Source organism: Promicromonospora iranensis (genome assembly GCF_028994805.1).
Taxonomy (GTDB): Bacteria; Actinomycetota; Actinomycetes; order Actinomycetales; family Cellulomonadaceae; genus Promicromonospora; species Promicromonospora iranensis.
This window is the reverse complement of record NZ_JAJQQP010000011.1, coordinates 57,672-173,014: the sequence shown is the minus strand read 5'-3', so window position 1 is coordinate 173,014 and position 115,343 is coordinate 57,672. Positions and strand designations below refer to the sequence as shown.

Here is a 115,343-nt window from a genome sequence, read left to right as displayed (position 1 = left end):
CGGCGGTTACCCTGATCGCAACGTCCGGAACTCCCGTGTGGAACTCGCACCGGACCGGACCGTTCCCCGAAGACGAAAGCAGGATCGCTGTGCCTGTCCACCTCCCCGAGCCCGCACGTGGGCTGCGTGTTGCACTGCTCGGCTGTGGCGTCGTGGGCACGGAGGTGGCCCGGATGCTCCTCGAGCAGGGCGCCGATCTCGCCGCCCGCGTCGGCGCGCCGCTGGAGCTCGCCGGGATCGCGGTCCGCGACGCGGACCGCCCCCGGGACCCCGTCATCCCGCGCGACCTCCTGACGGAGGACGTGGAGACGCTGGTGGACGGCGCTGACATCGTCATCGAGGTGATGGGCGGCATCGAGACCGCGCGTGCCCTGCTGCTGCGCGCCATCGAGAGCGGCGCGGCAGTGGTCACCGCCAACAAGGCGCTCCTGGCGGCGGACGGCCCCACGCTCTACAAGGCCGCCGACTCGGCAGGCGTCGACATCTACTACGAGGCTGCCGTGGCGGGCGCCATCCCGATCGTGCGCCCGGTGCGGGAGTCTCTCGCCGGCGACTACGTGCGCCGGGTCCTCGGCATCGTCAACGGCACCACGAACTACGTGCTGGACCAGATGGCGACGAGCGGTCTCGGCCTCCAGGAAGCGGTCGAGCAGGCGCAGGAGCTCGGCTTCGCGGAGGCGGACCCCACCGCCGACGTCGAGGGGTACGACGCCGCGGCCAAGGCCGCGATCCTCGCCAGCCTCGCCTTCCACACCCGCGTCTCGGCCGACGACGTCGCCCGCGAGGGCATCACGGGCGTCACCGCCGACGACGTCGCCTGGGCCGCCCGGACCGGCCACGCCGTGAAGCTGCTGGCCATCGCCGAGCAGACCGGCGAGGGAGTGTCCGTGCGGGTGCACCCGGCACTGGTCCCGCTGGAGCACCCGCTGGCCGGCGTCAAGGGCGCCTTCAACGCGATCTTCGTCGAGGCCGACGCGGCCGGCCCGCTCATGTTCTACGGCCAGGGCGCCGGCGGCCGGCCCACCGCGTCGGCCGTCCTCGGCGACGTCGTCTCGGCGGCACGCCACCGCGTGCTCGGCGGCAAGGGCCCGCAGGAGTCCACCTACGCGGCCCGGCCGCTGCTGCCGGCGGACGCCGCCGTCACGCGCTACCAGGTCCGCCTGCTCGTCGCCGACCTCCCGGGCGTGCTCGCCCAGGTCGCGGGCGTCGTGGGCGACCACGGCGTGTCGATCGACACGATGCGCCAGACCGGTCCCTCCGAGGGGACCGCCGAGCTGCTCCTGACCACCCACGCCGCCCGTGAGGCGTCGCTGGCTGCCACCATCGCGGCGGTGCGCATGCTCGAACCGGTCCGCGAGATCACGTCCGTCCTGAGAGTCGAAGGCTGAACCGTGCCTGTGCTGCCCGCTGAACCGAACCTCCCGTCCGCCGCTTCCGGCGGTGCTCCCACGTCGCGCCTCTGGCGCGGCGTGATCGCCGAGTACGCCGACCGCATGCCCGCCCACGTACGGCAGACGATCGTGACGCTGGGCGAGGGCGGTACGCCGCTGGTCCCCGCGCCGGCGCTGTCCGAGCGCACCGGCGCCGACGTCTACGTCAAGGTCGAGGGCATGAACCCGACCGGCTCGTTCAAGGACCGTGGCATGACCGCCGCGATCTCCGCGGCGGCCGGTCGCGGCGCCCGGGTCGTGGTGTGCGCGTCGACCGGAAACACGTCGGCCTCGGCGGCCGCGTACGCGACGCGCGCGGGCATGATCTGCGCGGTGCTCGTGCCGGACGGCAAGATCGCCATGGGCAAGCTGAGCCAGGCCGTCGCGCACGGCGCGCGCCTGCTGCAGGTGGACGGCAACTTCGACGACTGCCTCGTGGCGGCCCGCAAGCTCGCGGACACCCACCCGGTGGAGCTCGTGAACTCCGTGAACCCGGACCGCATCGAGGGCCAGAAGACCGCGGCGTTCGAGATCGTGGACGCCCTGGGCGACGCCCCCGACATCCACCTCCTGCCCGTGGGCAACGCCGGCAACATCACGGCGTACTGGAAGGGCTTCCAGGAGTACGCCGAGTCCGGCGTCGCAACCCGGACCCCGGCGATGTGGGGCTTCCAGGCCGCCGGCGCCGCCCCGATCGTGAAGGGCCACCCGGTCGACGAGCCGGACACGATCGCCACCGCCATCCGCATCGGCAACCCGGCCTCGTGGCAGCTCGCCGAGGAGGCGAGGGACACGTCCGGCGGCGTCATCGAGGCCGTGACCGACGAGCAGATCCTCGCCGCACACCGGATCCTCTCCGCCGAGGTGGGCGTGTTCGTGGAGCCCGCGTCCGCCGCCGGCGTCGCAGGTCTCCTGGCGCGGCACGAGCGCGGCCTGGTGCCCGCCGGAGCGCGCATCACCATCACCGTCACCGGCCACGGGCTCAAGGACCCGAGCTGGGCGCTGCGTACTCCCGACGGCAGCGAGGTGGAACCCGTGCGGGTGTCCGCCGACGTCGTCTCGATCGCCGACGCGCTGTCCCTCTGATGCAGCTCGGCGCCGACCACGTGCGGGTCCGGGTGCCCGCCACGAGCGCGAACCTCGGGCCGGGGTTCGACTCCCTCGGTCTGGCTCTCGCCCTGTACGACGAGGTCGACGTGCGCCTCGTCGCGAGCGACGAGGTGGTGGTGGACGTCGACGGGGAGGGCGCCGGGCAGGTGCCTCTGGGGGAGGACCACCTGGTCGTGCGCGCGCTGCGCCGCACCATGGACCTGGCCGGGACGGTGCCGACCGGCATCCACATGACGTGCCACAACGTGATCCCGCACGGCAGAGGGCTCGGGTCGTCGTCCGCGGCGGTCGTGGCCGGGATCGTGGCAGCGCGCGCCCTGCTGGCCGAGCCGCGGGCCATCGACGCGGCCACCGTGCTGGCACTGGCGACGGAGTTCGAGGGGCACCCGGACAACGCGGCGCCCGCGATCCAGGGCGGGGCCACCGTCGCGTGGACCACCGACGACGGCCCGCGCGCCGTCGGCCTCGATGTCGACCCGACGATCGAGGCCACCGTGCTGGTCCCCGACGCGCGGCTCGCCACCTCCCGGGCGCGTGCCGCCCTGCCCGAGCACGTGTCGCACGGCGACGCGGCGTTCACGGCCGGCCGGGCCGCCCTCCTGGTGGAGGCTCTGGCCAGACGTCCGGAGCTCCTCTTCGACGCCACCGAGGACCGGCTGCACCAGCCCTACCGCGCGGCGGTCCTCGGTGCCTCCAGCGAGCTGCTGCGGGCGCTGCGGGACGAGGGTGTGCCGGCCACGATCTCGGGCGCCGGACCGACGGTCCTGGTTCTCGCGGGACCGGGTCACCGAGACCGGCGGGACGCCGTCCTGGCGGACCTCGTGGACGAGACGGCGGGCTGGCGGCGACTGACCCCGGGGATCGACACGACCGGGGCGCGCGCCCGGAGGATTTCCGGTAACACGGGTGCGCTATCGTCCGGCTCGAAAGGTGCTACGGGGAGTCATGTCGTACCAGGATCTCCAGCAGTACGGGGTGGTAGTATGCAGTGAACCTTCGGGATCGCACGTCCTGAGCCATGGTGGCGGGAACTCGGATTCGACATCGGTCCTCACCGCCTGTCCGGCAGAGCTACTTCACAGAGCCTCAGCCGATCAGCCGTGCCCGTTGCAGGCCGTGTCCAACGGCCACCGCATCTCGCGAGAAGGCAGACAACGCCCCCGTCAGCCGTCGTCGTCGTACCACGGATGCGAGGTTTTTCGCGTTCCGGCCATTCAGCGCCGGACGCCCACCATCCCGCGGCCCGCGATCACGCGACAAGCCGCAGTTCGAGGGGGAAGGGTCCTTCGTGACAGACACCACCGAAAACGCTCAGTCAGCCGCCGGCCGCACGGCCGGGACCGGAGCACTGAGCAGCATGCGCCTCGCCGAGCTCCAGGCACTCGCCGGAGACCTGGGCGTGAAGGGCACCTCCAGGATGCGTAAGAGCGACCTCGTGGACACGATCCGCGAGAAGACGGGCGGCGCGACGAAGCGTCCGGACCGTGCCGCCTCCGCCGCCGAGAAGCCCACCACCAAGCCTGCCCGTGCCGAGGCGCCGGTCGCCGCCGCCGAGGTCGCCACCTCGGGTGTGCGCGCTGACGCGAGCACGGATGCCGAGAAGGCCGCCCGCCTGGCCGAGCTGGCCGAGGCCGTCGCGGCCCCGCGCGAGCAGGGCGGCGGACGCCGTTCCGGTCGCGGACAGGGCGCTCCCGAGGGGAACGCCGAGAAGCCGGCCGAGGACAAGGGCCGCAACGCCCAGTCCGGCGGCCGCCAGAACGCCCGCGCCAACGAGCGTGGCACCGACCGCGCCAACGAGCGGAACGCCGACCGCGGCACCGCGCGCAGCGCCGAGCGGAACAACACCGAGCGGACCAACGACCGCGCCAACGACCGCGCCAACGACCGTGCCGGCGAGCTTGACGAGGACCGCAACTCGCGTCGCCGCCGTGGCCGGGACCGTGGCCGGGACCGCAAGCGCGGCCGCGGCCGTCAGGGTCCGGACGTCGCGGGTCTCGACAACGTCCCCGAGGTGCGTGAGGACGACGTCCTGCTGCCCGTCGCCGGCATCCTGGACATCCTCGACAACTACGCGTTCGTGCGGACCTCGGGCTACCTGCCCGGCAACAACGACGTGTACGTGTCGCTGAACCAGGTCAAGAAGGCCGGCCTGCGCCGCGGCGACGCCGTCGTCGGGGCCGTGCGCCAGCCGCGTGACGGCGAGGAGCCGCCGACGCAGCCGACCGGGCGCAACGCCAAGGTCAACAAGGTCAACGCCCTGGTGCGCCTGGACTCGGTGAACGGCATGACGCCGGAGGAGGCGCGCGAGCGTCCCGAGTTCACCAAGCTGACGCCGCTGTACCCGCAGGAGCGCCTGCGCCTGGAGAACCCCGAGGCGACCAAGCTCACGCCGCGCGTCATCGACATCGTCGCGCCGATCGGCAAGGGCCAGCGCGGCCTCATCGTCGCGCCCCCCAAGGCCGGCAAGACGCTGATGATGCAGCAGATCGCCAACGCCATCTCCCTGAACAACCCTGAGGTCCACCTCATGGTCGTGCTGGTGGACGAGCGCCCGGAAGAGGTCACCGACTTCGAGCGCTCGGTCAAGGGCGAGGTCATCTCCTCGACGTTCGACCGGCACGCCTCGGACCACACGCTGGTCGCGGAGCTCGCGATCGAGCGCGCCAAGCGCCTCGTGGAGCTCGGCCAGGACGTCGTGGTGCTGCTCGACGGCATCACCCGCCTGTCGCGCGCCTACAACCTGGCCGCTCCGGCGTCGGGCCGCATCCTGTCGGGTGGTGTGGACGCTGCCGCGCTCTACCCGCCCAAGAAGTTCTTCGGTGCCGCCCGCAACATCGAGGACGGCGGCTCGCTGACCATCCTCGCCACGGCCCTGGTCGAGACCGGGTCGAAGATGGACGAGGTGATCTTCGAGGAGTTCAAGGGCACCGGCAACATGGAGCTGCGGCTGTCGCGGTCCCTGGCCGAGAAGCGCATCTTCCCGGCGATCGACGTCAACGGCTCGAGCACCCGGCGCGAGGAGATCCTCATGTCGAAGGACGAGCTCGCGATCGTCTACAAGCTGCGCCGTGTCATGGGCGCGCTCGACCAGACGCAGGCCGCCGAGCTGCTGCTCGGACAGCTCAAGAAGACCAAGACCAACGTCGAGTTCCTGCTGCACGTGCAGAAGACGACGCCGGGCGGTCTGACCGAGGACGACAACGTCGGCGAGACCGTCTGAGCCGGAGCGGAACCGCGGGCTCGGACGGCGACAAGCACCGTCTGAGCCGTCGGACCTACGTCACACCAGACTTCCTCGCCCATCCGGGCGAGGTAGTGGCAGAATGATTGGCTGGCTCGCTGGTTCACGTCACTGCTGTTCTGCAGGGCGACCCAGCGGCATCACACCAAGGAGCAACATGAGGGCTGGAATCCACCCCGAGTACGTCGTCACCGAGGTCACCTGCACCTGCGGTAACACGTTCACCACGCGCAGCACCGAGACGTCCGGCAAGATCAACGCCGACGTCTGCAGCGCCTGCCACCCGTTCTACACGGGCAAGCAGAAGATCATGGACACCGGTGGCCGCGTGGCCCGGTTCCAGGCGCGCTACGGCAAGAAGGCCGACGACAAGTAGCGACTTCGCAGCGCCGGTGGTCCGGCCCGACAACCTCTCCAGGGGCAGTCGGGAACGGACCACCGGCGCTGTTGCTTTCCCTCCTCCTGCCTCCTCTTCTGCTGCGATCGCGATCGTTGCGCCCATGTCGGGCAGGTAGCCGCAAGAACCACGCTCACAACCAAGGAGAGCTCGTGACCGAGTCGTCGTTCGCCGCCGTCGGGCCGCTGCTCAGCGAGCATGCCGAGATCGAGGCGGCGCTGGCGGACCCCGCCGTGCACGCGGACCAGGGTCGCGCGCGCACCCTGGGCCGGCGGTACGCGGAGCTCAACCAGGTGGTGGGTGCCTACCGCTCCTGGGAGCAGGCGCACGACGACGCCCAGGCCGCCGCCGAGCTCGCCGTCGACGACGTGTCGTTCGCCGAGGAGCTGCCGAGCCTCAAGGAGGCCGAGGCGGTGGCCGAGGAGAAGCTGCGCCGCGTGCTGGTGCCCCGCGACCCGGACGACGGCCGCGACGTCATCCTCGAGATCAAGGCGGGCGAGGGCGGTGAGGAGTCCGCGCTGTTCGCCGCGGACCTGCTGCGCATGTACCTGCGCTACGCCGAGCAGCAGGGCTGGTCCACACAGCTGCTGGAGTCCACGGCGTCCGACCTCGGCGGGTACAAGGACGTGCAGGTCGCGATCAAGGCGAAGAGCGTCCAAGGTCCGGAGGACGGCGTCTGGCACAGCCTCAAGTACGAGGGCGGCGTGCACCGCGTGCAACGGGTACCGGTCACGGAGTCGCAGGGTCGTATCCATACCTCGGCTGCCGGTGTGCTGGTCTTCCCCGAGGTTGACGACCCGGGTGAGCTCGAGATCGACCAGAACGACCTCCGGATCGACGTCTACCGCTCGTCCGGCCCCGGCGGGCAGTCCGTCAACACCACGGACTCCGCGGTGCGCATCACGCACCTGCCCACCGGCATCGTCGTCTCCATGCAGAACGAGAAGTCGCAGCTGCAGAACCGCGAGCAGGCCATGCGTGTGCTCCGCGCCCGGCTGCTCGCCGCACAGGCGGAGGCCGCGGCGGCGGAGTCCGCGGAGCTGCGCCGCTCGCAGGTCCGCACCGTGGACCGTTCCGAGCGGATCCGGACGTACAACTATCCGGAGAACCGGATAGTGGACCACCGCACCGGGTACAAGGCGTACAACCTCGACCAGGTGCTCGACGGCGACCTGGGCGCCGTGGTGCGGTCGGCGATCGAGGCCGACGAGGCGGCGCGGCTCGCGGCGGCGTCCGGTGTCTGAGGGCGAGCACCCGGGCGTCTTGCCCGCGGGGCAGGCGGAGGGGCAGGCTCGTGCTGTGGTCGGAGCTGCTGTGGTTGGAGGAGTGCGGTGAGTACACGGCTGTTGAAGTGGGCCCACGAGGAGCTGGCGGACGCCGGGGTCGCGTCGCCCCAGGCCGACGCCGAGGTGCTGCTGGCGCACGCGCTCGGGGTGGACCGGGGGGAGCTGCGGCGGCTGGTCGTGCTGGGGCGCGAGGTGCCCGACGACGTCGCGGGCGTCTTCTCCGGGCTCGTCGCCCGCCGAGCCGCTCGGGAGCCCTTGCAGCACCTGACCGGCGTCGCCGCGTTCCGGCACCTCGAGCTGGCAGTGGGCCCCGGGGTCTTCGTGCCCCGGCCGGAGACCGAGGAGGTGGCGCAGGTGGCCATCGACGAGGCGGCCAAGGTCGTCGGTGAGCGGGAGAGCGCGGTCGTCGTCGACCTGTGCACGGGCACCGGGGCGATCGCGCTGGCCGTGGCCACCGAGGTGCCCGGCACGCGGGTGCACGCCGTCGAGCTCGACAAGGACGCGCACGCCTGGGCGGAGCGCAACGTCGACGCGGTGAGTGCCGCCGCGGCCGGCACCGAGGTGGGCGCCGCCGGGGACGGGACGCCGGAGCGGGTGGTGCGGCTCGTCAAGGGTGACGCCCGCACCGCGCTGTACGGCATCGACGGGCTGGCCGACGTCGTCGTCTCGAACCCGCCGTACGTGCCGTCGGACGCCGTCCCCGTGGACCCCGAGGTCGCCGAGCACGACCCGGCCGTCGCGCTGTACGGGCTGGGACCGGACGGGCTGGAGGTGCCGCGCGGCATCACCGCCGCCGCGGCGCGGCTGCTGCGACCCGGCGGGCTGTACGTCATGGAGCACGCAGAGGTCCAGGCGGAGGCGGCGCGCGACATGGTCGCGGCAGCCCGCGACGCCGACGGGCGGCCTGCGTTCGGGGAGCCCGAGACCCGCAAGGACCTGACGGGCCGGCCCCGCATGGTGCTCGCGCGCCGGCTGGGCCCGGCGCGGAACGCCGGTCACGGCCGATGAGGGCATCACCTGGGGCCTGGATCGTGAAAGACTGTTCCGCGTGAGTGTGCCTGTACAGCCCGTGCTCGACGCCACCGACCCGCAGACCTGGGGCCCCGCGATCGACGAGGCAGTGAATGCGATCTCCCGTGGCGGGCTCGTGGTCCTGCCCACCGACACCGTGTACGGCATCGCTGCCGACGCGTTCGACGAGGCCGCGGTAGCCGCGCTCCTCGCGGCCAAGGGGCGCGGCCGCCAGATGCCGCCGCCGGTCCTGGTGGGTGAGGTGGCGACCCTCGACGGCCTGGCCATCGACGTGCCCGACGACGCCCGCAAGCTCGTCGAGGCGTTCTGGCCCGGCGGTTTCACGATCATCCTGCGCGCGCAGCCGTCGCTGCAGTGGGACCTCGGTGACACCGGCGGCACCGTCGCCCTGCGGATGCCGGACCACCCCGCGGCGCTCGCTCTGCTCAAGCGCACCGGCCCGCTGGCCGTGTCGAGCGCGAACAAGTCGGGCAGCCCGGCGGCGCAGGACGTGGCGGACGCCGAGCGTCAGCTCGGCGACTCGGTGGCCGTGTACCTCGACGGTGGCGAGGCACCGGGCGGTGTCGCCTCCACCATCGTGGACGCCACGGGCCCGGCGCTGCGGGTCGTCCGCGAGGGTGCCGTGCCGCTCGAAGCACTGCGCGAGGTGGCCGACGTCGAAGGAACCCGGACGTCGCCCGAGGACGACCCGAGCGATCCCCCGGCCGGTGCCGCGGAGGACGACGAGTGAGGGTGTACCTGCTCCTGATGCTCGTGGCCGCCGCGGTCACGTTCCTGACCACGCCGTTCGCCCGCTGGGTGGCCCTCAAGACCTCGGCGATCTCCGCCGTCCGGGCCCGCGACGTGCACTCGGTGCCGACGCCGCGCCTCGGCGGGCTCGCGATGCTGATCGGCATCATCGTGCCGGTGCTGCTGGCCTCTCAGATGCCGTTCCTCTCCGGCGTGTTCAGGGATCCCCAGGCGTGGGGCATCGTGGGCGGCGCCGCCATCGTGTGCGCACTCGGCTGGGCCGACGACAAGTGGGACCTCGACTGGATCACCAAGCTCGCCGGCCAGGTCCTGGCCGCCGGCTTCATGGCGCTGCAGGGCGTCCAGCTCATCACGATGCCGATCGCGGGCGTGACCATCACGTCGTCACGCATGTCGCTCGTGGTGACCGTGCTGGTCATCGTGATCGCGATGAACGCGGTGAACTTCGTGGACGGCCTCGACGGGCTGGCCGCCGGCATCGTCGCCATCGGCGGCACCGCGTTCTTCCTCTACACCTACGGGCTCACGCAGCAGGTGTCGGCGGACAACTACGCCAGCCTCGCGTCGCTCATGCTCGCCGTGATGGTGGGCGTGTGCATCGGGTTCCTGCCGCACAACTTCCATCCCGCCCACATCTTCATGGGCGACGCCGGCTCGATGCTGATCGGCCTCGTGATGGCGGGCGCCGCGATCAGCGTGACCGGCAACATCCCGCCCGGGGTCATGACCGGCGCGCAGGCCCTGCCCGCGTTCATCCCGCTGCTGCTGCCGGTGGCCGTCCTCATGCTGCCGCTGCTCGACATGGGGCTGGCCGTGATCCGGCGGCTGGCCGCGGGCAAGTCGCCCATGGCTCCCGACCGCATGCACCTGCACCACCGCATGCTGGCCCTCGGCCACTCCCACCGCCGTGCCGTGGTGATCCTGTACGTGTGGACCGCCGTGTTCGCGTTCAGCGCCGCGGCGCTCGTGCAGTGGGACTGGGAGATCGTGCTGATCTGGACCACCGTGTTCGTCGTGCTCGCGCTGCTGGCCACCCTCGGCCCGCTGCGGCACCGCGGTCGCTTCCTGGACGACGACGTCGCCGCGCTCTCCGGCCAGACACCGAAGGTTCCCGCCGCGGTCGGGGCCGGTGCGGCGGAGCCGCGCGTCGTCGCGCAGGGCGCTGCCCGCCCGAGCGCCGCTCAGCAGAGCGTCGCGCCCAAGACCAAGGAGACCATCGAATGACCGAGCAGGTACCTGACGCCCCCGGCACACCGCGAGGCGCCGCCGAGAAGGCGGTGCTCCGTGCGGCGCTGCGCGACAGCATGATCCTCGTGGCGGCCCTCGCGGTCCTCGGATCGCTGGTCGGGCTCCTGGTCGCCGGCGTCGCAGGGCTCTGGGGCGGTCTGATCGGCGCGGCCATCGCCGCCTTCTTCTGCGGGACCACCGTGTGGTCGATGCTCTACACGGTCGGCAAGGGTGCGACCACCATGGGCGCGGTCGTGATGGGCACGTGGCTCGGCAAGATGGTGGTGCTCGTCGCGGTGCTCCTGGTGCTCACGCGGTTCGACTTCTACGACCGCGTGGTCCTGTTCGTCGTGCTCCTGCTCGGGGCCGTGGGGTCGGCGCTCCTCGACTATCGCGCGGTCCAGAACGGCCGGGTCCCGTACGTCGAGCCCGGCGCCGAAGCCTGACGCGGCGCTCTGGGCGGACCTTGACCGGGCACGGGATTGCGCCATAAGTCACAAGGGGCGGCGCTGTGCGGTTAAGCGGCCAAAACCGGCTGGGATATAGGTTAGGCTTACGACTGAATCCATGACGGCCAGGCCCGATGGCGCGCCCGTTCCGCCCCTTTGCGGTGACGCGCGCAGGGCCTAATGACCACCTGGGAGTCCTCCTGTCCACGCATGCGACGTCCGTAATCCTCGCCGCCACCGAAGGCCACGAGGGTGAGGGCGGCTTCCACACGCCGTCGATCTCCGACTTCTTCCCGTCGGCCATCCTCTTCGAGGGCACGATCTTCCAGATCGACCGCCTCTGGATCATCCGGATCATCGCCACCCTGGTGCTGCTGTCGATCTTCGTGATCGCCGCACGCCGGGCGAAGGTGGTGCCGGGTCGGTTCCAGACGGCCATCGAGTTCCTGCTGAGCTTCGTGCGGGTGCAGATCGGCGAGGAGATCATGGGCAAGGAGCGCTCTCGCCGCTTCGTGCCCATGCTCACGACCATCTTCCTGAGCATCCTGGCGTTCAACCTCACGGGTGTGATCCCGGGTCTGAACCTTGCCGGCACCTCGCGGATCGGTCTGCCGCTGGTGCTCGCGCTCTGGGTGTTCGTCACCTACTGGGCCGTCGGCATCCGTAAGCACGGGCTGGGCGGGTACCTCAGGTCGAACCTGTTCCCGCCGGGCGTGCCGTGGCCGATCTACGCCATCCTGACGCCGATCGAGCTGCTGCAGCTCCTGATCATCCGGCCCGGCTCGCTGATGGTCCGACTGGTGGCCAACATGGTCGCCGGCCACATCATCCTCGTGCTCTGCTTCGCGGCCACGCAGTTCTTCGTGGTCGACTCGGCAGGCACCGGGCTGATGTTCTTCGGGCTCCTCACGCTCCCGGCAGGCATCTTCATGACCCTCTTCGAGGTTCTGGTCGCCTTCCTGCAGGCCTACATCTTCGCCCTGCTGGCCGCGGCCTACATCAACATGTCGCTGGAGGAGGAGCACTGACACTGCTCCCTCCTCCGGGCGGCGCTGCATAGCTTCACCTGGAAACCCGCGACAGGCGCACCAGCGCCTCCGCACACCATGCGACGCCGGACCGACCGGTCCGGCGCCCAACGGAAGGAAGACGCAAAGTGGACGTCACCACTCTCGCTGAGGTCAGCGGCAACCTGAACACGGTCGGATACGGCCTCGCCACGCTCGGCCCGGGCCTCGGCCTCGGCATCCTGATCGGCAAGACGATCGAGGGCATGGCCCGTCAGCCCGAGGTCGCCGGCCAGCTCCGCGCCACCATGTTCCTGGGTGTCGCGTTCGTCGAGGTGCTCGCGCTCCTCGGGCTCGTCGCAGGCTTCCTGTTCCAGTGATGGCGGCCCACTCGGGCGCCGTCGTCGTAGCGGCGCAAACGGACGAGCCGTCGGGCATCAGCCTGTTCCTACCTGCCGGATACGACCTCTTCTGGTCGTCGGTGGTCATCGTGATCATCGCGGTGGTGTTCTACAAGATGGTCCTGCCCCGCATGAACGCGGTCCTGGACGAGCGTGCCTCCCTCATCGAGGGCGGCATCGCCAAGGCCGAGGCTGCTCAGCAGCAGGCCGACGAGGCGCTGGCGAAGCAGCAGGAGCTGCTCGCCCAGGCTCGCTCCGAGGCCGCGCAGGTCCGTGAGGAGGCGCGCGCCGAGGGCACCGCCATCATCAAGGACCTCAAGGCCAAGGCGAGCGAGGAGGCGGAGCGCATCACCGAGACCGCCCGTCGCCAGATCGAGGCCGACCGACAGGCCGCCTCCGTGTCCCTGCGCACCGAGGTCGGCGCGCTCGCGACCGACCTGGCGTCGAAGATCGTGGGCGAGTCCCTCGAGGACTCGGCCCGGCAGTCGCGCGTGGTGGACCGCTTCCTTGACGAGCTCGAGGCAAGCCAGGCCCTGGCAAGCAACAAGGAGGCGTGATGCGGGGATCGAGCGGGGCATCGCTGACGGCAGCGCAGGAGCGCTTCGAGCCGGTGCTGCGCGCCGCAGGGACGGACGCACTGGCCCTGGGTGAGCAGCTGCTCACCCTGGTGACGGCGCTGGACGACTCCGCTGCGCTGCGCCGCTCGCTCGCCGACCCCTCCCGCGAGGGCGAGGCCAAGGCCGGCCTGGTGGCCGACCTGCTGAGCGGCTTCGACGAGCGCGTGGTCGACCTGGTCTCCGGCCTGGTCCGGTCCCGCTGGGCGAGCGACGCGGACCTGGCCGACGCCGTCGAGCTTCTCGGTGTGGATGCCGTCCTGGCGTCCGCCGAGGCGCGCGGGGCGCTCGAGACCGTGGAGGACGAGCTCTTCCGGGTCAGCCGTGCCCTCGACGGCCAGCGCGAGGCCAAGCAGGTTCTCTCGGACGCCTCGACGGCTCCCGAGCGCCGTGTGGCACTCGTGGACTCGCTGGTGGGCGGCAAGGTAGACGTGGTGACGCAGCGTCTGGCGCAGCGGGCGACGTCCGCGCTGCGGGGCCGTCGCTTCGTGCAGACGATCGGGTGGTTCGGTGACGTCGCTGCAGAACGTCGCAAGCGTCTCGTCGCCGCGGTGACGAGCGCCACGGTGCTCACCCGCGAGCAGGAGGAGCGCCTCGGTGCGCTGCTGGAGCGCTCCTACGGGCGTCCCGTGCAGCTGAACGTCACCGTGGACCCCGCCATCGTCGGGGGCATGCGCATCCAGGTCGGCGCCGACGTCGTCGACTCCACCGTCCTGTCGCGCCTTGCGGACGCATCGCGTCGCCTGGCCGGCTGAACACGTGAACATGAACCTTCCGCCGCGGCTTTCGCGGCCACGACAGGAGAAGAGCAATGGCTGAGCTGACGATCCGGCCGGACGAGGTCCGGGCCGCACTGGACAGCTTCGTGAAGTCCTACGAGCCCCAGGAAGCGGTCGCCGAGGAGGTGGGCCGCGTCGCGTACGCAGCGGACGGCATCGCCCGCGTCGAGGGCCTCCCGGGCGTGATGGCCAACGAGCTGCTGCGCTTCGAGGACGGCACGCTCGGACTCGCGCAGAACCTGGACGTCCGCGAGATCGGTGTGGTCGTCCTGGGCGAGTTCACCGGCATCGAGGAGGGCCAGGAGGTCCGTCGTACCGGTGAGGTGCTGTCGGTCCCCGTGGGCGAGGGTTACCTCGGCCGCGTGGTCGACCCGCTGGGTACTCCCATCGACGGCCTCGGCGCCATCGAGACGGAGGGCACCCGTGCCCTCGAGCTGCAGGCGCCCGGCGTCATGCAGCGCAAGTCGGTGCACGAGCCGCTGCAGACCGGCATCAAGGCGATCGACTCGATGATCCCGATCGGCCGTGGTCAGCGTCAGCTGATCATCGGTGACCGCCAGACCGGCAAGACGGCGATCGCGGTCGACACGATCATCAACCAGAAGGCGAACTGGGAGACCGGGGACCCGAAGCAGCAGGTGCGCTGCATCTACGTCGCCATCGGCCAGAAGGGTTCGACCATCGCCGCCGTGCGTGGCGCCCTCGAGGAGTCCGGCGCCCTGGAGTACACGACGATCGTCGCGGCTCCGGCGTCCGACCCGGCAGGCTTCAAGTACCTCGCGCCGTACACCGGTTCGGCCATCGGCCAGCACTGGATGTACCAGGGCAAGCACGTCCTGGTCATCTTCGACGACCTGTCGAAGCAGGCCGAGGCCTACCGTGCCGTGTCGCTGCTGCTGCGCCGCCCGCCGGGCCGCGAGGCCTACCCGGGTGACGTCTTCTACCTGCACTCCCGTCTGCTCGAGCGTTGTGCGAAGCTCTCGGACGAGCTGGGCGCGGGCTCGATGACCGGTCTGCCGATCATCGAGACCAAGGCGAACGACGTCTCGGCGTACATCCCGACGAACGTCATCTCCATCACGGACGGTCAGATCTTCCTGCAGTCCGACCTGTTCAACGCCGACCAGCGTCCCGCCGTGGACGTCGGTATCTCGGTCTCCCGAGTCGGTGGTGACGCGCAGATCAAGGCGATGAAGAAGGTCTCCGGCACGCTCAAGCTGGAGCTGGCGCAGTTCCGCTCGCTCGAGGCGTTCGCGATGTTCGCGTCCGACCTCGACGCGGCGTCCCGCGCACAGCTGCAGCGCGGTGCCGTCCTGACGGAGCTGCTCAAGCAGCCCCAGTACTCGCCGTACGCGGTCGAGGACCAGGTCGCGTCCGTGTGGGCCGGCACCAAGGGCAAGCTCGACGACGTCGCGGTCGAGGACGTCAAGCGGTTCGAGTCCGAGCTGCTGGACCACCTGCGCCGCAAGACCGACGTCCTGGAGACGATCCTCAAGTCCGGGAAGCTGGAGCCCGACACGGAGGAGGCGCTGAGCGCCGCCGTGGAGGACTTCCGGGCGGGCTTCCAGAAGGGCGACGGCACGCCGCTCGTCGGTGGCAGCACCGAGGACGGCCCCGTCGACGTCGAGCAGGCGCAGATCGTCGTCAAGAAGAAGGCCTGACCCGTGGCCGGTGGAGCTCAGCGCATCTACAAGGCGCGGATCAAGTCGACGCAGTCGCTGAAGAAGATCTTCCGCGCGCGTGAGCTGATCGCCGCGTCCCGCATCGGCAAGGCTCGCGCGGCGGCAGCGGCGGCAGCGCCGTACGCACAGGCGATCACCCGCGCGGTGTCGGCTGTCGCGTCGCACACGGACGTCGACCACCCGCTCACGCAGGAGGAGGGCGGCAACCGCGCAGCGGTGCTCGTCGTCTCCTCCGACGCGGGCATGGCCGGTTCCTACCCGATGGCGATCGTCCGCGAGGCCGAGAAGCTCGTCGGGCAGCTGACGGCCGAGGGCAAGGAGGTCGTGCTCTACGTGGCCGGCCGCCGCGCGATCGCGTACTACACGTTCCGTGGGCGGGAGATCGCCAAGAGCTGGTCGTACGGTTCGGAGAAGCCGACGCCCGAGGCGGCGCAGGACATCGCCGAGACGCTGCTCGAGGTGTTCCTCGCGGAGGAGGCCGACGGCGGTGTCAGCGAGATGCACGTGGTCTCCACGCTGTTCGTGAACATGGTGACGCAGCGCGCCCGCGTGGTGCGCATGCTGCCGCTCGAGGTGGTCGAGGGCGTGTCCGAGGCCGACGAGCACGAGGCCCTGCCGCTCTACGACTTCGAGCCGTCGCCCGAGGCCGTGCTGGACGAGCTGCTCCCGCGGTACGTGCAGCAGCGCATCTACGCGATGCTGCTCGACGCCGCCGCGTCCGAGCTCGCTGCGCGTCAGCGGGCCATGCACACGGCGACCGAGAACGCCGAGGACCTGATCCGCACGTACACCCGACTGGCCAACCAGGCACGTCAGGCGGACATCACCCAGGAGATCAGCGAGATCGTCTCCGGTGCCGACGCCCTGGCGTCCTGAACCGACCGTTAAGACTCCCCGCCGGAGGACCCTCCGGCCCACCGAAGCGAGGCAAGTATGACCGCCACCACCGTGGAACCCACGGTCGAGCACACGAGCGGCCCCGGCACCGGCCGGGTCGCTCGGGTGATCGGACCCGTCGTGGACATCGAGTTCCCCGATGACGCGATCCCTGAGATCTACAACGCGCTGACCGTCGAGATCGACCTGTCCGGCAAGGGCGAGAACAAGTCCGTGCTGACGCTCGAGGTCGAGCAGCACCTGGGTGACTCCCTGGTGCGCGCCATCGCCCTGAAGCCGACCGACGGCCTCGTCCGCGGCGCCGTGGTGACCGACACGGGCGAGCCCATCAGCGTGCCCGTCGGTGACATCACCAAGGGCCGGGTCTTCAACGTGACCGGCGACGTCCTGAACCTCGCCGAGGGCGAGAAGTTCGAGGTCACCGAGCGCTGGCCGATCCACCGCAAGGCGCCGGCCTTCGACCAGCTCGAGTCGAAGACCACGATGTTCGAGACGGGCATCAAGTCCATCGACCTGCTCACCCCGTACGTCCAGGGTGGAAAGATCGGTCTCTTCGGTGGTGCGGGCGTCGGCAAGACGGTCCTCATCCAGGAGATGATCCAGCGTGTGGCCCAGGACCACGGTGGTGTGTCGGTGTTCGCCGGTGTCGGTGAGCGCACCCGTGAGGGCAACGACCTGATCGCCGAGATGGACGAGGCCGGTGTCTTCGACAAGACGGCCCTCGTCTTCGGCCAGATGGACGAGCCGCCGGGCACGCGTCTGCGCGTGGCCCTGTCGGCCCTCACGATGGCGGAGTACTTCCGTGACGTGCAGCAGCAGGACGTGCTGCTCTTCATCGACAACATCTTCCGCTTCACGCAGGCCGGTTCCGAGGTCTCCACGCTGCTCGGCCGTATGCCGTCCGCCGTGGGCTACCAGCCGAACCTGGCCGACGAGATGGGCCTCCTCCAGGAGCGCATCACCTCGACGCGTGGTCACTCCATCACGTCGCTGCAGGCCATCTACGTGCCTGCTGACGACTACACCGACCCGGCACCGGCGACGACGTTCGCCCACCTGGACGCCACGACCGAGCTCTCCCGAGAGATCGCGTCGAAGGGTCTGTACCCGGCGATCGACCCGCTGGCCTCGACGTCCCGCATCCTCGACCCGCGCTACGTGGGCCAGGAGCACTACGACGTGGCGACCCGCGTGAAGTCGATCCTGCAGCGCAACAAGGAGCTGCAGGACATCATCGCCATCCTCGGTGTGGACGAGCTCTCGGAAGAGGACAAGACGGTCGTCGCGCGTGCGCGTCGCATCGAGCAGTTCCTCTCCCAGAACACGTACATGGCCGAGAAGTTCACGGGTGTGGTGGGCTCGACGGTGCCTCTGTCGGAGACCATCGAGGCATTCAAGAAGATCGCTGACGGTGAGTTCGACCACATCGCCGAGCAGGCCTTCTACAACATCGGTGGACTTGAGATGCTCGAGGAGAACTGGGCACGGATCCAGAAGGAGTACGGGGCCTGACGCCTCGCACACCTCCCCCCGTGCGTGATGCCGCCCTGCCGGGCATGCCACAATCAGGCAACCCGGCAGGGGCGGCATCTCGCCCGCTACATCGGAAGGAGCTCTCGTGGCAGAGCTGAGCGTGGACCTCGTGTCCAGGGACCGTAAGGTCTGGAGCGGTGCGGCGACCCAGGTGACCGCGCCGTCCGCGGACGGCCAGATCGGCATCCGAGCGAACCACACGCCGCTGCTGGCTGTGCTCCGCCCGGGCGCGATCAAGGTGGACACGGCTGCGGGGCCCGCCGTCGAGGCGCAGGTCACCGGTGGTTTCCTGTCCGTGGACAACAACCTCGTCACCCTGGTGGTCGACGAGATCTCCCTGGTCTGAGGGAGAGCGCGAGTGCCGGGCGTCATCTGGATCGCGATAGCGGTGCTCGGCGCGCTCGCGCTGGTGCTCGCACTGGGTATCTCCCGGCTGCGGACGCTTTCCCGCAGGGTAGGTTCGTTCAACTGCAGTGCCCGGCCGACCGGGAACCCTGAGGGTTCCTGGACGCCGGGCATCGCGCAGTACGCGGTGGGCCGGATCGAGTGGTGGCGGTGCTGGTCGCTGTCGCCCCGTCCGGCCCGCACGTGGTACCGGGAGCGGCTCATGGTGACCGGCCGCACCCCGCTCGACCCGGACGAGCGTGGTCAGGGTGACCACTACCTCGTCCAGTGCCGGTACGACGGGCTCGACTTCGAGCTCGATCTCGCCGCCGGCGACTACTTCGGCCTCGCCTCCTGGCTCGAGGCCGCCCCTCCCGGACGACAGGATCTGGTTCTCTGATGCGGCTGGTCGTGGCCGACTGCTCCGCCCTCTACACGGGCCGCCTGACCGCGATGCTCCCGCCGGCTACCCGGCTGCTCGTGGTCAAGGCTGACGGAAGCGTGCTGATTCACTCCGACGGCGGTTCGTACAAGCCGCTGAACTGGATGAGCCCGCCGTGCACGCTCGCCGTGCGCGAACCGTCCGAGGAGGCCGCCGAGCGCGGCGTCACCGAGGTGTGGACGGTGCAGCACGCCAAGTCGGACGACCGGCTCGAGGTCGAGCTGTTCACCGTGCACCACGACTCCGCGCACGACCTGGGCATCGACCCCGGCCTCGTGAAGGACGGCGTCGAGGCCCACCTGCAGGAGCTGCTCGCCGAGCAGATCGCCCTGCTGGGCGCCGGGCACACCCTGGTCCGCCGGGAGTACCCCACCGCCATCGGGCCGGTGGACATCCTCGCGCGGGATGGCTCGGGCTCCACGGTCGCCGTGGAGATCAAGCGCCGTGGCGACATCGACGGCGTCGAGCAGCTCACGCGGTACCTGGAGCTGCTGAACCGCGACCCGATGCTGGCTCCCGTCCGCGGCGTCTACGCCGCCCAGGAGATCAAGCCGCAGGCGCGCGTGCTCGCCAAGGACCGCGGCATCGCGACGCTCCTGCTGGACTACGACGCGATGCGCGGCGTGGACGACCCGGAGTCCCGCCTCTTCTGACCCTCGACCACCGCTCACAACAAAGCGGGTTGGTCAGGCGGGCGGGAGAGGTGTCACCGACCATGCGGCGGTCGGGGCCTCGCGGATCACCGCGTACCCGCCCGGGGCCACGACGATCCCCGCGTCCGTCGGGCTGTCCGTGACGAGGTCGTGTCCCGGGCCGGCCACCCGGACCGGCTGGTCGCCGTGGTGCAGCAGGAAGAGATACGTGGCCTCCGCGCCGCGGCGGCGGATCGCCTCGACACCGGTGCCGGCCGCCTCCGGGACCACCGGGCGCACGTCGTGCTCCGCGAGCAGCGCCGCGACGAACCCGTCCCACGACTCCTGGACCATCCGCGTCGAGACGTACGTCGCGGCGCCGTCCCCGACACGACGGCGCGTGACGGCCGGCAGGCCGGCGAGGGGCCCCTCGGCGTAGGCGGCGACGATGTCCGCCCGGGGCGGGTCCATCCGCTCGGTCCACTGCTCGACGACGGACCCGTCGCTGAGCTCCTGCGTCTCGTCCGGGGCGAGTGGAAGGTGCTCGGTGACCCGGACGCCCAGCAGCTCACGGAGCCGGCCCGGGTAGCCGCCGGGGGCCACGCGCTGGTGCTCGTCCGCGACGCCGGTGAACCGCCCGACGACGAGGTGCCCACCGGCATCGACGTACCGGGTCAGCCACGTCACGGTGTCGGCGTCCAGGGCCATCAGGGTCGGCACGAACAGCACCCGGTAGCGGGTGACGTCGGCACCGGGACGCACGAAGTCGACGGCGACCCCGGCACGCCACAGGGCGCGGTGCGTCGCACGGACCTCGGTCGTGTAGTCGAGCTCGTCGTTCGGCAGGTGCGGCGTCTGGAGCGACCACCGGCCGTTGGCGTCCCACAGGACCGCGACGTCGGCCTCGACCACCGGCCCGGTCCGGGGCGGCTCCGCGATCTCCTGGAGCCGGCCGAGGAGCGCTCCGAGCTCGACCACGCCCTCGTACGTGCGGCTCTGCGGGCCCACGTGCGGCACCATCGCGCTGTGCCACGTCTCGGAGCCGCCGGCCGACGCCCGCCACTGGAAGAACAGGGCACCCTGGGAACCCCTGGCGACGTAGCCCAGGGAGTTGCGGATCATGCGGTCGGGGTCCTTGAAGGCCTGTCGTGCACCGTCCCGGATACCGGCCGCGCTCTGTTCCATGAGCAGCCAGGGTCCGCCGCCCCAGGCACGGGTCAGGTCGGCGCCGTACGCGACGTGGGCCTCGCCGTCCGGCCCGGGCGTGTCGAGATAGTGGTCGACGGAGGCGAGGTCCAGCTGTTCGCTCCAGTCCCACTGGTTGAGGTGGTCCCAGGTGGGCAGCATGAAGTTCGTCGTGACCGGAGCGGTCGAGCCGGCCGTGCGGATCTCGTCCCGCTGCTCGGTGCACGCCGTGAGCATCTCGTCGGAGCAGAACCGCTTGAAGTCCACCGCGTGGGCCGGGTTGGCCAGGTACTGCGTCGTGCGCGGCGGCAGGATCTCCTCCCAGTCGTCGTACCGCTGGGACCAGAACGCCGTGCACCAGGCGTCGTTCAGCGCCTCGAGCGAGGTGTACCGCCCCTGGAGCCAGCGGCGGAAGGCGGCCGCGGCGTGCGGGCCGTGGTCGATCGTGCCGTACTCGTTGTGCACGTGCCAGCCACGCAGGCGCGGGTGGTCGCCGTACCGCTCGGCGAGGAACCGCGCGACGCGGCGGGCCGCCTGGCGGTAGGCGGGTGCGCTGATCGCGTACGTGTCGCGCGAGCCGTGGGAGACGTAGGTCCCGTCGGCGCGTACGGGCAGGGCGTCCGGGTGCGCCCGGGTGAACCACGGCGGCGGGGACGCGGTGGGTGTCGCGAGGAAGAACCCGATCTCGTTCGTGTCGAGGAGCGCGACGACGTCGTCCAGCCAGCCCGGCTCGAACTCCCCCTCACGCGGCTCGAGCACGGCCCACGAGAACACCCCGATGGTCACGGTGTTCACGCCTGCTCGGCGCATGAGCGCCATGTCCTCGGCCCAGACCTCGCGCGGCCACTGCTCGGGGTTGTAGTCGCCGCCGAAGAGCAGGCGGTCGGGTACGAAGGGAACCGTCATGGGTCGTCCTCGGGTCGGTGGTGGGTGGGTCGGTGGAGCGGAGGGTCGGCGGCGGCCGCCGTCAGCGGCCGAGCTCGCCGGCCCAGTGGGCGCGGTCGGGCAGGACGGCGTCGAGCTCGGGCCAGATGTCGTCCGGCACGTCGGTGTCGGCCCATGCCCTGACCTGGCTGAGCTGGGCGACGCTCGTCACGCCGACGATCGTCCCGGCGACCCTCGGGTCGCGGTCGCCGGACCGCAGCGCCAGCGCGCCCACGGGGAGCCCTGCCGCACGGGCGATCGCCCGGATCCTCAGGACCGCGTCCTGCTGGACGGGGTCGACGTCGCGGTAGTGGTAGTGGCGCACCGGTCCGTCGTCGTCGGCGAGGGCGCCGCCGCCGAACGGGGCGGCGTTGAGGACGCCCACACCACGGTCGGCGCAGTCGTCGAGCAGGGTCTCGGCCGACCGGTCCAGGAGCGTGAGGCGGTTGTGCGTCACGACCGCCTCGAACTCACCGGTGCGGACGTACTGGCGCAGGAGCCCGATCGGTCCGCCGGCGACCCCGAGGTGCTCGATGACGCCCGCATCGCGCAGCTCGAGCAGGGCGCGGACCGGCCCGTCGGGCGCCATGGCGTCGGCGAAGGCCATGCGCTCCGGGTCGTGGAAGTGCGCCAGCGGCAGCCGGTCGAGGCCCAGGCGGTCGAGGGACTCGGTGACCGAGGCGCGGACCCGGGCGCCCGAGAAGTCGCTGGTGCCGGGCGCGGGATCAACCTTGGTGAACACCTGCACGGCACCGCCTGCCGTGTCGCCCGGTCCCGCGAGGGCAGCGCCGATGAACGCCTCCGCGTCGCCGTACTCGTTGCTCGTGTCCCACGTGCGCCAGCCGGAGGCGGCCGCGGCGCGCAGCACGGCGACCGCACCAGCGGCGTCGAGCCGACGACCGATCCCGGAGGTTCCCAGCACCACGGAGGGCACGCGCAGGCCGGTCGTCCCCAGCGGCCGCTCGTCCAGGGCGCTCATCCCTTGAGCCCGCCGCTGATCAGGTCGAGGCGCCAGTAGCGCTGCAGCACGAGCATCATCGCGACGAGCGGGATGATCGCCACCGCCGACCCGATGATGGCCAGGCTGTAGAGCGACGGCGTCCCGGAGCCCTTGGACAGCAGCGTGTACAGGCCGACGGTGAGCGGGTACATCCGCTCGTCCGACAGCATGATGAACGGCAGCAGGAAGTTGTTCCAGATACCCACGAACTGCAGCAGGAAGATCGTCACCATGCCGGGCACCATCATCGGCAGGGCGACGGAGACGAAGACGCGTGCGTCGTTCGCGCCGTCGATGCGCGCGGCCTCCATCGTCTCGGTCGGCACGGCCGACACGGCGTAGACCCGCGCCAGGAAGATGCCGAACGGCGAGATGAGGCACGGCAGCAGGACCGACCAGTACGTGCCGGCCAGGCCGATCTTCGACATCAGCAGGTACTGCGGGATGGCCAGCGTGATGCCCGGCAGCAGCACGCCCCCGAGGATCGCGTAGAAGGCGACCTGGCGTCCCGGGAAGTCGTACTTGGCCAGCGCGTAGCCGGCCATCGTCGAGACGAGGGTGCACGCGACCGCGCCCACGCCCGCGAACACGAGGCTGTTGAGCGCCCACTGCGCGTACTGGCCGTCGCCGTACGCGAACAGGTCGCCCAGGTTCTCGACCAGCCCCGTGCCGGGCAGGAAGGTGAAGGTCGAGAAGAGCTCGGAGCTGGACTTGGTCGAGGCGACCAGCACCCAGACCACGGGGACCAGGCAGTACAGGGCGCCGAGGACCAGGACCACGGACGGCAGGATCGCGCCGCGCCGGCTCGCGGGGCGGGGGCGTGGGCGGTCGGCGGCGAGGCGCCGGACGCCCGCGGGGCGCGGGGTGGTGACGGTGCTCATCAGGACTCTCCGAACGAACGCTTCTGCGTCAGGCGCAGCAGGATGACCGACACGACGAGCGTGCCGAGAGCGAGGGCGACCGACGACGCGGCGGCGAGGGACAGGTTGTCCCGGGTGAAGGCGTCGCGGTAGATCATCATCAGCGGCACCCAGGTCTGGGAGATCTCGCTCGTCATCGGCCGGAGCGTGGTGGGCTCGCCGTACACCTGGAGCGTGCCGATGAGGGCGAACAGCCCGGTCAGGACCAGAGCCGGCGCGACCAGCGGGATCTTGATCCGGTAGGCGATGTCCCACTCGCTCGCCCCGTCGAGTCGTGCCGCCTCGTACACGTCCGCGGGGATACCGCGCAGCGAGGTGTACAGGATGATCATGTTGAAGCCGACGCCGCCCCAGATCGCGATGTTCGCGACCGCCGGGAAGAGCATCGGGCCGTGCAGCACGTCGAGGCCGCCGAGGCCGACCCGTTCGAGGACCCAGGTGCCCGGGCTCGTCGAGGGCAGGTAGAGGAAGCCCCACAGGAGCGTGGCCACGACACCCGGTACTGCGTACGGGATGAAGATCGCGGTGCGGGAGAACCGCGCGCCCCGCACGCGCGGCAGGTCGAGGAGCAGGGCGAACGTCAGCGCCAGCCCCAGGGTGAGGGGGACGGCGATGATGCCGTAGATCGCGAGGCGGCCGAGCCCGGCGAGCAGCTCGGGGTCGGTGAACGCCGCGACGTAGTTGTCCAGCCCCACCCACGTCTCCTGGCGGACGCCGAACGGGCCGCCGCCCGCCATGCGCATCCCTCGGAAGCTCAGGTAGATCGCGTAGCCGATCGGGATCGCGAGGAAGGCGACGAACAGCAGCGCCGCAGGCAGGAGGAAGAGGAACGGGGCGCCCCAGCGTCGGCGCGCACGGCGGTACGCGAGCGTGGGCGGGTCGGTGACGGCGCTCATGGCGGGCTGCTCCTTCGCAGGCCTGGTGCCGGCGTCGCCGCCGGCCCGGGATGTCACTTCTGGGTGACCTCGAAGCCGGTGGTCTCCATGTCTTCGACCACCTCGGCCTCGGTCGTGGTCAGGGCGTCGCGCAGGGGCGTCCCGTCCGTGACCGCCGTCGACATCGCGTCCTGGAACGCGCTCGACGCGACGTTGACGTTGGGTCCCCAGCTGATCTCCGGGATCGTGCTCCGGGTGATCTCCGCGGCGGTCTCCCAGTAGTCCTTCTGCTGCGGCATGAGCAGGGGCGGGTCGCTCTCCAGGGTCAGCTCCTGGCCGGCGAGCGACGCGGGGTACTGACCCTGCTCGATCTGGGCCGCCGACGCCTCGTCGGCGGTGCCCATCCACCGGGCGAACTCCGCGGCGGCCTCCGCGTGCTCCGTGGACGTCGTCACCACGACGGCGGAGCCGCCCTGGAACCCGACCGCCGAGCTGCCCTCGTCCCACCGGGGGAGCGGGGCCATCGCCCAGTCGCCCGCGCTCTCCTCGGCGACGCCGTAGAGCACGCCGGCGGCCCAGAGGCCTGCCGGCCACGAGAGCACCTCGCCCTTGTTGACCTTCGCGTTCCACTCGGGAGTGAGCAGGGGCTCGGCCAGCACCAGGTCGCGGTCGATGAGGTCCTGCCAGTAGTCGGCCACCGCGACGGACGCGTCGTCGTCGAAGTCCACCGTCCAGGTGTCGCCGTCGACGGACCACCACTCCGCGCCCGCCTGCTGCGCGAACCCGGCGAACCCGCCGAACTCGGCCGGGGCGAAGGTGGTGATGTACGAGTCGGGGTCGGCCTCGTGGACCTTCTCCGCCGCGTCGGCGAACTCCTCCCAGGTGGTCGGGACCTCGATGCCGAGCTCGTCGAACTGCGCCTGGTTGTAGGTCAGCGCCTGGGGCCCCGCGTCCTGCGGCACCCCGTAGGTGGCGCCGTCGAAGGTGACCTGGCTCCACACGCCCGGGGCGAACTCCTCCTCGAGCCCGTCGGCGTGCTCGGAGATGTCCGCGGCGACCCCGGCCACGATCATCGCCGGCAGGGTGTTGTACTCGACGATCGCGACGTCGGGGGCGTTGCCCGCCCGGGTCGCGGTCACCAGCTTGGCCGACGAGTCGGTGCCGCCACCGGCGTCGGTGCGCTTCACCTGGATGTCCGGGTGGGCGGCGTTCCAGGCGTCCACCATGGGCTGCTGCGCCGTGCCCCACGCCCAGTAGTCGAGGGTGATGGGGCCGTCGGCCTCAGCATCGGCACCTCCCGAACCGGAGCCCGAGGAGCAGCCGGCGAGCGCGAGGGCGACTGCGGAGAGCGTGGCCATGACCGGGATAGTCCTGCGCATCATTCACATCTTCCTTGACGTGCGGTGAACGCCCTCGCGGCTGTGCGAAGCGCTTCGATGAATAGGTAGCATCATTGCCAGGCGCCCAGTGGGCTGTCAAGGCCTGTCCCACCTGGAGATCGCCGGTTGCTGGGCATCACCGGCCGAGCTCAACGGCGTCATGGAAGTCATCCACCGTCGAAGCGGTTGCGCAGCCGCGGACGTCTCCGGGCAGGTCAGACGGCTGTACGTCGCGACGACCGCCCCTGCCCATGGCCCTGGCAGGATGTCCGCATGACTGATTCCGGTGCTCTCGTGGTGCGCGGCCGCCTGGTCCGGCCCTCCTCGGTGGTGGACGACGGCGTCGTCGTCGCCTCGGGCGGTCGGGTCACGTTCGCCGGCTCGGTGTCCGACGCCCTGGCGACCGGCTACGGCCCCGCCGTCGAGACGGTGCAGCCCGCCCCCGACACGTACGTGCTGCCCGGTCTCGTGGACCTGCACAACCACGGCGGGGGCGGCGTCTCGTTCCCGGACGTGACCACTGCCGACGAGGCGCTGGTGGGCGTGCTCGAGCACCGCCGCCACGGCACGACCGCCCTGCTGGCGTCGCTCGTGACGGCCCGGCCCGAGGTGCTGCTGAAGCGCGCGGCGGTGCTGGCCGAGCTCGCGGTGGCCGGCGAGATCGAGGGCCTGCATGCCGAGGGGCCGTTCCTGTCGCACCGTCGCCGGGGCGCACACAACCCGGCTGACCTGCAAGAAGGCAGCACTACGCTGGTCCGGGACCTGGCCGAGGCGGCTCACGGGTTCCTCCGCACCATGACCATCGCGCCCGAGGTGCCCGGCGTGACCGGTCCCGGTGGTGTCGCCGAGGCACTGGTCGACGTCGGCGTGCTGCCCTCCCTGGGGCACACGGACGGCAGCACCGAGCAGGCCGAGGCGCTGATCGCGCAGGTGACGGAGGCCCTGGCCGCTGCGGGCAGCGCCCTCGGACCGATGACGGCCACGCACCTGTTCAACGGGATGCGGCCGCTGCACCACCGGCAGCCGGGCCCCATCGCCGCCTGCCTGGCGGCGGCGGCCCGCGGTGCCATGGTCGTCGAGCTCATCGGCGACGGCGTCCACCTCGACGCCGCGACGGTCCGTTCGGTGTTCGACATGGTGGGGACCGACCAGGTGGCCCTGGTGACCGACGCGATGGCGGCGGCAGGCATGGCCGACGGTCGCTACGAGCTGGGTCCCATGTCGGTGGCGGTGCTCGACGGCGTCGCCCGCGTGGTGCCGGAGGCGGACTCGTCCGCCGTGCAGGCGGAGGGGCCGATCGCGGGCGGCACCGCGCACCTGATCGACGTCGTGCGCTGTGCCGTGGCCGCGGGCGTCCCCCTGCCCGACGCCGTGCGGTCCGCGACTGCCGTGCCTGCCCGCGTCCTGGGGCTGGCCGGTGAGGTCGGCTGCCTGGAGCCCGGTGCCCGCGCCGACGTCCTGGTCACCGACGGGGACCTGCGCCCGCTCCGTGTGGTCCGCCACGGGGTCGACGTCGCCACCACGTAGCGGGCCACGGAAGGCGTCGGATCGCGCGCAACGGCCACGCGAGTTGACGTCGTCGTCGCCGCCGCGTAACCGGCCGCTGTTAGCGTGCCGGACATGACGGCTCCCGTGTTCCAGCCCGGCCAGACGGTAGTGCGCCGCGAGATCATGCGGGGCGAACCATGGATAGCGATCCCGCAGGTGTGTGTCCAGGACGACGGCGACCTGCTCGTCACCTACACCCCTGGCGGCACCCCGATGGTGTACCCCGAGACCGGTGTGTTCCCGGTGGGGGAGCATCCGTGGAAGCTCTCGGGCAGCACGCACTGGCGCGGCCACGGCCGGCTCGAGCTGCACTGGGCCGGGGTGGAGCACTCCCTCTTCCTGTTCTGGGCCGGCCCCGGACGTGCTTTCCAGGGCTGGTACTTCAACCTCGAGGACGCGCCCCGCCGCACCCCCGTCGGGTTCGACACGCTCGACCACGAGCTGGACGTCTGGTGGGGAGCCGACGCCGAGACCTACGAGTTCAAGGACGTCCCCGAGTTCGAGGAGACCGGACCGGCGCGCTACCCCGGCCGTATGGACCAGATCCGCGCCGAGGGCGACCGGATCGCTCGCCTGCTCGACGCCGGCGAGCTCTGGTGGGACAAGGCCTGGGCCGACTGGACGCCCGACCCGGCGTGGCAGCCCCGCGAGATCCCTGCCGGCTGGGCGAGCGTGCCGTTCGAGGCACGCTGAGCCTCGACGCGCCGTCGGTGATATCACCCGGGCATCGGCGGGGTATTCCCGGTGGCATGGCGGTTGCAGGGCGTTACGGTCGGACCGTGTCTTCTTCCCCGCCCCTCCCCAGGCCCGTTCCCGATCCCGTAGACCGCCCCGCTCCCGGCACCGCCCTGCCGGTCCACGAGTGGCCCGTGGCGACCGAACGCCTCAGCCTCCGCCCGGTGGTGGCCGACGACGCCGAGGCGTTTCTCGGCTGGCGCTCGCGCCCCGACGTGGTGCAGTTCATGTACCAGCCCCCGTGGGACCTGCCGACGGCCGAGACGAAGCTCCGCACCTGGTCGAGCGCGCCGTTCGACGAGGTGGGTGACGTCCTGGTGCTGGCGATCGAGGTCGACGGCGCCGTCGCCGGGGAGGCGATGCTCAAGTGGGCACCGGGCCCGCGCCAGGCGGAGCTCGGCTACGCGCTGCACCCCGACGTGAGCGGGCGGGGCCTCGCGACCGAGGCTGCCCGCGCCACCCTGGAGCTCGCCTTCACCCGGTACGGCTTCCACCGGGTGTACGCGCGGATCGACGAGGAGAACGCCGCCTCGGTCCGCGTGGCCGAGCGGCTCGGCATGCGTCGCGAGGCGCACCTCCTGGAGAACGACCTGCGCGACGGCGTCTGGTCCAACGAAGTGATCTACGCCCTCCTCGACCGCGAGCTCTCGTAGCCCGCGGTCGAGGAGCCCGGCTCAGTCGACGGTGAGCTCGGCCCGCACCCGGAGGTCTCCGGCCGACGGCCCGGTCGCGACTCCGTAGGTGCCGGGCTGCAGCACCATGGCGCCGTCGTGCCGGACGGCGAGCGCGCCCAGGTCCAGCGGGACCGGGACCTCGGCGCGTGCGCCGGGCTCCAGCCGGACGCGGGCGTACCCGAGCAGCTGCCGCGCCGCCGCGGGTACCGGCAGGTCGGGCGACAGCCCGTGGACGGCGACGAGCTCGTCCACGGGCCGGTCCCCGGAGTTGTGCACGGTGACGACCGCGGTGGTGTCGCCGTCCTGCACCAGTCGCAGGCCCTCGTACCCGACGGTCGTGTAGCTCAGCCCGTGCCCGAACCAGTAGGCGGGCTCGTCCGCCAGGTGCCGGTAGGTGACGCCCTGGCGGGCGACGTCGTAGTCGAACAGGTCGCCGGCCTGGGCCTCGCTCGCCGGCCAGGTCTGCGCGAGCCGTCCGTACGGCTCCGCGTCCCCGGACAGCACGTCGACCAGTCCGTGCCCGGCCTCCTGCCCGCCGTGCGAGGCCCAGACGAGCGCGCCGCGTGCGCCCTCGGTGCCGGGCAGGCCCGGTCCGAGCACGTACGGGTACGACGACGTGAGCACCAGCACGGCTGCCGGGCAGGCCTCGCTGGCGACGCGCCAGATCTCGGCCATCGAGCCGGGGAGCTCGAGGCTGTTCCGGTCCTCGGTCTCGCGTCCGCCCAGGTGGGGGTCGTTGCCGGCGGCCACGAGCACGACGTCCGCCCGTGCCGCGGCCCGCGCGACCTCCGCCTGCCCCGAGGCGACCGTGCGCCACGTGAACCGCTCGGCGTCCGCCAGGCGGGTGCCGTCGGCGGCCAGCAGGCCGGAGCCGCGCTGCACCCGCACCCATCGTCCGCTCGCCACGTGGTGCAACGACCACGTGCCGTCGGCGTGGTGGTGCCGCCGGAACGACTCCTGCACCACCCAGCCACCGACCCGTTCGGCGTCGGCCCGCAGGATCCAGCCCGCACCCGTCAGGAGGCGGCCCGAGGCCACCGAGCCGAAGGTGAGCAGCCCGTCGCCCCAGTCGGTCACGTCGAGGTGGGTCTCCTGGCCCGCGCCGGACGCCGAGACGGTCACCTCGCCGTCGGCGGCGACCGTCACGTAGCTACCCGTCGACGCCGCGCGCAGGGCCACCCGGTCCGACCCGTCGGCGACCTCCACGACGGCGTCGGGGTACCGGTCGGCGACGGCACGGGCCAGCGAGACCGCATACGGCGGGGTGCCGGAGTACCAGTCCGTCAGCACCCGGTCGGCCAGCGGCCCGACGACAGCGATGCGCTCGGGCGCCCGGAGCGGCAGCGTCCCGTCGTCGTGCAGCAGCACCACGGACTTCGCCGCTGCCTCGCGGGCCAGCAGGCGGTGCTCGGGCAGGTCGATGGCCTCGGGCCCGATGGCCGCGTACGGGTCCGCCGCCCCGTCGAGCTCGCCCGTACGGATCCGCAGCTCGAGCATGCGCAGGGCCGCGACGTCGACGTCGTCCTGCGACAGCAGGCCGGCAGCCAGTGCCTCGCGGAGGCGGTCCAGCGTGACGGAGGCGTCCGCGTCGTTGTCCGTGAACGAGTCCAGGCCGGCGCGCACCGCCGCCGCGTGGGACTCGACGTGGGTGGCGAAGGCCCGCTGGACGGAGACCAGGAACGTGGGCGCGCCGGCGTCGGACACGACGGCCACCGACCCGGGGGCCCACGACCGCAGCTCGGCCAGGAGGTCGCCGGACGTATGGGCCGGGACCCCGTTGACCAGGTTGTACGAAGGCATGACCGCCCCCGCCACCCCCGCCTCGATCGGGCCGCGGTAGGCGGGCAGCTCGTACTCGTGCAGGGTGCGCTCGGACAGGTTGGACGACGTCGCCGAGCGGTCGGTCTCGTTGCCGTACCCGAGGAAGTGCTTCAGGGCGGGCACCGTCTTCCAGACCGTCGGGTGGTCCCCCCGCAGGCCGCGGCAGTAGGCGGTGGCGAGCTGGGACACGAGCCGTGGCTCCTCGCTGTAGCCCTCCTCGCCCCGGCCCCAGGCAGGGTGCCGCAGCGGGTTCACGACGGGCGCCCAGACGTTCAGGGAGACCGCCGGGTCCTCGGCGTGCTTGGCCCGCAGCTCGGTGGCGACCAGGTCGCCGAGCCGGCGGAGCAGGTCGGTGTCCCAGGTGGCGCCGAGCCCGACGGGCTGGGGCAGCACCGTCGCGCGGCCCAGCCACGCGACGCCGTGCAGCGCTTCGGCGCCCGTGTGGAAGGCGGCGAGACCCAGCCGTTCGATCGGAGGCTGGTGCTGGTGCAGCAGGCCCAGGCGCTCGTCGGGTGTGAGACGTTGCAGGAGGTCACGGGCCCGGTCGGCGAGCGGGACCGTAGGGTCACGGAAGAGGGGCTTGGTCTCGTGTGGCACGTTGTCCTCGAAACGGTTCAATGATCCGACGCTCGCCGTTTCGCAGCCGCGCCGGTGCGGTCACGGTGGAGGATACGCCACGCGAACGGCTCAGATACTGGGCAGTCACGCCGGAACAGCACGATCGGGTTAAAGAACCGGACAAGTCATTGCCACCTCTTGCGGCCTTGCCCTACTGTTCTGACATCGACGGAGGTCGAAGCGCTTCGACGTATTCGCTTCCTCTTCGCCGGGTCCGGGCACACTGACGTGCCTCGCTGTCCACAAAGGAGTGAAATGCCATGACAGCACCTCTGCTGACCGGTCGGCTGGACCGTCGGTCGTTCCTTGGTTTCCTCGCAGTCGGCGCCGGTGTCATCGGCGTTCCGTCCCTGCTCACCGGGTGCAGCACCTCCGGTGGTGGCCCCGCCGTCGAACCGGGGACCGTGACCGCGTCGAACCTGCCCAGCTACGTGCCGATCGAGTACGTGAAGCCGGACTTCCCCAGCGTCAACGGCTCCACCGCCGGCTACGCCAGCATCCCCGAGGAGCTCGTCACCGCCTTCGAGACCCCGCCCGGGGCCGGCGGCGCCTACACGGCCATGACGCCGCTGTGGAGCACCATCCCGTCCACGCAGGGCAACGAGTACTTCGACGCCGTGAACGAGGCCATCGGGACGACCATCGAGTTCCAGATCTCGGACGGGAACACCTACGGGGACAAGCTCGCCGCCGTGCTCGCGTCCGCCAAGGACGTGCCCGACTGGGTGTCCGTGCCCACCTGGAACATCCCGCCGCGGTTCGGCCAGGCCGTCGACGCCCTGTTCCAGGACCTCACGCCCTTCCTGGCGGGTGACAAGGTGAAGAAGTACAAGAACCTCGCCAACCTCCCGACCGACGCGTGGCGGTTCGGCGTGTTCAACGACAAGCTCTACGCGCTGCCGTTCCCCGGCGACGTCATCAACAACGCGATCTTCCACCGGGCGGACATCTTCGCCGAGCTGGGCATCGACACCGCGCCGACGACGGCCGACGAGCTGCTCGAGCTGGCCAAGGAGGTGACCGACCCGGGCAAGAAGCGCTGGGGCGCGAACGACATGTGGGTCGCGGCGAACATCATGTTCGCGGTGCCGCCGTCGGACCGCTGGAAGCTGGACGACGCGGGCAAGCTGATCCACCGCATCGAGACCGAGGAGTACCGGGCTGCCCTGGAGTGGCAGATCAAGCTGTACGAGTCGGGTGCCGTGCACCCGGACGCCGTGGCCGACCGGCCCGAGGCGGCGAAGCCGAACTTCGAGTCCGGCGCCGTCCTCATCACCACCGACGGCGTGGGCGGCTGGCACGAGGCGCTGGGCCGGATGCAGGCGACGAACCCGGACTACGACCAGCGTCCGTTCCCGTTCTTCGCGGCCGACGGCGGCGAGCCGGCGCTGTGGAAGGGGAGCCCGGTCAACATCTTCTCGTTCCTCAAGAAGACCGACGACACGGCGCGGATCGAGGAGCTGCTCGCCGTCGCGGACTTCCTGGCGGCGCCCTTCGGCACCGAGGAGTTCCAGCTCATCAACTACGGCGTGGAGGGCACGCACTACACCCTCGACGAGGACGGTCTGCCCGTGCCGACCGACCGCGCCGCCACGGAGGTCGCGCAGTCCTACATCTTCCTGGTGGACCCGCCGGTGGTGAACGCCAAGGTGCAGTACCCCGGTTTCGTCGAGGCGTTCTGCACCTGGCAGGCCGAGGCCGCTCAGTACCTGGTCGAGGACCTGTTCTACGGCATGCAGATCACCGAGCCCGCCCAGTACGCCTCGCTCAAGACCCCGTTCGAGGACCTCGAGAAGGACATCGCGCGCGGACGCAAGAGCATGGCCGACCTCGACGACGCGGTGGCGACGTGGAGCAGCTCCGGCGGTGAGGAGCTGCGCGCTTTCTACCAGGAAATCCTGGACAAGAAGTGAGCGTCGCGAGCTCCACGGCGAGCACCGAGGACACTACCGGGGCCCCGGACGCCGGGGGCACCGCTGCGGGCATGGCGAGCACACCGCCACCGCCGTCGGCTCCCGGAGCCGGCGGCGTGCCGCGCCGCAAGATCCCCTGGACCACGCGGATGCGGCGGGACCGCTCCCTGCTGATCATGGTGGCGCCGGCGGTGCTGCTCCTGGCCGTGTTCGCCTACGTCCCCATGGCCGGCAACGTGGTGGCCTGGCAGGACTACTCGCCGTACGTCGGCATCCGGAACAGCCCTTTCATAGGGTGGGCCAACTTCGAGCGCGTGTTCACCAACCCGCTGTTCCTCGACGCGGTGGCGAACACGCTGGTCATCACCGCGTTCCAGCTCGTGTTCTTCTTCCCGGTGCCGATCGTGCTGGCGCTGCTGCTGAACAGCGTCCTGACACCCGGCCTGCGCACGACGATCCAGTCGATCGTGTACCTGCCGCACTTCTTCTCCTGGGTGATCGTCGTGACGATCTTCCAGCAGATCTTCGGCGGGGCCGGGGTGCTCGCGAGCAGGATGCGCGACGCGGGGTACACGGGCTTCGACCTGATGACCAACCCGGACACGTTCCTGCTGCTCATCACCGCGCAGTCCGTCTGGAAGGACGCCGGCTGGGGGATCATCATCTTCCTCGCGGCGCTCGCGACGGTGGACCCCCAGCTCTACGAGGCCTCGGTGGTCGACGGCGCGGGCCGGTGGCGCCGGATGTGGCACGTGACGCTGCCGGCGATGCGGCCGGTGATCATCCTGCTGCTGATCCTGCGGCTGGGCGACTCGCTCACCGTCGGGTTCGAGCAGCTCATCCTCCAGCGCGGCGCGGTCGGGGTCGATGTCGCGGAGGTGCTCGACACATTCGTCTACTACCAGGGCGTCGTGAACGGCGACTGGGCCTTCGCGGCGGCCGCCGGGCTCGTCAAGGGCCTGGTCTCGCTCGCCCTGGTCCTCGGAGCCAACAAGCTCGCCCACCTCGTGGGCGAGGCGGGGGTGTATCAACGCGCATGAGAATCGAATCCGAGACAGTCGCCGAGAAGCCGGTGCGGAAGCTGCCGCACCGCCGCTCCGACCGGTACCGCGCCCTGCTGCGCGGCAAGAACCGCCCGGTCTGGGAGGAGGACCCCAACCCGCTGGGGCTCGTCGTCAAGGGTGTGGCGCTCCTGCTCATCGTGCTGACCGTGCTGTTCCCCCTGTACACGGTGGTGCTCACGAGCCTCTCCACCCAGGCGGACGTCGTCCGGTCCGGGGGCCTGGTCATCGTGCCGGGTGGCCTGTCGCTCTCCGCCTACACCCAGATCCTGTCCGGCGGGATCGTCACGCGGGCCACCATCGTGAGCATCGGGATCACGGTCGTCGGTACCGTGCTCTCCACCACGGTGTCCGTGCTGGCGGCGTACGGGCTCAGTCGGCCGGGCTCCTTCGCCCACCGGCCGTTGCTGTTCCTCTTCCTCATCACCATGTTCTTCGGTGCGGGGATGATCCCGACCTATCTGCTGGTGAGCAACCTCGGGCTCATCGACAGCTACTGGTCGCTCATCCTCCCGGGGGCGGTCAGTGCGTTCAACGTGCTGATCCTGCGGGCGTTCTTCATGGGCGTCGACCGTTCCATCACGGACGCGGCCCGGATCGACGGCGCGGGGGACTGGCGCATCCTGGGCCAGATCGTCCTGCCCATGTCGAAGGCCGTGGTGGCGGTCGTCGCGCTGTTCTACGGCGTCGGCTACTGGAACGCGTTCTTCAACGCGATGCTCTACATCAACGACAACGCGAAGTGGCCGCTGCAGCTGGTGCTGCGGTCCTACGTGCTGCAGGGGGTGACGCTCCCGGGCAGCGGCGTGGGCCAGGTCGACATCGACGACGGCGCGGTGACCGGCCTGCCCGTGAAGATGGCGGTCATGGTGCTCGCGATCATCCCGATCCTCGTGGTGTACCCGATGGTGCAGCGGCACTTCACGAAGGGCGTGATCTTCGGGGCCATCAAGGGGTGAGCCGCCAGGGGCGCCCGCCGTCAGCCGTGCACGGCGGCGGGCCCGTATGCCGAGCTCTCGCGCTCGGTGAGCACGGGGGCGAGCAGCCTCGTCTCGGACGGCTGCTCGCCCTCGAGGCGCGTCATCACCATGTCCACGGCCACCTTGCCGATGTCCTCGGCGGGCAGGTCGATGCTGGTCATGGGGATCCGCTGCGAGAGGGCGACGTCCGTGGGGCAGACCGCCACCACGGACATGTCGGTGCCGACCACGGCTCCGCGCTCCGCGAGGCGGGCCAGCACGTGGGGGAGCGCACCCTCGTTGTGCACGATGATCCCCGTGGTCTCCGGGGCGGTGGCCAGCAGCGTGTCCACGGCCTCCGAGGCGCCCGACGGCGTGGAGTCGCACGCCTCCACCTTGACCCGCACGCCCGAGCTCTTCGCCTGGTCGCGCAGACCGCGCATGAGCCGCTCGGCGTAGGACGTGTGCCGTCGCAGCACCTCGGGCGGGGAACCGATGAGCGCGACGTCGGTGTGGCCGGCCTTCACGAGGTGCCGGACCGCGAGCCGGCCGGCGGCCTCGAAGTCGAGGTCCACGCAGCTCAGCCCTTCCGGGTCCTGCGGCAGCCCGATGAGCACCGTGGGCTGCTTGGCGGCCGCGACGAGGGGCACCCGCGGGTCGTCCGCCTCGATGTCCATCATGACCAGGGCATCGACCATGGAGCCGCTGGTCACCCGGTCGAGGCCGCTCACGTCGTCCTGGGTCAGCAGCAGCACGTCGTGGTCGAAGTCCCGCGCGCGCGTCACGACACCCGCGACGAACTGCATGATGACGGGCACGCTCACCCCCACGCGCAGGGGCGCCATGAGGGCTATGACGTTGGTGCGGGACGAGGCGAGCGCCCGCGCCCCGGCGTGCGGCCGGTAGCCGAGCTTCTCGATCGCGCGCTCGACACGTGCTCGTGTCGGCGCGGAGATGGGCCGCTTGCCCGACAGCACGTAGGACACGGTGGAGGTCGAGACCCCCGCCGCCTTGGCGACGTCGTCGATCGTAGCCACGGTGCTCCTCTCGAATCGTTACCGCAGTGTGCCCTAGAAGTGTGCGCGGTGCGGTGGCAGGTCGTGCGCGTGGGGCTCAGGGCACACCAGTGTGCCGTATACCAGGTAAGCGCTTCGATAGAAGCCTAGCCCAATTGTCCTAAGACGGCACTGGACACCTACGGGGCACTGGGGTTAGCGTGTTGAAACGCTTCGACGATCGTGACGCAGAGGTCGGGTCGCGGGTGGCAATGCAGCCCACCGACGTCGAGCACCGAGCCCGTGACCGGGCTCTGCGAATCAAGGAGACATGCAATGAAGCACCAGCGGACCATGACTGCCGTAGCGGCCGCGATGGCCGGCGCCCTGGCCCTGACCGGCTGCACCGGTCAGAGCGGTGGCGGCGGTGGCGACACCGATGACAGCACCCTGACGATCTGGCACTACGAGAACGACGACTCGGCGATGGGCAAGGCCTGGGCCGAGGCCATCGAGATCTTCGAGGAGGAGAACCCCGACGTCACGGTCGACGTCGAGAAGCAGACGTTCGAGCAGATCCAGAAGAACGCCAAGATCGTGCTCACGGGCAACGACGTGCCCGACGTCATGGAGTTCAACAAGGGCAACGCGACGGCGGGCCAGCTCGCCGCGCAGGGCCTGCTCACCCCGCTGACCGACGCCGCCACCGAGCGCGGCTGGGACGAGAAGCTGACCGGCTCGCTGGCCACCACCGCGACGTACGACGAGCAGGGCCTCATGGGTTCCGGCGAGTGGTACGGGGTGCCGAACTACGGCGAGTTCGTCGGCGTCTACTACAACAAGGACATGTTCGCCGAGCACGGGCTCGAGGAGCCGACCACGCTCGACGAGTTCGAGGACGTCCTGGCCGCCTTCAAGAAGGAGGGCATCACGCCGCTGGCCGAGGCCGGCGCCGAGTACCCGCTCGGCCAGCTCTGGTACGAGCTCGTGCTCGCCTACGGCGACCGCGCCCTCGTGGACGACTACCAGCTCTTCGCCAACGACGTCGACTTCCACAACGAGGCGATGACCCAGGCCACGGAGAAGCTCGACGAGTGGATCGAGAAGGGCTACATCGCCTCCGACTCCGCGGCCCTGACGGCCGAGGACATGGGCGTCTCGTTCATCGACGGCACCTACCCGCTCATGGTCAGCGGATCCTGGTGGTTCGGCCGTCTCGCGACCGAGGTCGAGGCCGACTGGGGACAGTTCAACTTCCCGGGCAACACCCTGCACACCGGCTCGTCCGGCAACCTCTGGGTGGTCCCCGCGAACGCCGACTCCCCGAGCCTCGCCGAGGAGTTCATCGACATCACGCTCCGGCCCGAGGTCCAGAACATCCTCGCCGTCGAGGGCGGCCTGCCCGTCGCGGGCGACGCCTCGGTCATCGAGGACGAGCGCACGCGCGAGCTCACGGAGAACTTCCAGGCGATCCTCGACGAGGACGGCCTCGCGTACTACCCGGACTGGCCGGTGGCCGGCTACTACGACGTGATCGTCAGCGAGCTGCAGTCCCTGGTCAACCGGTCCAAGACCCCGGACGAGGTGCTGGACGGTCTCCAGAGCTCGTACGACGAGGGCAAGGCCGACCTGCTCGATGGCTGACAGCACCCTCACCGAACGGCGCTCGCGGGCCGCTGACGGCCCGCGAGCCCCGGGTGGTACGCCGCGCCGCCGTCGTCGGGCGGAGTGGGTGGCGTACCTGCCCTACCTGCTGCCAGGGGCGATCGCGTTCGCCGTGGTGATCGGGTACCCGCTCCTGACGAACGTGTACTTCAGCCTGTTCAAGTGGCGCGGCGGCATGGCGCCGCTGCGCTGGAACGGCCTGGGCAACTACGTGGACCTGCTGGGCGACGACAAGTTCTGGACGTCGTTCGGCAACTCGCTGGCGATGATCGTCGCGATGGTGCTGGTGCCGACGCTGCTGGGCCTCGTGCTCGCCGCCGTGCTGTTCGACTACCTCGGCCGGCGGTTCGGTGCGCGGGTCTCGTCGGTGCTGCGCGCCACCTACTACCTGCCGCAGATCCTGCCCGTCGCCGTGGCGGGCGTGCTGTGGAACTGGATCCTGAACTCCCAGACGGGCGCGCTCAACGCGATCCTGCGCGGGGTGGGCATCGAGTCGCCGCCCAACTGGCTCGGTGACCCCACGACAGCGCTGCCGTCGGTGATGCTCGTGCTGATCTGGGTCCAGATGGGCTACCCGGTGGTCATCTTCATGGCCGCCCTGCAGCGCGTGGACCCGGAGCTCTACGAGGCGGCCGAGCTCGACGGCGCCGGCTGGTGGGACCGGTTCCGGGCCATCACGGTGCCCCAGATCCGGCCCGAGATCTTCGTCGTGACCCTGACCTGCACGGTCGCGGCGCTCAAGGTGTTCGGACCGATCTACGTGCTCACCCGCGGCGGGCCGGAGAGCTCGACGCTCGTGCCGAGCTACTACTCGTACCTGAGCTTCTTCGACAAGTCCCAGGTCGGCTACGGGTCCGCGATCGCCACGGTGCTCACGCTCGTGATCGTCGTCGTGGCAGTGGTCATCCTCGGCCTGCAGAACCGGGCCGAACGACGTGAGAGGGAGGGGATCTGACATGGCACTCGCCACAGACGCGCGACCGGCCTCGCCGCCGGCCCAGGTGCGCACCACCGCCGTCGACTCCCGCTATCGCCGCGGCCCGGGCCGCTGGCTCGTGCTGGCCGCCGCGGTGCTCGTGGGCGTCGCGGTCCTCGCACCGTTCGGGATCATGCTGCTGAACGCGTTCAAGTCGCCGCAGGACTACGCGGCGAACGGGCCGCTGTCGTGGCCGTCCGGGCTGTACCTCGACGGGGTGGTGGCGTTCTGGGAGCGCACCGAGTTCCCGGTGAAGCTGTGGAACTCGTTCTTCATCTCCGCGGTCGTCGCCGTGCTCGGCGCGCTGCTGTCGCTGCTCAACGCCTACGCGATCGGCATCGGCCGGGTGAAGGGTCGGCTGTGGATCATCGCGCTGTTCCTGCTGGCGAACATGCTGCCGCAGGAGGCCCTGATCTACCCGCTGTTCACCATGGCGCAGGCGGTGGGGCTCTCGAACTCGCCGTGGTCGGTGATCATCATCTTCACCGTCATCCAGTCGGCGTTCGGCACCTATCTGCTGTCCTCGGTGCTGGGCACGTTCCCGAAGGCGCTGCTGGAGGCCGCGGCGCTCGACGGCGCGAGCCGGTGGCGCATCCTCTGGCAGGTCGTGTTCCCGATCGTGCGGCCGACGCTCTCGGTCCTGATGATCTTCTTCTTCATCTGGACCTGGAACGAGTTCTTCATCCCGCTGGTGATGCTGACCAGCAACGACACCCAGACCATCCCCATCGCCCTGGCATCGCTGCAGGGCGACCGGATGATGGACGCGCCGACGATCAACGCGGGCTCGCTCGTCTCCCTCGTGCCCGCCGTCGTGTTCTTCCTCATCTTCCAGCGCACCCTGACCCGGGGCGTGACCGCCGGGGCGGTCAAGTGACCGGGCGCACCACAACGGACCCCTACGCCGAACAGAAACGAGTGAGGCCCCAGCCATGAGATTCACTGACGGCTACTGGCAGCTGCGCCCCGGCGTGGAGATGCTGCGTCCCCGGGACATCGACTCCGTCGAGGCCGGCGACAACACCCTGACCGTGTACGCGCCCACTGCGCCGATCACCAAGCGCGGTGACACCCTGAACCGCCCGGTCGTGACGGTCACGTTCGACGCTCCGGCCGACGACATCATCGGCGTGCGCATCGAGCACCACCAGGGCCGCCGCGACCCCGGCCCGCACTTCGCGGTCAACCGGGAGCCGGGAGCGGTCAAGGTGGTGGTGCCCGAGTCCGGCCCCGCCGAGCTCACGTCCGGTGGCCTCACGGCCCGCGTCGGCACCGACGGCCCGTGGCACGTCGACTTCGTGGCCGACGGCGAGGTGCTCACCTCGTCGGCGGACCGGAGCGTCGGGATCGCGAGCACGCCCGAGGGCGACTTCGTGCACGAGCAGCTGGCGCTCGGCGTCGGCGAGCACGTCTACGGGCTGGGCGAGCGGTTCGGCGCGTTCGTGAAGAACGGCCAGAGCGTGGACGTCTGGAACGAGGACGGCGGCACCGCGAGCGAGCAGGCGTACAAGAACGTGCCGTTCTACCTGACCGACCGGGGCTACGGCGTGTTCGTCGCCCACCCCGAGCGGGTCTCGTTCGAGGTGGGGTCGGAGGTCGTCAGCCGCACCCAGTTCTCGGTGCCGGGGCAGTCGCTCCAGTACTACGTGATCCACGGGCCCACGCCCGCCGAGATCCTGCGGCGGTACACGGCCCTCACGGGTCGCCCCGCGATCGTTCCCGCCTGGTCGTACGGGCTGTGGCTCTCGACGTCGTTCACCACGAACTACGACGAGGAGACCGTCAACAGCTTCATCGACGGCATGGCCGAGCGGGACATCCCGCTGTCGGTGTTCCACTTCGACTGCTTCTGGATGCGGCAGTTCCACTGGTGCGACTTCGTGTGGGACCCGGCCACGTTCCCGGACCCCGAGGGCATGCTGGCCCGGCTGCACGAGCGCGACCTGAAGGTCTGCGTGTGGATCAACCCGTACATCGCCCAGCGCTCGCACCTGTTCAGCGAGGGTCGGGAGAAGGGGTACCTGGTCACCACGGCCGAGGGCGACGTGTGGCAGTGGGACAAGTGGCAGGCCGGCATGGCGCTGGTCGACTTCACCAACCCCGAGGCCACCGCCTGGTACCAGGACAAGCTCAGGGTGCTCCTGCGCCAGGGCGTGGACAGCTTCAAGACCGACTTCGGCGAGCGCATCCCCACCGACGTCGTCTGGCACGACGGGTCCGATCCGCAGCGCATGCACAACTACTACGCGTCGCTGTACAACAAGGTGGTCTTCGAGCTGCTCGAGGAGGAGCGCGGGCGCGGCGAGGCGGTCGTCTTCGCGCGGTCCGCCACCGCGGGCACGCAGGCCTACCCGGTGCACTGGGGCGGCGACTGCGAGTCCACGTTCGTCTCCATGGCGGAGTCCTTGCGCGGCGGCCTGTCGCTGTCGCTGTCCGGGTTCGGCTACTGGAGCCACGACATCGGCGGGTTCGAGGGCACACCCGACCCTGCGGTGTTCAAGCGGTGGGCGGCGTTCGGCCTGCTCTCCTCGCACTCCCGGCTGCACGGTTCGAGCTCCTACCGAGTGCCGTGGGCGTTCGACGACGAGGCGGTCGACGTCACCCGGAAGTTCACGAAGCTGAAGCTCCGGCTCATGCCGTATCTCGGCGGGCTCGGCGTGACGGCCGCGGGCGAAGGCCTGCCCGTCATGCGCCCGATGGTGCTGCAGTTCCCCGAGGACCGGACGGCGGCGTCCGTCGACACGCAGTACATGCTGGGGCCGTCCCTGCTGGTCGCCCCGGTGTTCCACGAGTCGGCGGTCGAGTACTACGTCCCCGAGGGCGAGTGGACCCGCCTGCCCGACGTCACCGCGCCCGGGCTCGCGCCGACCGTCACCGGACCGCGCTGGACCGCTGAGGAGCACGGGTACGACAGCCTGCCTGTCCTCGTCCGGCCCGGCACCGTGCTGCCGGTCGGGGCACGCGACGACCGGCCCGACTACGCCTGGGCCGAGGGCGTGACGCTACGCTGCACTCGTCTGCCCGAGGGGTTCGACGAAGAGGTGCTGGTTCCCGGCGGCACCGGCGCCCCTGCGACGTTCCGCGTGCGGTACGCGTCCGGCGTCGTGCAGGTGACCAGCGATGACGCCCCCGGCGAGTGGGGCGTCGAGTACGAAGGACGGACAGTACGGGCCACCGGCCCGGGAGAGGTGGCACTGTGAGTGCACGGAGTTTCCCCGCGGACTTCCTGTGGGGGTCGGCGACGGCGTCGTACCAGATCGAGGGCGGTGCGACCGAGGGCGGGCGCGGCCCGTCCATCTGGGACACGTTCTCGCACACGCCCGGCAAGACGCTGAACGGTGACACGGGCGACGTCGCGGACGACCACTTCCACCGGTGGCAGGAGGACGTCGAGCACATCAAGAACCTGGGGCTCGGCGCGTACCGGTTCTCCATCTCGTGGTCGCGCGTGCAGCCGGGCGGTTCGGGGGAGTTCAACGCCGAGGGCATCCGGTTCTACTCCGACCTCGTGGACGGGCTGATCGCGGCGGGCGTCAAGCCCGTGGTGACGCTCTACCACTGGGACCTCCCGCAGGAGCTCGAGGACGACGGCGGCTGGACCAACCGCGAGACGGCCTACGCCTTCGCGCGGTACGCGCGGCGGATGGCCGAGGAGCTGGGCGACCGCATCGACGTCTGGACCACGCTCAACGAGCCGTGGTGCACGGCGTACCTGGGCTACGGCTCGGGCGTCCACGCACCGGGCCGGTCGGAGCCCTTGGCCGCGCTGCAGGCGGTGCACCACCTGAACCTGGCGCACGGCCTCGCGGTCCAGCAGATCCGCGAGGTGCTCGGTGACGCCGCGAAGACCTCGATCACGCTGAACCTGCACGTCTTCCGGCCGGACGACCCGTCGTCCTCGGCCGACCAGGGCGCCGTCCGCAAGGTCGACGCGCTGGCCAACCGGGCGTTCCTGGCACCGGTGCTGGAGGGCGTGTACCCCGCCGACCTCCTGGAGAACACGGCGTCGGTCACCGACTGGTCGTTCGTGCAGGACGGCGACCTGGAGATCACGAAGCAGCCGCTGGACGTGCTGGGCGTGAACTACTACTCGACGGCGCGGGTCAAGCACTACACCGGCGAGGGCGAGCGGCAGCAGGCCGACGGGCACAAGGACTCGGCCGGCACCCCCTGGATCGCGGCGGACGACGTCGAGTTCCTGCCGCAACCCGGTCCGTACACGGCGATGGGCTGGAACATCGAGCCGGCGGGTCTGACGGACCTGCTGGTCTCGCTGCGTGACTCCTACCCGGACCAGCCGCTGATGGTCACCGAGAACGGCGCAGCCTTCGAGGACACCGTGGTGACCGAGGACGGCGTCGCCCGCGTGCACGACGTGGAGCGTGTCTCCTACCTGCACGACCACGTCGAGGCACTGGGCCGGGCCCGCGACGAGGGCGTGGACGTGCGCGGGTACTTCGCGTGGTCGCTGCTCGACAACTTCGAGTGGGCGTACGGGTACGACCGCCGGTTCGGGATCATCCGGGTCGACTACGACACCCTCGAGCGCACCTGGAAGGACTCGGCGCACTGGTACCGGCGTCTGGCCACGACGGGCACCCTGCCGTCGGTGGACGACGTCTCCCCGGCGTAGCGGGACGCCCGGCTGGGTCTCCGGGTGGGGGCCGTCCGGATGGTCGGCAGGACGTCAGGAGGTCGGCAACCCGGGTTGCCGACCTCCTGACGTCCTGCCGACTTCTCGGGCCTGCTTCGGTATCTTCAGGGCGTGAGCGGAGCAGACGACGAGCTGGGTGCGGTGCTGGGTGACGTGGTCGCCGGTCTGCGTGAGGCCTCTCGGGCTCCCGCGCTGTCCGCGGCCGCGGGCCGTGGTGGGGACGTGGTCTGGGCCGGTGCCGTCGGCGCACCGGCCGGTGCGGGCACCGACGGCGGCCCGACGCCGGAGCACGCGTTCCGCATCGGGTCCATCACCAAGCCGATGGTCGCCGTGGCGGTCATGCGCCTCGTCGAGGAGGGCAAGGTGGCGCTGCACGACCCCATCGGTGCCCACCTGCCCGACGCCCCCGCGGTGGACGCCACGCTCGCCGAGCTCCTGAGCCACACCAGCGGCCTGCCCGCGGAGCCGGCGGGCGCCTGGTGGGAGCGGGCCGGCGGATCGACCTGGGAACAGATCGTCGCCTCGGACCTGCCGCGGCTCGTCGCGCCGGGCACCCGGTACCACTACTCGAACGTGGGCTTCGCCGTGCTGGGCCGGCTGGTCGAGGTGGCGCGCGGGCGGTCCTGGGACGAGGTGCTGCGGGACGAGCTGTGGGTTCCGCTCGGTATGACCGCCACCGGGCGGGTGCCGGTGGGGCCGCACGTGCGCGGCTACGCGGTGCACCCGCATGCCGACCTCGTCCACGACGAGCCCGTCGCCGACTACCTGGCCATGGGCCCGGCCGGCGAGCTGTGGTCCACGCCGTCGGACCTGGTGCGGTTCGGGATGTGGCTGGCCTGTCACGACACGCTGGGCGCGGTCGGCGACGCCGTGCTGCCGGTCCCCGCGCGCAGGCTCATGACCGCGCCTCGCGTGGTCGTGGACGAGCCCGGGGTCGCCTGGACCGGCACCTACGGCCTGGGCGTCCGGGTCCGTAAGGACCTGATCGACCTGCCGGGGGAGGGTCCCGTACCGGTGCGCACGGTGGGCCACTCCGGCTCCGTGCCGGGCTTCACGGCAGACCTGCGGGTCGACGCCGGGTCGGGCGACGCCGTCGCGGTCATCGGATCGAGCACCGGTGGGTTCGGGGACGGGACGGGGCTGCTCGCGGCCCTGCGGGGCGTGCGCCCCGACGTCGGGCATGCTGGCGTCGGGCGCGGTCCGGTCGTGGACGGCTCCGAGGAGGTCACTGAGGGCGCCTCGGAGGGCCTTGCGGAGGGACGGCAGCCGGGTGGGCAGCCGGGCGCCGGGGGAGGCGTCGGTGCGGGCCTCCCCGAGCTGACCGGGACCTGGTACTGGGGGCCGGTGCCGTTCACGCTCCGCGCCGAGGGGGACCGGCTCGTGCTGGCCGGCGCCGCAGGCGGGCGGGCCACCGAGTTCGTGCCGGGGACGCCGGGGACGTGGGTCGGTGTGACCGCCGGCTACTGGCAGGGCGAGACGTTCCGGCCCGTGGAGCGGGAGGGCCGGGTGGTAGCGCTCGACGTCGGCACCTTCTGCTTCACCCGGAGCCCGTACGCCCCCGAGGTGGAGATCCCGGGCGGGCACGACGGCGTCGGCTGGCACGCACTCTGAGCGGTCCGTTGTGACCCGACTCACGCTCCTGATCCGGGCTCGCGGGACACGCCGAACGGTCGCGACACGCCGCTACCTGAGATCACTTTTTTCGTTGTCCGGGAGCCTCCGCAGGCGCGTGAGGTGCCGGTTCCCGGGGTCGGCGCGGGCGGCCCGCGGGCCGCGGCAGCATGCGGCGCGCGCGGCCTACCTGGCAGTGTCAGAGGCTCGTGGCAGCATGGTCCATGAGCGTCACGGTTGGTTCCGGTGTAGTGCGCCAGTCGCCCCCAACCACAACATGTCGTTGCTGGGCGAGCAGCGACCACCAGGTGTAGTGTTTGAGGCAGCGGGAGACGCAGACCCGCGAATAAAGCACACCAACGTAACTTCACGGGTGTCCTTCGAGGTCAGAGGAGGCGGACATGAGCGTCACGGTCTACAGCAAGCCGGCGTGCGTCCAGTGCGACGCGACGTACCGGGCACTGGATCGCAAGGGTGTCGAGTACACGGTCGTCGACATCACCCAGGACGCTGAGGCGCTCGAGATGGTTCGCGGTCTCGGGTACCTCCAGGCGCCGGTCGTCGTGGCCGGCGACACCCACTGGTCGGGCTTTCGCCCCGACCAGATCAGCGCGGTCGCCGCGCTTCAGGCCGCCTCGGCCTGACCTGCAACACCGCAACGTCGGCAAGGAGGCGTGACGTGGGTTCACTCGTCTACTTCTCCAGCGTGTCAGAGAACACGCACCGGTTCGTCGAGAAGCTTGGTCTCGAGGAGCTGGGGATGTCGGTGCACCGGATCCCGCTGCGCCCGGCCGACGGATTCCTGCGCGTGGACGAGCCCTATGTCCTCCTGGCCCCCACCTACGGTGGTGGCAACGAGGGTGGGGCCGTCCCGCGGCAGGTGAGGAAGTTCCTCAACGACGAACACAACCGGTCGCTCATTCGCGGCGTCATCGCTGCGGGGAACACCAACTTCGGGGCTGCGTACTGCATCACCGGCGACATCATCTCCGCAAAGTGTGATGTCCCGTATCTGTACGCCTTCGAGCTACTGGGAACTGCGCAGGACGTCGCGCGCGTCCGCAACGGATTGGGACGATTTTGGCAGCAACAACCACTGAGCCTCTCCGCCTGAACGGTGAAGGCCTGAGCGAGATCCCCCTGGAGAGCATCCAGATGGACTACCACTCGCTCAACGCGATGCTGAACCTGTACGGGCCGGACGGGAAGATCCAGTTCGAGAAGGACCGCGAGGCGGCCCGCCAGTACTTCCTGCAGCACGTGAACCCGAACACGGTCGAGTTCGACACGCTCGACGAGAAGCTCGACCACCTCGTTGAGGCCAAGTACTACGACCCGACCGTGCTGGCCAAGTACTCCCGCGCGTTTGTCAAGGAGCTCTTCCAGCTCGCGTACTCGAAGAAGTTCCGGTTCGAGACGTTCCTGGGTGCCTTCAAGTACTACACCTCGTACACGCTCAAGACGTTCGACGGCAAGAAGTACCTGGAGCGTTTCGAGGACCGCGTCGCCATGGTCGCGCTCGGCCTGGCCGACGGCAGCGAGCAGACGGCGCGCGACATCGTCGAGGAGGTCGTCGCAGGGCGGTTCCAGCCGGCGACACCGACCTTCCTCAATGTCGGCAAGGCACAGCGCGGCGAGCCCGTGTCCTGCTTCCTGCTGCGCATCGAGGACAACATGGAGTCCATCGCGCGCAGCATCAACTCCGCACTGCAGCTCTCCAAGCGCGGCGGCGGCGTGGCGCTGCTCCTGAGCAACATCCGCGAGCACGGCGCGCCGATCAAGCACATCGAGAACCAGTCGTCCGGTGTCATCCCCGTGATGAAGCTGCTGGAGGACTCCTTCTCCTACGCGAACCAGCTTGGCGCGCGTCAGGGCGCCGGTGCCGTGTACCTGCACGCGCACCACCCCGACATCATGCGGTTCCTCGACACCAAGCGGGAGAACGCGGACGAGAAGATCCGCATCAAGACGCTCTCGCTCGGTGTGGTCATCCCGGACGTCACGTTCGAGCTGGCCAAGAAGAACGCTGACATGCACCTGTTCAGCCCGTACGACGTCGAGCGGATCTACGGCGTGCCGTTCGCCGACATCTCCATCTCGGAGAAGTACGACGAGCTCGTGGCCGACGAGCGCATCCGCAAGACCACGATCAGCGCGCGTGACTTCTTCCAGACGCTCGCGGAGCTGCAGTTCGAGTCCGGGTACCCGTACATCATGTTCGAGGACACGGTGAACGCGGCCAACCCGATCAAGGGTCGCATCACGCACTCCAACCTGTGCTCGGAGATCCTGCAGGTGTCGACCCCGTCGACGTTCAACGAGGACCTCTCGTACAGCGAGGTCGGGCGGGACATCTCCTGCAACCTGGGTTCGCTGAACATCGCCAAGGCGATGGACTCGCCGGACTTCGGTCGCACGATCGACACCGCCATCCGCGCGCTGACCGCGGTGAGCGACCAGACGTCGATCGAGTCGGTCCCGTCGATCAAGCGTGCCAACGAGAGCGGTCACGCGATCGGCCTGGGCCAGATGAACCTGCACGGCTACCTCGCCCGTGAGCGCATCTACTACGGCTCCGACGAGGGCATCGACTTCACCAACATCTACTTCTACACCGTCGCGTACCACGCGATCAGGGCGTCCAACCGCCTGTCGATCGAGCGCAACACGAAGTTCGGCGGGTTCGAGGACTCGAAGTACGCCACCGGCGAGTACTTCGACAAGTACGTCGAGCAGGAGTGGAAGCCGGCGACGGAGCGCGTCGCGCGGCTGTTCGCCGACGCCGGTGTGTCGATCCCGACGCAGGACGACTGGCGCGCGCTGCGGGCCTCGGTCATGGAGCACGGCATCTACAACCAGAACCTCCAGGCCGTGCCGCCGACGGGTTCGATCAGCTACATCAACAACTCGACGTCGTCGATCCACCCGGTGCCTGCCAAGATCGAGATCCGCAAGGAAGGCAAGCTCGGTCGCGTCTACTACCCGGCGCCGTACATGACCAACGACAACCTGGACTTCTACCAGGACGCGTACGAGATCGGCTACGAGAAGATCATCGACACGTACGCCGCGGCGACGCAGCACGTGGACCAGGGCCTGAGCCTCACGCTGTTCTTCCCGGACACCGCCACCACGCGCGACGTCAACAAGGCGCAGATCTACGCGTGGCGCAAGGGCATCAAGACCCTGTACTACATCCGCCTGCGTCAGCTGGCGCTGGAGGGTACCGAGATCGAGGGCTGCGTCTCCTGCATGCTCTGACCGGTCCCTGCCGCCAGTCTCGCCCGTACCGCCGCTCCTGAAGGAACTCCCATGTCGCCCACCGGCAAGCTCAAGCTCATCGATCGTGTGACAGCGATCAACTGGAACCGCCTCGAGGACGAGAAGGACGCCGAGGTCTGGGACCGTCTGGTCGGCAACTTCTGGCTGCCCGAGAAGGTCCCGGTCTCCAACGACATCCAGTCGTGGAACACCCTCTCGGAGCACGAGAAGACCATGACCTCGCGGGTGTTCACCGGACTGACCCTCCTGGACACCATTCAGGGCACGGTCGGCGCGGTGTCGCTGATCCCGGACGCGCTCACCCCGCACGAGGAGGCGGTGTACACGAACATCGCCTTCATGGAGAGCGTGCACGCCAAGAGCTACTCCTCGATCTTCTCCACGCTCCTGTCGACGCCGGAGATCGACGACGCGTTCGAGTGGTCCGAGAACAACGCGAACCTGCAGAAGAAGGCAGAGATCGTCCTCGACTACTACCGGGGCGACGACCCGCTGAAGCGCAAGGTCGCCTCGACGATGCTCGAGTCGTTCCTCTTCTACTCCGGCTTCTACGCACCGATGTACTGGTCCTCGCGAGCGAAGCTCACGAACACGGCCGACCTGATCCGCCTCATCATCCGTGACGAGGCGGTGCACGGGTACTACATCGGCTACAAGTACCAGAAGGGCCTCGCCCAGCTGACGCAGCCCGAGCAGGACGACCTCAAGGCGTACACGTTCGACCTGCTCTTCGAGCTGTACGAGAACGAGGTCGAGTACACCGACTCGCTCTACGGCGAGCTGGGGCTGACCGAGGACGTCAAGAAGTTCCTGCGGTACAACGGCAACAAGGCCCTGATGAACCTGGGCTACGAGGCGTTGTTCCCCAAGGAGGACACGGACGTCAACCCGGCGATCCTCGCGGCGCTGTCACCGAACGCGGACGAGAACCACGACTTCTTCTCGGGGTCCGGCTCGTCGTACGTGATCGGCAAGGCCGTGGAGACCGAGGACGACGACTGGGACTTCTAGTCTCGTCGGAGGCGTGTAGCCCGTAGTGGCTGGTGAGGGGCCCGGAACCGCGGAATTCTGCGGTTCCGGGCCCTCTGCATGCCGACATCCGAGGACACAGGAGGTCGGAGATGGACAGGAATGGCCGTTCGAAGTGGCACGTGGGTGGCACGCGCACACCTGACAGGGGAGCACGTGGTGGCTCGGCGGGCCGAGTTCCGGCTCGCCGGGTCGCCGGTGCCGTGCCATTGCGTGCCACAGCATAGGGTTGTGAGGTGCTGGGAACCGCGGTATCTCGCGGGTCCGGCCCTCTCGACTGTGCTAGTGGTACGGAGTGGCACGACTGGGCTCAGGAGTCCGTTCGAGGCCACCGGGGGGCACGATGAGTGCGACGACGACGAAGCAGCGGAGCCGGGAGACGTGGGGGAGCTACGCAAACTCCCGTCAGGCAGATGGCCGGCGCGCTACACGGCGCCCGACGGCGAGGCGTACTCGGCGCGGACCGAGGACGACAAGCCGCTGACGTTCCAGACGAAGACCGACGGGCCTGGCTCGTCGGGTCCACACGAAGATCGCTCGTGGGGAGTGGGAGCCGCCGGCCGTGCCTGCCGAACGGTGTCGGGCGGAGAAGGCCGCCGCGGAGGCGCGGGCGATCGGCTTCCGCGAGCACGCGGAGCGGTGGCTCGCGATGGTGCGTCAGCAGCCGAACCGCAGCGGGAAGATGCGGGCGGCCGGCACGATCCGTTCCTACTGGAGCAAGGTCGACGGTTACCTCGAGCCGGAGTTCGGGGACACACCGGTCCGGCACATCGACGACGCCCGGATCCAGAAGCTGAAGGTGCGGCTGGACGCGATCCCGGCTGTCGCGAACCTCCGCTCGCCGAACAACGGGGTGAACCGGCCGGTGCTGATGGTGCTCATGATGATCCTGCGGCAAGCCGTGCGCGACGGGATCATCGCGGCGGTGCCGAACGTGTCGATCCCACAGCAGAAGCCCGTGCGGCACGGGCTAGGTTATCCTCCCGGCGAGGACGTGCTAGAGCCGCAGCAGGTGGAGGAGCTGTGGCGGGCGACGCCGGCTCCGCATGCCATTGCGATCCTGCTCGCTCGACTGTCAGGGCGTGCAGCTCGGGTTCGCAGATATGGGCCAAGAGTCTCTGTACCAGGCGGTACAGGTCCCCGGTCGCAGCCTTGGCCCGGCGACGTTCCACGCCGTCGTGTGAGCGGATCGCATGATGGGCTTGGTGGATCAGGGCTGGCAGCTGGACTCCGACGTCGGTGCGCTGCCGTGGCGAGGTGTGCCAAAGGACCCACGACCGTCCGAGCGCCGAAGTCATGACCGTCGTCGGTATCACCGGGCACTCCGGCCTCACCGAACCGACCCTGGTGCTCGTGCGTCAAGCGCTGGACGCGGAACTGAGCCAGTACGAGGGCGCCGATCTGACTGGGATGACGTGCCTGGCACGAGGCGCAGACCAGCTCTTCGCCGACGCGATCCTTGCGCTCGGCGGAGCGCTCCACGTCGTGCCTGCGGCCGACTACTTCGACAACATCACCGATCCTGACGCCCGCCGCCGATGCGCCGAATATCTCCGACAGGCCGCCGCCGTTGACCAGATGCAATTCCAGACCGCCGGGCGCGACGCAATCGTTGGATGATCGCGAGCACCACGACCTGCTCCAGCGACGTGCCGGACACCTGTGCGAAGATGCGGAACATGGCATTGGCAACAGCGGGCGAGGTCGAGTACGGCGAGGTGTTCACCAGGCGGTGGGTCGTGGAGACGATCCTGGACTTGGTCGGTTACATCGACGACATCGATCTCTCGCGGGCTGTGCTGGTCGAGCCGTCTGTCGGGTCGGGGGCATTCCTTGAACCGATCGTCGAGCGACTAGTGGCCAGCGCCAAGCTGCATGGTGTGCCCTGGGAGTCTCTGATGGGCGCGATTCGCGGGTTCGATCTGCAGCCTGTCCACGTGGCGACGTGTCGGGACCGGGCTGTGGCGATCCTCGATTCCGCGGGCGCTGGCGCGGCGACGGCGGAGCGCTTGGCAGCGTCGTGGATACAGCCTGCGGACTTCCTCCTGGACGACGGCGACCTCGTAGCCGACTTCGTCGTCGGCAACCCGCCCTACATCCGCACCGAGGACCTGGACGACGGCGTTGAGGCCGCCTACCGGGCTCGGTGGAAGACGATGAAGGGTCGCGCGGACATTTTCGTCGGGTTCTTCGAGCGGTCTCTCTCGCTATTGCGGCCGGGCGGGAAGCTGGGGTTCATCTGCGCGGATCGGTGGATGCGGAACCAGTACGGTGCTGCGCTGCGGACACTCGTTGGCGAGCGGTATGCGGTTGAGACGCTGTGGCAGATGCACGATGTCGACGCCTTCGAGGCCGAGGTTTCTGCTTACCCTGCCATCACGGTGCTTGCTAACCGGCCGCAGGGCGACGCGACAGTTTTGGAGACGACTGCGGAGTTCGGTGCGGCTAGTGCCGCAGAGGCGGTGAAGTTCGCTCAGTCCGACGACGCGGAAGGCGCGGGGGCCGGTTGGACGGGCGCTCGGATGCATGACTGGTTCGAGGGACCGGACTTGTGGCCAGCCGGTGGGCCGCAGCGGATCCGTCTTCTGGAGGACCTGGCTGAGCGGTTCCCGACGCTGGAGCAGACCGGCGATGACACGAAGATCTCGATCGGTGTCGCGACAGGTGCGGACAAGGCGTACGTCGTGGCACCCGATGCGGATGTTGAGCCTGACCGACTGCTGCCGCTCGTCATGGCCGACGACATCCGCTCCGGGCAGCTCGTGACGCCGAAGAAGGTGCTGATTAACCCGTGGGACGAGCAGGGCGTCCTCGTTGACCTTGCGCGGTATCCGCGGATGGAGCAGGCACTGGCGTCGCACCCTGCGGTGGTGAAGAGGTATGTCGCGCAGCGGAACCCGACGACCTGGCATCGGACGATCGACAAGGTGTACCCCGGCCTGCGCGAACGGCCAAAGCTGCTGCTGCAGGACATGAAGGCGCAGATCACCCCCGTATTCGAGCCGGGCGGCTACTACCCGCACCACAACCTGTACTACATCACCTCGACTGGCTGGGACCTCGAGGTGCTCGGCGGGCTGCTGTTGTCGCGGATTGCTCAGGCGTTCATCGAGGCGTACGGCGTGCGGATGCGTGGCGGAACGCTGCGGTTCCAGGCGCAGTACCTCCGGAAGATCCGAGTGCCGGCCCCCGAGTCGCTTGCGCCAGAGATCCTCGATCGTTTGCGGGAGGCGCACCGAGCCTGGGACCGCGATGCTGCGACCCGCGCGGCCGAGGCAGCGTATGGGTTGCCCGAGGGGCACCTCTGACGTTTCACCCCAGGTCAGGGCGGTGTACCGAGTGACAGGCCGTCACGTTCGTGACAGGGTGCAGTCCGAGCGATTCAGCATCACCACCGACTGAGCATGAGAGGGACCAGGCACTTGCCGATTGATCTCACCTGGGACGCTGCCGTCCGGGCTTACTGGACCGGCCGCGACCTTCAGGCGCAGCGCCAGATCGAAGCCGGTCGGGCCGACGCCGGCACCCGCGGGGCCGTCACAGGAGGCAAGCACCTCGACCCGATGCGGGACGCCGTCGCCGAACTGTTCCGCAACGCCGAGGGCATCGACTTCGACATCCGAACCTCGGGCAAGCTGACGCTCCCGGGCTACTACCGGAGGACCAAGGACTGGGACCTGATTGTTCTGTATCGGGGCGTGCTCGTCGCGGCGATCGAGTTCAAGAGCCAGAGCGGCTCCTTCGGCAACAACTTCAACAATCGGACCGAGGAAGCGATCGGCAACGCCGTCGACATTTGGAGGGCGTACCAAGAGGGCTACCTGGGCACAGTTAAGCCCTGGCTCGCGTTCGTCATGGTCCTTGAGAAGACTCCTGTGTCTACAGCGATCCAGAGGACCGCACCGGCACTCTTCCCGACCGACCCGATCTTCAACGACACCAGTTACCTCGACAGGTACCGGATCTTGCTGCGCCGGCTCCTTCACGAGCAGCAGTACGACGCTGCGGTCGTCGCCGCGACGGAACAAGGGCAGGGCATCTACGACGAGCCCGAATTCGAACTTTCGTTCGCGAACTTCGGCGCCGCGATCAAGGGGCGGATCGAATACATCCGGGCACTCCCGGATAATGCGTTCGACTCGGGACACTAGTTTTGATGCGGAACGATGCTTAGGGGGATCCTGTGCCCGGAAATGAACTGGTGCTACTTGACCAGGCGATAGCTGACTGGCAAAGCGAGCAGAGCGAGCCGATTGCCGACGACAAGGCGTTCGAGATCATTGCCTGTACGCAGGCGCTTCGCGACCGGGACGTCTCGTCAGATGAGATTGCCGAAGGCGTTGTCGGAGGTGGCGATGATGGTGCCATCGATGGTGTCTATACGTTCCTTGGCGACACGCTGCTTACTGAAGATAGCGAGGCGCTGCAGGAACTTCCGGCAAACAAGCTCTCTGTCGGCACGACGCTAACGCTAGTTCTCGTGCAAGCAAAGCGGACTGAGGCATTTACCGAAACTGCGATCGATCTGGTAGCGGACTCGACGCGCCGTCTATTGGACTTGGCGCAATCCGAGGAGGACCTTTCCGCAATCTACTCGACTGCGGTAATAGAGAGGATCGGGTTCTTCCGCTCTGCGCTCCGCAAATTCGGCGCGCGGCATCTCAAGTTGCGCATTGAGTTCCATTATGCGACCCGGGGTGCTACGGCCGGGATGCACGCGAAGGTTAAGCGCAAAGCGCGGGATCTCGAAGTGCAGTTTGACCAAACCTTGGTGAAGGCTGAAGGTGCTGTTACGTTCCTAGGTGCAAAGGAGCTTTGGGAGCGGATAAGCACTCTGCCGACCTACACCGTCAACTTGAGCGTCGAGGAGTATTCAACTAGTGGGAACAGTCACGTAGCTCTCGTCTCCCTTCGGGACTACATGGACTTCCTTCGAGATGACGATGGCGCCTTGCGGCGACACATCTTCGACTGGAACGTGCGGGATTATCAGGGCGACGTTGAGGTCAATCGCGAAATTCGCGAGTCGGTGCTCGATGCGAGCCTACCTGAGTTCTGGTGGCTCAACAATGGAGTGACGATCGTTTGTTCGGAGGTCTCGATAACTGCCAAGACTTTCGCGCTTGACAATGTTCAGGTTGTGAATGGCCTGCAGACATCGCAGACGATATTTAACGCCCTTGAGTCGGCGGCGAGCGATCACTCCGCCCTCGATCGCAAGGTACTGGTTCGAATTCTGGCTACGGGCGACGATACTCGGACGCGCGATCAGGTGATTCGCGCCACTAACCGCCAGACGTCAGTTCCGGCGGCTTCCCTGCGGGCGACGGACGAGATTCAGCGCAAGATTGAGGCGTACTTTGTCTCGCATGACTGGTACTACGATCGCCGGAAGAACTTCTATCGCAATCAAGGAAAGGCGGCTTCGCGGATCGTTGGAATTCCCCTACTCGCGCAAGCTGTCATGGCTATGGGCCTAAGTAGGCCTGATGATTCTCGGGCGCGACCTTCAAGCCTGCTAAAGCGAGATTCCGTATACGGAACCGTTTTCAGTGAGAGTCTTCCTCTGCCTGTGTACCTTTGGCTGGCAAAAACACAAAAGTCCGTCGATGCGTTCCTTCTGACCGATGTGGCGGTGGCGAGTGCCTCGGAGCGCACCAATCTGCGGTTCCACTTGGCGATGCTTGCGACTGCAGTTCTGTTCGGTGCGCGCGTCTATAATCCATCGCAACTTGCAAAGGTTGCCGGTGAGAATGCAGAACTCGATAAGGGTTTGCTGTCTGATTCTTTGGCGACGCTGAGGACTGCATTCACCAAAGTTCAAGGAAAATCGGGGGGTTCTCTCGACAAGATCGCCAAGGGGCCCGAATTTGTCAAGTATCTGCTGGACGAAGTCTTGCCGCAGTTGATTGCAAGTCGACCTGTGCAGAGCGAGACCTCGCCGTCGCAATCGAAATCGTAGGCGCGACTCGCCGAGAGTCAGGACCGTAGGCGCGACCAAGGGTGGTGAGCCACTCTGACGCAAAAGTCGGGCCTGCGGTCCTTGAGCATGTCAATCCCATGCTGGAAGAGCGCACGGCTGTGACCGCGTTCTCGGGTGGCTGGGCGATCCTTGGTATGAGCGGTAGCGTGGAACCGTCGGTCGGGCACGCCGTTCGGTGCTGATCCGCTGCTCGACCACGAGTGGCACGCAGAGGGCACGCAGCAATGCGCCCACCCCAGAATCCGCAGGATTCCGCCCCCCGAACCCCTCCGGGCGAGTACTGGGACTTCTGACCTCGCGTCGGGAGCCCGTCGCCCTCGGCCGCTGATCATGGCGTAGCTGCAGAACGGAGGCCCGGAACCGCAGATCGTTGCCGTTCCGGGCCTCTTTGCGTGCTGACGTGACCACGGCGTGGATCGAGAACGCCGGCCCGGCGTCGCGGCTCGTCGGGCAAGAGTGCAGTTTTCCTTACCGTGGCTGACCGGTTGGCACCATGGTGGCGACCCACGCATCTTCATAGCGTCGTCTCGTGCCCGCGCAACCCGGCGGGGCACGGGGGAACGGTGCGAGGAAATGCTCACAGGCACAGGGACAGCCACCGACGCGGTCCAGCTGACGGCTGTCCGCAAGGTCTACGGCAGGCGTGGGAACGAGGTCGTCGCGCTCGACGACGTGACGACACAGTTCGGGCGGGGCACGTTCACCGCGATCATGGGCCCGTCCGGCTCGGGCAAGAGCACGCTGCTGCAGTGCGCCGCCGGGCTCGACCAGCCGACGTCGGGCTCGGTCGTCCTGGAGGACAGCGAGCTCAGCACGATGAGCGAGACCGAGCTGACGGAGCTGCGGCGCGACCGGGTGGGCTTCATCTTCCAGGCGTTCAACCTGCTCCCGGTCCTCACGGTCGAGCAGAACGTGACGCTGCCGCTCCGGCTCGCGGGCCGGAGCCCGGCCAAGGGGCGGGTAGCGAACGTGCTCGAGCAGGTGGGTCTGCGCGAACGGCGCAAGCACCGCCCGGCGGAGCTGTCCGGTGGGCAGCAGCAGCGGGTCGCCATCGCACGGGCGCTGATCACCGAGCCGGCGGTCATCTTCGCCGACGAGCCCACCGGTGCGCTGGACACGAGGACCGCGCGGGACGTGCTCGGTCTGCTGCGACGTTCGGTGCAGGAGACCGGCCAGACGATCGTGATGGTGACGCACGACCCGGTCGCGGCGTCCTACGCCGATCGTGTGCTGTTCCTCGCCGACGGTCGCGTGGTGGGTGAGCTCCGCTCCCCGACGGCGGACGCCGTGGCCGAGCGGATGACCCACCTGGGCGCGTATGCGGACGAAGCACCCCAGGCGCCGTCGACGACCGCGGGAGGGCAGCGCTGATGTTCCAGCTCGCCCTCCGCACCCTGCGGTTCCGCACCGGCACGTTCGTGGCCGCGTTCCTTGCCATGTTCTTCGCCGCGATCGTCCTGATGGCCTGCGGCGGACTGATCGAGACGGGTATCCGTGCGGCGGTTCCTCCGCAGCAGCTGGGTGCTGCCGACGTGGTCGTCGCCGGCGACCAGACGCACCACGCGCCGGGCGGCGACGAGGACGAGCCGGCGATCCTGCCCGAGCGCGTCCGCATCGACGCCGGGCTCGAGAGCGTCATCTCTACGCTGCCCGGCGTGCGAGAGACCAGGACCTACGTCTTCGAGGGCAGCCCGCCGGCGGGGACCATCGACGCCATCGGCGTGGTCGCCGTGCCGAATGCCGACGTCGAAGAGCTGCGTGAGCGGATCGACGCCGAGCTGGACGGCGAGACATTGACCCTCGTCGGCGACGAACGAGGCCGGGCCGAGCTCCGTGACGCCACGGCCACCAGCGTGAACGTGGTCTCTCTCGCCGGTGTCTTCAGCGCCTTCGCGCTCCTGGTGTCCATCTTCGGGGTGGCGTCGATGCTCGGGCTGTCGATCGCTCAGCGGCAGAAGGAGCTGGCGCTGCTGCGTGCCATCGGGGCGACGCCTCGCCAGGTGCGCCGGCTCGTCCTGCGCGAGACGCTGGTGCTCTCGCTGGTCGCCACCGCTGCGGCCTACTTCCCGGGCCAGTTCCTGGGCAAGCTCGTGTTCGACTTCCTGGCCGGACAGGGCATCGCCACGGCAGGTGTGGCCTTCCACCAGGGCTGGATACCGTCGGTGGCGGCGATGGCCGCGGCGATCCTCGCGGCCGTCGGCGGTGCGCTGGGCGCGGGACGGCGGGCGGCACGGACCAAGCCGAGCCAGGCGCTCGCCGAGGCCTCGCTCGACGACAAGGTGATCGGCGGATGGCGAGTCCTGGCCGGGTTGCTCTTCGTGGCGGTCGGGATCGCGCTGACGATCGTCACCGTCGCGGTGCTGAGCGGGCCGCTCGCCCCGGCGACGGCCGCCCCGGCGGTGATCGTGTTCACCATCGGGCTCGCGTTGCTGGCGCCCGTCCTGGCGAAGGTCATGATCTTCGTCGTCCAGTGGCCCGTGCGCGCTCTCGGCGGGCTCACGGGCGACCTCGCCGTGCTCAACGCACGCGGCCGGACCAGTCGGCTGGCCGCCGTCATGGGCCCCGTCATCCTGCTGACCGGGATCTCGACCGGGATGCTGTACCTGCAGACGACGAACGACGCCGCCGACCAGGAGGCGTTCGCCAGCAGCATCGTCGCCGACGCGGTGGTGACGGCCGAGGACCGGATCGACCCCCGGCTGGTCGAAGAGATCAACCAGCTGCCCGGCGTCGCCGGGGCGTCCGAGTACGTCAGCAGCGTCGGTTTCGTCGAGAGCCCGCACGACGTGTCACCGATGGGCGAGGGCTGGACCCTCCAGGGCGTCACCGCGGAGAGCGCCGCCGCGAGCACGCCGGTCGACGTCACTGCCGGTGCGCTCGCCGACCTGCACGGCGCGACGGTCGCGATCGAGGACGGGCACGCCGACACCCTCGGCGTCGGCGTCGGCGACCCGATCACGCTCCGGATGGGGGACAACACCTTCCTCGACGTCCAGGTGGCCGCGCTGTTCTCCGCCGCGGAGGACTACGACACGCTGTTGCTCCCGGCCGACACGCTGGCCGCGCACACCACCGCCGGGTACCCGACACGCATCCTGGTCAGTGCGCAGGACGGCACCGATCCGGAGCAGCTGGTGGCTGACCTGACCCGGCTGACCGCGGCCACGGACGGGCTGACCGTCGCCGACCGCGAGATCTTGTTCGACGAGTACGAGGACCAGAAGAAGACGGCGTCCTACGCGATCTACATCATGGTGCTCATGCTGGTCGGGTACTCGGCGATCACCATGATCAACACCCTGGTGTCGAGCACGTCGGCGCGGCAGCGGGAGTTCGGGCTCCAGCGCCTCGTGGGTTCGACCCGCCGTCAGGTGATGCAGATGGTCGGGATCGAGGCAGCGATCGTGGCCGTCACCGGCCTCGCTCTGGGCACCACCGCGGCGCTGGGCATCCTGGTCCCCGTGAGCCTCAAACGGCTCGGCTCCGTGATACCTGCCGGGCCCCCGCTGGTGTACGTGGCGATCGTCGCCCTGGTCGTCCTGCTGACCCTCGGCGCGACGCTGCTCCCCGCGTGGCGGGCCACGCGCGGACGACCGGCTGAGGCGGCCGTCTCGGTCGAGTAGCAGCGGGCCAGGAGGTCGCTCCCACCGTCGACGGTGGGAGCGACCACCTGTCTCCGCGACGACCGGCCGCACGGAGGAAATCCTCCGCCCCCGCGGCGGTTCCCACCATTCCGGAGCCCGAGGCCCCGAACCTAGGTTCGAAGGCATGGAGATCAGACCAGAGCCGTCCGTGCACCTGCCCGCAACCGCGCCAGAGAGGGACTGAGATGTCCATCGCTCCCGTCGCCCCGGCCCCCATCGAGGAGCCCGGGTCCACACGTATCGGAAGGCCCGCGATCGGCGCGCTGGGCATCCTCGCGCTCGCTCTCGGCACATTGCAGACAGTGGTCGACCCCGCCCGTCCTCTCCTGGAGCGCGAGCTCGGCGTCGACTCGGCCGCGGCGGCGCTGATCGCCAGCACGCTGCTGATCACCGGCGCGATCGTCGCCCCCATCGCGGGAAAGCTCGGCGACCGCTACGGCGGAAAGCGCGTGCTGCTGGTGCTGATGCTGCTGGTCTCGGCAGGCGGTGTGCTCTCGAGCGTCGCGCCGAACCTGCCGGTGCTGCTGGTCGGCCAGACGCTGCAGGGCGCGATGATCGGCGCGCTGCCCCTGTCGTTCATCCTGGTGCGCAAGAACTTCTCGACGGGACAGACGCAGGTGGCCATCGGAGTGGTCAGCGCGCTGTTCACCGCCGGGGGCATCATCGGAACCCTGGTGGCCGGGCCGCTGGCGGAAGGGCTGTCCTGGAACTGGATCTTCGCGGCGCCGACGATCGTGATCATCACCGCGACGGCGGTCGTGTCCCGGCTGATGCCCGACGACCCGCCGAGCGAGCAGGACACCACCATCGACTGGCCGGGTGTCGCTCTGCTGAGCGCCACGCTGGTCGCGCTCATGCTCGGGCTCCTGGTGGTGACCGGTGGCGGCGTCCCACCGCTCGCGATCGGTGGCATCGTGCTGGTCGTCGCGGCGCTCGCCGCGGCCTGGGTGGCCGTCGAGCGCCGGGCGGTCTCGCCGATGGTCGAGCTGCGCATGCTGACCGCGCCCGCCGTGTGGAGCGCGGCAGTGCTCACCATCGCCATCGCCGCCGTCTCCGCGATGCTGCAGACCTACGTCCCCAAGCTGTTCGAGGTCTCGGGCGACGGTTACGGCCTGGGGCTCAGCACCACTGATATCGGCCTGTTCATGATGCCCGCCTCCATCGCCGGCGTGCTGGCGGGCTCGGTCGGAGGGCTCGCCGTGCGGCGCTACGGCGCACGCGCCGTGGCCACGACCGGCGCCGTCGCCACCGTGGGCATCCTCGTCGCCGTCGCGGCGCTGCACGACACAGCGTGGCAGCTTGTCATCGCCCGGGCGCTGGCCGCCTTCGTCGGTGGGCTGATCACCACGGCGCTGCTCGCGAGCACCGCCACCGCCGTGGCGGCCAAGGACACCGGCATCGCCACCAGCCTCCTCGTGGTGATCCGCCTGATCGGCGCCGTCGCGGGAGGCCAGGCCGCCGGCTCGGTCCTCGATGCGGGGAACGACCCGGTCTCCGGGATGCCTGCCGAGTCCGCCTTCGTCACCGGCTTCCTCGTCGCCGCCCTCGTGGCCGCGCTGTCCCTGTTCGTCGTCCGTCACCTGAAGAAGGAAGTCCAGTCATGACATCTCGGTCCGACGCCGCCCGGCGCAAGGTCCTGATCGCCGGAGCGAGCCTCGCCGGCCCCACGCTGGCGTACTGGCTGCACCGGTACGGGTTCGACGTCACGGTGGTCGAGAAGGCGCACGCACCTCGCGGGGGTGGTTACCCGATCGACGTGCGCGGCACCGCGATCGACGTGGTCCGGCGGATGGGGATCCTGCCAGGGCTGCAGGAGGCGCACATCGACATCGGACGGTTCACGTTCCTCGACGCCGACGGCGCCGAGGTGGCCGCCCTGCACCCCTCCGCGGTCGCCGGGAGCGTCGAGGGGCAGGACCTCGAGATCGGGCGCGGGGACCTGACCGCCGCCCTGTACGCGACGGTCCAGGACGACGTGGAGTTCCTGTTCGACGACTCCCTAGGCACCCTCGACCAGCACGAGCACGGGGTCGACGTCACCTTCCGCAGCGGCAAGCAGCGCACGTTCGACCTGGTGATGGGTGCCGACGGCATGCACTCGGGCACCCGGAAGATCCTGCTCGGGCCCGAGGAACAGTTCCACCGGTATCTCGGTTACACCTTCGCCGTGTTCACCATGCCCAACACCTTCGGACTGTCGCGCGAGCTCATGATGTGGAACGTTCCTGGCCGGGCGGCCGCGCTCTACGCCACCGGGGACACCGCCAACCCGCTGCACGCCTTCCTGAACTTTCACCGGCCGGAACAGCCGCTCGACGTCCTGCGCGACCCGGACGCCCAGCGGGACCTGGTGGCCAGGACGTACGCCGGCGCGGGCTGGGAGGTCGCGGGCATCGTCGATGCCATGCACCAGGCGGACGACCTGTTCTTCGACACGGCGGGCCAGATCCGCATGCCGGGCTGGTCGAGCGGCCGGGTGGCGTTCGTCGGCGACGCCGCCTACGCGCCGTCGTTCCTGACCGGACAGGGCTCCAGCCTCGCGCTGGTCGGTGCCTACATGCTCGCCAGGTCTCTGGCCAGGTACCGGGACCACGTCGAAGCCTTTGCCGCCTACGAGCGCGACACCCGCGGGTTCGTCACCATGAACCAGGCGCTGGTCGACAAGGGCGGCGCCAGGCTCTTCCCCACCACCGCCGAGGCGCTGGGCCGGCGCAACGCCATGCTCCGTGAGCTGGTCGCCATGCCGGCGACGACGCCGCAGCCCGCCCACTCGGCCCTCGAGCTGCCGGAGCCCGCCCCGGCAGGGCGGATGCGCGGGAGCCTGGCAGGATGAGGATCATGACCCTCGACCCGCGAGCGCGGAGGCCCGCGCGGGGGCCCGGGTGGAAGCACCTGATCAGCGCGCCGTTGTCCTCCGCCGCGTGGCGTTCGTACGGGTACCTGTGGCTCATGCTGCTCCTGGGGCCGTTCGCCCTCGCCTACGTGCTGCTCACCGTGGCGGTCACGGCCGGTGCCGCGGTGACCGTCGTCGGGCTGTTCGTCGCCGGCGGGCTCGTGGTGGGCGGGCGATGGTGGGGCGCGCTCTATCGCGGCCTGGCCGGTGACCTGCTGGACGCCGAGGTCGCGGCCCCCGTGGCTCGCTCGCCGCGCAGCGGCTTCTGGCCGCGGCTCGGCGGAGCGCTCGGCGACACGGCGGGCTGGCGAGCACTTCTGTTCATGATCGCGGCGCTGCCGGTGACGCTCGCGGGGTTCATCGTGAGCACGGCGTGCCTCGTGCTCGGGCTCGGCGGCGTGACCTACTGGACCTGGTTCTGGGCGCTGCCCGCCGATCTGGCCATGGACAGCTCGTGGCACACGCCGGCGGGTCTCGCCCTGGTCGTGGTGGGCGGCCTGGGGCTGCTGGTCCTGTGGCCGTCGGCCCAGCGAGGTTTCACCGCCCTCCTGAGGCTGCTGACCAGGGTGCTGCTCGGGCCGACGGCCGCCAGCCTGCGTGTCGCCGAGCTGGAGCGCTCCCGGGCGGGCACGGTGGAGGACGCCGACGCCCGGCTGCGGCGGATCGAGCGAGACCTGCACGACGGGACCCAGGCACGTCTGGTCGCCGTCGGCATGCAGCTCGGCGAGGCCCGCGAGCAGCTGGCCTCCGGCGCGACGGACTCGGTGGGCGAGCTCCTCGAGGTGGCGCACGCGTCGACGAAGGACGCGCTGACCGAGCTGCGGGAGCTGGCTCGCGGCATCCACCCGCCGGTCCTGGACAGCGGCCTCGCGGTCGCTCTCGAGACCCTTGCCGCGCGTGCGCCGCTGCCGGTCGCGGCCGACGTCGACCCGGACGTCGAGGCGGGCGGCCGCCTGGCACCGGCCATCGAGTCGATCGTCTACTTCTCGATCGCCGAGCTGGTCACCAACGCGGCGAAGCATTCGCACGCATCGCAGGTCCAGGTGCAGGTCGACGTGGTTGCCGACGGAGGGAGCAGCATCCTGCGTATCCAGGTGCGCGACGACGGACGGGGCGGCGCGACCGTCGTCCTGCCGGACGGGTCCGGGCTGCGGTCGGGCCTGGCAGGTCTCGCCGAGCGGGTCCGGTCGGTCGACGGGACGTTCGACCTCTCCAGCCCTGTCGGCGGACCGACCGTCGTCAGCGTGGCGCTGCCCGCCCTGCGCGCCGTCGCGGCAGGTACACGCGGCGCGGGCACCGGGGGCCGCGGATGACCGGGCCGGACGCCGCGCCGTCGGGCGGCCTGCGCGTGGTGCTCGCCGAGGACTCCGGGATCCTGCGCGACGGGCTCGTCGCCCTGCTGACACGCCGGGGGCACGAGGTGACCGCCGTGCCGGACGGCGAACATCTGGAGCGTGAGGTCGTGCGCCTCGCGGAGGAGTCGCTGCCCGACGTCGTCGTCGCGGACATCCGTATGCCACCCACCTTTACGGACGAAGGCCTGAGAACCGTCGTCGCGTTGCGGGAGCAGTTCCCCGGACTGCCTGTGCTCCTCTTCTCGCAGTACGTGGAGACACGCTATGCCGGTGTGCTGCTCCAGGGTGACGCACGCGGCGTGGGGTACCTGCTCAAGGACCGCGTCGTCGACGTCGGGGAGTTCGCCCAGGCGCTCGTGCGGGTGGCCCGCGGTGAGACCGTGCTCGACCCGGAGGTGGTCTCGCAGCTCATGGGCGCGTCCGAGCGGGACGTCGGCAGGGCACGGCTGTCCGGCCGGGAGCGCGAGGTGCTCGACCTGATCGCGCAGGGCCGCTCGAACGGCGCCATCGCGGAGACGCTGTTCCTCTCGCAGGGCGCGGTGGAGAAGAACGTGGCGGCCATCTTCCAGAAGCTGGACCTGCCGTACGACGCCGCGGACAACCGTCGGGTGCTCGCCGTGCTGCGTTACCTGGGGACCTGACCTCCGAGATCGTCTCCCCGGTGGTCAGGCCGGCGGGTCGACGGGCTCGGAACCACGTTCGATGCGCACGCCGGTGAACTCGGCGTCGACGGGTGCCGCGAACCGCCGTCCGTTGATCTCGTCGTGCCGCATGAAGGTCGGCGGCTCCACGTGCACGCGCAGGGTGTAGTCGCCGTCCTCCGGGAGCTCCCAGTTGCGGGCGTAGTGGTAGAGCATCGGGTGCCAGACCAGCTCCTGCGGGAACGGCCCGAGCTCTTGCCCGCCGGGCGTCACGAGGGTCGCGCTCACGTCCAGACCGGGGACGAAGCGGCCGTCGGTCGCGTCGCAGACGACGACCTCCACGTGGGCATTGGTGTCACCCGGGTTGTGCCACACCAGCTCCCCGTCCTCCAGGTGATACATCCCCTCGGCGTCCTCGATGGCGTAGCCGATCAGGTAGTCGCCGGCCTGCTGCGTGCCTCCGGCCTTGGCGACGTCCTGAGCCATGTGGTCGAGAGCCTTCCGGTAGGCCTCACCTTGGGCGGCACCGAGCTGCAGCTGGCGCTCGGTCGCCTCCGACGAGCTGGGATCCGTGGGCGGGGTGCTGGGTGCCGTCGTCATCCGGGCCTCCTGGGGACGTGGTGGGTGTTCTCCGAGGTTGCACCGTTGCCCGGCACCTCGCACCTGGAGCTCGCACGAGGCCCGGGGTCGCTACGTCGTGACGACACGAGACCGGAACGAGTGCAAGAGCTGGGCGCTTGCCGCGGCTTCGGGCACGTCACCGTTCATCGAGGTGAGGGCGATGCTCAGCGCACCGCCGAGGCAGGCGGCGCTGCCGAGGATCGCAACCGAGTTGATCAGCCCGAAGGCGGCCAGCGACGCCGCGGCGAACGCGTCGACACGCTGGAACAGCCGGTAGAACCACAGGGCCACCAGTGCCTGGGCGGCGACGAGCGCAAGCTCCAGAGCGATGCCCAGGCGCGCGAGCATCTCGTTCTCGACCAGATGGCTGACGGTGGCTGCCGCGCTCTCCGGGTCGAACAGCATCGGCCGGATGATGAGGAATCCCGGGATGGCGACCACGGCGAGTGCAAGGTAGAGCAGCCCGGTGGTGCGTGCCGTGCGGGGGTGCAGCGTGGACGAGTTCATGTGACTTCCCTCTCGGTGGACCTTACGACGTAAGGTGATCTCACGGCGTAAGGCTGATGCCTGGAAGAGGGCGGCAGGACGAAGAAGGCGACGGACGCGGCCGGGCGGTTCCCGGAGCCGGCGTCAGCCAGGCGGTCGGGCCTGCGCCGCGATCAACGCCGCCTCCACCCGGTTACGCGCGCCCGTCGTGCGCAAGATCGACGTGACGTGCACCTTGACAGTTCCCTCCGCCAGGTGGAGTCGTGCGGCGATCTCCGGGTTCGCGAGCCCGTCGCCCATCAGGGTCAGCACTTCCCGCTCGCGCTGGGTGAGGCGGTCGAACCGCTCGCGTGCGTCCTGCTGGGCGACGAACCGCGTGCCCAGCCCGGTCTGCAGCAGGCGCCGCGACACGGCGGGGGAGAAGTAGGCGCCGCCCGACGCCGCCGCGTGCACCGCGAGCAGCAGCTCACGGGGGTCGCCAGACTTCAGGACGAAGCCGTCGGCACCCAGCCTGATCGCCTCGGCGACGTACTCGTCCTCACCGAACGTGGTGACCATGAGGCATGGCAGGTGCTCCGCCGAGCGTCGGATCTCGGCGAGAACGTCCAGGCCACTCATCGTTCCCATGCGTACGTCCAGCAGCACCACGTCGGGCCGGTGTGCCCGGACCGCCGCCAGGGCCTCCTCGCCCGAGGATGCCTGTCCGACGACGCGGACACCGTCGTCGGTCTCCACGATCCCCGCCAGACCCGCGCGGACGAGGGGCTCGTCGTCGGCGATCACCACACGCAGCGGCGTGGCGGATCCGGTCCCGTTCACCGCGCACCGCCCACGACGAGATTCGTCGAGGCGACCCGATCGTCTGCCCAGCAGATCCGGTAGGCGTCGCCGGACGCGTCGGCGAGCGGGTCGGCCGTGACCGCGTAGTAGTCGCACGACGGGTCGGCTCCTGGCGGCGGATCGAGGGTAGCCGGGGGCAGCAGTGGCCGGACGCCGGACCGGGTATCGCCGACCGAGAGACGGGCGAAGACCTCTGGGTCCAGCTGCGCGCGGCGTGCGTCGAGATGGTCGGAGAGCTGGATCGCCGCCGCGACCACGACGAGCGCCGTCGCCGGTATCAGGACGGCAGCCAGCAGCAGCGCCCCGCCCCGGCGCCGGGCGCGGAACAGCCCGTGGGTGACCGCGTCGGCATCCAGCGGGTCCTGGCTCGGCGTCCCGTCGCTCTCGGCGCCCGAGGGACCGGCGGCATGACCGTTCCCGGCACCGCCTCGAGTGGTGCTCACGGGAAGGAGCTCTGCCCGCAGCACGTACTCCCCGTCCGCCGCACCTGCCGTGACCGAGCCGCCCCGGGCACGCACGTGGTGGGTGAGCGATCGGACACCCGTGCCACCGACAGCGGATACCGGCGCGTCGGCCGCCGGTGAGCCGTCCGAAGGGACAGGCAGCGGGTTGCGCACCGTGATCAGAAGACGTTCGGAGCCTGCGTCCAGCACGACGCGGACGGGCTGGCCCGGTGCGTGCTTGAGCGCGTTCGTGAGCCCTTCCTGGACCACCCGGAGGACGGCTGGGCCGCAGGCAGCCAGAGCGTCGGGACCGGGTGAGCCCGTGAGCTCGACGTCGGCGCCCGCGCGGCGCGCGTCCTGCACGAGCACGTCGAGCCCCGCCTGGATGTCCTCCGCCGGCATGCTGGGCCCACCGTCGGCCAGCCCGGTGCGGAGGGTCTGCACCGAGGCGCCCAGGCGGGCGACGGCGTCCGAGACCTGGCTCCGCGCGAGCCCGACCGACTCCCGCACCGCTGATTCCCGCCCTGCCGAGTTCGGCCCGGCGGCGCTGCGCGAACGGTCGGTCTCCGGGTCCCGCTCGAGCTCGAGCTCGAGTCGACCGAGGTTGACGGCGACGAGGCTGAGGGCATGACCCAGGTCGTCGTGCAGGCTCTCGGCGAGCTGCAGCCGCTGCCGCGCGAGGTCGGCCTCCGCACGCATGCGCCGGGCTTCCTGCTCCCGCAGGAGCGACAGAGCCGCGTCGGCCTCGCCTGCCCGGCGGGCGCGCCACGCGATGGCCACCGACCACGGCAGCACGCCGGTCACGACACCGCGGGCCGTCGTGACGAGGGCGTCACGTACGTCGGCCCAGCCGACCAGTACGGCGAACGCGCCCGCCGCCACGGCGACCGCCATGCCGACGACGCCCAGCCGCGCACCGCCGTCGGTCAGCCCGAGGGGTGCGGCGACGGCCGCCAGCGCCAGCATCCACCACGGGTCCACGCCGGCGAGGACCAGGAGCACGGCGAACACCGCAGCCAGGATCAACCGCAGCGAGCGCGCTGCGGCGTTTCCGGGTGAGTACTCGCTGTCGATCCGGGTCGGTGGCGTCACCGGACCATCGTCGCCGAAGGGCGTCGATACCCGCTTCCCGCCCAGGGCTGATCTTGGGGAGGGTCACCTAGGACCAGGGTCATAGGCGGCTCCTGACCCACGCCAGATCCGCGGCGCCCTGCGGATTTCTAGCGTTCTCGGCATGACCACAACACGCCACGCACCAGCTGCACACCGTCCGGCGGCACCCGCTCGGAGCCGGGCCCCGCGCGCCGCCCTGCCCGTCGTGCTGAGCACCTTCCTGGCGCTGAGCGTCCTCGCGCTCCTGACGTGGCCCGCACGGGAGACACTCTTCGAGAACGTCGCCGGCGGAGCTGCCGGGTCCTCTCTCGCAGGCGTCGCGGGCCTGGTCGCCGACAAGGGGCTACTGGTACTCCTCGCCGTGACCGCGGGCCTCGTGCTGTTCACGTGGCTCCGCGACCGGCCGCGGTTCGGACTGCTCGCGGCGGCCGGGGTCGGCACCGTCGCGGCGTACGCGACGAGCGAGATCGTGAAGCTCCTGGTCACCGAGGAGCGGCCGTGCCGCGCGCTCGACGTCGACACGGTGCTGGCGTGCCCCGCGCCCGGGGACTGGTCCTGGCCCAGCAACCACGCGACCATCGCGGGTGCCTTGGCCCTCGCGTGCGTGCTCGTCGTCCCGCGGATCTGGCCGGTGGTCGTGCCGGTCGCGCTGGCCGTGGCGGGCGCCCGCGTCGCTGCGGGCGTCCACTACGTGCACGACGTCGCCTCCGGGCTGGCCCTCGGTGTCGTCGTCACCTGCCTGGTGGCACTGGCCGTCCGCGCCGGCGGTCAGCGGCTCATGCGTCGATCGACCTCGCGCCGGTCACCGGCGGTTCGGCGGACCACGGGAAGGTGATCCACAGGTCGGTGTCCTTCCACGAGTAGTCGGGCTGGATGATCGTGCGCGGCTTGGTGAACAGCACGGCCGAGCGGGCCTCGGCGCCCTGCTTCTCCAGGAGGTCCATGACGAGGGCCAGGGTGCGGCCGGAGTCGGCGACGTCGTCCACGACCAGGACCTTGGCGCCGGGGAGCTCGGACGTGTCCATCAGGGGCGGCAGCACGCGAGGGTCGTCGAGCGTCTTGCCGATGTCCGTGTAGAACTCGACGTTCAGCGTGCCGACGCCCTTGGTGCCGAGCGCGTACGCCATGGCGCCGCCAGGAACCAGGCCGCCGCGCGCGACGGCGATCACCACCTCGGGTACGAACCCGCTGTCGACCACCTGGTGGGCCAGGTCACGCACCGCATCGGGGAACGTCTCCCAGGTGAGCACCTCGCGCTCCGGGATCGGAGCGTGCTCAGCGTCGGGAAGGTCTGTCGAGGTCATAGGAGGACCCTACGAGACGTGGCGGGCACCCGGCTCGGGTACCCGCCACGCCTGTGCCGTGACCAGCGGCGATGCTCACGTCGAGTGCGCGATATCTCAGACCCTCCGCGGACGGACGGACCGGAGGGGTCAGGCCGCCTTGGCCTCGAGGATGTCGACCACGAACACGAGCGTCGAGTTCGCGGGGATGGCGCCGTTCTCCTGGTCGCCGTAGCCCTGGTCGGCCGGGACCACGAGCAGCACCTGGCTGCCGACCTTCTGGCCGGCGATGCCGTTGGTCCAGCCCGGGATCACGCCGTTGAGCGGGAACGAGGTCGGGGTGCCGCGGCTCCAGGAGGAGTCGAACGACGTGCCGTCGAGCAGGCACCCGGCGTACTGGACGGTGACCGTCTGGTCCTTGGTGACCTCGGCGCCGTCACCCTCGATGAGGGGCTGGACCACCAGGTCGCTGGGCGCCTCGTAGTCCTCGGGGACGGTGACGGTGGGCTGACCGTCGTCGGCGAGCTCGACGGTGGGGAGGCCCTCCTCCGGGGCGACCTCGGTGCCCTCGGCCCGGGTCGGGATCTCCTTGACCTCGCTGACCTCGACCATCGTGACCTGGACGGTCTGGTCCATGGCGGTGCTCGCCATCACGATGCGCGTGCCGACCTTCTGGCCGATCAGGCGGTCGTTCAGCAGGTCGTACTGGGGGTCACCGAGCGTGAACGACTCGGGCTTCTTGCTCTCCCAGGTCGAGCCGCTCGTGGAACCGTCCTTGCCCGCGAGGACCACATAGTTGATGGTCACCTGGGAGCCCTCGGCCAGCTCCTCGCCGGTGCCCTCGTCAACCACGCGGGACGTCGGGCTCTTCACCTCCAGGGGTGCCTTGAAGGAGACCTTCGGCTCCTTGCCGACCGGGCCCGAGACCTCGATCGCGTCGACGGCCTTGACGTCCGCCTCGGACGGGCTCGGCGCGGGCGACGGCTCAGCAGCAGGCGTCACCTCACAGACGTTTCCGTTGGAGGCGGCAGCGTTGCCGTCCCCGGAGTCGTCGCCGCTTGCGCAGCCGGTGAGCGCGATGGATGCCAGCGCGACGGCTGCCAGGCCGGCAGTGGTGCGGTGCTTCACGAGTAGTCCTTCGGTCGGGTTTGCGCCTTGCTGGGGACCGCCACACTCTAGCGGGCGGAGATGAGTGGGACTCCCAGGCAGTGTGGTGCGCGATACAAACAGTTCTCAGGCAGGATCGAGCCGTCCGCTCCGCCCTGCGGAAGAATAGATGCCATGCCGTCGAAGCGCCGCTCCAGCAAGCGTCCGTATGCCGCGGACCACGTCCCTCTCGACCTCGATCGGGCGACGGGCGGACGGCGCAGCGAGTCGGCGGCCGACGGCGAGTGGGTGGTGCAGCGGATCCGGTCGTCCGACAAGACGTACGTCTGTCCTGCGTGCCGACAGGAGATCACGCCGGGCACGGCGCACGTCGTCGCGTGGCAGACGGACGTGCTCGGCGGTCCCGAGGCAGGGCTGGACGGTCGACGGCACTGGCACAACAGCTGTTGGCAGCGCCGTACCAACCTCAGGTGAGCCCACGGGTGGGCAGCGGGGTGAGAATGGGACCGATGACCACTGAAGCGACGCCGGACGAGGCCTCCGGCCAGACGACCCACCAGATCCGCTCGCTCACCGTCCTGCCCGCGCAGCGGGAGGACATCGAGCTGCACACCGCCGACGGCCTGACGCTCGTGGGCGAGCTGGCCCTGCCCGCGGACAGCGAGCCGTCGGCCAGCCTGCTGACGTTCCACCCCCTGCCGACGCACGGGGGGTTCATGGACTCCCACGTGTACCGCAAGGCGGCCTGGCGGTTGCCCGCCCTGGCGAACCTCGCGGTCCTGCGGTTCAACACACGCGGCACCTCGTCCCCGCGCGGCACGAGCGAGGGCACGTTCGACGGCGGCGACGCGGAACGCTACGACGTCGCGGCGGCGATCGAGCTGGCCGAGTTCCGAGGGCTGCCGCGGCCCTGGCTGGTCGGCTGGTCCTTCGGCACCGAGCTGGTGCTCAAGCACGGGGCGGACCCGAGCGTCGAGGGCGCGATCCTCCTGTCACCGCCGCTGCACCGTGCCACCGACGAGGACCTGGACCGCTGGGCGGCGTTCGGCAAGCCGCTCGTCGTCCTGGTGCCCGAGCTCGACGACTACCTGCGGCCGGACGAGGCCCGGCGGCGCTTCGCCCGCGTGCCGCAGGCCGAGGTGATCGGCGTCGACGGAGCCAAGCACCTGTGGGTCGGGGAGCCGGCCGTCGCCCGCGTCCTGAACGAGGTGGTCGCCCACGTGCTGCCCGACCACCCGCTACCGCTGCCGAAGCACTGGGACGGACCGGTAGGGGCTCCTTGAGCATGACCACCACCACAGGAGGACGACGATGACCTCACAAGCGCTGGCCACCTTCACCCTGCACGACGGCGGCGGGCTACCGCTCGTGCTGCTCCACGGCTTCCCGCTCGATCACCGGATGTGGACGGCCTGCGCCGCGCACCTGCCACCCGGCACCCGTGCCATCGGCGTCGACCTGCCGGGAGCCGGGCACAGCGACCTGGACGGGTACCAGCCGAGCATCGAGCACGCGGCCGACTGGGTGCACCGGACCATGGTCGCCGCCGGTGAGGGCAACGCAGTGGTCGTCGGGCACTCGATGGGCGGATACGTGGCGCTCGCCCTGGCGGAGCGGCACCCCGGATTCGTCGCCGGGCTCGGGCTCGTGAACACCAAGTCGACCGCGGACACGGACGAGGCGCGCGCCAAGCGCCTCCGGATCGCCGCCGAGACCGAGTCCAGCCAGACGGTGGACGCCGTGCTCGGCATGCCCGCCGCCCTGGTGGGCGCCACGACCACGGAGCGCAGGCGGCACCTGTTTCCGGTGCTGGACTCCTGGATCCGTGCGCAGTCGCCCGCGAGCGTCGCGTGGGCGCAGCGAGCGATGGCGGCCCGTCCGGACCGGACGGCGGTGCTCGAACGCTTCGACGCCCCGGTCGCCGTCGTGGTGGGCGCCGAGGACACCATCACGCCGTTGGCCGAGGCCGAGTACATGGTCCAGGCCGCCGGCGCGCCCTCCAGGCTCTCCGGCGGCAATGCGGCGCTCACGCTCGTGCCCGGCGTGGGTCACATGAGCGCCGTCGAGGACCCGCAGGCCGTCGCGGCGGCCCTGGGTCTCCTGCACCTGCAGGTCGTAGCCCACCACTGACCAGCACGCCGAGGTAGTCATACAGCGAGGTAGTCACCCAGGGCGAACTGGGTGACTACCTCGCTGGATGACTACCTCGGCCGGGTCAGCTGGACGCGCCGGCCTTCTCGGAGACCGGCTCCTCGGCGTCGTCGCTCTCCGCGGGGGAGGCGGCCGAGTCGGCGGCGTTCTGGCCGGCCTTCGTGCTCGCCTTGGTGCCCTTGACCGACGGGATGACGACCGTCGCCGTGCCGACGGGCACGGGCGTCGGGTTGCTCGGCGGGATCGACGCGGGCATCGAGCCCGTGTCGGTGGACTCCGGCACGTCCGGCTCGGCCTCGGTGCCGTCGCCGACGACGGCGAAGCGGGCCTGCTGCGCGGGCGTCGCGCCGGAGAGGCTCGCCGGCTTGGCCGGCGGGCTGGGCACCGGAGCGGCCGGGGCACCCGGCGTGGCGGGCGTACCGAGCATGCCGCGCAGCTCGTCCAGGTAGGAGTTGATCGAGTCGTGCTGACGCGTCAGGTCCTCGAGCTGGTGCTGCGCGGCCGACCGGCTCGACTCCGCCTCGGCACGGGCGTCGTCGATCGTCTGCTCCGCGAACTCCCGGGCCTCGGCCACGATCCGGTCCGCGGACTTGCGGGCGTCGGCCACGAGGTCCTTGACGTAGACGTCGGACTCCGCGCGGATCTTCTCGGACTGCTCGAGGGCGACCGCCACCCGCTTCTCTGCCTCGGCGGCGTGCTCCTCCGCCGTCTTGACGAGCTTGGCGGTCTCGGCCTTGGCCGTCTCGTGCCGCTCGGCGAGCTCCTTCTCGACGGTCTCCTTGCGGTGGACGATGTCGAGCTCGGCCTGGGCGAGCGCTGCACGGGCCTGCTCGCGCAGCTCCTCCATCTCGCTGGTGACGGCGTTGGCCGCCTCGGCAGCCTGACGGCGTGCCTCGGAGAGGATCTGCTCGGACTCGGCACGGGCGCTGGCGAGCATGGCGGACGCGTCGCGCTCGGCGGTCTCACGCTGCTCGCTGGTCTCGGCGGCGACCTCGCTGCGGAGCTTGGCGGCGTCGGCCTCGGTCTTGACCCGCAGCTCCGTGGTCTCGCGCTCGACCGTCGAGCGCAGGGTGCCGAGCTCCCGCTCGAGGCTGGCCCGGCGCTCGCTCTCCTCGGCGCTGATGGCGCTGGCGATCTGCGCGGACTCGCGCTCCGCGGAGCCCACGAGCTCCTCGGCGCGGCGCTGCGCGGCGAGCAGGTGGCCCTCGGCCTCCGCGGACGTCGTGGTGCGGATCTCCTCGGCCTCGCGGCGGGCGCTGGCGAGCATCTCGGCGACCTCGGACTCGGCGCGCGAGCGCACCTGCCCGGCGGACAGCTTCGCCCGTGCCATGATGTCGGCGGCCTGCTGGTTGGCCTGGTTGATGATGTCGGTCGACTGGTCCTCGGCGGAGCGCAGCAGCAGCTCGATGCGGGAGCCGAGACCGGCGTACGACGGCTTCTCGGTCTCGCGCAGGTTGCGCTTGGCGTCGGTGAGATCCTGCGTGAGCTGCATGGCGCGGCTGTCGGAGGCTTCGACCTGCCGACGGGCCTCTTCGAGGGCGTGGTTCAGTCGGTCCAGGTGCGCGTGCACCTGGTCGCGGTCGTACCCACGCATGGCAGTCGGAAAGAGCGAGCGCTCGTCGGACACGGTGCAGACCTCCAGTGTCGGAACTTGGTGAGGCGCGGGTCAGGCTCCCCCCTGGGACGTGGCTTATACCGCCCGTCCGGCGCCCAGGATACGTGCCTTGTGCGGATGTGGATACTCCGCATGCAGATGCAATGTACGGAATGCCTGGGATACTCTCCGCTGGCTCACGCAGCCGCGCGGCGACGGCGTTTCCGACACACCCCGTGAAGGAAGGGTGAGAATCCCGACCGAACCGCACAAGCACGCCCGTCATTGGACAGGGCTCCTCGTACGGTCCCTATGCTGGAACATCCACCTGATCGACGGGCTGCGCGCCCTAAATTCGAAGGGAATCGGTGGTGCAACGCTTTTTGGCGATCCTCCTGATCCTTGCCGGACTCGGCGGGATCGGTTTCGGGGTCGCGACGGCAACCGTCCTGCGCGAGTCCGACACCGTCGTCGCGACCGCGACCCCCAGCGGTGACGGAACCATGGTCGTGACCGAGCCCGGTGTGCTCGGCCTGGTCGACGACCAGGTGACCGTGCGAGCCACTGTGCCCGAAGGGCAGAAGGTCACGCTCGCGCTCGGGTCCGACGTCGACGTGCTCGGCTGGGTGGGCGACGACCCCTACGACTCCGTGACCGGCCTGTCCTCCTGGGAGACGCTGCGCGTCGTCCCGGGCACCGCCGCCGCCCCGGAGGGGGAGGCGGCCGAGGGCGAGGAGACGGACGAGGCGCCGGCCGAGAAGCCGAGCACCGGTCCCGAGCCCGCGGGCTCCGACATGTGGATCTCCGAGGTGAGCGGCGAGACCGCCGTCTCGATGCGCTGGACCGAGCAGCCCGGCCGCGTGGTCCTGCTGGCCGCGGGCGTCGGCAAGGGCGCGGAGGCGCCCACGCTCGAGCTCACCTGGCCTCGCCAGGCGAGCACCCCGTACCTGTGGCCCGGTGTCCTGGGCGGCTCTCTCCTCCTGATCCTCGGTGTCTTCATGGCCATCGGCGCGCGCCGCAGTGCCAAGCGCAGGTCCGGCAACGGCCGTCCGCCGTCGGCCGTCCGCACCCGCCAGCCGGACTCCGAGCTGCCGCGTCGCGACGTGGTCCTCGGCATCGACGGCGAGCAGTCGAGCCCTGCCGGGCACGAGCCCGCCGCCGGCTTCCCGCCCGCGCTGGGCGACCCGGCCGAGGGGGGCACGGCGGTCTACCCGCCGGTCCGCCCGGAGGCGCCGGGTCGGGACCGTCCGGACCAGAGGCCGGTGCAGAGCCCGGTACCGAGCCCGGTACCGAGCCCGGCGCGGCATCCCGAGCCGGCCCTGACCGAGCCGGAGCACACGCGGTCCTGGGGTGCACCCGCGCCGTTCGGCGGAGCAGCTCCCATCACGCCGCCGCCCGTGCCCGAGCGGGATCCCGAGCCGGTCGCCGCTCCCGCGGCGTCCATCCGCGGGATCCGGCGTCGTCGCGGACAGGCTCCCGGAGCGGCACCCGCCGCCACCGCACAGCCGCCGGCCCAGCGGACGCCGTTCGGCGGTGCCGCACCCGAGCAGGCACCGGCGCCGGCCGAGGCGCCGTCCGCCGCGCAGACCGACCCGGCCGCCTCCGCGGCGTCGGGCAGGCCGATGACCCGGCGCGAGATGCGCATGCGCGAGCAGGCGCAACGCAGGGCCGCGACGGGCGCCATGCCCACCGTGCCCGCGTCCGAACCAGAGCCCGAGCCCGAGGTCGAGCAGCCGCAGACACCGAGCAGCCGGGCTGCCGCGTGGCGCCAGACCTGGGGCGTCACCGGGAACGACGGAGGTAACTGATGAGACGCACCACGACCCGCGCCACGGCCGTGGTAGCAACCGTGCTCGCCACGGGTCTGCTCGCCGGCTGTGCCGAGGAGCTCCCGACCCCGAAGCCGGAAGCGCCCGTCGCTGCGGCTGTCGTCACCCAGTCCCAGGAACGCGAGATCCTGGACAAGGTGGCGGGCGTCGTCGGGAAGGTGACCAAGGCCAAGGACGCCGACAAGCTCGAGCCGCGGCTGTCCGGGCCCGCGCTCGACATCCGCGAGACCCAGCTCAAGGTCGCCGCCGCCCGTGGCGACAAGGAGCCGCTGACCGATCTGGCCATGGAGATGCAGCAGGTGATCCTGCCGTCGGACCAGGAATGGCCGCGCAGCAGCTTCGCCATCACCGTGCAGCCCAAGGACCTCACGACGCCGGTGCTCATGTCGTTCGACCAGGCGACGGCGCGTGACCAGTACAAGCTGTGGGGCTGGGTGCGTCTGCTGCCGGGCGTGACCATGCCGCAGTTCGCGGAGGCCGAGCTGGGCAGCCCCGCCGTCCCGCCGGACGACAAGAGCCTCAAGGTGACGCCCAAGGACGCGATCAAGCAGTACGCGTCGGTGCTCACCGTCGACAAGGACTCGAAGTACGCCGACACCTTTGCCGACGACGACCTGCGCCAGTTCTTCCGGGACTACGGCAAGCTCCAGGTCGACGCGATCAACAAGGAGGAGTGCCGCGGCGCCTTCAAGGTCGAGTACGAGCCCACGAAGGCCCCGGTGAAGGCGGTCCGCACGGCGGACGGCGGTGCCCTGGTGATGGCGGCGATGATCAGCCAGGAGACGATCACCGCCAAGGAGGAGGGCTGCGAGATCGGCCCGCCGACCAAGACCACCCAGGCGCTCTGGGGTGACACCGACGTGAGCAACGTGGTCGAGGTCAACTACAAGGACATGGTGGCGATGTACGTGCCGCCCAAGGACTCGGACGACCAGATCAGCCTGGTCGGCTACGAGCACGTGCCGAGCTCGGTCTCGAACGGCTGACCTGGTCGGCGACTGATCGCCGCCCGCCGCTAGGGTGGCCTCCGTGAACCTACGGAGGCCACCCTTGCCGCGTTCCGCCGTCCGTCCCCGGTCCAGGGCCGGGGTGTGCCTCGCGACGGTCGCCGCCGCGGCGGTCCTCCTGGCGGGCTGCACCGCTGAGCCGCCCGCTCCCGTACCGGAGGCCCCCGTGGTCGCGGCGGTCGTCAGCGAGGCACAGGAGCGAAAGATCCTGGCATCCGTCGCGGCGGTGGTCGTGGAGCACGACGAGGCGTCGGCGGCGGAGGGCCTGCGGGCCCGGATGACGGGACCCGCGCTGGCGATGCGGCAGGCCGAGCTCCGTCTCGCCGGCGCGACGGGCGACGAGAGGTGGCGGACCGACCTGTCGGCGCAGACCCAGCAGGTGGTCCTGCCGTCGGACCAGGGCTGGCCGCGCACCAGCTACGCGATCCAGGCCCAGCCGGACACCAGGGTCGCCCCCGCCCTGATGGTGCTCGACCAGCGTTCGGCCCGCGAGCAGTACCGGCTCTGGGGCTACGTGAGCCTGGTTCCGGGAGCGAGCCTGCCGCCGTTCGCGGAGTCCGAGCTGGGCAGCGCCGCGGTCACCCCGGACGACGGCACGTCGCTCGTCCGGTCGCCGGCGCAGGCGCTCGCCGACTACGCCGAGGTGCTCAGCGAGGACGCCGCCGCCGCGAACGCCGGCGCCTTCGACGACGACCGCCTGCGACAGACCATGCGCGACGTCGAGGCGTCGCAGACCGGCGTCCCGGGCTGGCGGACCACCGAGGGCACGTACTCGTTCGCTGCGCGGGTCGAGCCGGACCTGGGCCTGCGCGCCGTCCGCACGGCCGACGGCGGGGCGCTGGTCCTGGGCGGGCTCACCAGCACCCAGACCGTGGCGCTCGGCCAGGAGGGCGCCGAGATCGAGACCGATGCTCTCCCCGCCGCGCAGAAGGTCCTGCTGGGTGACCAGGAGCCGGCAGACCGGCTGCGTACGCGGTACCGCGACTTCGTCGCCCTGTACGTGCCCGCTGCCGGGTCCGAGCGCAAGATCACGCTCGTCGGTTTCCGGCACATCCCGATCGACGTCTCCAGCGGGTGACCGGCGAGCCACCGTCACCGAGTCATTAGGATTGCCCCATGAGCAGTCCGTCCCCTCAGCCCGGGCCCGCCCGGAGCGCCCAGCCCGAGTTCGCGGTGCGCGGCGCCGTCGACCTGTCCGCCCTCAACCGCCCCCAGGCACCGCCACCTGGTGAACCCGGTGGCGCACCCGAAGCCGGCGGCTTCGTGGTGGACGTCAGCGAGGCTAACTTCGAACAGCTGATCCGTGACTCGTCCACCTACCCGGTGGTGATGCTGATCTGGATCCCGACCGACCAGGCGAACGCCGAGCTCGGCGTCACCCTGGGCCGCCTCGCCGAGGAGTACGGCGGGCGGTTCCTCCTGGGGCGCGTCGACGCGCAGTCGGCCCCGCAGGTCGCCGCCGCGTTCCAGGTGCAGGGTGTGCCTACCGTGGTCGCCGTGCTGCAGGGCCAGCCGCTGCCGCTGTTCCAGGGCGCCGCCGAGGAACAGCAGATCCGCGGGGTGCTGGACCAGGTCCTGGCCGCCGCGGAGCAGAACGGCGTCACGGGCCGCGTCCCGGGTGCCGCGCCCGCGGTGGACGAGCCCGAGGCCGAGGCCGAGCAGCCGCTGCCGCCGCTGCACCAGGAGGCGTACGACGCGATCGAGCGCGACGACCTGGACACCGCCGCTGCCGCCTACGAGAAGGCCCTCCGGCAGGATCCCAAGGACGCCGACGCGACGGCCGGCCTCGCCCAGGTGCGCCTCATGCAGCGCACCCGGGACGCCGACCTCGCCGCGGTGCGGCAGGCCGCCGCGGACGCGCCGTCCGACGTCGACGCGGCGCTCGCCGTGGCCGACCTGGACATGCTGGGTGGCAAGGTGGACGACGCGTTCGTGCGCCTGCTCGACCTGCTGCCCGACTCCGACGCCGACGGTAAGGAGAAGCTCCGCGTGCGCCTGCTGGAGCTCTTCGAGGTTGCCGGCACGGGGGACCCGCGGGTGAGCAAGGCGCGCAAGCGCCTCGCGATCAGCCTGTACTGATCCGCTCCGCTGACCCTGCCACGCCGTTGAGTGCTGGGTTTTTGTGCCGAGCGAGTTGCCAGCAGCACAAAAACCCAGCACTCAGCTAACGGGGTTCGGGGATCAGGATCAGGGCGCCCAGCGGGGGTACCCGTACGACTGCGGACCAGGCACGGCCGTGGTGCGGTACCGGTTCGGCCTGCACCCGGCCCATGTTCCCTACGCCCGAGCCGCCGTACACGGTCGCGTCGGTGTTCAGCGCCTCGCGCCAGACGGATGCGACGGTCGCCTCGTCCTCGCTGGTCGGGCTCGTGGTCTCGACCCGCTCGACCAGCGAGGGCTCGTCCGACGGCGAGGCGGGCTCGACCGAGGCGGCCTCGACCGAGGCAGCCTGCTCCGCCAGCGGCAGGGTCGGCAGCGGCAGCCGGTATCCCTCGTGGGGCACACCCGCGAAGTTGACGACCACCACGACCGGGTCGCCCGAGCGTGACCGGCGCACATAGGCCAGCACGTTGTGGTCGGCGTCGTCGGCCTCGAGCCACTCGAACCCCGCGGGGTCGAAGTCCAGCTCCCACAGCGCCGGCGTCGCGCGGTAGAGCGCGTTCAGGTCCCGGACGAGGTGCTGCACGCCGACGTGCCCGGCGTCGCCCAGCAGGTGCCAGGGCAGCCCGTCCGACTCGGACCACTCGCTCTCCTGGGCGAACTCGCAGCCCATGAACAGCAGCTGCTTGCCCGGGTGCGTCCACTGGTAGGCGAGGAAGGACCGCACGCCGGCGAGCTGCTGCCACCGGTCGCCGGGCATCTTGCCCAGCAGGGACCCCTTGCCGTGGACCACCTCGTCGTGGCTGATCGGCAGCACGAACTGCTCCGTGAACGCGTACACGAGCGAGAACGTGAGCTCGCCGTGGTGGTAGCGCCGGTTGTACGGGTCCTCCGCGAGGTAGCGGAGGGAGTCGTTCATCCAGCCCATGTTCCACTTCAGGCCGAAGCCCAGCCCTCCGCTCGACGTGGGGCCGGTGACCTGGGGAAAGGCCGTGGACTCCTCGGCGATCATCATGACCCCGGGGGTGCGCCGGTACGCGGTCGCGTTCGCCTCCTGGATGAACGCGATCGCCTCGAGGTTCTCCCGCCCGCCGTGCACGTTGGGCGCCCACTCGCCCTCCTTGCGGGAGTAGTCGAGGTAGAGCATCGAGGCGACGGCGTCCACGCGCAGCGCGTCGACGTGGAACTCCTCGAACCAGTAGGTCGCGTTCGCCACGAGGAAGTTGCGCACCTCACGCCGGCCGAAGTCGAAGATCAGCGTGCCCCAGTCCTGCTGCTCGCCGCGCCGCGGGTCGGGGTGCTCGTACAGGGGCGAGCCGTCGAAGCGGGCGAGGGCGAACTCGTCGCGCGGGAAGTGCGCGGGCACCCAGTCCAGGATGATGCCGATCCCGGCCTGGTGGAGCTGGTCCACGAGGTGGCGGAAGTCGTCGGGCGAGCCGAACCGCGAGGTCGGCGCGTAGTAGCTGGTGACCTGGTAGCCCCACGACCCGCCGTACGGGTGCTCCGCGACGGGCAGCAGCTCGACGTGCGTGAACCCCTGCTCGGAGACGTAGGCGGTCAGCTGCTCCGCAAGCTCCCGGTACCCGAGGCCCGGCCGCCAGGAGCCCAGGTGCACCTCGTACGCGCTCAGCGGCGCGGAGTGCGGGTCCGTCGCCGTGCGCGTGGCCAGCCACGCGTCGTCGTGCCACTCGTGGGTCGAGGCCGTCACGACGCTCGCCGTCGCGGGCGGCTGCTCCGTCGCCTTGGCGAGGGGGTCCGCCTTGGCGCGCCAGACGCCGTCGGCCCCCAGGATCTCGAACTTGTACCGCAGGCCGGGGCCCACGTCCGGGACGAACAGCTCCCAGACGCCGGCGGAGCCGAGCGACCGCATGGGGTGCGTGCCGCCCCAGCCGTTGTGGTCGCCCACGAGGCGCACGCCGCGGGCGTTCGGTGCCCACACGGCGAAGGCGACGCCGGCGATGTCGCCGGCCGCGCTCGGATACCGGTGCAGGTTGGCGCCGAGCACCTGCCAGAGCTGCTCGTGCCGCCCTTCACCGATCAGGTGCAGGTCGACCTCGCCCAGGGTGGGCAGGAACCGGTACGGGTCGTCGGCGGTCCAGGTCTCCGTGCCCGACCGGGTACGGATGCGGTAGTCGGGGGCATGCCGGGACCCGTCCGGGGCCTCGATCGCGGGCACGACGGCGGCCCATACCCCCGCTCCCTCGTGGGTCGCGGCCACCTCCGTGTCACCGCCCGCGCCCGAGGTCGTCACCACGACCTCGTCGGCGAGCGGCCGTAAGGCGCGGACCACCGCCCAGGGCCCGTCGAGCAGATGGGGGCCGAGCACGGTGTGCGGATCGTGGTGGGTCCCGGACGCGATAGCGGTCAGGATCTCGAGGTCGACGTCGGGCAGGTCTGCCATGGGTTCACCTTTCCACGTGAGGTGCGGGGCGTGCGACACGTCACACGCCATGATGTCCCTCATGGCACGAATCACCATCGCCGACATCGCCCGTCGCGCCGGAGTCTCCACCGGCGCGGTCTCCTACGCGCTCAACGGACGGCCCGGTGTCTCCGAGGCCACACGCGAGCGGATCCTGGCGATCGCAGCGGATCTGGGCTGGGCGCCGAGCTCCGCCGCCCGGTCCCTGTCGGGCGCGCGTACCGAGACGGTGGGCCTCGTGCTGGCGCGGGACCCGCAGACGCTCGGGTTCGAGTCGTTCTACATGCAGTTCGTCGCGGGCATCGAGTCGGTCCTCACCGAGCGCGACTACGGTCTGCTGCTGCAGGTGGCACCCGACCTCGACGCCGAGGTACGCACCTATCGCAAGTGGCGCGCCGCGCGCCGCGTCGACGGCATCGTCGTGGTGGACCCGCGGCTCGACGACCCGCGCATCGCCATGCTGAGCGTGCCCGAGCCGCTTCCGGCCGTGGTGGTCGGCGACCCCGGCCTGGCCGAGGGCCTCACCACCGTGTGGACCGACGACGCCGCCGCGATGCGCGAGTCCGTGCGGTACCTGCACGCCCTGGGCCATCGCGACGTCGCCCGGGTCGCCGGCTCCGAGGGGTTCGGGCACACCTGGATCCGCGACGAGGCGTTCCGGAGCGAGACGACGGCGCTCGGGATGCGTGGCCAGCTGCGGTCCACCGACTACACGCCGGAGCAGGGAGCGCTGGCCACGCGCGACCTGCTGGGCTCCGGCCGGCGGCCCACCGCCATCGTCTACGACAACGACGTGATGGCGTTGTCGGGCCTGGGCGTCGCCGCCGAGCTGGGGCTGACGGTGCCCGCCGACCTCTCGCTCATCGCCTGGGACGACTCCCCGCTCTGCCAGGCGACCTTCCCGCAGCTCACGTCGCTCAGCCACGACGTCGTCGCGTACGGCGCGCACGTGGCGCGCCGCCTGTTCGACCGGATGGCCGGGGAGCCCGTCGGGGGGTTCCACGACTCGACCCCGCAGCTGCGGGTGAGAGGTACGACGGGACCTTTGACTTAAGCCAACTTAACCGCTTCACTCGGTCGCACGCCCCGGGGACCGACCCGGGACGAGTCGATGGAGACGAGAGTGATCGAGATGGCGAAGAAGCACATCTTGGCCGCGACCACGGGCGCAGCGGCTGCCCTGGCGCTCGCGGCATGCACGGGCGGAGCCGGCGGCGCGGCCGCCGGTGGTGACGGGATCGAGGGCGAGCCGTCGGGCGAGATCACGGTGATCACCCAGCGCACCGACCTCGTCGACACGGTGTTCCAGGACTACAAGGAACAGTTCGAGAAGGAGTACCCGGACGTCACCGTGAGCTTCGAGTCCATGACGGACTACGAGGGCGAGATAGCGGTCCGCATGAACACCCAGGACTACGGCGACGTGCTGCTCATCCCGAACAGCGTCACCCCGGACAAGCTGGGCACCTTCTTCGAGCCCCTGGGCGGCGTCGAGGAGCTGGGCGAGAAGTACGCACTCCTCGAGGAGGAGGCCTACGAGGGACAGGCGTACGGCATCCCGATCACCGTCAACACCCAGGGCATCGTCTACAACAAGAAGGTCTGGGCGGACGCCGGGCTCACCGACTGGCCGACGACGCCCGACGAGCTGCTCGACGACCTGCGGGCCATCAAGGACAAGACCGACGCCGTCCCGTACTACACGAACTACGCCGACGGCTGGCCACTGAGCCAGTGGGACGGCAACCGCGGCGCCCTGGGGGACCCGGCCTACGCGAACGAGCACATCGCCTACACCGACACGCCCTGGGCTCCCGGCGAGTGGCACCACATCTCCGACGGCCTGCTGTTCGACATCGTGGCCGGTGGCCTGTCCGAGGAGGACCCGACCACCACCAACTGGGAGGAGTCCAAGACCCTGCTCGGCACGGGCAAGGTGGGCACCATGCTGCTCGGCTCGTGGGCGATCACGCAGATGCAGCAGGCTGCGGAGGACGCCGGCGGCTCGGCTGACGACATCGGCTACATGCCGTTCCCCTACCAGGTGGACGGCACGTTCCACGCGCAGGTGGCCGGCGACTACAAGAACGCGATCAACGTGCACAGCGAGCACAAGGCCGCCGCCTGGGCGTGGGTCGAGTGGTTCGCGGAGGAGTCGGGCTACGCCTACGACGAGGGCGGGCTCTCGCCGCTCGTCGACGGTCCGACGCCGGAGACGCTGGCCGGCTTCACCGACGCGGGGGTCGAGCTGGTGGCGCTCGACCCGGCGCCGTCGGGCAAGGAGGCCTACGAGGCGAACGTCGTGAGCGAGTCCGAGGTGGACCTCTACGGCAACATCTACCGGCAGGAGCTGGTGGACGTCGCCCGCGGCGCGAAGGACGGAGACAAGGAGTCCTTCTTCGCGAGCCTGAACGAGCGGTGGGCGAAGGCCCGCGCAGCGGTCGGCTGAGCATGGTGGCGACGACTACCGCCCGCCCGGCGGCGGCCCTCGTGGCGCCGTCGGGCGGGGCCCGGTCGCACCAGGGGTGGCGCGTCACCCCGTGGCTGTTCCTGCTGGTGCCGGTGGCACTGCTGGTGACGTTCACCTACGTGCCGGTGGCGAACATGGTCTGGTACAGCTTCACCGACTGGGACGGTCTCGACCCGGTGATGAACCCGGTGGGCCTGGCCAACTACGCCCGGATCTTCGGCGACCCCGCGTACTTCCAGGTGTTCCTCGTGAGCCTGTACTACCTGGCCGGCGCGGCGGTGCAGCTGGTGCTCGCGCTGTACTTCGCCACCGTGCTGTCGTTCAACACCCGGTTCCGGAACGTCTTCAAGGGCCTGATCTTCTTCCCGTACCTGATCAACGGGGTGGCGATCGGCCTGGTGTTCCTCTACTTCTTCCGGCCGGGCGGCACGCTCGACGCCCTGCTGGCCCTGGTCGGCGTGGACGCGCCGGCGCAGTGGCTCGGTGACCCGTCGGTGATCAACGTCTCGCTCGCCGCCACCTCGGTGTGGCGGTTCATGGGCCTGAACTTCGTCCTGTTCCTCGGTGCCATCCAGTCCATCCCGACCGAGCTGTACGAGGCGGCGGAGCTGGACGGCGCCACGAGCTGGCACAAGTTCCGCTACATCATCCTGCCGGGGATCAAGAAGATCGTGGGCCTGTCGGCGATCCTCGCCGTGAGCGGCTCCCTGTCCGTCTTCGAGATCCCGTACATCATGACCGGCGGCGCCAACGGGTCGGCGACGTTCGTGATCCAGACCGTGCAGGCCGCGTTCACCCACCACAACTTCGGCCTCGCGTCGGCGATGGGTGTGCTCCTGCTCGTCATCGTGCTGGTGATCACCTGGATCCAGCGCCGGTTCGTCCCCGACGAGAAGGTGGACCTGACATGAAGGCACTGCTCGGCCCCGTCGGCATCGTGCTCAAGTACGCCAGCCTGTTCGTGGCGTCCGCCGTGGCGGTGCTGCCGCTGGTGGTGATCGGCATGGCGGCCTTCAAGCCCACGCAGGAGTTCGCCACCAGCGCCCCGCTGTCCCCGCCCGAGAGCTGGGCCTACCTCGGCAACTTCGTCACCGCGTTCACACGTGGCGGCATGCTGCAGGGCTTCGTGAACACGTCGATCATCCTGGTGGTGTCCCTGGTGGGCACCGTCATCATCGGCACGATGGCGGCGTACGCGCTCGACCGGTTCGACTTTCGCGGCAAGAAGCTGGTCGTCGCGCTGTTCCTGGTGGCGACCCTCGTGCCGGGCGTGACGACCCAGGTGGCGACCTTCCAGATCATCAACAGCCTGGGCTTGTTCAACACCCGGGGCGCGGCGATCGTGCTGTTCATGGGCACCGACATCGTGGCGATCTACATCTTCTGGCAGTTCATGCAGTCGATCCCCCGGTCGCTCGACGAGGCGGCGATGCTCGACGGCGCGAACCGGCTGAGCATCTTCGCGCGCATCATCTTCCCGCTGCTGAAGCCCGCCATCGCGACCGTGGTGATCATCAAGGGCATAGCGATCTACAACGAGTTCTACATCCCGTTCCTCTACATGCCGAAACAGGACCTCGCCGTGATCTCCACGTCGCTGTTCCGGTTCCAGGGGCCGTTCGGGGCGCAGTGGGAGGTCATCGCGGCGGGCACGGTGCTCGTCATCCTCCCGACGCTCGCCGCGTTCCTGTTCCTGCAGCGGTTCATCTACAGCGGCCTGACCCAGGGAGCGACCAAATGAGCGACCAAATGAGCGACCACACGAGCGACCACACGAGCGACCACACGAGCGACCGGACGAGCCTCTCGGCCAGCGCTCCCGAGGGCGGGGCTCCCGTGGTACCCCTTCCCGGCGGCCCTGTGCTCGGCATGACGTGGGGCTGGGTGGGGGAGCGCGGTACCTGGGCCGCTCCCGAGGCGGCCGGCTCCCTCGACGCGCTCGCCGAGCTGGGCGGCGTCACCTGGGTGGGCGTCACGTTCGGCGCACTCCAGGACACCGCGCAGTCCACGCGGGTGCGGTGGCGGGAGGAACCGACGGTGACCGACGACGAGGTGCGCGGCGCGATCCGGGCGGCGAAGGCCCGCGGCTGGAAGGTCATGCTCAAGCCGGTGGTCAACGTCGCGGACGGGACCTGGCGTGCGTACGTCTCGTTCCTCGACCCACCGGTTCCCGGAGAGCCGAGCTGGGCGGACTGGTTCGCGAGCTACACCGAGTTCCTGGTGCACCACGCGCGGATCGCCGCCGAGGAGGGCGTCGAGATGCTGTGCGTGGGCTGCGAGATGGTGCAGTCCGATAGCCAGGAGCGGCACTGGCGCGCGCTCGTCGCCGCGGTGCGCGAGGTCTACGGCGGCCTCGTCACCTACAACTGCGACAAGTACCAGGAGGACCGCGTCACCTGGTGGGACGCGGTCGACGTCATCGGGGCGCCGGGCTACTACCCGAGCGGCTCCTGGACCGCCCAGCTCGACCGGATCGAGGCGGTGGTGGCCCGCGAGGGCAAGCCGTTCGTGTTCCTCGAGTCGGGCTGCCCGTCCCGGACCGGTTCAGCCGCGCGGCCCAACGACTGGTCGCTGCCCGGCGCGCCGAGCGGCGCGGAGCAGGCGGCCTGGTACCGGGAGATGTTCACGGAGTGCGGACGGCGGCCGTGGGTGCAGGGCTACGTGCTGTGGGACTGGCCGGCACGGCTGTACGCGCCGGAGGACGCCGCCGACAACGACGACTACTGCGTCTACGCCAAGCCCGCCGCCGAGGTGGTCGCCGCCGAGTACCGATGGCTGGCGCTCAGGAGCTGAGGACGCGCTCCACGGCGGCCAGTGGGATGTGCATCCACGCGGGGCGGTGCCGGAACTCGTAGACCACCTCGTAGAGCGCCTTGTCCACCACGAGGGCGCGGAGCAGCAGCTCGGCGGTGGCGACGTCGAGCTCGCTGCCCGACGTCGCGGCGTCCGCGACCGCGTGCACCGTGCCCTCGTGCGCGTCCCCGCTGGCCTGCCGGTATCCCTCGAGAAAGCTGACCTGGGCGTGCGCCGCCCAGTGCGGGTCCGTCGTCTGCCCGACGGCGGCCGCGTAGTCCAGCGAGCGCAGCATCCCGGCGACGTCACGCAGCGGCAGGTCGGGGGCCACACGCTCGGACACCGGGCGCTGCGGCTCACCCTCGAAGTCGAGCACCTTCCAGCCGCTCGACGAGTGCAGGGCCTGGCCCAGGTGCAGGTCGCCGTGGATCGGCTGGAGCGGTACCACGCCCCCGGTGCGCTCGACGGCGGCGGCCAGGCGTGCGCTCACCGCGTCGAAGAGCGCGGTGACGCCGGCGCGCTGCGGTGCCAGGTCCGGGACGTCGGCGAACGCCTCGGCGGCACGCCGGCGCAGCACCCCCATGAACCCGGCGGGCTCCAGCCCGGGACCCTCTCCGAGCGCCCGGCGCAGCACCACGTGCAGGTGCGCGACGACGGCGCCGAGCTCCGCGGCCCGCTCGCCGAAGTCCTCGTCGCGCGCCGCGTACGCGCAGGCCAGCTCGAACCCGTCGGTGGCGTCGGTGACCAGCTCGGAGAGCACGGCGAGATGGGCGAGCGGTTCAGCGGGGTCCCGGTGACCGGCCGCGCCGTCGGGCAGGGGCAGCTCGACGGCACCCAGGAACCGCGGGACGCCGTCCCAGCCCGCCCCGGTCAGGGCGGCCGGGATCACGACGTCGGGGTGCGGGCCCAGCGCGACGGTCCGGAGGATCTTGAGCATCCCGCCGTGTCCGGCGTCGTGGGCCATCGCCGGGAGCAGCACCGAGGTGTTCGACTGCTCCCCGGAGATGCGCCGCGCCCCGGCGAGCTCGGTACTGTCCTCGGGCTCGCGCGCACCGGGGAGGGCAGCGGCGAGGTAGGCGTGCCAGGCCGCGGGGTGCGCGCCGCCGTCGTGCACCCTGACGGTGCCCGACGCCGTGGTCACGGTGCCGATCAGGCCCGCAGCCTCGGTCTCGGCCGTGTCGGCCTCCGGCTCGGCGGTGGGGGTCAGGACCAGCGGCACCTGGATCACCAGCGACTCGTCACCGGCGGCCAGGCCGGGGCCGGCCAGTCGCAGGAGCGCGACGACGACGTCGGCGACACCCGGGAAGGTGACGGTGAGCCACGGCTCGTGCGTCACGCCCTCGGCGGGCACCGGGTACCAGCGCTGTCCGGGCAGCCACGTGTCCAGGAGCCGGAGCACCTCCGGGCGGAGGTGTGCGGCTCCTGGGGAGACATGGACGTGTCGCGCCGGGCTCACTCCTCTCGCGCCTGCTCGGTCGTGCGGCCGGCTCCTGCTCGGGTCGGCGGAGCCAGCACCAGCCAGTAGAAGTCGCGCGCCCCCCACGTCATGGTCAGGATCCCGTCGTCGCCGACGCTCGGGAACCCGGCACCGCCGAACACGTCGGTGAGCGTCCAGCCGGCGTAGCCGGGCAGCTTGACGGTGGACGACCGTGCGGTGGCGGACAGGTTCGCGGCCACCAGGAGGGTCTCCTCGGCGGAGGACCGGGTGAACGCGATGACCGACTCGTCGTTGCAGTCGAGCGCCGTGAAGTCGCCGGTGCCGAACGCGGGGTGCAGCCGGCGGAAGGCCAGCATGTTGTGCGTCCAGTGCAGCAGCGAGGTGGGCTGCGCGAGCTGCGCCTCCACGTTGGTGTGCTGGTAGTGGTGCACCAGGGACTGGACGAGCGGCAGGTAGAGCTTGCCCGGGTCGGCGGTGGAGAAGCCGGCGTTGCGGTCCGGCGTCCACTGCATGGGCGTGCGGACGGCGTCCCGGTCGGGCAGCCAGATGTTGTCGCCCATCCCGATCTCGTCGCCGTAGTACAGGCACGGGGTGCCGGGCAGCGAGAGCAGGAGCGCGTTGGCCAGCTCGATCTCCTTGCGGGCGTTGTCCAGCAGCGGTGCGAGCCGCCGTCGGATGCCCACGTTCGCGCGCATCCGTGGATCGGGGGCGTACCAGCCGTACATGCTGGCGCGCTCCTCCGTGGAGACCATCTCCAGGGTGAGCTCGTCGTGGTTGCGCAGGAACGTGCTCCACTGTCCGCCCGCGGGGATGGCCGGCGTGTCCGCGAGGATCTCCAGCAGCTGGCGGGCCCGCTGGTCACGGATCGCGTAGAAGATGCGCGGCATCACGGGGAAGTGGAAGCACATGTGGCACTCGGGCTCGTCCTCCGTGCCGAAGTACTCCACCACGTCGGCCGGCCACTGGTTCGCCTCCGCCAGCATGATCCGGCCCGGGAACTCGGTGTCGAGCATGCGCCGCACCTTGCGCAGGAACGCGTGCGTCTCGGGCAGGTTCTCGCAGTTGGTGCCCTCGGACTCGAACAGGTACGGCACGGCGTCCAGGCGGAAGCCGTCCACGCCGAGCTGCAGCCAGAACCGCGCGACGTCGAGCATCGCCTCGACCACGCGCGGGTTCTCGAAGTTCAGGTCGGGCTGGTGGCTGAAGAACCGGTGCCAGAAGTACTGCCGCCGTACGGGGTCGAACGTCCAGTTCGACGTCTCCGTGTCCACGAAGATGATGCGCGCGCCCTCGTAGCGCGTCGGGTCGTCGCCCCAGACGTAGAAGTCGCCGTACGGACCGTCCGGGTCGGCGCGCGAGGCCTGGAACCAGGGATGTGCGTCGCTGGTGTGGTTCATGACCAGGTCGATCACCACGCGGATGCCACGCTCGTGCGCGGCGGCGACCAGGTCGCTGAAGTCCGCGATGGTCCCGTACTGCGGTGCGATCGCGGTGAAGTCCGCGACGTCGTACCCGCCGTCGCGCAAGGGCGACGGGAAGAACGGCGGCAGCCACAGGCAGTCGACGCCGAGCCACTCCAGGTAGTCGAGCCGCTCCACGAGACCGCGCAGGTCGCCCGACCCACCGTCGCCCGAGTCGGAGAACGACCGGATCATGACCTCGTAGAAGACGGCCTTCTTGTACCACTCGGGGTCGTGCGACAGGCCCTTGCGGCGGGCGTCGAGGCGCGGCTGGCGCCGCGGCGGCAACGCCTGGACGGGTACGGGTACCGACGGCGGGTTCGGCATGCTGGGCCGCTCGGGCCGTGCACCCTCGGCCGACTGTGGATAACCCTCCGGTGGCCCGACGGCGGGACCACCTGGTCCGAACGTGGTCATGCCGGGCCCACCTGCAGGACGTGGGCCACTCGGACCTGCGGGTCGAGCCGGACCCAGGGATGAGCTCCCCAGCCGTAGGTCTCGCCGGACAACAGGTCGTGTGCCACGAAGAACGGGGCGTTCTCGTCGCCCTCGGGAGCGCTGAGGCCGAGGGCGGAAAGGTCCAGGTGCACTACAGACTCCTGTGCGTTCCGCGGGTCCAGGTTCAGCACAACCACGATCACGTCGTCGTGCCGCGGGGCACGCCGATCGTTACCCCCTGCTCTCATGGTGCGGCCCTGCGGCGTCGCTGTCGCGCGCGAAACGTGATCGGCGGAGATCCGGCGCGAGTACGCGACCACCTGGCCGTTCGTCGTGGGGTGGATGGTCAGGTTGCGGAGCTGCTGGAGCGCGGGGTGCGCGCGGCGCACCTCGTTGAGCTTGCCGAGCAGCAGCGCGATCCCGTGCTCGTCGGCGGCGGCCCAGTCCCGCGGCCGGTACTCGTACTTCTCGTTGTCGATCTGCTCCTCCGCGCCGGGCCGGGGGGTGCTCTCCACGAGCTCGTAGCCCGAGTAGATGCCCCAGGTCGGCGAGCCGGTCGCGGCGAGCACCGCGCGCGCGGCGAAGGCCGCCGCGCCGCCGTCGGTCAGAGAGGGCGGCAGGATGTCGTGGGTGGTGGGCCAGAAGGACGGGCGCAGGACCGAGCCCTGCGGCCCGCTCACCTCGGCCAGGTACTCCTCGATCTCCTCCTTGGTGTTGCGCCAGGTGAAGTAGGTGTACGACTGGTGGAAGCCGATCCGCGCCAGCGTCTGCATCATCGCCGGCTTGGTGAACGCCTCCGACAGGAAGATGACCTCCGGGTTGGTCGCGTGCACCTCCGCGAGGAGCCACTCCCAGAAGTTCAGCGGCTTGGTGTGCGGGTTGTCGACGCGGAACAGCGTGACGCCCCGGTCGATCCAGGTCCGGATCACGTCGAGGACCGCCGCGTACAGGCCGTCCGGGTCGGTGTCGAAGCTGAGCGGGTAGATGTCCTGGTACTTCTTGGGCGGGTTCTCCGCGTACGCGATGGAGCCGTCCGCGCGCACCACGAACCACTCGGGATGCTCCGTGACCCACGGGTGGTCGGGGGAGCACTGCAGCGCGATGTCCAGCGCCACCTCCATGCCCTGGGCACGGGCTGCCGCGACGAAGGCCTTGAAGTCCTTCTCGGTGCCGAGGTCCGGATGGATCGCGTCGTGCCCGCCGTCGGCCGACCCGATCGCGTACGGGCTGCCCGGGTCACCCGGCTGGGCCTCCAGCGTGTTGTTGCGGCCCTTGCGGAACGTGGTGCCGATGGGGGAGACCGGTGTCAGGTAGACGACGTCGAACCCCATCGCCGCGATGCCGGGCAGCCGCTTCGCCGCCGTCCGGAACGTGCCGGACACCCACGTGCCGTCCTTCTTCCGGCGCGCGCCCTCCGAGCGGGGGAACATCTCGTACCAGGCCCCGGCCAGCGCCAGCCGCCGCGAGACCCGCAGCGGGTAGGCCTGGGACGCGGAGACGAGCTCGCGCAGCGGCGCGCGGCGCAGCGCCTCCCGCACCTCCGGGGACGTCGCCACGGCGAACCGCGCCTCCGCCGGGCGGGTGGCGTCGCCCAGGGCACGCCGGGCGGCGGTCAGCGCGCGTGCCGCGCGGGTGGTCCGGCCGGGGGCGACCAGGGCGTCGTCCGGCACCCGGCGGCAGATCCTGTCGAACAGCCGCACGCCCTCGGCGAGCATCAGCTCCGTGTCGATGCCCGCCGCGATCTTGATCCCGGCGTCGTGCACCCACGTCGCGTACGGGTCGGACCACCCCTCGACCCGGAACGACCAGTCGCCCTCGGCGTCGGGCTGCAGAAAGCCGCGGAAGTGGTCCAGGCCGGGTGCGACGTCGACCATCGGGGCCCACGAGTGGTCGGATCCGTCCGGGGCGACGAGCACCGCCGTCGCGGAGACGGCGTCGTGCCCCTCGCGGAAGACCGTCGCCTCGATCGGGACCACCTCACCCACCACGGCTTTCGCCGGCCACCGCCCGCCCTCGACGACAGGGGAGACCTCGAGGACGGGGATGCGGCCGATCCGGCCGGGGGTCGTGTACGGGCTCACCGGAACACGCTATCGACCGACAAGGGGGACTCGCCTTTCGGGCGCGCCGGGTTTCCATACTGTTCATGGGGGAGCTCCGCAGCGACACCGTGAGGACGGTGTGCAGACCGGTTCGCACATCTCACCAGGCGAGGTGTGCTCACCCGGACATGTGCGTAGTCTTCGTCCGGTGAGAGCGATCCGCAGATTCACCGTCCGCACGGTCCTCCCCGAGCAGCTCGCTGCGCTCGACGAGCTGGCCCAGAACCTTCGCTGGTCCTGGCACGCGCCGACGCGCGACCTGTTCGCGAGCATCGACCCGGAGCTCTGGTCCGACGTCCGTGGCGACCCCGTCGCGCTGCTCGCCGCGCTCGGCTCCGACCGCCTCGCGGCGCTCGCCGCCGACGAGGCGTTCACCGGCCGGGTGCGCGCGGCGTCGGACGACCTCCACCGCTACCTGCGGGACCCGCAGTGGTACCACGGGCAGAAGACGGCGTCGGGCGGCGAGCTGCCACGAGCCATCGCCTACTTCTCGCCGGAGTTCGGCATCACGTCGGTGCTGCCGCAGTACTCGGGCGGTCTCGGCATCCTCGCCGGCGACCACCTGAAGAGTGCCTCCGACATGGGTGTGCCCATCGTCGGCGTGGGCCTGCTCTACGGCGCCGGCTACTTCCGGCAGTCGCTCACCCGCGACGCGTGGCAGGTGGAGACCTACCCGCTGCTCGACCCGGACGGCCTGCCGCTCGCCGTGCTGCGGGAGGAGGACGGCACGCCCGCCGTCGTCTCGCTCGACCTGCCCGGCGGTCGCACGCTGCACGCGCACGTCTGGGTCGCCGCCGTCGGCCGCGTGCCGCTGCTGCTGCTCGACTCGAACGTGCCGGAGAACGACGACGCGGCCCGCAAGGTGACCGACCGCCTCTACGGGGGCGGCGGCGAGCACCGGCTCCAGCAGGAGCTGCTGCTCGGCGTGGGCGGCGTGCGCGCACTGCGCGCCTGGTCGCGCCTCACCGGCGCCCCGGAGCCGGAGGTCTACCACACCAACGAGGGACACGCGGGCTTCCTCGGTGTCGAGCGCATCCGCGAGCTCGTCGGCACCGGCCTGAGCGTCGGGGAGGCGCACGAGGCAGTGCGTGCCGCCACGGTCTTCACCACTCACACGCCAGTTCCCGCCGGCATCGACCGGTTCCCGAAGGACCTGGTCAGCACGTACTTCGGCGGTGACAACACGATGGACGGCGTGCCGCTGGAGAGCGTGCTGGCGCTGGGCTCCGAGGACTACGACGGCGGCGACCCCACCGTGTTCAACATGGCGGTGATGGGTCTGCGGCTCGGCGGCCGCGCCAACGGCGTCTCGCTGCTGCACGGCCAGGTGTCGCGGGAGATGTTCGAGGGTCTGTGGCCCGGGTTCGACGCACGCGAGGTGCCGATCACGTCGGTGACCAACGGCGTGCACTCGCCCACCTGGGTCGCACCCCGGCTGGCCGCCGTGGAGGCGGAGCGGATGGGGCTGGACCAGATCACGGCACCCGAGGCGTCGTCGGGCTGGCTGGACCCGGGCAAGGTGTCCGACGCCGAGCTCTGGGCCCTGCGCGGCGAGATGCGCGGTGAGCTCGTGGCCGAGGCCCGGTGCCGGGTCCGCAAGTCCTGGCGCGAGCGCGGGGCCTCCCCGGCCGAGCTGGGCTGGATCGACGAGATCCTCTCGCCCGACGTGCTCACCATCGGCTTCGCCCGCCGTGTGCCCACCTACAAGCGGCTCACGCTCATGCTGCGCGACCAGGACCGGCTCAAGGCGCTCCTGCTCCACCCCGAGCGGCCCGTGCAGCTGATCGTGGCCGGCAAGTCGCACCCGGCCGACGACTCCGGCAAGCGGCTCATCCAGCAGCTCGTCCGGTTCGCCGACGACCCCGAGGTGCGGCACCGCATCGTCTTCCTGCCCAACTACGACATCGGCATGGCGCAGGCGCTGTACCCGGGCTGCGACGTCTGGCTGAACAACCCGCTCCGCCCGCTGGAGGCCTCCGGCACCTCGGGCATGAAGAGCGCGCTCAACGGCGGCCTGAACCTCTCGATCGAGGACGGCTGGTGGGCCGAGTGGTACGACGGCGAGAACGGCTGGGGCATCCCCACGGCCGACGGCGTCGAGGACGCCGACCGCCGCGACGACCTGGAGGCCGCCGCGCTGTACGACCTGGTGGAGTCCCAGGTGGCGCCCGCGTTCTACGACCGGTCCGCCGACGGCGTGCCCGGCCGCTGGCTGGAGATGGTGCGCCACACGCTGGCCACGCTCGGCCCGAAGGTGCAGGCCACGCGCATGGTCTCGGAGTACGTGCACGGCCTGTACGCGCCGGCCGCCGAGGCCGGCCGGCAGCTCGTCGAGGACGGGTTCGCCGCGGCGAAGGACCTGGCGGGCTGGAAGGAGCAGGTGCGGAGCTCCTGGTCGCAGGTGCGTGTGGACCACGTGGAGTCCGCGGGTATCGGTGAGGCGGTGCAGGTCGGCGACCGGCTCACGGTGCGTGCCTACGTGTCGCTCGGGTCCCTGTCGCCCGACGACGTGGACGTGCAGGTGGTGCACGGTCGGGTCACGGAGGCCGACGTCATCGACGAGTTCTCCGCGGAGCCCCTCGCGCTCGTCGAGTCGTACGAGGCCGGGCGGCACGCGTTCGGCGGCGAGGTCGACCTGGACACCTCCGGCCCGTTCGGCTACACCGTGCGGATCGTGCCCCGGCACGCGCACCTGGCGAGCGTCGCGGAGCTCGGCCTGGTGGCCAACGCCTGACCTGCCGGCCAGGCCGCCGAACCGCAACGGAGAAGTCCTGCAGGGCTCGGACAGACCGTTGAGCATCGGTTCGGCGACCTTGGCCGACCGGGCTCGTGGTTCTTGTTCGATTAGGTGAACTGCCCCTGGGGTAGGGAGAGTGGACTCATGAAGATCAACGTGGACCGTGAAGCCTGCTGTGGCGCCGGACAGTGCGCACTGCTCGCTCCCGACGTGTTCGGGCAGGACGAGGACGACCGGGTGGTGCTGCTCGACGAGCGCCCGGGGCCGGAGCTCGCGGACGCCGTGCAGGAAGCAGTGAGCATGTGCCCCACCGGCGTCATCTGGGTGGACCAGAACGCCTGACCGGCCTGGGAGGAACCGGCTTGGCCGCCGCGATGTCGGCAGCCGCGACCGTGACCTCTTCCGGCTCCCCGCGGCCGGGCACCGGATCGGTGCGCAGCCGCAGCCCGGCGTCGGACACCTCGACCACAAAACCGATCAGGTCGGTCCAGCGGTGCGCGCTGCCGCCGTCGGACACGACAGGGCCGGTGGGCGCCAGGCGGCGCCTGACGACCACCCGGGTACCGGGCCGGAGGGCGCGCCAGCCGCCCGTCGGTGACGGCGGTGTAGCGAATGTCACGTCGATTCCCTTTCCGCTGCGTGAGACCGGTGGGGATCTGACGGCCTCCCGGGAGATACTAGGATCGCGCCGCAGGACTCGTCCCGCGGTCCGCGCCATGCATGATCCTCAAGTCCGGAAGTGGAAGGACACCCTCGAAGTGACCTACGTGATCGCTCAGCCGTGCGTCGACGTCAAGGACCGGGCGTGCATCGAGGAGTGTCCCGTGGACTGCATCTACGAGGGCAGCCGCTCCCTGTACATCCACCCGGACGAGTGCGTGGACTGTGGTGCCTGTGAGCCGGTCTGCCCGGTGGAGGCCATCTACTACGAGGACGACGTCCCCGATGAGTGGAAGGACTACTACCGCGCGAACGTCGAGTTCTTCGACGACCTCGGCTCGCCCGGCGGTGCCGCGAAGATGGGCGTCATCGAGAAGGACGACCCGATGATCGCGGCCCTCCCGCCCCAGGCCTGACGTGGGTCTGCACGACCTGTCCGACCTGCCCTACCCCTGGGACTCGATCGCCGGCATCACGGCGACCGCGAAGGCCCACCCGGGCGGTCTGGTCGACCTCTCCATGGGCACGCCCGTGGACCCGACGCCCGAGGTCGTGCGGAACGCGCTCGAGGCGGCGTCCGACGCGCCGGGCTACCCGATGACGGCGGGCACGCCCGCGCTGCGCCAGGCCGTCGCCGACTGGTTCGCCCGACGCCGGGGGGTGCCCGGGCTCGACCCCGCGGCCGTGGTGCCGACCATCGGGTCCAAGGAGCTCGTGGGCCTGCTGCCCTCCCTGCTCCACCTCGGGCCGGGCGACGTGGTCGTGCACCCGGCCGTCGGCTATCCGACCTACCTGGCGGGTATCCGCGCGGCGGGCGCCACGCCGCTCGCGACGGACGACGTCGCCGACTGGGCCGGCCGGGACGACGTCAAGATGGTCTGGGTGAACAGCCCCGGCAACCCCACGGGCCGGGTGCTCGACGTCGCCGCCCTGCGTGCCGTGGTGGAGGCTGCTCGCGCCATCGACGCCGTGGTCGTCTCCGACGAGTGCTATGCCGAGCTGGTCTGGGACTCGTCGTGGGACCCGGCGACGGGCGCGGGCGGGGCCCCGTCCGTGCTCGACCCGCGCGTGTGCGGCGGGTCGCACGCCGGCCTGCTCGCCGCGTACTCCCTGTCGAAGCAGTCGAGCATCGCGGGCTACCGTGCGGCGTTCCTCGCGGGGGACGCCGCGCAGGTCGCCGCTCTCACGCAGACCCGCAAGCACCTGGGTCTCATCGTGCCCGCCCCCGTGCAGGCCGCGATGACGGCGGCGCTGTCCGACGACGAGCACGTGGCGGCGCAGCGTGCGGTCTACGGTGCCCGACGCCGGGTGCTCGCCCCCGCGATCACGGCGGCAGGGCTCGTCGTGGAGGAGTCCGGAGCCGGTCTGTACCTGTGGGTGGCGGCGCCGGACGGCCGATCCGGCCTGCAGGTCGCAGAATGGTTCGCGGAGCGGGGCATCCTGACCGCGCCCGGGCATCTGTACGGCGACGACAAGCACACGCGCGTCGCACTGACCTGTACTGACGTGCAGATTGCCGACGCTGTGTCACGCCTCACAGAGGCTTGACCGACGGATTGGAAAAAAAAGAGCTGGGCGCGATACTGTCGTGCCCCAGGTCGACGCTGTCCGACAGCTTTCTTCACAGCAGCGTCCCTCGTGCGCCATCCAGGAAGGAAGACATGACCTCCACACCGGTGGACGGCTCGAGCCGCGTCGAGCTCGCCGTCAACGGAACCTCTCACACCCTGCCTGTCGTTGCCGCGAGCGAGGGCAATGACGGCATCGTCGTGTCGTCGCTGCTCAAGGACACCGGCCTGGTCACGGTTGATCCGGGCTTCATGAACACGGCGTCGTGCGAGTCAGCGATCACGTATATCGATGGTGATGCCGGCATCCTGCGCTACCGCGGGTACCCGATCGACCAGCTGGCCGCCGGCTCGGGGTTCCTCGAGGTGTCCTACCTCCTCATCTACGGTGAGCTGCCCAGCCCCGCGGAGCTGGACGCGTTCACCGAGCGGGTCAACCGGCACACCCTGGTGCACGAGGACTTCCGCACGTTCATGGGCACCTTCCCCCGGAACGCGCACCCGATGGCCGTGCTCGCTTCCGCGGTGAACGCGCTGTCGACGTTCTACCCGGAGTCGCTGGACCCCGCTGACGACGAGCAGGTCGACCTGGCCACCGTGCTGCTGCTCGCCAAGACCCGCACCATCACGTCCTACCTGCACCGTCGCCGGGTGGGCGAGCCGCTGCTCTACCCGGACTACTCGCGCGGGTACGTCGAGGACTTCCTGCGCATGACGTTCGCGACGCCGTACGAGGCCTACGAGGCCGACCCGACGATCGTGTCCGCCCTCGAGACGCTGCTGATCCTGCACGCGGACCACGAGCAGAACTGCTCCACGTCCACCGTCCGGGTGGTGGGCTCGTCCAACGCGGACCTGTACGCGTCGGTGGCCGCGGGCGTCAACGCGCTGTCCGGCCCGGCGCACGGCGGCGCCAACGAGGCGGTGCTGACGATGCTCGAGAAGATCCGCTCGGGTGGCGAGACCGTCGAGACCTTCATGGACAAGGTCAAGAACAAGCAGGACGGCGTGCGCCTGATGGGCTTCGGCCACCGCGTGTACAAGTCCTACGACCCGCGCGCCGCGATCGTGAAGAAGTCCGCCGACGAGGTGCTGGAGAAGCTCGGCGCCAAGGACGAGCTGCTCGACATCGCGCGCGGCCTCGAGGAGATCGCCCTCTCGGACGACTACTTCGTGGAGCGCAAGCTCTACCCGAACGTCGACTTCTACACCGGCCTCATCTACAAGGCCATGGGCTTCGAGCCCGCCATGTTCACGCCGCTGTTCGCGCTGGGCCGCATGCCCGGCTGGATCGCCCAGTGGCGCGAGATGAAGAAGGACCCGCAGACGAAGATCGGGCGCCCCCGCCAGGTGTACACAGGTGCTACGGAGCGCCCGTTCGCCCCGGTAGCCCTGCGCTGACCCCGTCGAGGTAGTCACCTGGCGAGGTCGTCACGTAGCGAGGTAGTCACCCGGTTCACCCCGGGTGACTACCTCGCTGCATGACTACCTCGCTGTACGACTACCCCGCCAGATGACTACCTCGGGCGGGTGGTGGGAGCGTGACCTGATCGTTGCCCTGGGCGGCGATACTTTTGTCGTCGGTGTCATAGGGCGGGGCTAGTTTGGCTCCGTGAGTCGAGCCACCCTCCTTGCCCGCCGGACGACGGCGCACCGCGGGCTGCTCGCGCTCGTCTGGCTCCTGGTGGCGGTGCTCACGGGGACGCTGGGCGTGACCGTCGGCTGGACGCAGGCCGCCGCCACCGCTGGTGCCCGCGACGGGCTCGCGGCCGCCGAGCCGTCCGGCCGGGCGGTGCAGCTCGCCACCCGGATGGCGGACGGCGCCGCGGCCGACGCGCAGGACGCCCAGGTCCAGCAGGTGCTGGCCGACCTGCTCGACGGCGTGCCGCACGACATCGCCTACGGCGTACGGACCGAGCCGCTCTACACCCGGGGCAGTGCGGGGGAGGACCTGGGCCGCTGGTCGGTGGCCCTCCTGCCGGCCGCGTCGCGCGCGGAAGCGCTGGCGGGCGCGGGCGCCACGGGTGTCACGCTCGTGGAGGGGGCGTGGCCCGCCGCGGCCGACGAGGCGGCGGTGCAGGCCGACGCGGCGGAGGCGGCCGGCCTGGCGATCGGTGACACGGTCCGGCTCGGTGTCGACCCCGACAGCCCGCGGGCCAGCGGCACGCCGCTCACCCTCGCGGCGACCTGGCGGGTCACGGACCCCGACGCCGCGGTCTGGCTGGGCGATCCCGCGACGCTGACGGGGTCGGACGGCGCCTATCCCGGCCCGGTGGTGGTGACCGAGAAGGTGCTGGACGCCCTGGACACCGATCCGTTCGCGCGCTGGACGGTCGTGCCCGACGGCTCCGCCCTCACCCCGGGGGACCTGCCCGCTCTCGCGGCGCTCACCGCCGAGGCCGAGCGCGGCCTGGAAGAAGACTCCTCCGTGGCGCCCCTCGGACTGACCGTCACCGGCACGCTCGACACGACGGCCGCCGACCTCGCGGCCGGGCTGGACGCCGCGGACGCCGTCGCCCTGGTGCCGCTCTGCCTGCTGGCGCTCGTGGGCCTGGTCGCACTGGTCCAGGTGGCACGGCTGCTGGCCGCCACCCGGGAGGGAGAGGTCGCGCTGCTCGTCTCGCGCGGCGCCGCGCCCGGGACGGTGACGGCGGCGGCCGCCGCGGAGGGAGCCCTGCTGGCACTGACCGCCGCGGCGGCGGGCGGGGCCGCGGCGTGGGCCGCGCTGGGGATGGTCGCCCGGTCCGACTCCGGCGCCGCCGTCTCCGCCGTGACGCCGGTGGCGGTGTCGCTCGCGGTCGCCGTCGTGGCGGCCGCGACGCTCGTGCTGGTCGCGGCGCTGCAAGCGCACGCAGCAGTGCGCCGCCAGGTGACCGACCGCTCGGGACGCGTGCGCCAGGTCGCGGCCCTGGGGACGGTGGTGCTGACGGTGGCCGCCGCCGCGGTGAGCGTGGCGCAGCTGCTGCGCTACGGCTCGCCTCTCCTGACCACGCCTGACGGCGCCCGCACCGACCCGGCGGCCGCCGCGGCGCCTGCCCTCGCGCTGGCCGCCCTCGGCGTGGCGGCGATGGCCGTGCTCGGCCCCGCCACCCGCCTGTGGGCGGCACTCGCCGGCCGGTCGCGCGGCGCCGTCGGACCGTTGGCGGCACGACAGGTGGCCCGACGGCTCGTCGTCTTCGTGGTGCCGGTGGTCCTTCTCGTGCTCGCGGGTGGCGCCGCGACCCTGGCCGGCGGGTACACCGGTACCGCCGAGCGGCTGCGGGCCGACGTCGACGTGCTCGCCAACGGCACCGATGTGCGGGTCACGGCGCGCGAGAACGGGCGTCTCGACCCGGCGCCCTACCTGCCGGACGGTGCGGGTGCTGCGCGCGCGGTCCCGGACGCCGTCGCCGCGGCCCCCGCGCTGGCCGCCACCGCCTACTCCGACGGGCGCCCCGTGACGATGCTCGCCCTGCCGGCGGCCGCGCTGCCCACGGTGATGCGCGCGCCCGACGAGGTGCTCGACGTCGACCGGGTGGCCGGCGACCTGGCCGGCGACGCGTTCGGCACCGCCCCCGCGCTCCCGGACGGCGCCCGCGACGTCGAGCTCACGGTGAGCGGCTGGATCCGCCCGGTCGTGGGCACGGTCACGCCCGCGGGCGGGCCGCGGCACGAGCTGGACGTGTCCATCCTGCTCGCTGCGCCCGACGGCACGATCACCACGGTCGAGCTGGGACGGCTCACGGAAGGAGACGGCACCGGCAGCACCCTCGGCCCCGAACCGACCACCCACGAGCTGTCCGCCGAGGTGCCGCCGGCCCCGGCGGGTCAGGCCTGGCGCATCGCCGCCCTGGACGTGGACACCGAGCCCGGCTGGTCGATGGCCGACGGGAAGCTGTCCGTGGCTGGTCTCACGGCGGGCGGAGCACCCGTGGACGTGCCCGGGTGGACACGATCCGAGACGTTCGACGGGGCCGACGGTCTGGAGCTGAGCCCCGACGCACCGCCCGGCCGGATCGAGCTCACCATGCCGCTCGGCGACGGCGCGACGGGGGCCAACAGGCTGCGCCTCCTCACCACACCCGAACCGGACCCGATCCCGCTCCTCGTCTCGTCGTCGCTGACGGAGGCGCTGAGCATCGACCCGGGAAACACGTTCGAGCTCACGCTCGGCGGGACACGCCTGGCGGTGGTCGCCGTCGCGTCGTCGGGCACGGTGCCCGGCGCGCTCGAGCCGTACGCCGCCCTGCTGGACCGGGGCGCGCTCGCCGAGGCGCTCGTCCGGGACGTGAGCGACCCGGTCCTCACGAGCGAGGTCTGGCTGGCCGCGGGGCCGCCCGGCGCCACCGCCCCCGCCGGTGCCGTGGCGCGCCTGGCCCAGGACGCGACCGCGGAGGCAGAGGCCACCGGCGACACCGTCCGCGAGCAGCCGACCGTCACGACACCGGGCTACGGCACCACCGACACGGCGAGTCCTGTACGGGTCTCGTTCTGGCTGGCCACCGCCGGCGCGACGGTGCTCGCCCTGGCCGGCGTGCTCGCCGTCGCCGTGGCGACCCTGCGTGAGCGGCGCGGCGAGGTGATCGTGCTGCGCGCCGTCGGGCTCGGCCCCGTCGCCCAGGCGCGGGCGCGCGTCGCGGAGCTGATCGCCGTCGGCCTGGTGGCGCTCGCGGTCGGGGCCGTCGCGGGGTGGGGCGTCGCCCGGTTCGTGGCCGGCGGTCTCGCAGCCGCGACGCTCACCGGCATCGACGCCGCACCGCCCGCCCGCTTCGTCCTGGAGACCACGGGGACCAGCCTGGTGCTGGCCGCGGCGGTGGCCGGCCTCGTCCTGGTCGCCGCAGGTGTGGGCGGGCGCGTCGCCGCGCAGGCCCGGGACACCACCTACCGCGAGGAGGTCCGCTGATGGGCGCACTGTCCGGGCTGGGCCTGCTCGCGCGGCGCCAGCTGCGCACATCGTGGGGCGCCACGGCGACGCTCGGCGTGGTCGCCTTTCTCGCGGCCGGAGTCCTGTCGACCGCGCCGCGCGCCGTCGCGACCATGCACGCGGACCAGGTGGCCCACGAGACGGCCGAGGCCTCGGGGCCGGCACGAGACATCATCTCCGTCGTCGGGGCGGTTCCCGGAGAGCCGCCGGTCCAGATGTACTTCGACCCGGACGAGGAGCCCGCCGTGGGCACCCCTGCCGAGCCCGACTGGTCGCCGTTCCTCGCCAACCTCGACGCCGTACGCACCGAGACGCCGGAGCCGCTGCGCTCGACGATGGGTGAGCCCGACTTCCACGTGAGCGCGATGGACCTGGCCTACACCGACCCGGTGCCCGCGTCGGAGCTGGCCGAGGCCAAGGCCCTCTTCCGCTCGGCACCCGACCTGGCCGACCACACGGAGCTCGTCGAGGGCCGCTGGCCGGCCCCGACGCCGAGGAACGGCGCCCGTCCGTTCGAGGTCGCCGTATCGCGCGCTGTCGCCGACACGTACGGCTGGGAGCTCGGCGGCGAGTACGACACGCTCGGTGGATCGGGCGTCGTCTCCCTCTCGGACCGCTACCCGAGGCTGGTCGTGACCGGCATCTTCGAGACCGCCGACCCGGACGCCGACTACTGGCTGCACCACAGCCTGGCCGCGCGACCGAACGTGCTCAGCGACCCGAACCGTGGCCTCCTGGGCACCGCCGCCGTCTACGTCAACCCGGCCATGCTCGTGCCCCTGACCCTTGGCTGGGCCGAGACCCGGGTCTGGTACCCGGTCAGCGCCGACGCCGTGACGGCCGCCGACGTGCCCCTGCTCCTCTCCCAGGCCAACGGGCTCTCGACCACGGTGATCCCCGTCGCGGCAGGGCCGGACGACCCCGCGCCGGTCCAGCTCCGGCCCGACACCCGGCTCAGCGACATCCTGGAACGCCTGCTCGCGCAACGGACCGGCGTCGACGCGATCCTCGCGGTCCTCACCGTCGGGCCGCTCGGGGCCACCGTCGCCGTGCTCGCCCTCGGCGCGCGGCTCGTCGTGGACCGGCGCCGTCCGGCACTCGCGCTGCTGCGCGCCCGCGGGGCGTCCGGGACGCAGCTCCGGCTGCTCATGGGTGGGGAAGGACTCGTCGTGGGGCTCGGCTCGGCGATCGCCGGGTTCGCGGCCGGTCTCGCGCTCTCCGCGGGCCTCGGGGTGGACGCCCCGGTCACCGCCGGCCAGGTGGCGCTCGCCCTCGCGGCCGGGCTCGCTCCGGCCGTCGCGCTCGCCCTCGCCACGTCCCCCGCCGGGCTCCGAGCCAACCGGGCAGACCTCACGCCCCGCTCGCGCAGCCGCCTGCGCTGGGTGCTCGAGGTGCTGGTCGTCGCAGGTGCGGCGCTCGCCACCTGGCTCCTGCTCTCCCGCGGGGTCGTGGCCGGCTCGGGCGCCGCGACCGGCGTCGACCCGCTGGTGGCCGCCGCGCCCCTGCTGGTGTCGCTCGCGCTCACCCTGCTCGCCGTGCGCGCCTACCCCTGGATCGCGCTCGCGGTCGAGCGGGCGCTCGCACCACGGCGCGACCTCGTCCCGTTCCTCGGCGCCGCCCGCGCCACGCGCGACCCCGCCGGAGGCCCCGTCCCGGCGGTCGCGCTCGTCCTCGCAGTGTCCGTCGCAGCGACCTCCGCGGTGCTGTACTCGACGGTCGCCGGCGGAGTGGTGCGTGAGGCCTGGCGCGCGACCGGCGCCGATCTCCGGATCTCCGGCCCGATCGTCGACGAGCCGGCGGCCGAGCAGATCGGTGGGATCCACGGCGTCGAGGCGGTCGTCCCCGTCAGCGACCTGGGCGACGGAGTGCTGCAGAGCGACAGCGCGTCCCCACGAGCCAAGGTCTACACGGTGGACGCGGCGGCGCTCGCGATCGCCCAGGCCGACGTGGCCGGAGCACCCGAGACGCTCGACGAGCTGACCCGGGCGACCGGCTCTCGCGGGGCGGAGGACGCCGTGCCCGTGATCCTCACCCGGTCGGCCGCCGGACCTGGCGTCGGCCCGGGCAGCACCGGGATCACGCTCGCGACCCAGGAGGGCAGCGTCCCCGTGACGGTGGTCGACGTGGTCGACGAGCTGCCCGGCCTGCCCGCCGGCCGCTCCCTCGTCCTCGCCGACATGGAGCGGCTCACCGCGGGCACGGGCGACACCGCCTACGCGCGGCTCGCGCTCGTCGACCTGGCCGACGACGCCGACCGCTCCGCAGTCACCGCCGAGATCACGCGCCTGCTGCCGTCGTCCGTGGTGGAGGACCCGGACCAGGAGGCAGAGGAGCTGCTGTCGTCGCCCGTCTCGGGCGGCCTGGTCGTCGCCTTCGTGCTGGCGGTGCTGCTCGCCGGGCTGCTCTGCTCGGCGGCGGTCGTGATGACGCTGATGCTCGCCGCGCCCGCCCGCGCCCGGCTGCTCGCGGTGCTGCAGACGCTCGGCCTGTCGCCACGCCAGGGGCGCGGGCTCGTCGGCTGGGAGATCGGGCCGTGGACGGTGGTGGCGCTCGCGGTGGGTGCCGTGCTCGGCATGGCCGTGCCGTCGCTCGTGCTGGCCGCGGTGGACGTCACGGCGCTGACCGGGGGCACCCTGCAGCCCGCACCCCGGTACGACCCGCTGCTGCTCGGTGCGGCCGCCGCGGGGTTCGTCGTGGTGGTGCTCGCTTCCGTCGGCGTCGCGGCGGCGCTGAGCCGGCGCGGCGAGGTCGCCGCGCAGCTCCGGATGGGCGGCGACGACTGACGATGACTGACATGACGACCGTGGACCCAGGCGTCCGAGAGGAGACCCGATGAGCACGACCTTCGAGCTGACGGGCGGCGGCGCGCCGTCGTCGGCCGAGCCGGCGGGCGGCGGCGAGATCCGGTGCGGCGACCTGGTCCGGATCTTCGCCACCGACGGCGTCGAGGTGCAGGCCCTGCAGGGCCTCACGCTGAGCGTCGACCCGGGGGAGATCGTCGCCGTCGTCGGCGCGTCCGGGTCCGGCAAGTCCACGCTGCTGACGATCCTCTCCGGTCTGGACACGCCGACGGGTGGGTCCGCGGTGGTGGCCGGCACCGACCTGCTGACCATGGGGCACGCCGAGCGGGTGCGCTACCAGCGGTCGACCGTCGGCTTCGTCTGGCAGCAGACCTCGCGCAACCTCCTGCCGTACCTCACGGCGAGCGAGAACGTACGGCTCCCGCTGGAGCTGGCGGGCGCGCTGCCGCGCCGCGAGCGGTCCCGCCGGGTCGAGGCGCTGCTCGAGCTGCTGGAGGTCGGCCACGTGGCCGGCCGGCGCCCGGGTGAGATGTCCGGCGGGGAGCAGCAGCGGACGGCGATCGCCGTCGCCGTGGCGAACAACCCGCGCGTGCTGCTGGCGGACGAGCCCACCGGTGAGCTGGACGAGGCCACCTCCGTCGAGGTGCTGGAGGCCCTGCGCGGCGTGAACCGCGAGACGGGCGTGACCACGCTCGTCGTCACGCACGACCCGACGGTGTCCGAGCACGTGGCGCGCACCGTCCAGATCCGCGACGGCCGCACCTCGACGGAGACGCTGCGGCGCACGGAGACCGACGAGCACGGGCAGGCGCGGCACGTGTCGGAGGAGTTCGCGGTGCTCGACCGGGTGGGCCGCCTGCAGCTGCCGCAGGACTTCGTGCACGCGCTCGACCTGCGCGACCGGGTGCGGCTGGCACTCGAGCCGGACCACGTGGGCGTCTGGCCGGCGGCGCCTGCCGCGGCGCCGGCCCCGGCGATCCAGCGGACGAGCGAGGAGGACCGATGACCGCCACCGCCCCGGCGCGCACCGTGCTGCGCGCGCAAGGCCTCTCCCGGGTGTTCGGGACCGGGGCAGGCGAGGTGCGCGCGCTGTCGGACGCGTCGCTCGAGGTCGCGGCGGGCGAGCTGCTCGTGGTGCGCGGCCCGTCCGGCTCGGGCAAGACGACGCTGCTGAACCTGCTGGGCGCCCTGGACCGTCCGACGTCGGGCAGCGTGTGGCTGGGCGATGCCGAGCTGACGGCGCTGGGGGAGAAGGCGGTGCTCACCGCCCGGCGGGAGCGGATCGGCTACGTGTTCCAGTCGTTCGGGCTGGTGCCCGTGCTGTCCGCGGCAGAGAACGTGGAGGTGCCGCTGCGGCTGCGGCGCACCCCGCCGGCCGAGCGGGCGGAGCGGGTGGCCGCCGCGCTGGACGCCGTCGGGCTGGCCGGGCACGCCAAGCAGCGGCCGTACGAGCTCTCGGGCGGTCAGCAGCAGCGCGTGGGCATCGCCCGCGCGCTCGTGGCCGAGCCCGAGGTGCTGCTCGCGGACGAGCCCACCGGACAGCTCGACTCCGGGACCGCCGCGGTGGTGATGGACCTGCTCGCACGGGTGGTGCACGATCGGCGTGTCGCCGCCGTCGTGTCGACGCACGACCCGGAGCTGATGGCCCGGGCGGACCGTGTGGTGGAGCTGCACGACGGGCAGGTGGTGGACCGGGGCAACGGGTGAATTTCCTGGTCAACGCCCCCTCCGCGCGTTTGTTACGGTCATGAGAACCACCTGGTCAGAACTGTTACCGAGTGTTACCCGCACGTACCGAGATGGTCACAACTCGGTGGCGTTTCCTGTGAGGTGGTCATCGGCATCTGGGTGGAGCGACTACGTTAGGTCTGTTATCACTGGGCGCAAAGAAGCGTCCGCATCGCTCCGGACGGCAACCCGTCGGACCGGGGTGAACTGCTACCCAGGAGGACACGTGACACCTCGAAAGCGACTTGTGGGGCTCGGCGCATTCGCCCTTGCCTCGTCGCTCGTGCTGACCGCTTGTGGCGGTGGCGGCGGCGGCGACGACACGGGCGACGGCAACAGCACGGGCATCGTGACGGTCGGCAACGGTGAGCCGCAGAACCCGATCATCCCGACGATGACCAACGAGACCTTCGGGTCCAAGGTCACGAGCAACGTCTTCGCCGGCCTGGTCTACTACGACGCCGAGGGCGTCGTGCACAACGAGGTCGCCGAGTCGATCGAGTCGGAGGACAACAAGGTCTGGACCATCACGCTCAAGGACGGGTGGACGTTCTCGGACGGCACGCCGGTCACGGCGCAGAGCTTCGTCGACGCGTGGAACTACGGTGCCTACGCCCCGAACGCGCAGAACCTGAGCTACTTCTTCGAGCCCATCGAGGGCTTTACGGACGTCCAGTTCGCGGAGGACCAGCTGGACAAGGACGGCGCGCCCAAGGAGGGCGAGGTGCCCGCGTCCGAGACCATGTCCGGTCTCGAGGCGGTCAGCGAGACCGAGCTCCAGGTGACGCTCGCGCAGCCGGAGTCCGACTTCCCGCTGCGCCTGGGCTACTCGGCCTTCTACCCGCTGCCCGAGTCGTTCCACGACGACCCCGAGGCCTTCGGCGAGGAGCCGATCGGCAACGGCCCGTACGTCCTGGACACGTGGGAGCACAACAGGCTCATCGAGCTGCGCCCGAACGACTCGTACGCGGGTGAGCGCGAGGTCCAGAACGGTGGTGTCGACCTGGTCGCCTACACCGACGAGGACTCGGCGTACAACGACCTGCTCGACGGCAACCTGGACATCGTCACCAACGTCCCGGCGTCGGCGTTCGGCACGTTCGAGGAGGAGCTGGGTGACCGTGCGGTCAACCAGCCCGCCGCCGTCATCCAGGTCATCAACGTCCCCGAGTACGTCGAGGGCTTCCAGGGCGAGGCCGGCCTGCTGCGCCGCCAGGCCATCTCCATGGCCATCGACCGGGACCAGGTCACCGAGACCGTCTTCTCCGGATCGCGTACCCCGGCCACCGACTTCACCTCTCCCGTCATCAACGGCTGGAGCGATGACCTCGAGGGCAACGAGGTGCTCGACTACAACCCCGAAGAGGCCAAGCGGCTCTGGGACGAGGCCGAGGCGATCGAGCCCTGGGGCGACGAGCCGCTGTACATCGCGTCCAACGCGGACAGCGACCACCAGTCCTGGATCGACCCGACCTGCAACGGTATCCGCGACACGCTCGGCATCGACTGCGAGTTCGACGCGTACCCCACGTTCGACGAGTTCCTCGACGCGCGTGACAACGAGCAGATCAAGGGTCTCTTCCGTGGCGGCTGGCAGGCCGACTACCCGGCGATGAGCAACTTCCTCGGCCCGATCTACGGCACGGGCGCCGGCTCGAACGACATGGGCTACTCGAGCGAGGAGTTCGACGCCAAGCTCGACGAGGCGGCCGGCGAGTCCGACCCCGACGCGGCGATCGAGCTGTACAAGGAGGCCCAGACGATCCTGTTCCAGGACCTGCCGGGCATCCCGCTGTGGTACAACAACGCGACCGGCGGCTGGTCCGAGGCCGTGGACAACGTCGTGTTCGGCTGGGACAGCGACCCGCTGCTGTACCAGGTGACCAAGTCGGAGTGAGCCTGATCACGCCTGGACCTCCGGCGTGACGCTTCGCTCCAGGTGAGGCGGGGTACGCGTGATGCGTACCCCGCCTTCCACTGTGTCGTGGCGCACTGCCGGAAAGTTGTCCGGGAGAATGGTTCGCTGAAACCGCCCAAGGAGAATCTTCGATGCTTTGGTATCTCGGTCGCCGGCTACTGCAGGTGATCCCTGTGTTTCTCGGCGCCACCCTGCTGCTGTACGCGCTGGTGTTCCTGCGCCCTGGTGACCCCGTGGCCGGACTGGGCGGTGAGCGTGGGCTGCCCGAAGCCGTGCAGCAGCAGATCCGCGCCCAGTTCCACCTGGACCAGCCGTTCTTCGTGCAGTACCTGTACTACTTGAAGGGCATCTTCACGTTCGACCTCGGCGACACCTTCACCGGTCGTCCGGTGGCGGAGGTCGTGGTAGAGGCCTTGCCGATCACGTTCCAGCTCGCGCTCATGGCACTCGCCATCGAGACGATCTTCGGCATCGGCTTCGGCCTGTTCGCCGGCATGCGCAAGGGCAAGTTCTTCGACTCCAGCGTGCTCGTGCTGAGCCTCCTGCTCATCGCGCTGCCGACGTTCGTCACCGGCCTGGTGCTGCAGATCGTCGTCGGGGTCCGTCTCGACTGGCTGCCCGTCACCGCCGGCCGAGATCCCGACTTCATCAGTCTGCTGATGCCCGCCGTGGTGCTCGCGACGACGTCGTTCGCGCAGATCCTGCGGCTCACCCGCACCTCGGTGATCGAGAACGTCACCGCCGACTTCGTTCGCACCGCGCGCGCCAAGGGACTGTCGCGCGACAAGGTGACCAGCCGGCACGTGCTGCGCAACTCGCTCATCCCTGTCGTCACCTTCATCGGCGTGGACCTGGGCAACCTGATGACCGGCTCGATCGTCGTCGAGGGCATCTTCAACATCCGTGGTGTCGGCGGAACGCTCTTCGAGGCGATCCAGCGTGGTGAGTCCGTCACGATCGTGACGATGTCCACGGTGATCGTGCTCGTCTACATCGTCGCCAACCTGCTCGTGGACCTGCTGTACGCCGTCCTGGACCCGAGGATTCGTTATGCCTGAGAACCGCTACGACAAGGCCCCGCGTCCGGGCCAGGGCCACTTCGTGGCCGCACCCGAGGACGTCACCGTCGGCGTGGTCGACGCCGTCTCGGTGGACGAGGCGCCGACGAGCATGTGGCGTGAAGCCTGGCGGGACATGAGCCACCGTCCGCTGTTCTGGATCTCGGCCTTCATGATCCTGGTGGTGGTCGTCATCTCGATCGTCCCCGGTGCCTTCACGTCGCTGCTGCCCCGCTCGGGATGTGAACTGGGCAGCTCGTTGCTTCCGCCGTCGAGCGAGCACATCTTCGGAACGGACCGGAACGGCTGTGACATCTATGCCCGCACGCTGTTCGGTGCGCGCGCGTCAGTGCTGGTCGGCGTGCTCACTACGAGCTTCGTCGTGGTGCTCGGCACCACGATCGGCGCCATCGCCGGCTACTACGGCGGCTGGACCGACACGATCCTGTCGCGCATCACGGACGTCTTCTTCGCGGTGCCGTTCGTGCTCGCCGCGATCGTGATCCTCAGCATCGTGCCGACCCGCACCTCGTTGGCGGTGGCCCTGGTGCTCGCCTCCTTCGGCTGGACGACCATCGCCCGTATCACCCGCGGTGCCGTCCTGAGCGTCAAGAACAACGAGTTCGTGACGGCGTCCAAGGCGCTCGGCATGAGTCGTGCCGCAATCCTCTGGCGGCACGTGCTGCCCAACTCGGCAGCGCCGATCATCGTGTACTCCACGGTGGCGCTCGGCACCTTCATCGTGGCCGAGGCCACGCTGACGTTCCTCGGCATCGGCCTGGACCCGTCCACCGTGTCCTGGGGCGGTGACCTGTCCACCGGGCGGAGCTCGATCCGCACCAACCCGGACATCATGTTCTACCCGGCCGCAGCGCTCGCCTTCACCGTGCTCGGCTTCATCATGATGGGCGACGTGGTGCGCGACGCCCTCGACCCGAAGGCGAGGAAGCGATGACCACCACGATCAGCCTCACCGACGGATCCACCGAGGATGCCCCGGTGCCCGCCGAGAAGCGTGAGGACGGCAGTCCGCTGCTCGAGATCCGTGACCTGCAGATCTCCTTCACCACGGCCACCGGGACCGTCGACGCCGTGCGCGGCGTGGACCTCAGCGTCTACCCGGGCCAGTCCGTGGCCATCGTGGGGGAGTCGGGGTCGGGCAAGTCGACCACCGCGCACGCGATCATCGACCTGCTGCCGGGCACCGGCAAGGTGACCGGCGGGTCCATCACGTTCGGCGGACGCGAGCTCGTCGGCCTGAACCGCAAGGAGACCGAGGACCTGCGCGGGAGCGAGATCGGCCTGGTGCCGCAGGACCCGATGTCGAACCTGAACCCGGTGTGGCGCATCGGCACGCAGATCGACGAGGCCCTGGTCGCGAACGGCTTCCAGGGCTCCAAGGCGGAGCGGACGGCGCGTGTCGCCGAGCTGCTCGGCGAGGCCGGCCTGCCCGACGCCACGCGCCGGGCCCGCCAGTATCCGCACGAGTTCTCCGGTGGTATACGCCAGCGTGCGCTCATCGCGATCGGCCTGGCCTCGCGGCCGAAGCTGCTGATCGCCGACGAGCCGACCTCCGCCCTGGACGTCACGGTGCAGAAGAAGATCCTGGACCACCTGGAGGTCCTGACCGCCGAGCTCGGCACCGCCGTCCTGTTCATCACGCACGACCTGGGCCTGGCGGCGGAGCGCGCCGAGCACCTCATCGTGATGTACAAGGGCAAGATCGTGGAGTCCGGCCCGGCGGCGCAGATCCTCCAGGACCCGCAGCACGAGTACACCAAGCGGCTCGTGGCCTCGGCGCCGTCGCTGGCGTCGCGTCGCATCCAGTCCGCGCACGAGCGCGGCACGGAGGCCGCGGACCTGCTCGCGGGCCACGCGGACGAGGTCGAGGCCACGGTGTCGGACGTCGTCGTGGCGAAGGACCTGACCAAGGTCTTCCACATCCGAGGTTCCCGACCGGGCGCGCACTCCGACTTCACGGCGGTCGACGGCATCGACTTCGCGCTGCCCAAGGGCCACACCCTCGCCCTGGTGGGCGAGTCGGGCTCCGGCAAGTCCACGGCGGCCAACATGGTGCTGGGACTGCTCGAACCGACGTCGGGCACGGTGCTGTTCGACGGCAAGGACGTGGCGAAGATGTCCCGGAAGGAGCAGTTCGCGCTGCGCCGTCGGGTGCAGCCGGTGTTCCAGAACCCGTACGGGTCGCTGGACCCGACGTACTCGGTCTTCCGGTCCATCGAGGAGCCGCTCGCCCTGCACCGGGTGGGCGACCGCAAGTCCCGCGAGGCGCGCGTCCGCGACCTGCTCGACATGGTCTCCCTGCCGCAGGCGACCATGCGCCGGTTCCCGAACGAGCTCTCGGGCGGCCAGCGGCAGCGCATCGCCATCGCGCGTGCGCTGGCGCTCGAGCCCGAGGTGCTCGTGCTCGACGAGGCCGTCTCGGCGCTCGACGTGCTGGTCCAGGCGCAGATCCTCACGCTGCTCAACGACCTGCAGGCCGAGCTGGGGCTGTCCTACCTCTTCATCACGCACGACCTCGCGGTCGTGCGGCAGATCGCCGACCTCGTGGCCGTGATGAAGGACGGCAGCATCGTGGAGCACGCGACCACCGACGAGGTGTTCGACAACCCGCAGCAGCAGTACACGCAGGACCTGCTGGCGGCCATCCCGGGTGCGAGCCTGGAGATCGGCGGCTGACGCCCGCACGACCCCGGCCGAGGTAGTCATCTGGCGAGGTGGTCATGTAGCGAGGTAGTACTACTTCGCCACGTGACCACCTCGCCAGATGACTACCTCGGCACGGGGTGTTCTCGGAACAGTGACACGGTCGACACCTGGTGATTTCGATTCGCGGGTAGGATGGGTGGTGCTGCGAGACCGGTCCGCTTCGGGCCAGAGTCCGCGCCCCTGACCTCCCTTCTGGAAATGAGTGCTCCGTGACCGTGCCTGCAACCGCGCCGACCTCGGTCCGTGCGACCCGATCCGACCTGCGAAACGTCGCGATCGTGGCCCACGTCGACCACGGCAAGACAACGCTCGTGGACGCCATGCTGCGGCAGTCCGGGTCGTTCGGCGCCCGGCAGCACCTCGAGGACCGCGTGATGGACTCGGGCGACCTGGAGCGTGAGAAGGGCATCACGATCCTCGCCAAGAACACCGCCATCCGGTACTCCGGCCCGGCGGCCGCGGCGAGCGGCGAGCCCGACGGCATCACGATCAACGTGATCGACACCCCGGGCCACGCCGACTTCGGCGGCGAGGTCGAGCGCGGCCTGTCGATGGTGGACGGTGTCGTGCTGCTCGTCGACGCGTCCGAGGGCCCGCTGCCCCAGACCCGGTTCGTGCTGCGCAAGGCGCTGGCGGCGAAGCTGCCCGTCATCGTCGTGGTGAACAAGGTGGACCGTCCGGACGCACGCATCACCGAGGTCGTCGCCGAGACCACCGACCTGCTGCTCGGCCTGGCCAGCGACCTGTCCGACGAGGTCGAGGACCTCGACCTGGACGCCATCCTCGACGTCCCCGTCGTGTACGCGTCGGCGAAGGCCGGCCGCGCCTCCACCGAGCAGCCCGCCGACGGCGGCCTGCCCGCCAACGAGGACCTCGAGCCGCTGTTCGCGACCATCCTCGAGAAGACCCCGGCGCCGACCTACGAGGAGGACATGCCCCTGCAGGCGCACGTCACCAACCTCGACGCGTCGCCGTTCCTCGGCCGTCTCGCGCTGCTGCGCATCCACAACGGCACCCTGGTCAAGGGCCAGAACGTCGCGTGGGCCCGCCACGACGGCTCGCTGCAGACCGTGAAGATCACCGAGCTGCTGGAGACCAAGGCGCTCGACCGTGTGCCGACCGACAAGGCCGGCCCCGGTGAGATCGTCGCCGTTGCCGGTATCGCGGACATCATGATCGGCGAGACCCTCACGGACGTCGACGACCCGCGCCCGCTGCCGCTCATCACCGTCGACGACCCGGCGATCTCGATGACCATCGGTATCAACACCGGTCCGCTCGCGGGCAAGGGCGGCAAGGGCCACAAGGTCACCGCCCGCCAGGTGAAGGACCGCCTCGACGCCGAGCTCGTCGGCAACGTCTCGCTCAAGGTCCTCCCGACCGAGCGCCCCGACGCCTGGGAGGTGCAGGGCCGTGGTGAGCTGGCCCTGGCCATCCTCGTCGAGCAGATGCGCCGCGAGGGCTTCGAGCTCACGGTCGGCAAGCCGCAGGTCGTCACCAAGACGATCGACGGCAAGCTGCACGAGCCGATGGAGCGGATGACCATCGACGTGCCCGAGGAGTACCTCGGCTCCGTCACGCAGCTCCTGGCGCAGCGCAAGGGCCGCATGGAGACCATGACGAACCACGGCACCGGCTGGGTCCGCATGGAGTTCATGGTTCCGGCGCGCGGCCTCATCGGCTTCCGCACGCAGTTCCTCACGGACACCCGGGGCACCGGTATCGCGGCCTCGATCTCCGAGGGCTACGAGCCCTGGCACGGCCCGATCGAGTCGCGCATGACCGGCTCGCTCGTCTCCGACCGCGCCGGCAAGGTCACGCCGTTCGCCATGATCAACCTGCAGGAGCGCGGCTCCTTCTTCGTGGAGCCCACGCAGGAGGTGTACGAGGGCATGATCGTCGGCGAGAACTCGCGCAACGAGGACATGGACGTCAACATCACCAAGGAAAAGAAGCTGACGAACATGCGCTCCGCCAGCGCGGACAACTTCGAGAACCTGATCCCGCCGCGCAAGCTCACGCTCGAGGAGTCGCTCGAGTTCGCGCAGGAGGACGAGTGCGTCGAGGTCACGCCCGAGGTCGTGCGCATCCGCAAGGTGCTGCTCAACGCCACGGACCGTGCCCGTGCGACGGCCCGGGCCAAGCGCAACTGACCGCCACGCTTCGCTGAGTGCTGGATATTCGCCCATGGATGCTCGTTCCAGGGACGAATATCCAGCACTCAGTGCGTTGGGTGGGCTGCTGGCCGTGCATGCTCATCCGGACGACGAGACGCTGACCACCGGTGGGCTGCTGGCCGCCTTCGCGGCGGCCGGGCGGCCGGCGTGCGTGGTGACCTGCACCCGCGGGGAACGGGGTGAGGTCATCGCCCTTCCGGGGACGACGTCGGAGGGCCGCGCCGGCCTCGAGGGCGACGGACCGGCGCTCGGCGCCTACCGCGAGACCGAGCTGGCCGCTGCCCTGACACAGCTGGGCGGCGGCGGCGACGGTGCGGTCGAGCACGCCTTCCTGGACACGCTCCCGCTGCCGGGCCCTCGAGTGAGCGGGTCGAGCCGTGTGCCGGACGCGTCAGGCGGCGTGCGCTACGAGGACTCGGGCATGACCTGGGTGGCGCCCGGCGTCGCCGGCCCGGCACCGGACTCCCCGCCGACGGCGTTCGCGCGGGTGCCGCTCGACGAGCCCGCCGGCCGGCTCGCGACCCTGGTCCGCGCGCGGCGGCCCGCCGTCGTCGCCACGTACGAGCCCGGCGGTGGCTACGGACACCCCGACCACGTGCGCGCGCACCAGGTGACGGTGCGGGCGCTCGAGCTCGCCGCGGACCCGGCCTGGTGGCCCGACGGCGGAGGCGCGCCGGTGGGGGAGGGCGCGCCGGACGCCGTCGTCGAACGGTGGGCCGCGCCCTGGGCCGGCGCCGAGCTGTGGCAGGCCGTCGTGCCGGCGGACGAGCTGCGGTCGGCACGAGCGACGCTCGCCGCCCACCCGGAGGCGACCGCACTCACCGCACCGGAATCCCTCACGTTCCCGGACCCGACGGTCCCGCTGCCCCCGCTGGCGAGACCCGACCTCGCCGCGTGGTCGGCAGAAGGTCAGGTCGTCGGCAGCTCGGGCTGCCGATCATCTGACGTCCTGCCGATCACGCGGTCCGGCCGGGTGGTGCGGGTGGACATCGCGGGAGTCGTCGGGCGGGTTGTCGGGGGGCTGCGGGCTCATGCCTCGCAGGTCCAGCACGCTACGGTCCTCGCGCGGCCCGAAGATGTGGTCGCCGGGTGGTATGCCCTGTCCAACGGCGTGCTCGCCCCGATCCTCACGTTCGAGACCTACCTCGTCGGGTCGACGGGATAGGCCTGTGGGGCCACCGCCCGGTCAGCGCTCCTGGAGAGCGTCCAGGCCGATCGCCATGGCGGTCACGAGCCGACGGTCGATGCGCGGGTCGTGGATGTTGACGACGTACCGGTCACGCAGGCCCCACTTCTTCTCCACGGAGAACGCCGGCTGGCCGTCGATCAGGAAGTCGAAGTGGTAGGGCAGCCAGTCGATCTCGCTGAACCGGCGGATGATCGCGACCATCATGCTGCGCTCGGCCCCGGTAGCCGTGCCCAGCCCGGGCTGCTCGACGTGCCAGGTGGTGCGGAGCAGCGACTTGGCGAAGTCCTTGCGGAACGAGCCGACCGGGGCTCCACCACCGTCGACGACGTCGTAGGTGGCGCCGAGGTCGATCATCTGGCGGGCCTTGAACCCGAGGACCGGCTCGCGCTTGGTGTCGTCGGTGTAGAGCGTCACCTGCTCGCGGAAGGCCATGCGCTTCTGCTGCGCGAACGCGTAGAGCTCGCCCTCGGTGCCGTCGGGGTTGGCCCCGTGCACCTCGTACTGGTTGACCATCATGCGGATGCGCTGTCGAACGATGAGCCGTGTC

95 protein-coding genes and 1 pseudogene (1 of these 96 only partly in view) are annotated in these 115,343 nt (G+C 70.7%); 75 read left to right on the top strand and 21 right to left on the bottom strand.

From position 1 onward, the window contains the following. Nucleotides 1–89 precede the first annotated feature (89 nt). The 20 genes from LUM46_RS19280 to nucS all read left to right on the top strand — a co-directional run bounded on the left by LUM46_RS19280 (nt 90) and on the right by nucS (nt 19,314). A complete protein-coding gene (locus LUM46_RS19280; protein ID WP_274996146.1) occupies nt 90–1,388 on the top strand; it encodes a homoserine dehydrogenase in 1,299 nt (432 codons plus the stop codon). A 12-nt stretch (nt 1,389–1,400) separates the two neighbouring features. Beyond that, complete coding sequence (thrC, locus tag LUM46_RS19275) at nt 1,401–2,516, top strand: threonine synthase (RefSeq protein WP_274996277.1); 1,116 nt, start codon at nt 1,401–1,403, stop codon at nt 2,514–2,516. Next, the gene (gene thrB, locus LUM46_RS19270; RefSeq protein ID WP_274996144.1) at nt 2,516–3,532 is read left to right on the top strand and encodes a homoserine kinase; all 1,017 of its coding nucleotides are present in this window, start codon (nt 2,516–2,518) and stop codon (nt 3,530–3,532) included. The genes thrC and thrB overlap by 1 nt, the downstream gene beginning before the upstream one ends. A 365-nt stretch (nt 3,533–3,897) precedes the next feature. Next, nucleotides 3,898–5,760, top strand: a complete 1,863-nt coding sequence (gene rho, locus LUM46_RS19265; protein WP_420875793.1) for a transcription termination factor Rho — start codon at nt 3,898–3,900, stop codon at nt 5,758–5,760. 178 nt (nt 5,761–5,938) lie between these two features. After that, on the top strand, nt 5,939–6,157 hold the full coding sequence (gene rpmE / locus LUM46_RS19260; protein WP_274996140.1) for a 50S ribosomal protein L31: 219 nt from the start codon (nt 5,939–5,941) through the stop codon (nt 6,155–6,157). Nucleotides 6,158–6,330: 173 nt separating this feature from the next. Continuing rightward, on the top strand, nt 6,331–7,422 hold the full coding sequence (gene prfA, locus LUM46_RS19255; protein WP_274996139.1) for a peptide chain release factor 1: 1,092 nt from the start codon (nt 6,331–6,333) through the stop codon (nt 7,420–7,422). 87 nt (nt 7,423–7,509) lie between these two features. Beyond that, nucleotides 7,510–8,472, top strand: a complete 963-nt coding sequence (gene prmC, locus LUM46_RS19250) for a peptide chain release factor N(5)-glutamine methyltransferase (RefSeq protein ID WP_274996137.1) — start codon at nt 7,510–7,512, stop codon at nt 8,470–8,472. 46 nt (nt 8,473–8,518) lie between these two features. Further along, nucleotides 8,519–9,226 carry an L-threonylcarbamoyladenylate synthase gene (locus LUM46_RS19245; RefSeq protein WP_374727019.1) on the top strand — a complete coding sequence of 236 codons (708 nt, stop codon included), beginning with the start codon at nt 8,519–8,521 and terminating at the stop codon, nt 9,224–9,226. After that, a complete protein-coding gene (locus LUM46_RS19240; RefSeq protein WP_274996133.1) occupies nt 9,223–10,470 on the top strand; it encodes an MraY family glycosyltransferase in 1,248 nt (415 codons plus the stop codon). Before LUM46_RS19245 ends, LUM46_RS19240 begins: the two co-directional genes overlap by 4 nt. Further along, nucleotides 10,467–10,919 (top strand): Cg1360 family ATP-synthase-associated protein, encoded by a 453-nt coding sequence (locus tag LUM46_RS19235; RefSeq protein WP_274996132.1) that lies wholly within the window; start codon nt 10,467–10,469, stop codon nt 10,917–10,919. Before LUM46_RS19240 ends, LUM46_RS19235 begins: the two co-directional genes overlap by 4 nt. 137 nt (nt 10,920–11,056) lie before the next feature. Further along, nucleotides 11,057–11,950, top strand: a complete 894-nt coding sequence (atpB, locus tag LUM46_RS19230) for a F0F1 ATP synthase subunit A (RefSeq protein WP_274996130.1) — start codon at nt 11,057–11,059, stop codon at nt 11,948–11,950. 128 nt (nt 11,951–12,078) lie between these two features. Further along, a complete protein-coding gene (locus LUM46_RS19225) occupies nt 12,079–12,309 on the top strand; it encodes an ATP synthase F0 subunit C (protein ID WP_253872685.1) in 231 nt (76 codons plus the stop codon). Then, nucleotides 12,309–12,887 (top strand): F0F1 ATP synthase subunit B, encoded by a 579-nt coding sequence (locus tag LUM46_RS19220; RefSeq protein ID WP_274996126.1) that lies wholly within the window; start codon nt 12,309–12,311, stop codon nt 12,885–12,887. The genes LUM46_RS19225 and LUM46_RS19220 overlap by 1 nt, the downstream gene beginning before the upstream one ends. After that, nucleotides 12,887–13,699 carry a F0F1 ATP synthase subunit delta gene (locus LUM46_RS19215; protein WP_274996124.1) on the top strand — a complete coding sequence of 271 codons (813 nt, stop codon included), beginning with the start codon at nt 12,887–12,889 and terminating at the stop codon, nt 13,697–13,699. Before LUM46_RS19220 ends, LUM46_RS19215 begins: the two co-directional genes overlap by 1 nt. Before the next feature lie 56 nt (nt 13,700–13,755). Then, a complete protein-coding gene (gene atpA, locus LUM46_RS19210) occupies nt 13,756–15,384 on the top strand; it encodes a F0F1 ATP synthase subunit alpha (protein WP_274996123.1) in 1,629 nt (542 codons plus the stop codon). Nucleotides 15,385–15,387: 3 nt separating this feature from the next. After that, entirely contained in the window at nt 15,388–16,281 is an 894-nt protein-coding gene (locus tag LUM46_RS19205; protein ID WP_274996121.1) for a F0F1 ATP synthase subunit gamma, read from the top strand. Nucleotides 16,282–16,338: 57 nt separating this feature from the next. Continuing rightward, entirely contained in the window at nt 16,339–17,814 is a 1,476-nt protein-coding gene (gene atpD, locus LUM46_RS19200; RefSeq protein ID WP_274996118.1) for a F0F1 ATP synthase subunit beta, read from the top strand. Between the two features lie 106 nt (nt 17,815–17,920). Further along, the gene (locus LUM46_RS19195; RefSeq protein WP_274996116.1) at nt 17,921–18,181 is read left to right on the top strand and encodes a F0F1 ATP synthase subunit epsilon; all 261 of its coding nucleotides are present in this window, start codon (nt 17,921–17,923) and stop codon (nt 18,179–18,181) included. Between the two features lie 12 nt (nt 18,182–18,193). After that, on the top strand, nt 18,194–18,619 hold the full coding sequence (locus LUM46_RS19190) for a DUF2550 domain-containing protein (protein WP_274996114.1): 426 nt from the start codon (nt 18,194–18,196) through the stop codon (nt 18,617–18,619). Further along, the gene (gene nucS, locus LUM46_RS19185; RefSeq protein WP_274996111.1) at nt 18,619–19,314 is read left to right on the top strand and encodes an endonuclease NucS; all 696 of its coding nucleotides are present in this window, start codon (nt 18,619–18,621) and stop codon (nt 19,312–19,314) included. Before LUM46_RS19190 ends, nucS begins: the two co-directional genes overlap by 1 nt. A gap of 33 nt (nt 19,315–19,347) precedes the next feature. Here nucS and LUM46_RS19180 read toward each other — a convergent pair whose 3' ends face one another. The 5 genes from LUM46_RS19180 to LUM46_RS19160 all read right to left on the bottom strand — a co-directional run bounded on the left by LUM46_RS19180 (nt 19,348) and on the right by LUM46_RS19160 (nt 25,579). Then, nucleotides 19,348–21,384: a beta-galactosidase gene (locus tag LUM46_RS19180; RefSeq protein WP_274996109.1), complete on the bottom strand. Its 2,037-nt coding sequence runs from the start codon at nt 21,382–21,384 to the stop codon at nt 19,348–19,350. Nucleotides 21,385–21,445: 61 nt separating this feature from the next. After that, nucleotides 21,446–22,381, bottom strand: a complete 936-nt coding sequence (locus LUM46_RS19175; protein WP_274996106.1) for an aldo/keto reductase — start codon at nt 22,379–22,381, stop codon at nt 21,446–21,448. After that, nucleotides 22,378–23,283: a carbohydrate ABC transporter permease gene (locus tag LUM46_RS19170; RefSeq protein WP_274996102.1), complete on the bottom strand. Its 906-nt coding sequence runs from the start codon at nt 23,281–23,283 to the stop codon at nt 22,378–22,380. Before LUM46_RS19170 ends, LUM46_RS19175 begins: the two co-directional genes overlap by 4 nt. Next, nucleotides 23,283–24,218, bottom strand: a complete 936-nt coding sequence (locus LUM46_RS19165) for a carbohydrate ABC transporter permease (RefSeq protein WP_274996100.1) — start codon at nt 24,216–24,218, stop codon at nt 23,283–23,285. Before LUM46_RS19165 ends, LUM46_RS19170 begins: the two co-directional genes overlap by 1 nt. Before the next feature lie 53 nt (nt 24,219–24,271). Further along, nucleotides 24,272–25,579, bottom strand: a complete 1,308-nt coding sequence (locus LUM46_RS19160) for an ABC transporter substrate-binding protein (protein WP_274996098.1) — start codon at nt 25,577–25,579, stop codon at nt 24,272–24,274. A 270-nt stretch (nt 25,580–25,849) separates the two neighbouring features. On the opposite strand from LUM46_RS19160, the gene LUM46_RS19155 reads away from it, so the two are divergent. From LUM46_RS19155 to LUM46_RS19145, 3 genes are all read left to right on the top strand, one after another. Further along, nucleotides 25,850–27,103 carry an N-acetylglucosamine-6-phosphate deacetylase gene (locus LUM46_RS19155; protein WP_274996096.1) on the top strand — a complete coding sequence of 418 codons (1,254 nt, stop codon included), beginning with the start codon at nt 25,850–25,852 and terminating at the stop codon, nt 27,101–27,103. Nucleotides 27,104–27,196: 93 nt separating this feature from the next. Next, complete coding sequence (locus tag LUM46_RS19150; protein ID WP_274996094.1) at nt 27,197–27,817, top strand: ribonuclease FAU-1 family protein; 621 nt, start codon at nt 27,197–27,199, stop codon at nt 27,815–27,817. Between the two features lie 176 nt (nt 27,818–27,993). After that, entirely contained in the window at nt 27,994–28,512 is a 519-nt protein-coding gene (locus LUM46_RS19145; protein ID WP_274996092.1) for a GNAT family N-acetyltransferase, read from the top strand. Nucleotides 28,513–28,533: 21 nt separating this feature from the next. Here LUM46_RS19145 and LUM46_RS19140 read toward each other — a convergent pair whose 3' ends face one another. Further along, nucleotides 28,534–30,951 (bottom strand): glycoside hydrolase family 3 C-terminal domain-containing protein, encoded by a 2,418-nt coding sequence (locus LUM46_RS19140; protein WP_274996090.1) that lies wholly within the window; start codon nt 30,949–30,951, stop codon nt 28,534–28,536. A 281-nt stretch (nt 30,952–31,232) separates the two neighbouring features. Here LUM46_RS19140 and LUM46_RS19135 point away from each other — a divergent pair, with 281 nt between their 5' ends. The 3 genes from LUM46_RS19135 to LUM46_RS19125 all read left to right on the top strand — a co-directional run bounded on the left by LUM46_RS19135 (nt 31,233) and on the right by LUM46_RS19125 (nt 34,905). After that, nucleotides 31,233–32,885, top strand: a complete 1,653-nt coding sequence (locus LUM46_RS19135; RefSeq protein WP_274996087.1) for a type 2 periplasmic-binding domain-containing protein — start codon at nt 31,233–31,235, stop codon at nt 32,883–32,885. A gap of 71 nt (nt 32,886–32,956) precedes the next feature. Then, entirely contained in the window at nt 32,957–33,925 is a 969-nt protein-coding gene (locus tag LUM46_RS19130) for an ABC transporter permease (RefSeq protein ID WP_274996275.1), read from the top strand. Beyond that, nucleotides 33,922–34,905: a carbohydrate ABC transporter permease gene (locus tag LUM46_RS19125; protein WP_274996085.1), complete on the top strand. Its 984-nt coding sequence runs from the start codon at nt 33,922–33,924 to the stop codon at nt 34,903–34,905. Before LUM46_RS19130 ends, LUM46_RS19125 begins: the two co-directional genes overlap by 4 nt. A 20-nt stretch (nt 34,906–34,925) precedes the next feature. On the opposite strand, the gene LUM46_RS19120 is transcribed toward LUM46_RS19125, so the two are convergent. Then, on the bottom strand, nt 34,926–35,942 hold the full coding sequence (locus LUM46_RS19120) for a LacI family DNA-binding transcriptional regulator (protein WP_274996083.1): 1,017 nt from the start codon (nt 35,940–35,942) through the stop codon (nt 34,926–34,928). Between the two features lie 294 nt (nt 35,943–36,236). Here LUM46_RS19120 and LUM46_RS19115 point away from each other — a divergent pair, with 294 nt between their 5' ends. The 11 genes and pseudogenes from LUM46_RS19115 to LUM46_RS26780 form a co-directional block, all read left to right on the top strand. Continuing rightward, nucleotides 36,237–37,544, top strand: a complete 1,308-nt coding sequence (locus LUM46_RS19115) for an ABC transporter substrate-binding protein (RefSeq protein WP_274996080.1) — start codon at nt 36,237–36,239, stop codon at nt 37,542–37,544. Then, nucleotides 37,537–38,520 carry a carbohydrate ABC transporter permease gene (locus LUM46_RS19110; protein ID WP_274996079.1) on the top strand — a complete coding sequence of 328 codons (984 nt, stop codon included), beginning with the start codon at nt 37,537–37,539 and terminating at the stop codon, nt 38,518–38,520. Before LUM46_RS19115 ends, LUM46_RS19110 begins: the two co-directional genes overlap by 8 nt. Before the next feature lies 1 nt (nt 38,521). Next, nucleotides 38,522–39,418, top strand: coding sequence for a carbohydrate ABC transporter permease (locus LUM46_RS19105; RefSeq protein ID WP_274996076.1), 897 nt, complete (start codon nt 38,522–38,524; stop codon nt 39,416–39,418). A gap of 55 nt (nt 39,419–39,473) precedes the next feature. Beyond that, nucleotides 39,474–41,741 carry an alpha-xylosidase gene (gene yicI, locus LUM46_RS19100; protein ID WP_274996074.1) on the top strand — a complete coding sequence of 756 codons (2,268 nt, stop codon included), beginning with the start codon at nt 39,474–39,476 and terminating at the stop codon, nt 41,739–41,741. Further along, the gene (locus LUM46_RS19095; protein ID WP_274996072.1) at nt 41,738–43,174 is read left to right on the top strand and encodes a GH1 family beta-glucosidase; all 1,437 of its coding nucleotides are present in this window, start codon (nt 41,738–41,740) and stop codon (nt 43,172–43,174) included. Before yicI ends, LUM46_RS19095 begins: the two co-directional genes overlap by 4 nt. Before the next feature lie 132 nt (nt 43,175–43,306). Beyond that, on the top strand, nt 43,307–44,806 hold the full coding sequence (locus tag LUM46_RS19090; RefSeq protein WP_274996070.1) for a serine hydrolase domain-containing protein: 1,500 nt from the start codon (nt 43,307–43,309) through the stop codon (nt 44,804–44,806). Nucleotides 44,807–45,207: 401 nt separating this feature from the next. Continuing rightward, on the top strand, nt 45,208–45,450 hold the full coding sequence (nrdH, locus tag LUM46_RS19085) for a glutaredoxin-like protein NrdH (protein WP_020017613.1): 243 nt from the start codon (nt 45,208–45,210) through the stop codon (nt 45,448–45,450). 35 nt (nt 45,451–45,485) lie between these two features. Further along, nucleotides 45,486–45,920, top strand: a complete 435-nt coding sequence (nrdI, locus tag LUM46_RS19080; protein WP_274996066.1) for a class Ib ribonucleoside-diphosphate reductase assembly flavoprotein NrdI — start codon at nt 45,486–45,488, stop codon at nt 45,918–45,920. Between the two features lie 41 nt (nt 45,921–45,961). Beyond that, complete coding sequence (gene nrdE / locus LUM46_RS19075; protein ID WP_274996064.1) at nt 45,962–48,067, top strand: class 1b ribonucleoside-diphosphate reductase subunit alpha; 2,106 nt, start codon at nt 45,962–45,964, stop codon at nt 48,065–48,067. Nucleotides 48,068–48,118: 51 nt separating this feature from the next. Further along, nucleotides 48,119–49,099 (top strand): class 1b ribonucleoside-diphosphate reductase subunit beta, encoded by a 981-nt coding sequence (nrdF, locus tag LUM46_RS19070; protein WP_274996062.1) that lies wholly within the window; start codon nt 48,119–48,121, stop codon nt 49,097–49,099. A 78-nt stretch (nt 49,100–49,177) separates the two neighbouring features. After that, a pseudogene (locus LUM46_RS26780) lies at nt 49,178–49,609 on the top strand (hypothetical protein); the annotation flags it as partial. Between the two features lie 237 nt (nt 49,610–49,846). On the opposite strand, the gene LUM46_RS19065 reads toward LUM46_RS26780, so the two are convergent. Continuing rightward, nucleotides 49,847–49,999: a hypothetical protein gene (locus LUM46_RS19065; protein ID WP_274996060.1), complete on the bottom strand. Its 153-nt coding sequence runs from the start codon at nt 49,997–49,999 to the stop codon at nt 49,847–49,849. 414 nt (nt 50,000–50,413) lie between these two features. On the opposite strand from LUM46_RS19065, the gene LUM46_RS19060 reads away from it, so the two are divergent. The 10 genes from LUM46_RS19060 to LUM46_RS19015 all read left to right on the top strand — a co-directional run bounded on the left by LUM46_RS19060 (nt 50,414) and on the right by LUM46_RS19015 (nt 63,633). After that, nucleotides 50,414–50,737, top strand: a complete 324-nt coding sequence (locus LUM46_RS19060; RefSeq protein WP_274996058.1) for a hypothetical protein — start codon at nt 50,414–50,416, stop codon at nt 50,735–50,737. Then, complete coding sequence (locus LUM46_RS19055; RefSeq protein WP_274996056.1) at nt 50,734–52,425, top strand: Eco57I restriction-modification methylase domain-containing protein; 1,692 nt, start codon at nt 50,734–50,736, stop codon at nt 52,423–52,425. Before LUM46_RS19060 ends, LUM46_RS19055 begins: the two co-directional genes overlap by 4 nt. Nucleotides 52,426–52,539: 114 nt before the next feature. Further along, entirely contained in the window at nt 52,540–53,268 is a 729-nt protein-coding gene (locus LUM46_RS19050) for a PaeR7I family type II restriction endonuclease (protein ID WP_274996054.1), read from the top strand. A 32-nt stretch (nt 53,269–53,300) separates the two neighbouring features. Continuing rightward, the gene (locus LUM46_RS19045; protein ID WP_274996053.1) at nt 53,301–55,079 is read left to right on the top strand and encodes an AIPR family protein; all 1,779 of its coding nucleotides are present in this window, start codon (nt 53,301–53,303) and stop codon (nt 55,077–55,079) included. Nucleotides 55,080–55,673: 594 nt separating this feature from the next. After that, entirely contained in the window at nt 55,674–56,471 is a 798-nt protein-coding gene (locus tag LUM46_RS19040) for an ABC transporter ATP-binding protein (protein ID WP_274996052.1), read from the top strand. After that, entirely contained in the window at nt 56,471–58,723 is a 2,253-nt protein-coding gene (locus tag LUM46_RS19035; RefSeq protein WP_274996050.1) for an FtsX-like permease family protein, read from the top strand. The genes LUM46_RS19040 and LUM46_RS19035 overlap by 1 nt, the downstream gene beginning before the upstream one ends. 206 nt (nt 58,724–58,929) lie before the next feature. Continuing rightward, entirely contained in the window at nt 58,930–60,348 is a 1,419-nt protein-coding gene (locus LUM46_RS19030; protein ID WP_274996048.1) for an MFS transporter, read from the top strand. After that, nucleotides 60,345–61,577: an FAD-dependent monooxygenase gene (locus LUM46_RS19025; RefSeq protein ID WP_274996046.1), complete on the top strand. Its 1,233-nt coding sequence runs from the start codon at nt 60,345–60,347 to the stop codon at nt 61,575–61,577. Before LUM46_RS19030 ends, LUM46_RS19025 begins: the two co-directional genes overlap by 4 nt. Further along, on the top strand, nt 61,574–62,950 hold the full coding sequence (locus tag LUM46_RS19020; RefSeq protein ID WP_274996045.1) for a sensor histidine kinase: 1,377 nt from the start codon (nt 61,574–61,576) through the stop codon (nt 62,948–62,950). The genes LUM46_RS19025 and LUM46_RS19020 overlap by 4 nt, the downstream gene beginning before the upstream one ends. After that, nucleotides 62,947–63,633, top strand: coding sequence for a response regulator transcription factor (locus LUM46_RS19015; RefSeq protein ID WP_274996042.1), 687 nt, complete (start codon nt 62,947–62,949; stop codon nt 63,631–63,633). The genes LUM46_RS19020 and LUM46_RS19015 overlap by 4 nt, the downstream gene beginning before the upstream one ends. A 24-nt stretch (nt 63,634–63,657) precedes the next feature. Here LUM46_RS19015 and LUM46_RS19010 read toward each other — a convergent pair whose 3' ends face one another. The 4 genes from LUM46_RS19010 to LUM46_RS18995 form a co-directional block, all read right to left on the bottom strand. Then, nucleotides 63,658–64,233, bottom strand: a complete 576-nt coding sequence (locus tag LUM46_RS19010) for an iron transporter (RefSeq protein ID WP_274996040.1) — start codon at nt 64,231–64,233, stop codon at nt 63,658–63,660. 90 nt (nt 64,234–64,323) lie between these two features. Further along, a complete protein-coding gene (locus LUM46_RS19005; protein ID WP_274996037.1) occupies nt 64,324–64,761 on the bottom strand; it encodes a DUF4386 domain-containing protein in 438 nt (145 codons plus the stop codon). 123 nt (nt 64,762–64,884) lie between these two features. Beyond that, nucleotides 64,885–65,559 (bottom strand): response regulator, encoded by a 675-nt coding sequence (locus LUM46_RS19000; protein WP_274996036.1) that lies wholly within the window; start codon nt 65,557–65,559, stop codon nt 64,885–64,887. Further along, nucleotides 65,556–67,115, bottom strand: coding sequence for a sensor histidine kinase (locus LUM46_RS18995; protein ID WP_274996032.1), 1,560 nt, complete (start codon nt 67,113–67,115; stop codon nt 65,556–65,558). Before LUM46_RS18995 ends, LUM46_RS19000 begins: the two co-directional genes overlap by 4 nt. A gap of 142 nt (nt 67,116–67,257) precedes the next feature. On the opposite strand from LUM46_RS18995, the gene LUM46_RS18990 reads away from it, so the two are divergent. Further along, complete coding sequence (locus LUM46_RS18990; protein ID WP_274996030.1) at nt 67,258–67,971, top strand: phosphatase PAP2 family protein; 714 nt, start codon at nt 67,258–67,260, stop codon at nt 67,969–67,971. On the opposite strand, the gene LUM46_RS18985 is transcribed toward LUM46_RS18990, so the two are convergent. Both LUM46_RS18985 and LUM46_RS18980 read right to left on the bottom strand, forming a co-directional pair. Next, nucleotides 67,913–68,440 (bottom strand): phosphoribosyltransferase, encoded by a 528-nt coding sequence (locus tag LUM46_RS18985; RefSeq protein ID WP_274996028.1) that lies wholly within the window; start codon nt 68,438–68,440, stop codon nt 67,913–67,915. The genes LUM46_RS18990 and LUM46_RS18985 overlap by 59 nt on opposite strands. A 129-nt stretch (nt 68,441–68,569) precedes the next feature. After that, on the bottom strand, nt 68,570–69,547 hold the full coding sequence (locus LUM46_RS18980) for an FKBP-type peptidyl-prolyl cis-trans isomerase (protein ID WP_274996027.1): 978 nt from the start codon (nt 69,545–69,547) through the stop codon (nt 68,570–68,572). A gap of 153 nt (nt 69,548–69,700) precedes the next feature. Between LUM46_RS18980 and LUM46_RS18975 the strand changes: the two genes are divergently transcribed. The 3 genes from LUM46_RS18975 to LUM46_RS18965 are packed head-to-tail and all read left to right on the top strand — an operon-like array spanning nt 69,701 to nt 71,656. After that, on the top strand, nt 69,701–70,000 hold the full coding sequence (locus LUM46_RS18975; protein ID WP_274996025.1) for a hypothetical protein: 300 nt from the start codon (nt 69,701–69,703) through the stop codon (nt 69,998–70,000). Nucleotides 70,001–70,035: 35 nt separating this feature from the next. Then, entirely contained in the window at nt 70,036–70,809 is a 774-nt protein-coding gene (locus LUM46_RS18970) for an alpha/beta hydrolase (RefSeq protein ID WP_374726967.1), read from the top strand. A 28-nt stretch (nt 70,810–70,837) separates the two neighbouring features. Continuing rightward, complete coding sequence (locus LUM46_RS18965) at nt 70,838–71,656, top strand: alpha/beta fold hydrolase (RefSeq protein WP_274996023.1); 819 nt, start codon at nt 70,838–70,840, stop codon at nt 71,654–71,656. Between the two features lie 85 nt (nt 71,657–71,741). On the opposite strand, the gene LUM46_RS18960 is transcribed toward LUM46_RS18965, so the two are convergent. Next, nucleotides 71,742–73,304, bottom strand: coding sequence for a DivIVA domain-containing protein (locus tag LUM46_RS18960; protein WP_274996021.1), 1,563 nt, complete (start codon nt 73,302–73,304; stop codon nt 71,742–71,744). Nucleotides 73,305–73,642: 338 nt separating this feature from the next. Here LUM46_RS18960 and LUM46_RS18955 point away from each other — a divergent pair, with 338 nt between their 5' ends. The 4 genes from LUM46_RS18955 (at nt 73,643) to LUM46_RS18940 (ending at nt 78,186) form a co-directional block, all read left to right on the top strand. Then, nucleotides 73,643–75,079 (top strand): hypothetical protein, encoded by a 1,437-nt coding sequence (locus tag LUM46_RS18955; RefSeq protein WP_274996020.1) that lies wholly within the window; start codon nt 73,643–73,645, stop codon nt 75,077–75,079. Further along, a complete protein-coding gene (locus LUM46_RS18950; protein ID WP_274996018.1) occupies nt 75,079–76,086 on the top strand; it encodes a DUF8094 domain-containing protein in 1,008 nt (335 codons plus the stop codon). The genes LUM46_RS18955 and LUM46_RS18950 overlap by 1 nt, the downstream gene beginning before the upstream one ends. A gap of 64 nt (nt 76,087–76,150) precedes the next feature. Further along, a complete protein-coding gene (locus tag LUM46_RS18945; protein ID WP_274996016.1) occupies nt 76,151–77,185 on the top strand; it encodes a DUF8094 domain-containing protein in 1,035 nt (344 codons plus the stop codon). 38 nt (nt 77,186–77,223) lie between these two features. Next, on the top strand, nt 77,224–78,186 hold the full coding sequence (locus LUM46_RS18940; RefSeq protein WP_274996013.1) for a tetratricopeptide repeat protein: 963 nt from the start codon (nt 77,224–77,226) through the stop codon (nt 78,184–78,186). Between the two features lie 85 nt (nt 78,187–78,271). On the opposite strand, the gene glgB is transcribed toward LUM46_RS18940, so the two are convergent. Continuing rightward, nucleotides 78,272–80,608: a 1,4-alpha-glucan branching protein GlgB gene (gene glgB, locus LUM46_RS18935; RefSeq protein ID WP_274996011.1), complete on the bottom strand. Its 2,337-nt coding sequence runs from the start codon at nt 80,606–80,608 to the stop codon at nt 78,272–78,274. A 61-nt stretch (nt 80,609–80,669) separates the two neighbouring features. On the opposite strand from glgB, the gene LUM46_RS18930 reads away from it, so the two are divergent. The 5 genes from LUM46_RS18930 to LUM46_RS18910 are packed head-to-tail and all read left to right on the top strand — an operon-like array spanning nt 80,670 to nt 85,892. After that, entirely contained in the window at nt 80,670–81,683 is a 1,014-nt protein-coding gene (locus tag LUM46_RS18930; protein ID WP_274996009.1) for a LacI family DNA-binding transcriptional regulator, read from the top strand. Between the two features lie 57 nt (nt 81,684–81,740). Next, a complete protein-coding gene (locus tag LUM46_RS18925; RefSeq protein ID WP_274996006.1) occupies nt 81,741–83,078 on the top strand; it encodes an ABC transporter substrate-binding protein in 1,338 nt (445 codons plus the stop codon). Nucleotides 83,079–83,080: 2 nt separating this feature from the next. Beyond that, nucleotides 83,081–84,010: a carbohydrate ABC transporter permease gene (locus LUM46_RS18920; protein ID WP_274996004.1), complete on the top strand. Its 930-nt coding sequence runs from the start codon at nt 83,081–83,083 to the stop codon at nt 84,008–84,010. Continuing rightward, nucleotides 84,007–84,840, top strand: coding sequence for a carbohydrate ABC transporter permease (locus LUM46_RS18915; protein ID WP_274996001.1), 834 nt, complete (start codon nt 84,007–84,009; stop codon nt 84,838–84,840). Before LUM46_RS18920 ends, LUM46_RS18915 begins: the two co-directional genes overlap by 4 nt. Before the next feature lie 8 nt (nt 84,841–84,848). Next, nucleotides 84,849–85,892: a glycoside hydrolase family 113 gene (locus tag LUM46_RS18910; RefSeq protein ID WP_420875791.1), complete on the top strand. Its 1,044-nt coding sequence runs from the start codon at nt 84,849–84,851 to the stop codon at nt 85,890–85,892. Here the strand turns inward: LUM46_RS18910 and LUM46_RS18905 are convergent. The 3 genes from LUM46_RS18905 to LUM46_RS18895 all read right to left on the bottom strand — a co-directional run bounded on the left by LUM46_RS18905 (nt 85,882) and on the right by LUM46_RS18895 (nt 91,309). Next, on the bottom strand, nt 85,882–87,348 hold the full coding sequence (locus tag LUM46_RS18905) for a maltokinase N-terminal cap-like domain-containing protein (RefSeq protein WP_274995998.1): 1,467 nt from the start codon (nt 87,346–87,348) through the stop codon (nt 85,882–85,884). The genes LUM46_RS18910 and LUM46_RS18905 overlap by 11 nt on opposite strands. Then, complete coding sequence (gene treS / locus LUM46_RS18900) at nt 87,345–89,117, bottom strand: maltose alpha-D-glucosyltransferase (RefSeq protein WP_374727020.1); 1,773 nt, start codon at nt 89,115–89,117, stop codon at nt 87,345–87,347. The genes LUM46_RS18905 and treS overlap by 4 nt, the downstream gene beginning before the upstream one ends. Nucleotides 89,118–89,203: 86 nt before the next feature. Beyond that, nucleotides 89,204–91,309, bottom strand: coding sequence for an alpha-1,4-glucan--maltose-1-phosphate maltosyltransferase (locus LUM46_RS18895; RefSeq protein WP_274995991.1), 2,106 nt, complete (start codon nt 91,307–91,309; stop codon nt 89,204–89,206). A 169-nt stretch (nt 91,310–91,478) separates the two neighbouring features. Between LUM46_RS18895 and glgP the strand changes: the two genes are divergently transcribed. Then, entirely contained in the window at nt 91,479–94,064 is a 2,586-nt protein-coding gene (gene glgP, locus LUM46_RS18890; protein ID WP_274995989.1) for an alpha-glucan family phosphorylase, read from the top strand. 147 nt (nt 94,065–94,211) lie between these two features. Continuing rightward, on the top strand, nt 94,212–94,409 hold the full coding sequence (locus tag LUM46_RS18885) for a ferredoxin (protein WP_274995987.1): 198 nt from the start codon (nt 94,212–94,214) through the stop codon (nt 94,407–94,409). Here the strand turns inward: LUM46_RS18885 and LUM46_RS18880 are convergent. Beyond that, nucleotides 94,384–94,686, bottom strand: coding sequence for a DUF6725 family protein (locus LUM46_RS18880; protein WP_274995984.1), 303 nt, complete (start codon nt 94,684–94,686; stop codon nt 94,384–94,386). The genes LUM46_RS18885 and LUM46_RS18880 overlap by 26 nt on opposite strands. 139 nt (nt 94,687–94,825) lie before the next feature. On the opposite strand from LUM46_RS18880, the gene fdxA reads away from it, so the two are divergent. The 13 genes from fdxA (at nt 94,826) to LUM46_RS18815 (ending at nt 114,772) form a co-directional block, all read left to right on the top strand. Continuing rightward, nucleotides 94,826–95,143, top strand: a complete 318-nt coding sequence (fdxA, locus tag LUM46_RS18875) for a ferredoxin (RefSeq protein ID WP_020017584.1) — start codon at nt 94,826–94,828, stop codon at nt 95,141–95,143. Nucleotide 95,144: 1 nt separating this feature from the next. Beyond that, nucleotides 95,145–96,275 (top strand): succinyldiaminopimelate transaminase, encoded by a 1,131-nt coding sequence (gene dapC / locus LUM46_RS18870; protein WP_274995978.1) that lies wholly within the window; start codon nt 95,145–95,147, stop codon nt 96,273–96,275. A gap of 113 nt (nt 96,276–96,388) precedes the next feature. After that, complete coding sequence (locus LUM46_RS18865; RefSeq protein WP_274995975.1) at nt 96,389–97,696, top strand: citrate synthase; 1,308 nt, start codon at nt 96,389–96,391, stop codon at nt 97,694–97,696. A 211-nt stretch (nt 97,697–97,907) separates the two neighbouring features. Then, entirely contained in the window at nt 97,908–101,177 is a 3,270-nt protein-coding gene (locus tag LUM46_RS18860; protein WP_274995972.1) for an FtsX-like permease family protein, read from the top strand. Further along, on the top strand, nt 101,177–103,981 hold the full coding sequence (locus LUM46_RS18855; protein ID WP_274995969.1) for an FtsX-like permease family protein: 2,805 nt from the start codon (nt 101,177–101,179) through the stop codon (nt 103,979–103,981). Before LUM46_RS18860 ends, LUM46_RS18855 begins: the two co-directional genes overlap by 1 nt. A 49-nt stretch (nt 103,982–104,030) precedes the next feature. Next, on the top strand, nt 104,031–105,005 hold the full coding sequence (locus LUM46_RS18850; protein WP_274995967.1) for an ABC transporter ATP-binding protein: 975 nt from the start codon (nt 104,031–104,033) through the stop codon (nt 105,003–105,005). Then, nucleotides 105,002–105,706: an ABC transporter ATP-binding protein gene (locus tag LUM46_RS18845; RefSeq protein ID WP_274995964.1), complete on the top strand. Its 705-nt coding sequence runs from the start codon at nt 105,002–105,004 to the stop codon at nt 105,704–105,706. Before LUM46_RS18850 ends, LUM46_RS18845 begins: the two co-directional genes overlap by 4 nt. A 247-nt stretch (nt 105,707–105,953) precedes the next feature. After that, entirely contained in the window at nt 105,954–107,624 is a 1,671-nt protein-coding gene (locus LUM46_RS18840) for a peptide ABC transporter substrate-binding protein (RefSeq protein ID WP_274995961.1), read from the top strand. A gap of 152 nt (nt 107,625–107,776) precedes the next feature. Beyond that, the gene (locus tag LUM46_RS18835) at nt 107,777–108,703 is read left to right on the top strand and encodes an ABC transporter permease (protein ID WP_274995958.1); all 927 of its coding nucleotides are present in this window, start codon (nt 107,777–107,779) and stop codon (nt 108,701–108,703) included. Then, complete coding sequence (locus LUM46_RS18830) at nt 108,696–109,658, top strand: ABC transporter permease (RefSeq protein ID WP_274995955.1); 963 nt, start codon at nt 108,696–108,698, stop codon at nt 109,656–109,658. Before LUM46_RS18835 ends, LUM46_RS18830 begins: the two co-directional genes overlap by 8 nt. After that, the gene (locus tag LUM46_RS18825) at nt 109,655–111,400 is read left to right on the top strand and encodes a dipeptide ABC transporter ATP-binding protein (RefSeq protein ID WP_274995953.1); all 1,746 of its coding nucleotides are present in this window, start codon (nt 109,655–109,657) and stop codon (nt 111,398–111,400) included. Before LUM46_RS18830 ends, LUM46_RS18825 begins: the two co-directional genes overlap by 4 nt. Before the next feature lie 239 nt (nt 111,401–111,639). Then, the gene (gene typA, locus LUM46_RS18820; RefSeq protein ID WP_374726968.1) at nt 111,640–113,583 is read left to right on the top strand and encodes a translational GTPase TypA; all 1,944 of its coding nucleotides are present in this window, start codon (nt 111,640–111,642) and stop codon (nt 113,581–113,583) included. Nucleotides 113,584–113,677: 94 nt separating this feature from the next. Further along, nucleotides 113,678–114,772, top strand: a complete 1,095-nt coding sequence (locus LUM46_RS18815; RefSeq protein WP_274995951.1) for a PIG-L family deacetylase — start codon at nt 113,678–113,680, stop codon at nt 114,770–114,772. Between the two features lie 21 nt (nt 114,773–114,793). On the opposite strand, the gene LUM46_RS18810 is transcribed toward LUM46_RS18815, so the two are convergent. Beyond that, nucleotides 114,794–115,343 carry the 3' portion of an LURP-one-related family protein gene (locus LUM46_RS18810; RefSeq protein ID WP_274995949.1) on the bottom strand. It continues 20 nt past the right edge of the window, so the window shows 550 of its 570 coding nt (coding positions 21–570); the start codon falls outside the window, past its right edge; its stop codon occupies nt 114,794–114,796.

What these genes read in the sequence shown, in the direction of transcription:
- LUM46_RS19155 (WP_274996096.1), top strand. Translation starts at nt 25,850, where the DNA reads ATGACTGATTCCGGTGCTCTCGTGGTGCGCGGCCGCCTGGTCCGGCCC.
- LUM46_RS19220 (WP_274996126.1), top strand. Translation starts at nt 12,309, where the DNA reads ATGGCGGCCCACTCGGGCGCCGTCGTCGTAGCGGCGCAAACGGACGAG.
- LUM46_RS19115 (WP_274996080.1), top strand. Translation starts at nt 36,237, where the DNA reads ATGAAGCACCAGCGGACCATGACTGCCGTAGCGGCCGCGATGGCCGGC.
- glgB (WP_274996011.1), bottom strand. Translation starts at nt 80,608, where the DNA reads ATGGCAGACCTGCCCGACGTCGACCTCGAGATCCTGACCGCTATCGCG.
- LUM46_RS19010 (WP_274996040.1), bottom strand. Translation starts at nt 64,233, where the DNA reads ATGACGACGGCACCCAGCACCCCGCCCACGGATCCCAGCTCGTCGGAG.
- LUM46_RS18865 (WP_274995975.1), top strand. Translation starts at nt 96,389, where the DNA reads ATGACCTCCACACCGGTGGACGGCTCGAGCCGCGTCGAGCTCGCCGTC.
- LUM46_RS18850 (WP_274995967.1), top strand. Translation starts at nt 104,031, where the DNA reads ATGAGCACGACCTTCGAGCTGACGGGCGGCGGCGCGCCGTCGTCGGCC.
- LUM46_RS19135 (WP_274996087.1), top strand. Translation starts at nt 31,233, where the DNA reads ATGACAGCACCTCTGCTGACCGGTCGGCTGGACCGTCGGTCGTTCCTT.
- LUM46_RS19130 (WP_274996275.1), top strand. Translation starts at nt 32,957, where the DNA reads ATGGCGAGCACACCGCCACCGCCGTCGGCTCCCGGAGCCGGCGGCGTG.
- yicI (WP_274996074.1), top strand. Translation starts at nt 39,474, where the DNA reads ATGAGATTCACTGACGGCTACTGGCAGCTGCGCCCCGGCGTGGAGATG.
- LUM46_RS19110 (WP_274996079.1), top strand. Translation starts at nt 37,537, where the DNA reads ATGGCTGACAGCACCCTCACCGAACGGCGCTCGCGGGCCGCTGACGGC.
- LUM46_RS19160 (WP_274996098.1), bottom strand. Translation starts at nt 25,579, where the DNA reads ATGATGCGCAGGACTATCCCGGTCATGGCCACGCTCTCCGCAGTCGCC.
- LUM46_RS18950 (WP_274996018.1), top strand. Translation starts at nt 75,079, where the DNA reads ATGAGACGCACCACGACCCGCGCCACGGCCGTGGTAGCAACCGTGCTC.
- atpA (WP_274996123.1), top strand. Translation starts at nt 13,756, where the DNA reads ATGGCTGAGCTGACGATCCGGCCGGACGAGGTCCGGGCCGCACTGGAC.
- LUM46_RS19025 (WP_274996046.1), top strand. Translation starts at nt 60,345, where the DNA reads ATGACATCTCGGTCCGACGCCGCCCGGCGCAAGGTCCTGATCGCCGGA.
- LUM46_RS19035 (WP_274996050.1), top strand. Translation starts at nt 56,471, where the DNA reads ATGTTCCAGCTCGCCCTCCGCACCCTGCGGTTCCGCACCGGCACGTTC.
- LUM46_RS19105 (WP_274996076.1), top strand. Translation starts at nt 38,522, where the DNA reads ATGGCACTCGCCACAGACGCGCGACCGGCCTCGCCGCCGGCCCAGGTG.
- LUM46_RS18845 (WP_274995964.1), top strand. Translation starts at nt 105,002, where the DNA reads ATGACCGCCACCGCCCCGGCGCGCACCGTGCTGCGCGCGCAAGGCCTC.
- LUM46_RS18940 (WP_274996013.1), top strand. Translation starts at nt 77,224, where the DNA reads ATGAGCAGTCCGTCCCCTCAGCCCGGGCCCGCCCGGAGCGCCCAGCCC.
- LUM46_RS19005 (WP_274996037.1), bottom strand. Translation starts at nt 64,761, where the DNA reads ATGAACTCGTCCACGCTGCACCCCCGCACGGCACGCACCACCGGGCTG.
- LUM46_RS18970 (WP_374726967.1), top strand. Translation starts at nt 70,036, where the DNA reads ATGACCACTGAAGCGACGCCGGACGAGGCCTCCGGCCAGACGACCCAC.
- rho (WP_420875793.1), top strand. Translation starts at nt 3,898, where the DNA reads ATGCGCCTCGCCGAGCTCCAGGCACTCGCCGGAGACCTGGGCGTGAAG.
- LUM46_RS19065 (WP_274996060.1), bottom strand. Translation starts at nt 49,999, where the DNA reads ATGAGCACCATCAGCACCGGCCGGTTCACCCCGTTGTTCGGCGAGCGG.
- LUM46_RS18985 (WP_274996028.1), bottom strand. Translation starts at nt 68,440, where the DNA reads ATGACCTCGACAGACCTTCCCGACGCTGAGCACGCTCCGATCCCGGAG.
- nucS (WP_274996111.1), top strand. Translation starts at nt 18,619, where the DNA reads ATGCGGCTGGTCGTGGCCGACTGCTCCGCCCTCTACACGGGCCGCCTG.
- LUM46_RS18855 (WP_274995969.1), top strand. Translation starts at nt 101,177, where the DNA reads ATGGGCGCACTGTCCGGGCTGGGCCTGCTCGCGCGGCGCCAGCTGCGC.
- LUM46_RS19215 (WP_274996124.1), top strand. Translation starts at nt 12,887, where the DNA reads ATGCGGGGATCGAGCGGGGCATCGCTGACGGCAGCGCAGGAGCGCTTC.
- LUM46_RS19040 (WP_274996052.1), top strand. Translation starts at nt 55,674, where the DNA reads ATGCTCACAGGCACAGGGACAGCCACCGACGCGGTCCAGCTGACGGCT.
- LUM46_RS18825 (WP_274995953.1), top strand. Translation starts at nt 109,655, where the DNA reads ATGACCACCACGATCAGCCTCACCGACGGATCCACCGAGGATGCCCCG.
- LUM46_RS18915 (WP_274996001.1), top strand. Translation starts at nt 84,007, where the DNA reads ATGAAGGCACTGCTCGGCCCCGTCGGCATCGTGCTCAAGTACGCCAGC.
- atpD (WP_274996118.1), top strand. Translation starts at nt 16,339, where the DNA reads ATGACCGCCACCACCGTGGAACCCACGGTCGAGCACACGAGCGGCCCC.
- nrdE (WP_274996064.1), top strand. Translation starts at nt 45,962, where the DNA reads ATGGACTACCACTCGCTCAACGCGATGCTGAACCTGTACGGGCCGGAC.
- LUM46_RS18990 (WP_274996030.1), top strand. Translation starts at nt 67,258, where the DNA reads ATGACCACAACACGCCACGCACCAGCTGCACACCGTCCGGCGGCACCC.
- nrdH (WP_020017613.1), top strand. Translation starts at nt 45,208, where the DNA reads ATGAGCGTCACGGTCTACAGCAAGCCGGCGTGCGTCCAGTGCGACGCG.
- LUM46_RS19015 (WP_274996042.1), top strand. Translation starts at nt 62,947, where the DNA reads ATGACCGGGCCGGACGCCGCGCCGTCGGGCGGCCTGCGCGTGGTGCTC.
- LUM46_RS18930 (WP_274996009.1), top strand. Translation starts at nt 80,670, where the DNA reads ATGGCACGAATCACCATCGCCGACATCGCCCGTCGCGCCGGAGTCTCC.
- LUM46_RS19165 (WP_274996100.1), bottom strand. Translation starts at nt 24,218, where the DNA reads ATGAGCGCCGTCACCGACCCGCCCACGCTCGCGTACCGCCGTGCGCGC.
- LUM46_RS19170 (WP_274996102.1), bottom strand. Translation starts at nt 23,283, where the DNA reads ATGAGCACCGTCACCACCCCGCGCCCCGCGGGCGTCCGGCGCCTCGCC.
- LUM46_RS18835 (WP_274995958.1), top strand. Translation starts at nt 107,777, where the DNA reads ATGCTTTGGTATCTCGGTCGCCGGCTACTGCAGGTGATCCCTGTGTTT.
- LUM46_RS19150 (WP_274996094.1), top strand. Translation starts at nt 27,197, where the DNA reads ATGACGGCTCCCGTGTTCCAGCCCGGCCAGACGGTAGTGCGCCGCGAG.
- treS (WP_374727020.1), bottom strand. Translation starts at nt 89,117, where the DNA reads ATGCCGAACCCGCCGTCGGTACCCGTACCCGTCCAGGCGTTGCCGCCG.
- LUM46_RS19060 (WP_274996058.1), top strand. Translation starts at nt 50,414, where the DNA reads ATGACCGTCGTCGGTATCACCGGGCACTCCGGCCTCACCGAACCGACC.
- LUM46_RS18920 (WP_274996004.1), top strand. Translation starts at nt 83,081, where the DNA reads ATGGTGGCGACGACTACCGCCCGCCCGGCGGCGGCCCTCGTGGCGCCG.
- LUM46_RS18910 (WP_420875791.1), top strand. Translation starts at nt 84,849, where the DNA reads ATGAGCGACCACACGAGCGACCACACGAGCGACCACACGAGCGACCGG.
- LUM46_RS18885 (WP_274995987.1), top strand. Translation starts at nt 94,212, where the DNA reads ATGAAGATCAACGTGGACCGTGAAGCCTGCTGTGGCGCCGGACAGTGC.
- LUM46_RS19030 (WP_274996048.1), top strand. Translation starts at nt 58,930, where the DNA reads ATGTCCATCGCTCCCGTCGCCCCGGCCCCCATCGAGGAGCCCGGGTCC.
- LUM46_RS19235 (WP_274996132.1), top strand. Translation starts at nt 10,467, where the DNA reads ATGACCGAGCAGGTACCTGACGCCCCCGGCACACCGCGAGGCGCCGCC.
- LUM46_RS18830 (WP_274995955.1), top strand. Translation starts at nt 108,696, where the DNA reads ATGCCTGAGAACCGCTACGACAAGGCCCCGCGTCCGGGCCAGGGCCAC.
- atpB (WP_274996130.1), top strand. Translation starts at nt 11,057, where the DNA reads ATGGCGCGCCCGTTCCGCCCCTTTGCGGTGACGCGCGCAGGGCCTAAT.
- LUM46_RS18975 (WP_274996025.1), top strand. Translation starts at nt 69,701, where the DNA reads ATGCCGTCGAAGCGCCGCTCCAGCAAGCGTCCGTATGCCGCGGACCAC.
- thrB (WP_274996144.1), top strand. Translation starts at nt 2,516, where the DNA reads ATGCAGCTCGGCGCCGACCACGTGCGGGTCCGGGTGCCCGCCACGAGC.
- rpmE (WP_274996140.1), top strand. Translation starts at nt 5,939, where the DNA reads ATGAGGGCTGGAATCCACCCCGAGTACGTCGTCACCGAGGTCACCTGC.
- LUM46_RS18965 (WP_274996023.1), top strand. Translation starts at nt 70,838, where the DNA reads ATGACCTCACAAGCGCTGGCCACCTTCACCCTGCACGACGGCGGCGGG.
- LUM46_RS19055 (WP_274996056.1), top strand. Translation starts at nt 50,734, where the DNA reads ATGATCGCGAGCACCACGACCTGCTCCAGCGACGTGCCGGACACCTGT.
- LUM46_RS19180 (WP_274996109.1), bottom strand. Translation starts at nt 21,384, where the DNA reads ATGACGGTTCCCTTCGTACCCGACCGCCTGCTCTTCGGCGGCGACTAC.
- LUM46_RS19175 (WP_274996106.1), bottom strand. Translation starts at nt 22,381, where the DNA reads ATGAGCGCCCTGGACGAGCGGCCGCTGGGGACGACCGGCCTGCGCGTG.
- LUM46_RS18925 (WP_274996006.1), top strand. Translation starts at nt 81,741, where the DNA reads ATGGAGACGAGAGTGATCGAGATGGCGAAGAAGCACATCTTGGCCGCG.
- LUM46_RS19020 (WP_274996045.1), top strand. Translation starts at nt 61,574, where the DNA reads ATGAGGATCATGACCCTCGACCCGCGAGCGCGGAGGCCCGCGCGGGGG.
- nrdF (WP_274996062.1), top strand. Translation starts at nt 48,119, where the DNA reads ATGTCGCCCACCGGCAAGCTCAAGCTCATCGATCGTGTGACAGCGATC.
- LUM46_RS19125 (WP_274996085.1), top strand. Translation starts at nt 33,922, where the DNA reads ATGAGAATCGAATCCGAGACAGTCGCCGAGAAGCCGGTGCGGAAGCTG.